This is a genomic window from Citrobacter sp. Cpo032, assembly GCF_030332975.1.
GTDB lineage: Bacteria > Pseudomonadota > Gammaproteobacteria > Enterobacterales > Enterobacteriaceae > Citrobacter > Citrobacter portucalensis.
Genome location: NZ_JAOWGU010000052.1, coordinates 346028 through 460923 on the forward strand (window position 1 = coordinate 346028; position 114896 = coordinate 460923).

Here is a 114896-nt window from a genome sequence, read left to right on the forward strand (position 1 = left end):
ATGCTGGAAGTATTTATCAAAACGATTTTCCAGCTTAAAAACTCTATCGTCGCAATTATGGCGATCGTCGCGCTGGCCACAGTGATGGATCTCAGCGGGATTATCTCCACGCTGGCGCAGTCGATTGTCGATCTGACCGGCAGCTCGTACGTCTTCCTCGCCCCGGTGATTGGCGCGCTGGGCACGTTCGTTACCGGCAGCGATACCAACTCGAACATTCTGTTCGGCAAGCTGCAAACCATTGCTGCCAGCAAGTTACATATCGATCCCAACTGGCTGGCGGCGGCCAATACCTCTGGCGCTACGGGGGGGAAAATGATTTCGCCGCAAAGCATCGCCATCGCGGTTTCTGCCACAAAAATGGACGGTCAGGCCAACCAGATTATGTCTGGCACCATGAAATACTGCTGCGCCTACATTGTGATCCTCGGCTTAAAGGTTGGTCTCTTTTATTACTGGTTTATGGCGTAAGCCATTGTCAACCCCGTCAAATTCGCGGCAATCGTATTTGACGACACAGTGACCAAAAAGGTTTACACCGCCCCAGGAACGGAACAAGGCGACAGGCTTTACGATTTGTCGGCGCTGACTAAAATAGCGCCGATGTTTCAAATCGAGGATTGTTGTTATGCTGTTCTGGAAAAAGATGGTGAAGAAGTTCGACGCCTTTTCCGCGTTGATTCCACCACGCTACTTCCGCGTGTAATACCTGGCACTTATGCCTGATGGCGCTTCGCTTATCAGGCCTACATTTCACACTCATTTGTAGGCCTGCGTTTCACGCTCATTTGTAGGCCGGATAAGGCGCGAGCCGCATCCGGCAGCGACAGCAGCGTAAAATGTTCACCCCTTCCTCTTACGCAGACCGCATGCTCTTAACACCGCCACCCACAGACGAAGCCACGCGAAACGGTAGACCAGAGGATGCTGAAGCCGCAGCAATGTCAGAAACATAGAGCCCCCTCGTGGCGCTACAGTACCACTGCCCGATAGCGAATTTGCGGATCCATTATCTGGTGACGCGCATCTATCAGTCGCAGTTCATACGAATCATGCTCTTTCGTCAGTCGCATCACCGCATCGACGATACTGGTGGTCCGCTCCAGCGCCTGCTTGTCCTCATAACCATTGAGCAGTGAGGCCAGCATCACGCTGCAAATCAGATCCCCAACGCCCACCGGCATTTTGGCAAAGGTATACAGCGGCCGGGCAATGTGTAACGTCTGTTCCGGCGTCACCAGCAGCATTTCAAACGCCTGTTTGTCCCGTGAGCAGTCGCCGAGATGCTTCACCAGCACCTTCTTCACACCCCACGACACCAGCTGCTGCGCAGCTTCCACCACCTCGTCAAAACTACGCAGTTGTCTGCCCGTCAGCACGCCCAGCTCATAGAGATTCGGTCCCATGATGTCGGCCAGTTGAATGGAATCATCGACAAAAAAGGACTCTACGCCCTGCGCGACAATGCAGCCTTTTTGCGGATCGCCCATCACCGGATCGCAAAAATAGAGCGCCTGCGGATTACGCTGACGAATGGTGGTGACAGCGTGCTTCACCTCTTCACAATGGCGTTTATCTCCAAGATACCCGGACAGCACGGCATCGCATTGCGCCAGCTTTTGCAGGTCTTCCAGCCCGCTGATGATGGCACTCAGCTCGCCGTGCGGCATCGCCATGCCCTGCCACATCCCGTACTGGGTGTGGTTGGAAAACTGTACGGTGTAAAACGGCCAGACATCGATCCCCGAAAGCTGCATCGGCAGCACAGCGGCTTTATTTCCGGCATAGCCATAAACGACTGACGACTGAACAGACAACACGTTTTTCATTTTGACTCCGTCTAACGAAACGTTGGCAGCAGACCAAATACGTCCAGAACAACCGTCAGATAGACAACCGCTCCACAGACAATCACCAGGTTAAGCACGGTGTTATTACAGGGCGCGGTATAGCTGGCGGTCGGAAAACGTTTCCGCGCGGCTTTCACCAGGAACGGCGGCAGGATCACGCTCCAGATGGTAAAGGCCAGACCGGCGTAGCCAATCGCGTGCACAAAACCGTTCGGGAAGAAGAAGCACACGGCGGCTGGCGGGAAGTAGGTCACCAGCGCGGTTTTCAGTCGGCCCATGCCGTCATCCGGGAAGTGAAACAGGTCGGCGATGTAATCGAACAAGCCAAGCGTCGCCGCCAGCAGAGAACTGGCTACTGCGAAGTTGCCGAAGAAGGTCAGGATCAGATCCATATACCGGCTGGTGAACAGCTCGCTGATGGCTTCAACAAACACGTCGATATTGCCGCCTTTGGCGATAATTGGCGGGAACGCGGAACGGCTGATGTTACCCATCGTGACGCCCAGCCAGAAGATGTACAGCAGCAGGGCAAACAGCGTACCGATGATAATCGAACGCGTGATATTCGAGACCCCACTCTTGCCATACAGCTTGACCAGGCTCGGCACGTTACCGTGAAAACCAAACGAGATAATACAGAACGGCAGCGTCATCAGAATGTAAGGCAGGTACTGTGAGTTGGGCAGTGCCACCGCCACGCTGTCGACAAGTTTCGCCACTTCAATATGACCAACCAGCCCAGAGAAAGTAGCAAAGAACGCGATAAACTTACCGATAATCAACACGGTAGTGATGCGTCCGACCAGCAAGGAGCTGTACCAGGCAATCGCGCCGACCAGCATACTGACGATCACCACCGAGATATTCGCCGGAAAGCGCACGCCGCTGTATTTGAACACGGTTTGCGCCATCACCGCTGACGATCCGGAAATATAGGCATAGGTCAGAATATATAGCACAAAGCCGAAAGCGATACCGACAACGATATTCCACTTACGGCCTAATAAATCCTGAGTAAAGGTATTAAAACTGGCACCGGCACCATAATGCAGGTTGACTTCAACCAGCATCAGACCGGTTAATAACATCATGATGGCGATAAACAGAAGAATAACAGACGCACCGGGGAACCATACGCCGGCCATCGCAATCGGCAGGGAGAACATCCCGCCACCCACTACGGTCGCGATAACCAACATGGTTCCGCTAATCAGTCCGGGGGTACTACTCTGTCGCTCAATGGCATTAATATCCATGATAAATGTTCCTGTAGACTATTCGTTATAATTACAGCTGTCATTTGTACATCATGCGGATAATAAAAATGTCGGAGTCAGGGTTTACTTTTTTTAGTTATGTCACGGTAACGGGCACCGCAAAGGCTTCCTGTTCATGGAAAAGGAATACAAAAAAGCCCCATCACGTGATGGGGCCATAACTATTTTTTAGATGTAATCAAAGCGTGCAGTAAAGAAACGCAACTGCTTCGGCTCATAAATAAACTTCAGCCCGCGAATATCTTCTTTGTGCTGGTAAAGTTTAATAATACCGTCAGCCACGACATCCATATGTGCATAGGTATAAACACGGCGTGGAATAGTCAGACGCACGGTTTCCAGTTTCGGTCTGTGGTGTTCACCGGTCACGTTATTACGGCCCGCAGAGATAATTCCGCGCTCCATACTGCGCACGCCGGTTTCCACATAGATGCTGGCGGCCAGACTTTGTGCCGGGAACTCATCCTGCGTCAGATGCTCGCAGAAGCGACGCGCATCGAGGAATACCGCGTGACCACCTACCGGTTCAACAATCGGTACGCCAGCGGCTTTCAGCTTATCGCCCAGGTAGCGAACCTGCTTCACGCGGTGCTCGATGTACTCGTACTGCATGGCTTCGCGCAGGCCAATCGCCATCGCTTCCATGTCGCGTCCGGCCAGGCCGCCGTAAGATGGCATACCTTCGTAGACCACGACTAACTCTTTGGCAGAAGAGAACATTTCGTCATCGTTCATGCACAGGAAGCCGCCGATGTTCACCAGACAGTCTTTTTTACCACTCATGGTACAACCGTCGGCGTAGCTGAACATCTCATGCACGATCTCGGCGATGCTCTTGTTCTCAAAGCCCTGCTCTTGCTCTTTGATAAAGTAGGCGTTTTCTACGCAGCGGGTAGCGTCGTAGAACACTTTAATGCCGTGCGCTTGTGTCAGTTCACGCACCGCACGCATGTTCGCCATCGAGACCGGCTGCCCGCCCGCGAGGTTAACCGTCACCGCCAGGCAGATATACGCAATATTCTCGGCGCCTTTTTCATCAATCAGTTTTTGTAATTTTTTAAGATCGATATCACCTTTAAAAGCAATATTCAGACCGGCATCGTGCGCTTCGTCACGAACAATATCGACAAACACCGCACCATTTTTTTCCTGGTGATAACGGGTGGTAGTGAAATACATATTCCCGGCAACATATTGCCCTGGTTTAATAGCCAGCTGCGATAACAGGTTTTCTGCACCACGCCCTTGGTGAGTCGGAACAATATGTTTAAAGCCGAACAGTTCCTGCACAGTTCTTTCCAGATGATAGAAGTTTTCGCTGCCCGCGTAAGCTTCATCACCCATCATCATTCCGGCCCACTGCTTGTCGCTCATTGCGTTGGTGCCACTGTCGGTCAGCAGGTCAATATAAATATCTTTCGAATTTAACAGGAAAGTATTGTAACCCGCTTCCTGCATTTTCTTAAGGCGCTCATCACGCGGGATCATAGATACAGTTTCAACGCTTTTAATACGGAAGGGTTCTGCCGGATAATTCATTTTGTTTCTCCAGTAACAGTGGTCATGTACGTATTAATGTGAAGTAAATCATACCTGGTTCATCAATAAAGTCTGATGAAATATAACTATTCGCCTCCTGAGCCAGGGGGAGAAATAATGTGGAGGCACTATGCAAGATTTGATTGATTATGGAAATAGCCCGGTCAACATTAATCACTGGCAATAATTTAAAAAGCTGTAAATGTGAGTGATGCAAATCACACGTCATTTTTTTACCCGTTCATATTCAACGAGTTTTTTTTGCGTGTTGAATTGCCCTTCACCGTTGCATGTCACTGGAGAGGGAAAATACTGAAAACTTAACTTTCCAGGCTGTTCTCATAATGTATTTCTCAATGAGTACACCCCAATTTGTGAGAGTCGGATCACTTCGCGGGTTTATATTTGTGATTCACATCACTAAAAGTGTAAAGCAAAGTGTACAATTAAGCGTTGTTTCAGAGTTTGCTATTTGCTTCAGTGAGTTAGATCGCATTTTTGGTCTGATGCCGACAGGCGTTGTTTTCTGGAGCGTGGGGATATTCAGGCGTGTGAAAGATAATGAATAAATGCGATGAATAATACCGGGTTTATTGGGATGAAGGCGTTTTCTATTTATTCCGAAAGCATGCTATTCGCGCTTATTTCATCTTATTTACATCTGGACTTACCGAAGATCACTGGGGGAATTTACAGGGGTTTTATTAGCTAGATACGAAGGTGCGCTAACACCTGCGCATCGCTAATCACAGTAACTATTTCACGAGAATAGCCATCATGACTGATACGCATTGTATTGCAGTTTCATTTGATCCAGAAGTGCACGCCGCAGATAACCATCGCCTGAAAGTGGGTTATGCGAGCCGTTATCCTGATTACAGCCGTCTGCCGGTGAAGTACGTCCAGTTTCCATTCATTGTGATGAAAGGACAGTGGCTTAAAGCCGCCGGATTCGACACCGGCACCCGCGTTGATGTACGCGTAATGCAAGGCTGCATCGTGCTCACCGCCCGCGCCGCCGAACCCGAAGAGTCAGAACTGATGCAATCCCTGCGCGCCGTGGAAAAGCTCTCCGCGCGCAAGCAAAAGCAGGTGCTGGAGTTTATCGGGGTGATTGCGGGGAAAGGGTCGAAGGGGTGAGAGTGTGATTGTCATTGAGGCGCCTGCGGGCGCCTTTATTGAGCTTTCAGCACAGCATATTTTTCAGTTCTTCTGGGGTATACGGCGGCATGCGCCGGTGCAACATAGCATGACAATTTGGACACACGGGGATCAGGTCATTGATGGGATCAAGGCGGTAGTCTTCTTTAATTACCGATAGAGGGACCAGGTGATGAACATGGATAAACCCTTCGGCAATCTTACCGTAGACCTTTGACATATCGATGCCACACACTTTGCACTGATAGCCGTGGTGGCGAAGCGCTGCCTGTCGGGCATTGCGGTCGCGCTCATAGCGATTCACAGTCACCAGAGTCGTTGCCCCTTCTATATATTCAGTTTGCGCCTCAAGTTCTTCAGGGAAGATCGTGTCGCTCACCACCGCAGCACGATTTTTATCCTGAACAATGTGAAAACCTTGCTCAGTCAATAATCTAACGCATTTCGAACTGATACCGCCGGAGAAATCCTGAGGGGTAAACGCTTTGCCCGTCAAAAGCGTCGCCGCAATTCCGGCAATAGCTTTTGATGGATAGCGTCGCCCCTGAAATTCCAGCTCATAAAGTCGTGCCTCTTTGAAACGATGCGAGAAGCCCGAGTCATAGGCGTGAATGGCCTTGATGATGTACTCGCGCGGCAGCGTGTCAGGTAGTTCATTCATGGGTCAGGTTCCTTTAACCAGAGGCTTTCTGAAATAACGGCAAGCGATAAAGTGACATCGATAGTGTATCGCCTCACTCCTCTTGATCAGGTGATATTTTGCGAGCATCATCGACCTGATGACAAGTTTGTCTGGGGTTTGGATAGTCAATCTAAAGCTCTTTCATAAATACGCGTCCCCACTGAAAAAGATATCAATTCAGATCACAGATACAAAATTATAAATATTCTAATTCATTAATCCCTCTCTTCCATGTATAACGCAAAAGCTGCTGTTTATTAAAATCAATATAATAGCACGATCTTTCACCACTTATTATTTTTGAGGCTACAGACTCATTTATTCTTCCATTTTTACCTCTCCAGGTTGAAATCAAAGTTGGTTTACCGGCCCTCTGTTCAACACGTAACCAAATATAATCTAACACATCTCCACCTGTTATCATTGAATTATCCTCAAATGTAATCATAGTATCTGATGATGGTTTCATCATCAGCGTTGTTATCAATTGACCTCTATCCAGACTCTGAAAAAAAAGCGTCATTTTAGATAATCGTTCAATAGTCAAAGGTTTTGTCTTGATTATAGCATTGATAAATTTATTATTTCCCATTATTGCTTCAGGGTTACTTATAACTACCGAAAACCCATTCAATGAAAAGTAATATTTAGACATTCCGTCAAAAACATTTCCAAGCGATATTTCAAGGCCTTCATCAATAATATTTGATACGTAATCCGCAGATGATTCAACATCGTCATCATTTTCAGAAAAACTCTTTTCTACGCGTGCTATAATTATTTCTTTATATCTATCTCTATAATAATCATCTTGTTTTTTATTTTTTAAAAAATTGATTAAATCATCAATATAAGACCCATCATCACCAATTTTTATCAAATATTGTGCTAATTCAATGCGATTTTGATCACCACGGATAGAATTTATATTTTCCAGGGCAAATTGGCGGGCACGCTCTTTATCAAACAAAGCTATATTTCTAAAGGAATACATTATAATACCTTCATCATATCGATTACTACTATCGTTAAGTATACTTAATGACCAAGGTAAAAGAGAGCGATCTTTACTCATATACTCTAAAACATCTAATTTTTTACTATTGCTAAACTCAGAATTACCGAGTATACCCGTTATTTCTTTCCCGATATCATCTTCAAGCATCAGGCCAAAAACCCCACGACTCCATACTATCAACCTTAATGCATCTCTGTATTGGCGCTCATCAGTTTTTGGATCCAGGACTAGAGACATTAAACGTTTTTTTTCAGAGTTATTTAATGTAATACTTGCAATACCTGACTGTGCTTTATCTCTCTCATATTTAAGTGTTAGGGAATCTAATAATGCATTGGTTCTTAATTCATCCAGAACACGCCCTCCCCCACTATCATTATCCTCAAAGCGAAGCCAATGGCGTACAGTATCTTTATAATAAGCTGTTAACTCTTTATTAATACTGTTATAACCGACAAACCCTGCGGCAGTGATAAACACAGCAAAAAGGGCAGATCCATACTGCAGCCATGAACGTGTTTTATCCAAAATGTTCATTGTCTTAGTTATAGCATTATCAGTAATTTCAGCCTTTGCATTATCGATTTTATCTTCTATTCTTTGCATCAACCGAACATTTTCTTCACGTAACTGTTCCAGTTCATGCTTATGTTTTAGAATATCACGTTCAACTATAAGTGTAGCCAAATCCTTTTCCATCATTCATTCCTATATTGTATGAACCAAAATATTAAACTGGAGAATTGAACTTACATACCTCAAGTCATGGATAGCTTTGATATTAACATTCTTTTGGTGATAGTAGAATATTCTATATCATTCTGTTTTCTGCTGTTATAGCGTATTTCAATTTATTCCAAAAAATCACTAAATCATCCACCTATATTTAGTAAAGCTGTTTCTTTAATCATTCATAATCAGATACTGGAAAAACTATATCCTACAGTATTATCGCGATAGCTGCAGTGATTCCCCTTGCAATCTCCAAACTATGTGGTTTTAGAGAGAAGGTCATTTTGTAAATAGACCTATTTTAGTTCCATGATTTTTGGAGGTTCCGGCCAAATAAAGGCGCTGTTGGTATCTCTCCGTACTGCCCACACTTTATTCAGCACTATGAACAGATAAAAATCGAGTATTTCTGTACGGTATGTCCTGTTAAAATACTCAATGAAAACATTTTGGGTAAGCTTACCTAGCTGGATAAACTCCAGTTTTACTGCATGTCTCTCTGTCCATTCAGCTAAATAGCTGCGCCTAATACCTGCTTTTGAGTCTTCAAGGCTTCAGACAATTGCCAATGGGGCCGCTTGGCACTGCAATGCCTTGGGTAACATCAAGAGTAGTGATAGCACGACTTACAGTGAAGTTGCGCTGGGCAATGTGTACAGTAGCAACCCAAAAACCGAAAAGCGGGTTACTTGGCGTGGGGTTAGCCAAGGTAATCTGCGAACGTCTGACGACACAGTTTGCAGAATCGATACGTTGACCCGTCTGAAGCGTACCGATGATAGTAGGCCTCCCTCGTAGTTGATGGGGAAATGATCACTTGATTTGCGCGAGGTTTAGGGAAGGTACGAATGTTTACTGAGTAATGAATAATCAGCAGTACAAAAAACTGTCAGGTGAATGACGTCAAAGGTTGATGATGCTTGCACTGACTGTATTCAGTAGCTAATTTAGCTAAATTAGCTGTGTTAGTTTACTTGGAGTCATTAGTGTCTGAACAAGAGATCTATCAGCAGATCAAGCAAGCCTTGTCAGTTGCACCTCGCAACCAATATACAGTCGAGCTACATCTGCAAATGCTCAAATATGCTGATGAGCTTAAACACGTGACTTCGCGGGAGTTTTGTGAAGGGGTTGGGCTCAAAGAGAGCCTTGGTACTGAATTCAGCAAGATGCGTAATCTGACTACTCGACTAAAGCTTGCAGGGCTCGATACCTACAAGCTCTAATATCGTTCAACTTCGCGAAAACCGGTTTATAAACCAGCAAGTTACTAAGGAACAACATGCTCAAGCTCGAAGAGATCAAGAAAGATGCTCAGGTCCGCGGCATTGTCGAAGGACAAGTGGTTCGCGTTGTGACTGTGGAGCAGATCGGTGAGCACGCTCTGACGGTTTACTACAAAGACAGTAAGGGCGTATTAGCAGAACGCATGTTGTTTCGAAATGATGAGATGGCACTTGAGCTCGCGACAATGGGTCGAGCATGGGCGTTTGATGCCGACGGGGGCGATTTCAAACTAGGACTGGAAGCATACCGGATATCACAGGCCGCGCTGTTTGATCCGATGATGGCTGTCAACATGGCCAATGTTGACCCCTTGCCGCACCAAATTTCAGCCGTCTACGAATATATGTTACCAAAGCAGCCGCTGCGCTATGTCTTGGCCGATGATCCTGGCGCGGGCAAAACGATTATGGCTGGCTTGTTCATTTCTGAGCTGCTGCTGCGAGCTGATGCCAGACGGATTATGGTGGTATCGCCTGGCTCACTGACCGAACAATGGCAAGACGAACTATTTGAAAAGTTTGGCCTGCAATTTGAAATCTTCAGCAAAGAAAAGCAGGAGCAGTGTGCAACGGGCAATTTTTTTACCGAAACCGATCGCTTGATTTGCCGTCTGGATCAGCTTTCCCGTAGCGAAGAGCTACAAGAAAAGCTACGCAATACCGACTGGGATTTGATCATTGTCGACGAAGCGCACAAACTCTCAGCGAACTATTTTGGTAACAAAATCAATAAGACCAAGCGCTTCGCACTAGGCGAACTGCTTGGGTCTATTTGCCGCCATTTCTTGTTGATGACAGCCACGCCACACAATGGCAAGGAAGAAGACTTTCAGGTCTGGATGTCACTGCTCGACAGTGATCGGTTCTACGGCAAGTTTCGCGAAGGCGCCCATAAAGTCGATATTACTGACATGATGCGCAGAATGGTGAAAGAAGAGCTATTGACCTTTGATGGCACACCGTTATTTCCTGAGCGTCGAGCCTATACAGCCAACTATGATCTCTCTCCTCTCGAAGCAAGTCTTTATGAGCAGGTCACCACTTATGTGAGAGAAGAGATGAATCGAGCCGACAAACTCGACAACAAGAAAAAAAACACAGTTGGCTTTGCACTAACGCAATTGCAACGACGATTGGCATCCAGCCCGGAGGCGATCTATCAATCGTTAAAACGGCGTCGTAATCGTCTTAAAGACAAGCTTGCAGAGATGAAGCTATTGGCCCGTGGCCAGAAGGCGAAACAAACCGGTGTAGCTGAAACGCTGGGTAGCTATACAGTGACTAAACAGCTCGATTTACCGGATAATTGGGACGATCTGGATGAAGATTTAAGCGCTGAAGAGTACGAGCTCTATGCTGAGCAAGTAGCAGATCAGGCTACTGCAGCCGAGACCATATTAGAGCTCGACGCCGAAATCCAGTCACTCAAGGCTCTGGAGCAACAAGCTCTGGTGCTGGTGCAATCAGGCAATGATAAAAAGTGGGAACAGCTATCTGCTTTACTGCAAGACTCGCCGGAAATGAAAAACCGCGATGGTAGCCATCGTAAACTGATCATCTTTACCGAGCATAAAGACACGCTCAATTATTTGCGTCAGCGAGTCAGTGATCTGCTTGGCCAGCCAAACGCTGTCAGGGTGATTTACGGCGGAACCAACCGTGATGAGCGGCGTAAAATCCAGAGTGAGTTTCGCAGTGACCCCACAGTGTTGGTGCTCATTGCCACCGACGCTGCGGGTGAAGGTGTCAACCTGCAAAACGCAAACTTGATGGTCAACTATGACCTGCCATGGAACCCCAATCGACTGGAACAGCGCTTTGGCAGGATTCACCGAATTGGCCAAAAAGAGGTGTGCCACCTGTGGAACATTGTCGCCAATGAAACCCGTGAAGGTGAAGTATTCCAAAAACTGTTCGCCAAGTTAGATATTGAGAAACAAGCACTTGGTGGCAAGGTGTTCGACATATTAGGGGAGGCGTTCGACAACGTTTCACTCAAACAGTTGCTGATGGATGCTATTCGCTATGGTGAAGATCCTGCTGTGCGCGCCAGAATGGACCAAGCAATTGAGGGGGCACTGGATAGCGACCACCTCAAGGAGATCATGCGCCGCAACGCCCTGGTGGAATCCCACATGGGAATGGAAGGGCTGTACGCCATCAAAGAGCAGATGGAAAAAGCCGAAGCGCGCCGTTTGCAGCCCTTTTTTATCCGAGCCTTCTTTCAGGAGGCCTTCCAAAGGTTGGGGGGCGATTTGCGCGAGCGCGAACAAGGCCGATACGAGATCAGGCATGTCCCAGCGGTTATCCGCGAGCGAGATCGCACCATAGGGGAAAGCCGTACGCCGGTACTACCGCGTTACGAGCGGGTCTGCTTCGAAAAGCAGTTAACTCGTCCTACTGGCAAGGTGTTAGCTGAGCTGTTGCACCCGGTGCATCCTCTGATGCATTCCGTGCTGGATCTCACCTTGCAAGCCCATCGCGGCAAACTGAAACAGGGCGCCGTGTTGGTTGATCCGGCTGATGATGGTGATGAACCCCGCCTGATCATTATGTTGGAACACTCGGTCAGAGAAACGGCGGAACAAGCAAAAAGTATCGCCTCCCGCCGCTTGCAATTTGTTGCGATAGATAGAGCCTGTCAGGCCAGTTATGCAGGCTGGGCGCCACACTTGGACTTGGTGCCCATCAGCGAGGGAGACTTGGCACTAGTACAAGATATTTTCTGCTCCCCTTGGTTATCCCAACCACTGGAACCACTGGCACTGCAGCTGGCCTCTGAAAAACTGGTGCCAGAGCATTTTGCTGAAGTAAAAACCCGGCGTGAGCAGCAGGCAGACAAAACCTTGGCAGCAGTACATGAGCGTTTGATCAAAGAAATCAACTATTGGCAAGACCGCTATCTCAAACTCAGTGATGATGTGAAGTCTGGCAAGCAGCCCAGAATGCAGCCAGAAAACGCGCGGCGCCGCGTCGATGAACTCACCGCCCGTTTACAGCAGCGCACAGCTGAACTTATTTCGCTCAAGCAGGTGGTCTCCAGCACACCGGTAGTGGTAGGTAGTGCTCTGGTTATCCCGCAAGGGCTATTGGCCAAACGTAAAGGGGAGGTCGTCTTTAGCCCCGATGCGGCCAGCCGCGCCCAAATCGAAAGCGTTGCGATGCAGGCGGTAACCGATGCGGAACAAGCGTTAGGCCACATGGTTATTGATGTAGCAGCGGATAAATGTGGATGGGATCTCACCTCGCGCCCGCCACTCAAAAGTGATGGTTCCTTGCCACAAGATCGTCACATTGAAGTGAAAGGCCGCAGCAAAGGACAGATCACCATCACCGTCAGCCGTAACGAGATCCTCTATGCCCTTAACCAGGCAGACAAATTTTTGCTGGCTATCGTGCTGGTAGAGGGGGACAAGGCTGAAGGCCCGTATTACATTCGCCAGCCTTTCACCAAAGAGCCCGATCTGGGAGTGGCGAGCATCAATTACGACTTAGCGGATTTGCTGGCACGATCCACCGATGCTGAAGGAAGCTTATGAAAACTGAACAAGTTAGCTTAAAAAACTTCCGATGTTTTGAGCAGCTCAATGTGACATTCCACCCGCAGTTGACTGTGTTAATCGCCCCCAATGGCGCGGGTAAAACTACGATCCTTGATGCAGTACGCATTGCGTTATGGCCCTTTGTCAAAGGCTTTTATCTGGGTAGCCAAACAGGCAAGTCGGCCACCATTCAGATTGAAGATGTGCGTATTGAACGCCGCGAGCAAGAAATGAAACCGATAATACCCACACTGACCAGAGGGCAGCGTCACCCAGTCGTACAAACACGTGACATGCTGGGGTTGAATAAGGCTCCCAATCTGGTCAGTGAACGGAAAAAATGGTTCACCCAAACTGTTGCTGTGCTAAAAACGGCGCCAGACGATATCGACCAATTTTTGCAATTAGCACCATTTCGCGCACTGATTGCTGCATCCATTTAATGTTGGAAAAATCATGACCCCCATCAAATCCCCCAAAAAACTTATTGAAGTGGCGCTGCCGCTGGACGATATCAACGCCGCAGCGGCGCGGGAAAAATCCATCCGCCACGGTCACCCCTCCACCTTGCACCTATGGTGGGCGCGCCGCCCCTTGGCCACTGCGCGGGCGGTGATTTTTGCCCAGATGGTGAACGACCCTGGTTACCAGCAGGGAGAGGGCTTTAAGTACGGGGTGAACAAGCAAGAGGCGGCCAAAAAGCGCGAGAAGCTGTTTAATATCCTGCGCGAGCTGGTGAAGTGGGAAAACACCAATAATGAGACCGTGCTCAATCAGGCGCGCGCGGCCATCATGGAGAGCTGGCGCGAAATCTGCGCCCTTAACAAAGACCATCCAGATGCGGCCGAACTGTTTAACCCCAACAAATTGCCCGGCTTTCACGACCCCTTCGCTGGCGGCGGCGCGCTGCCGCTCGAAGCTCAGCGCTTAGGATTGGAATCCCATGCCTCTGACTTAAATCCAGTGGCTGTCACTATCAACAAGGCGATGATTGAGATCCCGCCCAAATTTGCCGGCCGAGCACCTGTGGGGCCAGAGCCTGTCGCCGATAAAATCAGCAAGAAAAAGGCAACTAAAGATGCCTTTGAAGACTGGTCGGGGGCCAAGGGGCTGGCCGAAGATGTGCGCCGTTATGGCGCCTGGATGCGCGATGAGGCCGAGAAACGTATCGGTCATCTCTATCCCAAGGTATTGGTGACCGAGGCGATGGTCGCCGAGCGGCCAGACTTAGCGCCCTATTTGGGTGATGAACTGACGGTAATTGCCTGGCTGTGGGCGCGTACGGTGAAAAGCCCGAGCCCGGCTTTTGCCCATGTCGAGGTGCCGCTGGCCTCAAGCTTTATTCTCTCCTCGAAGACCGGCAAAGAGGCCTATGTCGAGCCAGTGGTGCAAGGGGATAGCTACCACTTTACCGTTAAAGTTGGCACGCCACCCTTATCGGCAAAAAATGGCACCAAATTGGCAAGGGGGGCAAATTTTGAGTGCCTACTGTCAAAGGCGCCTATCGAGGGTAAACATGTTAAGGCCGAAGGTCTTGCCGGTCGATTAGGTCAGCGTTTGATGGCAATTGTCGCAGAAGGTAAGAAAGGGCGAGTTTACTTGTCACCTTTAAGCGAACATCAAGTTGTTGCGAACAGTGCCATACCACAATGGAGGCCCGGAAATGCGTTGCCAGATGACCCTCGTAACTTTTGGACATTAAGCTACGGCTTGGCAAAATACGGCGATCTATTCACCTCCCGCCAATTAGTGGGGCTGACCACTTTCTCCGAGCTAGTGGATGATGCCATTGCCCGCTGCCGAGACGATGCGCTTGCAGCGGGCATGGCGGACGATGGCCAAGGACTAGATGCCGGTGGAACCGGCGCCACCGCCTATGGGCAAGCGGTTGGGGTGTATCTTACTTTTGGCATCAATAAAATGAGTGACAGAGGCTCATCGATTTGTGGGTGGGACTCAAGCCGAGATAGTTTGAGAAATACTTTTGGTAGACAAGCAATCCCCATGACTTGGGATTTTGCAGAAGCAAACTTCATCGGTGGGTCGGCTGGTAGCTATGAAAATGCTCTTGATCAAGGCATCCGAGTATTAAGTGAATATTTGCCAGCATACGGCCGAGGTATAGTAAGTCAGTCTGATGCTCAAACACAGAATATTAGCCGAGATAAAGTTATTTCCTCCGACCCACCTTATTACGACAATATCGGTTATGCCGATCTGTCGGATTTTTTCTATGTCTGGCTACGCAAATCCTTGCGACCGATTTTTCCCGGTCTTTATGCCACCATTGCGGTGCCGAAGGCCGAGGAGCTGGTGGCTACGCCGTATCGCCACGGTGGCAAGAACGGCGCCGAGGCATTCTTTTTAGATGGCATGGGCAAGGCGATTCGACAACTGGCCGAGCAGGCCCACCCGGCGTTTCCGGTCACTATCTACTATGCCTTTAAGCAGTCGGAAACCAAAGCCGACGGCACCTCCAGCGCCGGCTGGGAGACCTTTTTGCAGGCGGTAATCGACGCTGGTTTTGCCATTAATGGCACTTGGCCAATGCGCACCGAGATGGGCAATCGCATGATCGGTTCTGGCACCAATGCGCTGGCCTCAAGCGTAGTGCTGGTGTGCAATAAACGCGCGGCGAATGCCGATAGCATCAGCCGCCGTCAGTTTATCCGCGAACTTAACCGGGTATTGCCGGAGGCGCTGGATGAAATGACCCAGGGCAGCATCGATGCCCAGGGGATAAGCCAATCAGCGGTGGCGCCGGTGGACTTGTCGCAAGCCATTATTGGCCCCGGCATGGGCATCTTCAGTAAATATGCTGCGGTGCTCGAAGCTGATGGCAGCAAGATGAGCGTGAAAACAGCACTGCAACTGATTAACCGCTTCTTGGCCGAAGATGACTTTGACCACGATACCCAATTCTGTCTGCACTGGTTTGAACAGCAGGGTTGGCGCGTGGGTAAGTTCGGTGAAGCCGACGTATTAGCTCGCGCCAAGGGCACCAGCGTGGCAGGCTTGCAAGAGGCCGGGGTGATAAGTAGCGGCCAGGGTGAGGTGCAACTACTCAAATGGACCGAACTGCCCACCGACTGGGCACCAGAGCGAGACAACCGTACCCCCGTATGGGAAGGACTGCATCAGCTGATCCGGATCCTGAACAGCGAAGGCGCCAGCGGCGCCGGTGCCATGCTGGGGCGCCTCTCAGACAAGAGCGATGCGATCCGCTCGCTGGCTTATCGACTCTATACCCTCTGCGAGCGTAAAGGCTGGGCACAAGAAGCCCGCGCCTATAACGAATTGGTCACCGCGTGGGATGCGATTCAAAGCGCCATGGCCGACAATGGTCAAGTGGGGGAAAGCTATAGCCTGGATCTATAAAGATGAGAAGTCGAAGATTCCTGAGCCGATAGGCGACGACACCTCTTTGCTCAATAAATTTGGAGCCCCAAACCAACATTGAATTGGATTGAAACGGGATAATGAAACTATGAGTTTGAAACCTTGGCGTGAGATTGCGCGCCCGCATCGCGATGTACTGGAAGGCACCTTTAAACAGTCGGAATTTGCAGCAGATATTACTCAGGTCGCCAATGGCTCTGCGCCAGCAGAGTATCAGGATGCTGAGCAATTTTTTGCCCGCACCTTTATCACGGAAGGGATGCGCTTGTTATTAGGGTCAGTCGCCGAGCGGCTGGCAGGCAAGGCCGGTGATCCGGTGATCCAGCTGCAAACGGCTTTTGGTGGCGGTAAAACTCACACTATGCTTGCGGTCTATCACTTGGCCTCACGCACAGTGACCACGGATCGCTTGCAGGGTATTCCGCCGATTTTGGATGCGGCAGGGATTCATGATTTACCCAGTGCCCGAGTGGCGGTGATCGATGGGATTAACTTGTCGGTGAGCCAAGCGCGTACGCACGGTGTGATCCATGCCAATACCCTGTGGGGGGAGCTAGCCTGGCAACTTTTGGGCGATGAAGGCTATGAGCTAGTGGCGGAAAGTGACCGCGATGGCACATCACCGGGCAAAGAGCAGTTAGTTAAATTGCTGACCAAGGCGGCACCCTGTGTGGTGTTGATGGATGAGCTGGTGGCTTTTTTGCGTCAGTTGGAAGTCGGCAAGCAGTTTAATGCCGGAACCTTCGACTCCAATATCACCTTTATTCAGGCATTGACTGAAGCGATGAAGTCGGTACCCAATGCCATGTTGTTGGCTTCTTTGCCTGAGTCGGCCTTGGAAGTGGGTGGCACTATGGGGCAGAAGGCACTGGATTCGCTGGAGAAATATTTTGCTCGGGTAGAGTCGGTATGGAAGCCGGTAGCCACTGAAGAGGCCTTTGAGATTGTACGCCGTCGTTTGTTTGAGTCGGCTGGTGATGCCGCTCAGGTGCAGGGTATTGCGCAGCAGTATGCGGACTTCTATCGCCAGCATGCGCAAGAGTTTCCGAACGAAACACAATCCAGCCACTATTACGACCGACTATGCAAGTCATACCCGATCCACCCGGAGGTATTTGACCGACTTTATGAGGATTGGTCGACGCTGGACAAGTTTCAGCGCACCCGTGGGGTGTTGCAATATATGGCGATAGTGATCCATCGCTTGTGGGTCGCGGATAACCGCGATGCGCTGATCATGCCGGGGTCGTTGCCCCTTGATGACAGCAATGTGCGTGGCAAGAGCATTCATTATCTGCCACAAGGGTGGGAACCGGTCATCGAAAAAGAGGTGGATGGCTCGCGCTCTGAAGCGGCAGATATCGATAATCAAGATACCCGTTTTGGCCAATTCCACGCCGCTCGCAGGGTGATGCGTACCCTGTTTTTGGGTAGTGCACCCAGTACAGGCGATCAGATGCATCGCGGCCTGCTGGCTGAGCGGATTATGCTGGGCGCCTGCTCGCCCGGGCAAACAGTGGCCACCTTTAAGGATGTGTTGGTTCGGCTGCGAGATCGTCTGACCTACCTTTATGGCGATAAAGATCGTTTTTGGCTGGATACTAAGCCTAATCTGCGTCGGGAAATGGAAACCCGTAAGAGTAAAATCAGTGAGCGTGAAGAGTTGACGCCGCTGCTTAAGAAGTCAGTGACTGCGTGTTTTGGCTCCCAGCACTGTTTTGCTGGGATACACGTTTTCACACCTTCCAGCGATGTGCTTGATGAATACGGCAATGGACCGCGTTTGGTGGTACTGGAGCCGTCGGCATTTTCTGCTTATAGCCGTAGTAGCAGTACTAACCAGGCATTCAAAGCAGCTGAGGTGATCTTGTTTAAACGTGGTGAGCAACCACGTGTGAAACAAAATCGGCTGTTCTTTCTCGCTGCCGATTATGACAGTCTGAATCGTTTGAAAGATCAGGGGAGAACGTATCTGGCCTGGCACTCTATCGTTACCGATATTGAAAACGGAGTGTTGAATCAGGATCTTGCGCATTTGACCCAAGCTAAGGGGAATCGCGATACGGCGAAGAAGCAGTTTGATAGCCTGGTCCGCGACACTTATAAGTGGCTACTGGCGCCGCTGCAGGATCCCGGTAAACAGCTGGAGTGGGAGGTGTCGCAAATCTCTTCCAGCGCACCTAAATTAGTCCAGGAAATAGAAAGTAAACTAGCTGAAGAGGAGTGGTTGATCAAAGAGTGGTCACCGGTTCATCTGCGCAATTTGTTGGAAAAATACTATTTTGCCAACGGGGTAGAGTCAGTCAGTGCATTGAAGGTGTGGCAGGATGCCTGTCAGTACCTGTATATGCCTCGTTTGGTAAATGACCAAGTATTGCGTCGAACTGTTGAAGAGGCTGTCAAGAGTACCGATTTCTTCGCTTTTGCGTCCGGTCTGCGTGACGATCGCTTTGAAGGGTTTGCTTTTGGCAAATCATCCACTTTGTTTTTGGATGAGAACAGCGTTCTGATTAGCTGGGATGTTGCGCTGCGCTATCAAGCCAAGCTGGAGCAGGAAGCCCTTGAAAAGAGTAAAGAAGAGCGTAAGAGGGTTGATCCGGATAAAGACGGCCGCGATGGGACCGATAAGGACGAATCGGATGACAGCAAGGACATGGGTTCTGGAACTGGTTCAGTGAGACCCCAACCGACTGTAACAGAGAGCCAGAAAACACGGTTTTATGGTTCAGTGCGACTTGATGCCCTCAGAGCCAAAATGGATTTTGCTAATATCATGGACGAGGTGGTGCAAAATTTTGCCAGCCAATATGGTGTAGAGGTGGAGATCTCCATTGAGATCAATGCACGCTCTGAGAAAGGGTTTGATGCAAATTTACAGCGAGCTATAAAAGAAAACTGCAGCATGCTGAAGTTTGGTAATGCTGAATTTGAAGAGTAAAACGCAAAAAATGAAGGCCGGATTTTCCGGCCTTTTTTACATCCAATGCCGGGGAATGGTGAGTTCGAAGGATTGTGCGGCATAGCGCAGCATACTCAAAATTTCGCTGTACCGGGCTTTGTCAATGACATGCCCGGCCTGGCGCTGCTCTAGCATCTTCTGCAGCTCCGGCAAGTTGAACATGCCAAGACGATGGAAGTTACCCCAGGTGGGTTGGCCAAACAGGTTGTAGATCACCACAGTGCTATCTCGTTCACTGGCCAGTCGTTTTTCACCGAGGAGTTTGGTCAATGCTTCTTCGGCTTCATCTTTGTCATCATAGGTGTTTAGCAGTTTCATAGTCGGATGTTCTGGGAGAATTTAAGCTGCAGATTCTAGCAAAAATGTTGACTTAACCACAGCGAGAGTGATTAACCCAAGCCCCCTCTCCGCAAGCGACATCATTCCTTCTGCGGCAACAACCAGATGATCGAGGAGCCGGATATCGACCAGCCCCAGCGCACTTTGCAATCGCAGGGTGATCTCAATATTCGCCCCACCTTTAAATAAAAGGTGGGGGGTTAAGTAATTATTCCCATACAACTGCATCATCTCTTACAGATACTGTACATGGTTATATGTCCCGCGAATTGCGTTCTTGTCCATATGCGCGTTCAATCTACGCTGAGTTAAAGCCCAGCTCGCGCAAGATGCTGCTAATCGTTATAGCGGGAATGATGGATAAATACTGGATTTCAGGCACAAAAAAAGACGTCCGTTGACGTCTATTGATGTTCCGATGGTGCCGAAGGCCGGACTCGAACCGGCACGTATTTCTACGGTTGATTTTGAATCAACTGCGTCTACCGATTTCGCCACTCCGGCACGGAAGGGATGCGGAAAACGTTGTGGATTATACCTGTCATGCGCCACCATGCAAGCACCAGCATGCGATAGTCTCGCTAAGTGTCGAAAAAAACAGCGTCATTCCTGTTCGGCCTCTCTACTCCCCTGTTTGCCCCTTCGCTTCTCACCCTTAACCTGATTATTTTAGGAATCCGCTTCGCAAAAAAATGCAACGTGACCCGCTCGGTTTACATTTGCTGCCGTTTACTATGAGATGTCGTTACTGAATCCCGTAATAGCGGTTACTCACCGCGCTCAGGACACCGTTATGCGTTTCTATCAGGTTGAACCCACGCTGGAGAACTACTGGCGCGGGATTATCCTTTTCGGCAAAAATGTGGCTTCCTACAAGTTTGCCCTCGCCCACGCGTTGTACGATCTCAAACCTGACGGCAGCGATCTGATCGCGCTTGAGGATCTGGCCGTACCATTCAGCGCCCATTTATGCCGTCATCTAAAACACGCACCAAAGCAGATTACCTCACGAAGCAGCCAGTTTATTGCCGCCTGTACGCAATTTAATAACGGCGAGATCACGCGTGATGAACTCACCGCCATCACTGTTCGCCAGGGGTTTAACAACGTGATTGATGCCTTTCACAATGTGAATCAGGGTGAGATTGAGAAACGCTTTTTTATCGATGAGCGCAAAACGCATAAAGGCATCCGGATGACGGATAACTTTTACAATCTGGGTGAACGCCTGCAATACCGAAACTTCAGTTTTGAAACTGACGCACGCTGGAACCTGGTCGAGCAGGGCTGGGCAATGAATATATCCAGCCACCTGATTAACATTGAATATGACGACGATGACCAAATGTTGTTTAGCAGGAAAAGTGACCGGCGGGTGGCAATCTCCAGCTGTCGGGACAGCCTTAACGGCTATCAGAAGGGGCGCTGCTTCTACTGTTTTGCCCCCATCAGCCTGCAAGCTGGCGATGACACTTTCGCTGATGTTGATCATTTTATTCCGTGGAAAGCACGGGGACAGGTGGCGAATATCGATGGCGTCTGGAATCTGGTCCTCGCCTGCAAGGAGTGTAACCGTGGTGGGAAAGGTAAATTTGCCCAACTTCCTTCGACCAGGCTACTCCAGCGCCTACGGGACCGAAATGAATACTTCATTAACAGCCATCTTCCGCTGCGCGAAACGTTGATTCGCCAGACCGGTGCAACCCAGGCGCAGAGAAACACATTTTTGAACGACAGCTGGAACGAGGCGATTAAAATACTCTTTCACCAGTGGGAACCCATTGCACAAGGAACGGATACATTCTGATGACCCTTGAATATTACCAGCGCCATGCGCAAGATTTTTTCAGCTCGACGGTTAATGTCGATATGGAGTCGCTTTATCAACCTTTTCTGCAACGCATCGCAGAAGGCGGGCGTATTCTGGATGCGGGTTGCGGCTCGGGGCGCGACAGCAAAGCATTTCTTGAGAAGGGGTATAGGGTCGAGGCTTTCGACGCCTCATCGGAAATGGTTAACCTTGCCAGCCAGCATGCCGGGCTGCGCGTCAGACAGATGACATTCAACGATATCGCCGATATTGAACACTATGATGGTATCTGGTGCTGCGCGTCGTTGCTGCATGTAAGTGCCGAAGAGTTACCGAGCGTAATGAGCAAACTCTCCCATGCGCTTAAAAAGGGCGGTACCTGGTATGTGTCGTTCAAATACGGTGAAACTGAACGAGTGAAAGACGGCCGCCACTTTACCGATCTCACCGAGCAAAGGCTGGAAAAGCTGATTGCACCGCTGACGGATATCACGCTACTCAGCAGTTGGACAACGTGCGATAAGCGTCCCGACCGTGACGAAATGTGGCTCAATGCGCTGCTGCAGAAAAGGCCTTAATCCCCCCTTCTGCGAAGCGTCCCGTTTCCCCATGCTCTACACTTCCAGTTCAACACCATACTGAGGGAAACACGATGTCGATGATAAAAAGCTACGCTGCAAAAGCGGCGGGCAGCGAACTCGAACTCTATGAATATGATGCGGGCGAGCTTAAGCCGGAAGATGTCGAAGTCCAGGTCGATTACTGCGGTATCTGCCATTCCGATTTGTCGATGATCGACAACGAATGGGGATTCTCTCAGTATCCGCTGGTTGCCGGGCATGAGGTGATTGGTCGCGTGGCGGCGCTCGGCAGCGCGGCGCAGGATAAAGGTCTGAAGGTTGGTCAGCGCGTCGGCGTTGGCTGGACGGCGCGCAGCTGCGGGCACTGCGATGCCTGTATCAGCGGAAATCAGATCAACTGCCTTGAAGGGTCTGTTCCCACAATTCTTAATCGCGGTGGCTTTGCTGAGAAGCTGCGGGCCGACTGGCAGTGGGTGATCCCGTTGCCGGAGAGTATCGATCTTGCGGCCGCTGGCCCATTACTGTGCGGCGGCATCACGGTGTTCAAACCGCTGCTGATGCACCATATCACCGCCACCAGCCGCGTCGGGGTGATCGGCATCGGCGGCCTGGGGCATATCGCCATCAAGCTGTTACACGCGATGGGTTGTGAAGTGACCGCGTTCAGCTCCAATCCGGCGAAAGAGCAGGAAGTGCTGGCGATGGGGGCGGATAAAGTGGTCAACAGCCGCGATCCGGATGCGCTAAAAGCGCTGGCGGGCCAGTTCGATCTCATTATTAACACGGTTAACGTCGATCTCGACTGGCAGCCCTATTTTGAAGCGCTGGCCTACGGCGGCAACTTCCATACCGTCGGTGCGGTGCTGAAGCCGCTGTCGGTTCCGGCGTTCACCTTAATTGCCGGCGATCGCAGCATCTCCGGTTCGGCGACCGGTACGCCGTTCGAACTGCGCAAGCTGATGAAATTTGCCGGACGCAGCAAGGTGTCGCCCACCACCGAACTGTACCCGATGTCGCAAATTAACGAAGCAATCCAGCACGTGCGTGATGGCAAAGCCCGCTACCGCGTGGTGCTTAAAGCCGACTTCTGATCGTCTTTGCCGGGTAGCGTAAGCTTCCCGGCTATTCTCCCCGCTATTCCAGACAGGTTAAATTCTCCTCACAATCTCCGTAATTTAGCGGTGAAGAGTGCGTCACGGTTGCCTATACTCCAGGCAGGATAAATGGAGGAAATCTCAATGAGCGCACCCCTGCTAATTGCCCGCACGCCGGACACCGAACTGTTTTTACTGCCAGGCATGGCCAACCGTCACGGGCTGATTACCGGCGCGACCGGGACCGGTAAAACCGTCACGCTACAGAAGTTGGCCGAATCGCTGTCCGAGATTGGCGTGCCGGTATTTATGGCCGATGTGAAAGGTGACTTAACCGGCGTGGCCGAGGAAGGACAAACCTCTGAAAAGCTGCTCGCCCGCCTGAAAAACATCGGCATTACCGACTGGCAACCGCATGCTAATCCGGTCACGGTGTGGGATATCTTCGGCGAAAAAGGTCACCCCGTGCGGGCCACGGTATCAGACCTCGGTCCGCTGCTGCTGGCCCGTTTGCTGAACCTCAACGACGTGCAGTCCGGCGTGCTGGATATTATCTTCCGTATTGCCGATGACCAGGGTCTGTTGCTGCTCGATTTCAAAGACCTGCGGGCTATCACCCAGTACATTGGCGATAACGCTAAATCCTTCCAGAATCAGTACGGCAATATCAGTAGCGCCTCGGTCGGGGCGATCCAGCGCGGGCTGCTATCGCTGGAGCAACAGGGCGCGGCACACTTCTTTGGCGAACCGATGCTGGACATCAAAGACTGGATGCGTACCGACGCCAGCGGCAAAGGGATGATTAATATCCTCAGCGCCGAGAAGCTCTACCAGATGCCCAAACTGTACGCCGCCAGCCTGCTGTGGATGCTCTCCGAACTGTACGAACAGTTGCCGGAAGCGGGCGATCTGGAGAAGCCAAAACTGGTGTTCTTCTTCGATGAAGCGCACCTGCTGTTCAACGATGCCCCGCAGGTGCTACTGGATAAAATCGAACAGGTGATCCGTCTGATCCGCTCGAAAGGGGTCGGAGTGTGGTTCGTCTCGCAAAACCCGTCGGATATTCCGGACAACGTGCTTGGTCAGTTGGGTAACCGCGTGCAGCACGCCCTGCGCGCGTTCACGCCGAAAGATCAGAAAGCGGTGAAAAGCGCGGCGCAAACCATGCGCGCCAACCCGGCATTTGATACCGAAAAAGCCATTCAGGAGCTGGGAACCGGTGAGGCGCTGGTGTCGTTTCTGGACGCCAAAGGCAGCCCGTCGGTGGTTGAACGGGCGATGGTGATTGCGCCATGCTCACGGATGGGACCGGTGACGGACGACGAACGCAACGGGCTGATTAATCACTCTTCTCTGTACGGTAAATATGAAGAAGAGATCGACCGCGAGTCCGCCTATGAACGTTTGCAGCAAGGCGTGCAGGCCAGTACCGAGCAGCAAAATACACCTCCCGCCAACGGTAAAGCTGTCGATGTGGATGGCGGTATTCTCGGTGGGTTGAAGGATATTCTGTTTGGCAGCACCGGACCGCGCGGCGGTAAGCGCGATGGCGTAGTGCAGAGCGTGGCGAAAAGCGCGGCGCGACAGGTTACCAATCAGATAATTCGCGGCATGTTGGGGAGTTTGATGGGCGGGAGAAAACGCTAGCCCCGTGTTACGTTGCCGGATGGCGGCGGAAACGCCTTATCCGGCCTACGGGTCCGGAGTAGGCCTGAAAAGCACAATGCCATCAGGCCTACGATTACTGTGATTACGACTTACGTAGCATCAGCCACAGGCTTATCAGGAAGAAGCTGGCGCTTGGCAGCAGCGCACCGATAATCGGCGGAATGCCGTACACCAGCGTCAGCGGGCCAAAGATTTGGTCCAGCACATAGAACACAAAGCCAAAGCTAATCCCTGTCACCACGCGCACGCCCATCGGGACGCTACGCAGCGGACCAAAGATAAACGACAGCGCCATCAGCATCATGACCGCTACAGACAGCGGCTGGAAGACTTTGCTCCACATATTGAGCTGATAGCGTCCGGCATCCTGGCCGCTCGACTTCAGGTACTTCACGTAGTTATGCAGACCGCTAATCGACAGCGCGTCAGGATCCAACGCCACAACGCCGAGCTTGTCGGGTGTCAGGTTGGTTTTCCAGGTGCCGCTCACCGTTTGCGAGCCGGTGATTTGCTTCGGATCGGTCAGGTTGGATTCATCCACCTGCGACAAACGCCAGACCTTCTGCTCCGGGTCAAACGTCGCGCTCGCAGCGTAGCGTACAGACTGCAGACGGCGCTTGTCGTTAAACGAGTAGATGCTAATCCCGCCTAACTCTGCGTCGCCTTTCACCCGCTCGATGTAGACAAAGCTGTCACCGTCTTTCGCCCACAACCCCTGCTGGGTAGAGAGCAACGAGCCGCCGTACATCTGCTGCGCACGGTAGTTACGCGCCATCTGTTCGCCTTGTGGCGCGACCCATTCGCCGATAGCCATCGTCAGCAGCACCAGCGGAATCGCGGTTTTCATCACCGACAACGCCACCTGCATACGGGTAAAGCCAGAAGCCTGCATCACCACCAGTTCACTGCGCTGGGCCAGCATGCCCAGCCCCAGCAATGCCCCCAGCAGTGCCGCCATCGGGAAGAAGATCTGGATATCTTTAGGCGCACTGAGCAGGGTATACAGCCCGGCGCCCATCGCATCGTAGCTCCCCTGCCCGGCTTTTTTCAGCTGGTCAACGAACTTGATGATCCCGGAGAGCGACACCAGCATGAACAGCGTCATCATGATGGTGGTGAAAATGGTTTTACCGATATAGCGGTCAAGTACACCAAAAGGCTGCATTATACCGCTCCTTTACGCATAAAACGGGCACGCAAGCGGCGCATCGGCACCGTATCCCAGAGGTTAAGCACAATCGCGAGCGCCAGATACGCCAGGTTAACCGTCCACATCCAGAACACTGGATCCAGCTTACCTTTACCGCCGTTCGACTTCAGCGACGTCTGAACCAGGAAGAACAGCAAATAGAGCAGCATTGCTGGCAGCATCGACAGCACGCGCCCCTGACGCGGGTTCACCACGCTCAGCGGTACGACCATCAGCGCCATCATAAATACGGTGAATACTAACGTGATACGCCAGGTCAGCTCCGCGCGGGCACGATCGGTGTCGGTCGTCCACAGCGTACGCATGTTCATCTGGTCGGTATCGTTTGGATCCAGCGCCACGGCCTGATGACCGATAATCGCCTGATAATCCTGGAAGTCGGTAATGCGGAAATCGCGCAGCAGCGCAGTACCTTCGAAGCGCGTCCCCTGGTTCAGCGTCACGACCTGAGAGCCATCACGCATCTGGGTAAGATGTCCGGAATCGGCTACGACGACCGAAGGACGAGCGTTGCCTTTCGGGCGGATTTGCGCGAGGAACACGTCTTTGAAATTGCTGCCGTCAACGCTTTCGATAAACAGCACCGAACTGCCGTTGGTCGCCTGCTGGAATTGCCCCTGAGCAAGCGCCGCCATACCGGGGTTCGCTTTCGCCTCCGCCAGAACTTCGTCCTGATGTCTGGAGGACCACGGCCCGGCCCACATCACGTTGACCGCCGCAATAATACTGGTAAACAGCGCCAGCACCATCGCCGCTTTCACGAGCACTGCCTTGCTCAGCCCGCAGGCGTGCATGACCGTAATTTCGCTTTCGGTATACAGTTTGCCCAGCGTCATCAACAGCCCGAGGAACAGGCTTAAGGGCAAGATAAGTTGCGCCATTTCTGGCACGCCCAGCCCCAGCAGCGAGAGCACCAGATTTGCCGGGATATCACCGTCAACCGCCGCACCAAGGATCCTGACCAACTTTTGACAAAAGAAGATCAAAAGCAGGATGAATAGGATCGCAAGTTGGCTTTTGAGCGTTTCCCGAACCAGATATCTTATGATTATCACTTTAAATACGCCCGTAAAAACCCGTCTTTTGCCGGAATTTAGCTTGTTTCATGGCTTAAACGTCATTTATTCTCTTGAGTCGTCGAAATCGTCGCTAAGATCATTATACTCAACGGATCCACCTCTCAGAAATTGTTCTGACGTGCCAATGCCGTAATAACGTTAAGATTAACACGAAGTCACCGCAACAGCGGGTATGAGTTACGAAAGCTTGCAATTCTATCCGTAGCCACCGCCGTTGTCTTTAAGATTCAGGAGCGTAGTGCATGGAGTTCAGTGTAAAAAGCGGTAGCCCGGAGAAACAGCGGAGTGCGTGCATCGTCGTGGGTGTCTTTGAACCACGCCGCCTCTCTCCGATTGCAGAGCAGCTCGACAAGATCAGCGACGGGTACATCAGCGCACTGCTGCGTCGCGGCGAACTGGAAGGCAAACCGGGTCAAACCCTGTTGCTGCACCATGTTCCTAACGTTCTGTCTGAGCGAATTCTCCTTATTGGGTGTGGCAAAGAGCGCGAACTTGATGAGCGCCAGTACAAGCAGGTCATTCAGAAAACCATCAATACCCTGAATGACACAGGCTCAATGGAAGCCGTCTGCTTTCTGACTGAGCTGCACGTCAAAGGGCGCAATAACTACTGGAAAGTGCGTCAGGCCGTTGAGACGGCACAGGAAACGCTATACAGCTTTGATCAACTGAAGACCAACAAAAGCGAGCCACGTCGCCCGCTGCGTAAAATGGTCTTTAACGTGCCGACCCGCCGCGAACTGACCAGCGGTGAGCGTGCGATCCAACACGGTCTGGCGATCGCCGCCGGCATTAAAGCGGCAAAAGATCTTGGCAACATGCCGCCGAACATCTGTAACGCCGCCTACCTGGCCTCTCAGGCGCGCCAGCTGGCAGACAGCTACAGCAAAAATGTTGTGACCCGAGTGATCGGCGAGCAGCAAATGAAAGAGCTGGGCATGCACTCTTATCTGGCCGTCGGTCACGGCTCGCAGAACGAGTCGCTGATGTCGGTCATCGAGTACAAAGGCAATCCGTCCGAAGACGCGCGTCCGATCGTGCTGGTCGGTAAAGGGTTAACCTTTGACTCCGGCGGTATCTCCATCAAACCAGCCGAAGGCATGGATGAGATGAAGTACGACATGTGCGGCGCAGCAGCGGTATACGGCGTGATGCGCATGGTGGCTGAGCTTCAGCTCCCCATCAACGTTGTCGGCGTGCTGGCGGGCTGTGAAAACATGCCGGGTGGCCGCGCGTATCGCCCAGGCGACGTGCTGACCACGATGTCTGGACAGACCGTTGAAGTGCTCAATACGGATGCCGAAGGCCGTCTGGTGCTGTGCGACGTGTTAACCTACGTCGAGCGCTTTGAGCCAGAAGCAGTGATTGACGTCGCGACCCTGACCGGCGCGTGCGTGATTGCGCTGGGCCATCACATCACCGGCCTGATGTCGAACCACAACCCGCTGGCGCATGAGCTGATCGGTGCGTCCGAGCAGGCTGGTGACCGCGCGTGGCGTTTGCCGCTGGGTGATGAATACCAGGAGCAGTTAGAGTCCAACTTTGCGGATATGGCGAACATCGGCGGACGCCCTGGCGGTGCCATTACCGCGGGCTGCTTCCTGTCACGCTTTACCCGTAAGTACAACTGGGCGCACCTGGATATCGCTGGTACCGCATGGCGTTCAGGGAAAGCCAAAGGCGCAACCGGTCGTCCGGTCGCGTTGCTGTCGCAGTTCCTGCTCAATCGTGCCGGTTTTAACGGCGAAGAGTGATGTAAAACGCCGGGTGGCGGCTTCGCCTTACCCGGCCTACAACGTCACTCAACCGTAGGCCGGGTAAGCGTAGCGCCACCCGGCTTTGCATTTAAATCCACAACAAGAAGCCCCATATCATGAGAAACGCAACGTTCTATATTCTGGACAATGACAACACCGTCGATGGCTTAAGCGCCGTTGAACAACTGGTGTGTGAAATTGCCGCAGAACGTTGGCGTGCTGGCAAGCGCGTGCTGATCGCCTGTGAAAACGAAAAGCAGGCTCTTCGACTGGATGAAGCTCTGTGGGCGAGACCGGCAGAAAGTTTTGTTCCGCATAATCTGGCGGGAGAAGGCCCCAGAGGCGGCGCGCCGGTAGAGATTGCCTGGCCGGAGAAACGCAATAGCAGCCCGCGCGACCTGCTCATCAGTTTGCGCGTTGGCTTTGCAGATTTTGCCACCGCTTTCACAGAAGTGATAGACTTCGTTCCTTACGAAGATTCTTTGAAACAATCGGCACGCGATCGCTACAAAGCTTACCGCGTGGCTGGTTTTAACCTGAATACGGCAACCTGGAAATAATGGAAAAGACATACAACCCACAAGATATCGAACAGCCGCTTTACGAGCACTGGGAAAAGCAGGGCTATTTCAAACCTAACGGCGATGAAAGCAAAGAGTCCTTCTGCATCATGATCCCGCCGCCGAACGTCACCGGCAGTTTGCATATGGGTCATGCTTTCCAGCAAACCATCATGGATACCATGATTCGCTACCAGCGCATGCAGGGTAAAAACACCCTGTGGCAGGCCGGTACCGACCACGCGGGTATCGCTACCCAGATGGTGGTTGAGCGTAAGATTGCCGCTGAAGAAGGTAAAACCCGTCACGACTACGGTCGCGAAGCGTTTATCGACAAAATTTGGCAGTGGAAAGCGGAATCCGGCGGCACCATTACCCGTCAGATGCGCCGTCTCGGCAACTCCGTTGACTGGGAGCGCGAGCGCTTCACTATGGACGAAGGTCTTTCCAATGCCGTGAAAGAAGTCTTTGTCCGCCTGTACAAAGAAGATCTGATCTACCGTGGCAAGCGTCTGGTCAACTGGGACCCGAAACTGCGCACCGCTATTTCTGATCTGGAAGTGGAAAACCGCGAGTCTAAAGGCTCCATGTGGCACATCCGCTATCCGCTGGCTGACGGCGCGAAAACCGCAGACGGTAAAGATTACCTGGTCGTCGCCACCACCCGTCCGGAAACCGTACTGGGTGATACCGGCGTAGCCGTTAACCCGGAAGATCCGCGCTACAAAGATCTGATCGGCAAATTCGTTGTCCTGCCGCTGGTTAACCGTCGCATTCCGATCGTCGGCGATGAACACGCCGACATGGAAAAAGGCACCGGCTGCGTGAAGATCACCCCGGCGCACGACTTTAACGACTACGAAGTCGGGAAACGTCATGGCCTGCCAATGATCAACATTCTGACCTTTGACGGCGACATCCGCGAAACCGCGGAAGTGTACGACACCAAAGGCGAAGAGTCCGACGTTTACTCCAATGAAATCCCGGCTGAGTTCCAGAAGCTGGAACGTTTTGCTGCGCGTAAAGCGGTGGTTGCCGCCGTTGATGCCCTAGGCCTGCTGGAAGAAATTAAACCGCACGACCTGACCGTACCTTACGGCGACCGTGGCGGCGTGGTTATCGAACCGATGCTGACCGACCAGTGGTACGTCCGTGCCGACGTGCTGGCAAAACCGGCGGTTGAAGCGGTTGAGAATGGCGACATCCAGTTCGTACCGAAGCAGTACGAAAACATGTACTTCTCCTGGATGCGCGATATTCAGGACTGGTGTATTTCCCGTCAGCTGTGGTGGGGTCACCGTATCCCGGCATGGTATGACAACGACGGCAATGTCTACGTTGGCCGCACCGAAGACGAAGTGCGTCAGGAAAACAACCTCGGCGCCGACGTTGCACTGCGTCAGGACGAAGACGTTCTTGATACCTGGTTCTCCTCCGCGCTGTGGACGTTCTCCACTCTCGGCTGGCCGGAAAACACCGATGCGCTGCGTCAGTTCCACCCAACCAGCGTGATGGTTTCCGGCTTCGACATTATCTTCTTCTGGATTGCCCGCATGATCATGATGACCATGCACTTCATCAAAGATGAAAACGGCAAGCCGCAGGTTCCGTTCAAGACCGTCTACATGACCGGTCTTATCCGTGACGACGAAGGCCAGAAGATGTCCAAATCCAAGGGCAACGTGATTGACCCGCTGGATATGGTCGACGGTATCTCTCTGGCAGAACTGCTGGAGAAACGTACCGGCAACATGATGCAGCCGCAGCTGGCTGAGAAAATTGCCAAGCGTACCGAGAAGCAGTTCCCGGACGGCATCGAGCCGCACGGCACCGACGCCCTGCGTTTCACCCTGGCGGCGCTGGCCTCTACCGGTCGCGATATCAACTGGGACATGAAGCGTCTGGAAGGTTACCGTAACTTCTGTAACAAACTGTGGAACGCCAGCCGCTTCGTGCTGATGAACACCGAAGATCAGGATTGCGGCTTCAACGGCGGCGAAATGACCCTGTCTCTGGCGGACCGCTGGATCCTCGCTGAATTCAACCAGACCATCAAAGCGTACCGCGAAGCGCTGGATAACTTCCGCTTCGATATCGCCGCGGGCATTCTGTACGAGTTCACCTGGAACCAGTTCTGCGACTGGTATCTGGAGCTGACCAAGCCGGTCATGAACGGTGGTTCCGAGTCTGAACTGCGCGGCACCCGCAATACGCTGGTTACCGTGCTGGAAGGTCTGCTGCGCCTGGCGCACCCAATCATTCCGTTCATCACCGAGACCATCTGGCAGCGCGTGAAAGTGATTTGTGGCAACACTGCAGATACCATCATGCTGCAGCCGTTCCCGGAATATAACGCAGCGCAGGTCGATGAAGCGGCGCTGGCCGATACCGAATGGCTGAAGCAGGCGATCGTCGCCGTACGTAACATCCGTGCGGAAATGAACATCGCCCCGGGCAAACCGCTGGAGCTGCTGCTGCGTGGTTGCAGCGCTGATGCGATGCGTCGTGTGAACGACAACCGCAGCTTCCTGCTGAACCTGGCACGTCTGGAAAGCATTACCGTGCTGCCAGCCGATGACAAAGGTCCGGTCTCCGTGACCAAAATCATCGACGGCGCCGAACTGCTGATCCCGATGGCTGGCCTCATCAACAAAGAAGATGAGCTGGCACGTCTGGCGAAAGAAGTGGCGAAAATCGAAGGCGAGATTGCCCGTATCGAAGGCAAACTTTCCAACGAAGGTTTCGTTGCCCGCGCACCGGAAGCAGTCATCGCCAAAGAGCGTGAGAAGCTGGACGGTTACGCAGAAGCTAAAGCGAAGCTGATTGAACAGCAGGCGGTCATCGCCGCGCTGTAATTGCCTATGCCGGATAGCGCTGAGCTTATCCGGCAAACGGGCACCGTCATCGTAGGTCGGATAAGCGTAGCGCATCCGACACCACAGACGATAAAGCCTCTGACGCATATGCTCAGAGGCTTTTTATTGAATTATCCTCGCTTGCGCTTCCCCTCACCGCAGTGGTATTAACTGCATATGTCTCACTTTTATGTCATGAGTTCGCTATGAGTGCCATTACCTCCGTCGCGGCAACGCTGCGCCGAATTTCTGCCGATGATAACGCCGCCATTGCCCGTGTTATCCGCAAAGTTTCCGCTGAATACGGGCTTACCGCCGATAAGGGCTATACCGTTGCCGACCCTAATCTGGACGAACTGTTCCAGGTTTACAGCCAGCCGGGCGCGGCCTACTGGGTGGTTGAGCAAAATGGTGAAGTCGTGGGCGGCGGCGGCGTTGCGCCGTTAGGATGTAGTGAACCAGGCATTTGCGAGCTGCAAAAGATGTACTTCCTGTCGAGCGCGCGCGGTCAGGGGCTGGCGAAAAAGCTGGCATTGATGGCGCTCGAACATGCCCGCGAGCAGGGTTTTAAACAGTGCTATCTGGAGACCACAGCGTTTCTGACTGAGGCAATCCGCCTGTATGAGCATTTAGGCTTTGAGCATATCAGCGAAGCGCTGGGCTGTACCGGGCACGTGGATTGTGAAGTGCGGATGTTAAAGCCCCTCTGACCTTACGCCGAGAGGCTTTAGCCGCGTTACTGCATCTCGGCTGAGAGCATCAGTCGAATAACGCCAGCCGCGCGGGCGGTTGGCAGCTTCAGCACCTGTGACCAGAGATCCTGCACTATCTCACAGGCAATCTTCTCTTTGCCGATCGCTTTAGTCGGATCGGCCATGATCTGAATATCCGGCCCATAGCGCTGTACTAACCCAGGGCTTATTGCTTGCAGATCCTGCAACGCCAGCTGTTTCTCTTCTGCCGTGACCGTATGTTTGTTCGGACCATAGGCAGCACGCATCATACTCATATCACTCGCCATACGACGGTTCATGATCTCATGCGGAACCAGACGTGCCGGGTTAATCCCCCCTTTCACTGCCGGAAACAGAAAGCGGAAGCATTCGTCATCACCTATTTTGGCCACAGCAGCGATCTGCTCAAGGTTAATCTTCATATATTCAATGACATTGGCATCTGGCGCCTGCTGCAATCTTGCCATTTGCAACTGAAGAATTTGTGGTTGTATCGCGTCGATAACCTGCTGTTCGCTACTCCCTGCTTTCTTCATCTGCGCTGCCTGGCTGATAATTTTTTGTGTCAGCTCAGGTTCCTGCTCCTTAATCACCTGAAACGCCGGATTGGAGAGCATCGCCTTTTCAAATTGCTGCTCTTCGGTCAGACCATAATCCGGGCTTTCGCGTGGGATCAGGTAGTGCACATCAAACAGATTCCACGCGATGATCGCCACCACAAAAACCACCGCGCCGGAGATCTTGCCCAGCCAGCCTTTTTTGCGAAACATGCCGACGACGATAGCAATCACCGCCCCGATATAACCTGCCAACAAAACGTGTGCCCAGTTCATTAACCATCCTTATGCCAAATCATCTCTGTTACGGGGATATATTTCCCCTTCGTGTGTTTTGATTATTACGGCAGCAGCGAGCGATTTCCAGCCACCAGATTTTGCTAACAGAAACAGGAAGGATTAATCCGCGCGGCGATGGACACCGCGCGTCAAAGAAAGGAATTAAGCCGGAACGCCGCTGTGAAAACGGAATTCATCGTCAGGAGAGGTGATCAACGCGGCTTCTACTTCGCCAAAAAACCGAACCCGGCTGCTGATATCATCGGCTGAAACCTGCTGCGCCAGCGCCAGGTAATCCTGATAATGTCGGGCCTCGGATCGCAGCAGCGACAGATAAAACGCCTGCAAATCGTCATCCAGATACGGTGCCAGTGCGGCGAACCGTTCACAGGAACGCGCCTCAATGTAAGCCCCGCATATCAGTTTATCGATTAGCGTTAAAGGCTCATGGGTGCGTACCTCTTTGAGCATGCCTTTGGCATAACGGCTGGCGGTAATCTTGATATAGGGAATGTTACGGCTCATCATCGCCTCACGCACCTGCCAGAAGTGATGAAGCTCTTCTTTGATAAGCAAAACCATGCTGTCGATAAGCTTGCGTCCCCACGGGTCGTCGGTTTGCGGCATCACGCTTTTGCTTATCTGTTTATTCAGCGCGATAAAATCCGGCTCATCCCCTTCTCTGAAAGCAAACGCTTCATAGGGTTTCAGCCAGTCCAGCAGCGCCTGCGATCCCTGTTTATCCGCGACATACTTACGCACCAGCAGCATCGCCGTTTGCGCCGCTTTCAGCTCACAGACGAGGTGATCGGTCAATAACAGAGGCAGATTCGCCGGGTCTCGCGCTTTATCAAGCCAAGCCTGGGGCGTTTTACAGTGCAGGAAATTGTGGATCGGGGAGAGTATTTGCAGGTAATCCATACGTTGTCCTTGGCCTGCGGCAGCCTGGGCTACCGCAGGTCAGTAGATGACTTAGTGACGCACGCCGTCATCATCTTCGTCGACGAGGTCTTCATCGTCGCCGTCTTCGCCTTCTTCGCCGTTCGGGTCTTCAAAATAGGTGCCCCAACCGTCGTATTCCACATCATATTTTTCGGCCAGGTTCATCAGCTGCTCAACCTGAGCATCGATCAACTCCGCATTCAGTGCACATTCGCTCAGAATGTCACAGCAAATAACCGTGTCGCCTTCTTCCACTTCCAGCTCTTCCGGCTCGGTCACTTCATAACCCAGCTTGAAGGCTTCTACTGCCGCTTTTTCCAGGGTTTCGAAGTCATCCGCGGAAAGGTGATGCTCGATGGTGTACAGCGCGTCTGGATCGCTGCCATCTTCGAGTAACTCTTCAATAATCAAGCGTGTTTCTTCACGCTGTTCTTCCAGTAGTTCCGGGTTTGCCATGGCTCGTTCCTCATAATGTCCTGCCGATACTCTTATTGTCACATACCGCTGTCATTGCCTCCACCTTTCCAGGAAAGATTTGTTAAACAAGGTTGCAAATGAATAAACATCCATATAAATTGAATTTTAATTCAATAAATGGCCTAAGCCATGTGAGGGAACCATGTCTGCGTTTTATCAGAAACATTTTTTGAAACTGCTTGATTTCACCTCTGCTGAACTCACGTCACTGCTTCAGCTCGCCGCACAGCTGAAGGCGGAAAAGAAAAACGGCACTGAAGCCGCAAAGCTCACCGGTAAAAACATCGCGCTCATCTTCGAAAAAGACTCAACCCGTACCCGTTGCTCTTTCGAAGTTGCCGCATACGATCAGGGCGCGCGCGTGACATACCTCGGGCCAAGCGGCAGCCAGATTGGCCATAAAGAGTCGATCAAAGACACGGCCCGCGTGCTCGGCCGCATGTACGACGGTATTCAGTATCGGGGCCACGGTCAGGAGATTGTCGAGACGCTGGCGGAATATGCCGGAGTTCCGGTGTGGAACGGATTAACCAACGAGTTTCATCCCACCCAGCTGCTGGCGGATCTGTTAACTATGCAGGAACACCTGCCGGGTAAAGCGTTTAATGAGATGACGCTGGTCTACACCGGTGATGCCCGCAACAATATGGGCAATTCCATGCTGGAAGCCGCCGCGTTAACCGGGCTGGATCTGCGTCTGGTCGCACCGCAAGCCTGCTGGCCAGAGGAAAGTCTGGTTGCGGAGTGCAAAGCGCTGGCACAGAAAAACGGCGGCAATATTACGCTGACCGAAGATGTCGCCACGGGCGTGAAAGACGCGGACTTCATCTATACCGACGTCTGGGTATCAATGGGCGAAGCAAAAGAGAAGTGGGCCGAACGTATTGCGCTGCTGCGTAAGTACCAGGTTAATAGCGCGATGATGGCGTTGACCGGCAATCCGCAGGTGAAATTCCTGCACTGCCTGCCCGCGTTTCATGACGATCAAACCACGCTTGGCAAACAAATGGCGCAGGAATATGGTCTGCACGGCGGTATGGAAGTGACGGATGAGGTCTTTGAATCATCCGCCAGCATCGTATTTGATCAGGCGGAAAACCGGATGCACACCATCAAAGCGGTGATGGTGGCGACGCTGGCGAAGTAAGAGCATGGATGAAAAGAATGCCGGATGGCGATGCTAAGCATCTTATCCGGCCTACAACCGCGCTCCCGTAGGCCGGGTAAGGCGAAGCCGCCCCCGGCAAATACGCTTATGCCACCCGCATTTTCACCACGGCTTTGCGTACCAGCGCTGGTGCACCGACCGCGCACAGCGGTTTATGCACTTCGCCCGGATAGAACACCACGAAATCACCTTCGTTCAGCACCACCGTTTTTTCCTGTACCCCTTCCGGTAGGAAGGCGATATCTTTATCCGCCAGCCAGTCAGTTTCCGGCGCGCCCGCAGGCTGCGTGCTGAAGGTCATGCCTTCCTGACCTTTGAGCAGGATCTGAATATCCAGATAGCGCGCGTGATACTCGGCGCGGCGCTGTGCAAACGGCTCCGTCATATCTTCAGCAATCAGATAAAACAGACGATCGCCGTCGATGTCGTGCTTACCTTTTTCCGTCTCATCCGTCACATGCGCTTTAATGTGTTCAATCGCCTGACGCAGCTCTTCCGGCAGCCAGGCATCCAGGTTGTGAATATTGCCGACAATCATCTCAAACCCCTTAATTAAAACATCGTTTCATTTTAGTTGTTATACGAAAAAACGGTCTGCCATACTACTGCTATTTGCCGATATTTTGCGTCAACGCATGTTTATCTCATTGTTGCTGTTTGGCATTCAGGGTGAATGAATATTCATGAGAATCGTTTGCGATGAATAATTTGTGCATTTTTCGCTTGATCCCATAACGGAGCTGAGTATAATCGCGGACAATTTGCCGGGAGGATGTATGGTTCAGTGTGTACGACATTTTGTCTTACCGCGTCTGAAAAAGGACGCTGGCCTGCCGTTTTTCTTTCCGTTGATCACCCATTCCGAGCCCCTCAATTGAGGGGCTTTTTTTTTGCCCAGGCGTCAGGAGATAAACATGGCTAACCCGCTCTATCAAAAACACATCATTTCCATAAACGACCTCAGCCGCGATGACCTCAATCTGGTCCTCGCGACGGCGGCGAAATTAAAAGCTAACCCACAGCCGGAGCTGTTAAAGCATAAGGTTATCGCCAGCTGCTTCTTTGAAGCCTCAACCCGCACCCGTTTATCCTTTGAAACCTCCATGCACCGCCTGGGCGCCAGCGTGGTGGGTTTCTCTGACAGCAGCAACACCTCTCTGGGCAAAAAAGGTGAAACGCTGGCCGATACCATTTCCGTCATCAGCACCTATGTCGACGCCATCGTAATGCGCCATCCGCAGGAAGGCGCCGCGCGTCTGGCTACGGAGTTCTCCGGTAACGTTCCGGTACTGAACGCAGGCGACGGCTCCAACCAACATCCTACCCAAACGCTGCTGGATCTGTTCACCATTCAGGAAACTCAGGGTCGCCTGGACAATCTGCACATCGCCATGGTGGGTGACCTGAAATATGGCCGCACCGTCCATTCCCTGACCCAGGCGCTGGCGAAGTTCGAAGGTAACCGTTTCTACTTCATCGCCCCGGACGCGTTGGCCATGCCGCAATACATTCTGGATATGTTGAATGAAAAAGGTATCGCCTGGAGCCTGCACGGTACTATTGAAGAGGTGATGGCGGAGGTCGATATCCTCTACATGACCCGCGTACAAAAAGAGCGTCTGGACCCGTCCGAATACGCCAACGTGAAAGCGCAGTTTGTTCTGCGCGCCAGCGATCTGAACGGCGCCAGAGCAAACATGAAGGTACTGCATCCGCTGCCGCGTATCGATGAGATCACCACCGACGTCGACAAGACGCCGCATGCCTGGTATTTCCAGCAGGCTGGCAACGGCATCTTCGCCCGCCAGGCGTTACTGGCACTGGTACTGAATAGCGAACTGGCACTGTAAGGGAGAAAAAGAGATGACACACGATAACAAACTGCAGGTTGAAGCCATCAAACGTGGCACCGTGATTGACCATATTCCCGCACAGGTTGGTTTTAAGCTGCTGACGCTGTTCAAACTGACGGAAACCGACCAGCGTATCACCATCGGTCTGAACCTGCCGTCAGGCGAGATGGGCCGTAAGGACCTGATTAAAATTGAAAACACGTTCCTGACCGATGAGCAGGTAAACCAGCTCTCCCTGTACGCGCCGCAGGCAACGGTAAACCGCATTGACGATTACGACGTGGTGGGTAAATCACGTCCGAGCCTGCCAGAGCGTATCGACAACGTACTGGTTTGCCCGAACAGCAACTGTATCAGCCATGCTGAGCCGGTTTCCTCCAGTTTTGCAGTGAAAAAGCGTGCCGATGACATCGCACTCAAATGCAAATACTGTGAAAAAGAGTTTTCGCATTATGTGGTGCTGGCCAACTAATTGGGGTTGGTTATGAGATCCCGGCTCCCTATAATGAGCGGGAACATTCTACTACCGCTGTAATTCAGGAGAAATCATGAGCAAGACTATCGCGACGGAAAATGCACCAGCAGCAATCGGCCCATACGTTCAGGGCTTTGACCTGGGTAGCATGGTAATCACTTCCGGTCAGATCCCGGTCGATCCGAAAACCGGTGCCGTAGCGGAAGACGTGTCCGCTCAGGCACGTCAGTCGCTGGAAAACGTAAAAGCTATCGTTGAAGCAGCAGGCCTGAAAGTGGGCGACATCGTAAAAACGACCGTCTTCGTAAAAGACCTGAACGATTTCGCAACTGTAAACGCGACCTACGAAGCGTTCTTCACCGAACACAACGCGACCTTCCCTGCGCGTTCTTGCGTAGAAGTTGCCCGTCTGCCGAAAGACGTGAAAATCGAGATTGAAGCGATCGCCGTTCGTCGCTAAGTCTCCTTGTGCCGGATGGCGGCTTCGCCTCGTCCGGCCAATGCACGGGTCGTTTACAGGCCCGGTAAGCGCGAGCGCCACCGGGCATTTATCACATCACACCAAACAGTTTCGGCAGGAACAGCGAAATCGCCGGAATGTACGTCACGAGCATCAGCACCAGGAATAGCACAAGGTAGAATGGCAACATCGCCTTCACCACCTGCTCTATTTTCTGTTTACTCACCGCACTGGCCACAAACAGCACCGACCCTACCGGCGGCGTAATCAGGCCGATCCCTAAGTTCACCAGCATGATCATGCCAAAATGAACCGGATCAATGCCGAGCGCGTTGGTCACCGGCAGCAGAACCGGCGTCAGAATGAGGATCAGCGGTGCCATATCCATCAGCGTACCGATCAGCAGCAGCATGATGTTAATACACATCAGGATGACGTATTTGTTGTCCGAGATGCTGGTGAAGGCTTCAGTGATACGCATCGGCAACTGCATATAAGTCATGACAGCACCGAACGCGGCGGCAAAGCCTATCAGGATCATGACGATAGTGACCGTTTTCACCGTGCGGAACATCAGCTTCGGCAGCTCAGACCATTTATAGTCACGATAGATAAACATGGTGACAAAGAAGGCCCACAGGCAGGCAATTGCCGCAGACTCCGTTGCGGTAAAGATACCTGACAGGATACCGCCCATGATGATCACAACGGTCATCAGGCCCCACAGCGTATCAACGAAAATCTTCAGTGCCTGGCGAAACGGTACACGTTCTCCTTTTGGATAACCGCGCTTGTGCGCAAAAGCCACGCACATCACCATCAGGCTGAGGCTTAACAGCAGCCCCGGCAGGATCCCGGCGATGAACAGCGCGGCAATCGACACCGTGCCACCGGTTGCCAGCGAGTAGATAACCGAGTTATGGCTGGGCGGCGTAAGAATCGCCTGCACCGAACCGCTGGCCGTTACCGCTGCGGCAAAGTCACGCGGATAACCTTTTTTATCCATCTCCGGGATCATTACCGAACCAATGGACGCGGTATCAGCCACCGACGATCCGGAAATAGCACCAAAAAAGGTTGATGCCACAATATTTACCAGCGACAGTCCGCCGCGGATAAAACCAACAAAAATATAGGCAAAGTTCACCAGTCGCCGCGCAATTCCCCCTTCGGCCATAATAGCCCCGGCCAGAATAAAGAATGGGATCGCCAGCAGCGAAAACTTATTCACCCCACTGGTCAGTTGGATCATTACCGCTTCCAGTGGAATATCTATGTACCAGGCCCCAATGATGGCGCTAATGCCAACTGCGTACGCTACCGGTACCCCAATCGCCAGCATAATGCCGAGCGTAAAGACGAGAATAAATGCATCCATCTGCTTTCCTTTCTGAAATGGGGGCGGTAACTAGCTGGTCGATCCCAGCATGACAACGGGACGTTGGTACTGCGGACCACGGAAAATCTTTTCAGCGATAAACAGCAGCGTTATGGCAGAGCCTATCGGCAACGGAAGATAGTTTTGCCCGGCGCTTAAAAGCGGGAATTCCGCCACAGGCTGGTCCCACAGTTCAAGACAGAGATTGGTTCCGTACCACAGAATGAACAGACTTATCGCCACCAACATAACGTCAGCGATTACCGAGCAATAACGGCGGGAAGCATCCCCCAGACGGTCAATCACCATGCTCACCGCGATATGCGAGCCTGCACGATAGCTCACCGCCGCGCCAATAAAGGTGAATGTCACCATACAGAGAATAGCGACGGGTTCAGGCCATGACAGGGCGTTATTCAGAACATAACGCGCGAATATGCCAATGGGGATAATGGCGACCATGACCAATAATGCGATACCGGCAATCCACATTGACACCCGATAAAGAAAATCCATTACCGATGAATAGCATTCACCCATAATTATCACCTCGAATTAATCAAAAGATTCAGGCGGAGGGTTGATATCCTCCACCTGATGAATTACTTCACATCCTGAATACGTTTGATCAAATCCTGGTGGTCTTTACCATAATTATCCCGCACTGACTGCGTGGCTTTATAGAAATAATCCGTATCAATATCGTGGAACTGAACGCCGTTGGCTTTCATGGTCTCCAGTGATTTCGCATTATAATCCTGCCAAAGTTTTCGTTGCTCTATCTGTGCTTCCTTGGCGAGTTTAATAATGAGATCCTGATCTTCTTTTTTCAACTTATCCCATTTAGCTTTCGAAAACAGAAAAAGCTCAGGAATAATAAAGTGTTTGCTCCAGGTATAGTTTTTCACGACCGGCAAATAGTTATGCGCAACAAACGTTGGCGGGTTATTTTCCGTGCCATCAATAACGCCGGTCTGCATGCCGCTAAATACTTCACTGACGCCCATGACAACGGAGTTAGCGCCCATCGCTTTCAGGGTATCCAGCGCTATCGGACTTCCTTGAACACGGATTTTCATACCGTGTAAATCTTCCGGTTTCACCACCGGATTTTTGGTGATCAGGTTACGCGTGCCGGCATCCATCCAGCCGAGAAACACCAGCCGCGATTTGGTATTGGCCGTCAGACGATCGCCAATCTCCTGACCAATCATGCCGTCGAGAACCTTATGCAGATGGTCCTCATCGCGGAAAATATATGGCAGGGTAAACACGTTAATTTCAGGGAGAATGGCGGCAACAGGCGTCATTGAGACACGAATAATATCGATAGCGCCTAATTGCGCCTGTTCAATCATCTGTTTTTCATCGCCTAACACGCCACCAGGAAATGTTTTAATCTCCAGACGGCCGTCGGTCGCAGCGCTAAGTTTTTCCCCCATATGTTTCACTGCGACAACGTTCGGGTAATCAGCCGGATGCACATCTGCGGCGCGAAAAGTTTGTGCCAGCGTTGCATGACTCGCCAGGAATACAGACGCGCCAATACACAGACTTAACAGGTTTTTTGTCAGTTTCATTTGTCCTTCTCCAGAAGTTCATAATATCCATTAACAGGAATAGCTTGCAGAGCAAATGACTGCCGGAATTAAAAACGGGCAGCGAGAAACTTTCTTAACGACGTTACCTGCGCAGACTAACTGGTGTAACAATTTATTTCGATGACTGCGTTCACAAAAAATCGCAGACGCTTAAAATTTTTAGCACACTGTTTCATTTTTGCAATGCAGATCGTTTTATTGATAAAGAAACAACGCAAGGAAGGCGATTTGATACTAATAACACCCGTTAGCATTTCAATAAAAATAAAACACTAATGTTGCGAGGTAATATCTTCGAATGAAAATGAGGAATGCAGGATGGTATTAACACCATCCTGCTGAGGCGTTTGATGTTTACTGCCAGCCGTAGCGACGGCTATAAAAACCTTTCACTAATTGAGTCAATGTCATGTAACCCGCCAGAATCGCAATCAGCCACGGGAAGTAGCTCAGCGGCAATGCCTGCAATTGCAGATAGCTGGCCAGCGGCGAGAAGGGTAATGCAATGCCGACGACCATCACCACCAGCGTCATCAGCATCAGCGGCCACGCGGCGCGGCTCTGGATGAACGGCACGCGACGGGTACGAATCATATGCACAATCAACGTTTGCGACAGCAGGCCCACCACGAACCAGCCAGACTGGAACAACGTCTGATGTTCAGGCGTATTGGCATGGAAGACGAACCACATCAGGCAAAAGGTCAGAATGTCGAAGATCGAGCTGATCGGTCCAAAGAAGATCATAAAGCGGCCCAATTCGCTGGGATTCCAGCGCTGCGGCTTTTTGATCTGCTCTTCGTCGACGTTATCAAACGGAATCGCCACCTGGGATACATCGTACAGCAGGTTCTGAATCAGTAAGTGCAGCGGTAACATCGGCAGGAACGGTAAGAAGGCGCTCGCCACCAGCACGCTAAACACGTTACCGAAGTTTGAACTGGCCGTCATTTTGATGTACTTCAGCATGTTAGAGAAGGTACGGCGTCCTTCAATCACCCCTTCTTCCAGCACCATCAGGCTCTTTTCCAGCAGGATGATATCCGCCGCTTCACGCGCAATATCAACCGCGCCGTCAACGGAGATACCAATGTCCGCCGCACGCAGCGCCGGGGCATCGTTTATACCATCGCCCATAAAGCCGACCACATGGCCTTCGCGCTTGAGCAGCGTGACAATGCGCTCTTTGTGCATTGGCGTCAGACGGGCAAACAGCGTGGTGCGCTGAGCAAGCCGAGCCAGCTCATCATCGCTTAACCCTTCAATGCTGCTACCGATAACCACATCGCCCGCATCCAGGCCCACTTCGTGACACACTTTTGCCGCCACCAGTTCACTATCGCCAGTGAGGATTTTCACCGTAATGCCGCTGGCTTTCAGCGCTTTAAGCGCAGGTGCGGTGGTCTCTTTCGGCGGATCGAGGAACGCAATATAGCCTTCGAGGATCAGATCTGATTCATCAATACGCTGGTAATCACCTTCACGCGCTGGCAGGTATTTCGTCGCCACCGCCACCACACGCAGCCCCTGGCGGTTCAGCGTGTCCGTAACGCGTTTCACCCGACGCAGCATGTTGTCATCTAACGGGACTATCTCACCGTTGTGACGCACCTGGGTACATACGCTGAGGATCTCCTGTAGCGCCCCTTTACAGACCAGCTGATGCACATCGGTTTCTTCTGCCACCACTACCGACATGCGGCGACGTTCAAAATCAAACGGGATCTCATCGATTTTCTGCCAGCGAGTCGAGAGCTGGCGGGCTGATTCTTCGTCCACACCTTCCAGCACCGCCGTATCCAGCAGATTCTTCAGCCCGGTCTGATAATGGCTGTTCAGCCACGCAGAATGCAGGACATGTTCGCTGGGCTTTCCAGAGATATCCGTATGATTCTCAAGTACAATTTTATCCTGAGTCAGGGTGCCGGTTTTATCGGTGCACAGAATATCCATTGCGCCAAAGTTCTGGATAGCGTCGAGGTGTTTAACGATAACCTTTTGTTTGGACAGCTTCACCGCCCCACGCGCCAGCGTCGAGGTGACGATCATCGGCAGCATTTCCGGTGTCAGTCCCACCGCCACAGACAGGGCAAACAGCGCCGCTTCCCACCAGTCTCCTTTGGTGTAGCCGTTTATGATAAGCACGATGGGCGCCATCACCAGCATAAAGCGGATCAGCAGCATGCTGACGCGGCTGATCCCTTTCTGGAAGGCATTCTGCTCGCTTTCCTGCTCGCTGACGCGACCGGCCAGTTGCCCGAACCAGGTATTAGCTCCGGTTGAAATCACGATGGCCTGCGCCGTGCCGCTCACCACGTTGGTGCCCATAAAGCACAGGGTATCGCATTCCAGCGGGTTGCTTTGCTGCGGATCGCGACTGGTTGCCACTTTCTCCACCGGCAGCGATTCACCGGTCAGCGAAGCCTGGGCGACGAACAGGTCACGAGCCTGCACCACGCGCAGATCGGCCGGGATCATATCCCCTGCCGCCAGCTTGATGACATCGCCGGGAACCAACTGGTCGATCGGCAGTTCAACCCAGCCGTTCTCCCCTTTCTCGTTGATGACGCGCAGCACCGTGGCGGTGTTGCTGACCATCGCTTTCAGCGCATCAGCCGCTTTGGTGGAACGCGCCTCTTGCACAAAATTCAGCAGCGTAGAGATGACGACCATCAGGGCGATGACGCCAGCGGCAAACAGATCTTCGGTGGCATAGGAAATCGCCCCGAGAATGGTCAGCAGTATATTAAACGGATTGCGGTAGCAGACCCACAGATGCACCCACCAGGGCGACGGCTTCTGCGCCGGCAACTGGTTTTCGCCATGTATTTCGCGGGCGTTCTCGACTTCTGCGGCGTTTAAGCCTTCCGGATGAGCGCCGAACGTTTTCCACAGCGCGTCTTCGTCCATCAGCGCCATTTTCAGGCAATGTTCGCTTAGCGATGGCGGGATCGGCGTGCTGGCAACGGTCTGAGCATTCGGCAATGGATCACGATGCACCAGACGATGCGGTAAATGGCGGTTTAGCCGGGCAAACAGCTGGCGGGTCATATTTTTGAACATAGGCAGTCCCTCTGCACCTGTATAAACAGGCGCAGTAAATCCTTCAGGCGTGGCAAAGCCTTGCCTGGTGGCAATATTAAAATCACAACAGGGACGTCAGAACGTCACTGTCTTACTGCTCCGGTAAGACAGTGAAAGACAGGCTTACCGGAAAGGGTTGTTTCTCCATCTCGGGAGAGGGGTGGGATCGGGATCCATATAGCCTCCGGTAAGTGAATGATTTGCGTCGCGGATTATACGCAGAAAACCATAAGGTTTGTGGCAATTATGGCGGTATGATAAACCATGGAAACTAAACCAAACGTATACCAGACTTTGCCCATTGCGCCCCGCTTGAGTAAAGTTATTCTCTATTTGGCATAACTTCACACGCAACACGGGAAAACAGGATGCAAAATCGGCTGACCATTAAAGACATCGCCCGCTTAAGCGGTGTGGGAAAATCAACCGTTTCCCGTGTGCTCAACAATGAAAGCGGCGTGAGTGAACGCACCCGCGAACGCGTTGAGGCGGTGATGAATCAGCACGGTTTTTCCCCTTCCCGCTCCGCACGCGCTATGCGCGGACAAAGCGACAAGGTGGTGGCGATTATCGTCACGCGTCTGGACTCGCTTTCGGAAAATCTCGCCGTGCAGACCATGCTGCCCGCCTTTTATGAACAGGGCTACGATCCAATCATGATGGAAAGCCAGTTCTCGCCCGAGCTGGTTGAAGAACATCTCGGCATGCTCAGACGCCGCAACATTGATGGCGTGGTGCTGTTTGGTTTTACCGGCATTACTGAAGCCATGCTCGCCTCCTGGCAAGATTCTCTGGTGCTGCTGGCAAGAGATGCAAAAGGCTTTGCCTCCGTCTGCTATGACGATGAGGGTGCCATTCGTACCCTGATGCAGCGTTTATACGAACGCGAGCATCGCCATATTAGCTTTCTTGGTGTTCCGCATAGCGATGTGACCACTGGTAAACGCCGCCATGAGGCCTACCTGGCATTCTGTAAAAAACATAAACTGCATCCTGTGGCCGCGCTGCCGGGTCTGGCCATGAAGCAGGGCTATGAGCAGGCCGCCAACGTCATCACCCCGGAAACCACCGCTTTAGTCTGTGCGACGGATACCCTTGCCCTTGGCGTCAGCAAATACCTGCAGGAGCAGCGGATTGAGAACCTGCAGCTGGCGAGCGTGGGCAGCACGCCGCTGATGAAATTCCTCCATCCGGAAATTATCACCGTCGATCCAGGATACGCCGAAGCCGGGCGACAAGCGGCCTCGCAGCTGATCGAACAGATCAACGGCCGTAGCGAACCACGACAAATCGTTATTCCTTCCACCCTCTCCTGATCGCTTTCTGAGCATTAATTTGTGATCTTCGCTGCGTTTCGGGAACGTTCCCATTTTTAAATATTCATCGAAGATATACTCTGGCGCCAACAACGAGAGAGTTGCCGAATGACGACGCAACAGCGTCTTTTCCGGTCTACGGGGAACACACACCATCATGAGCAAAATAAAACAAGCAGACATCGACCGGCTAATTGAGCTGGTTGGCGGGCGCGACAATATCGCTACGGTGAGTCACTGCATTACTCGCCTGCGTTTTGTGCTGAATCAGCCTGCAAACGCCAGGCCGAAAGAGATCGAATTGTTGCCAATGGTCAAAGGCTGCTTCACCAACGCCGGGCAGTTTCAGGTGGTAATTGGCACCGAGGTGGGCGATTACTACAAAGCGCTGTTGGCGACAACCGGTCAGGCCAGCGCCGACAAAGAGCAGGCAAAGAAAGCGGCGCGGCAGAATATGAAATGGCACGAGCAGTTGATTTCTCACTTCGCGGAGATCTTCTTCCCTCTGCTGCCAGCACTGATTAGCGGCGGCCTGATCTTAGGTTTCCGTAACGTGATCGGCGATCTGCCCATGAGTAACGGGCAGACGCTGGCGCAGATGCATCCTTCGCTGAAAACCCTCTATGACTTCCTGTGGCTGATTGGCGAAGCGATCTTCTTCTATTTGCCGGTCGGGATTTGTTGGTCGGCGGTCAAGAAAATGGGCGGTACGCCGATCCTCGGTATTGTGCTGGGCGTGACCCTGGTTTCTCCGCAACTGATGAACGCCTATTTGCTCGGTCAGCAGGTGCCGGACGTGTGGAACTTCGGCCTGTTCAGCATTGAGAAAGTGGGCTACCAGGCGCAGGTCATTCCGGCACTGTTGGCCGGGCTGGCGCTCGGGTTTATTGAAACACGCATGAAGCGCATCGTCCCGGATTACCTGTATCTGGTGATCGTCCCGGTGTGCTCGCTGATCCTTGCGGTATTCCTTGCGCACGCCTTTATCGGTCCATTTGGCCGCATGATTGGCGACGGTGTCGCGTTTGCGGTCCGTCATCTGCTGACCGGCAGTTTTGCTCCGATTGGCGCGGCGCTGTTCGGCTTCCTGTACGCCCCGCTGGTGATCACCGGTGTGCATCAGACCACGCTGGCTATCGACATGCAGATGATTCAGAGCATGGGCGGCACGCCGGTATGGCCACTGATCGCCCTGTCGAATATCGCTCAGGCCTCTGCGGTGGTCGGGATCATTATCTCCAGTCGCAAACACAACGAACGTGAAATTTCCGTTCCTGCCGCGATCTCCGCCTATCTCGGGGTAACTGAACCAGCGATGTACGGGATCAACCTGAAATACCGCTTCCCAATGCTGTGCGCGATGATCGGCTCCGGTCTCGCCGGACTGCTGTGCGGCCTGAACGGTGTGCTGGCGAACGGGATTGGCGTCGGCGGTTTGCCGGGCATCCTCTCCATCCAGCCGACTTACTGGCAGGTCTTTGGCATGGCGATGGTCATTGCGATTGTCATCCCAATGGTACTGACCTCATTCGTTTACCAGCGTAAACACCGTCTGGGCACATTACAGATTGTCTAACTTTTCTTCGGGGCGCAGTTGCGCCCCAGCGTATTTCCAGGAAACAACCATGAATATTCCCCACTGGTGGCAAAACGGCGTTATCTATCAGGTTTACCCCAAGAGTTTTCAGGACACCACCGGCAGCGGCACCGGAGATTTACGCGGCGTGACGCAGCGCCTCGACTATCTGCAAAAGCTGGGCGTTGATGCCATCTGGCTGACGCCGTTCTATATTTCACCGCAGGTTGATAACGGTTACGACGTCGCAGACTACACGTCTGTCGATCCGGCCTACGGCACGCTGGAAGACTTTGACGAACTGGTGGCGCAGGCGAAAGCGCGCGGCATCCGTATTATTCTCGACATGGTGTTTAACCACACCTCAACCCAGCACGCCTGGTTTCGTGAAGCGCTGGATAAAGACAGCCCGTATCGTCAGTTTTATTTCTGGCGCGACGGCACGCCAGACTGCCCGCCAAATAACTGGCGCTCCAAGTTTGGCGGCAACGCCTGGGGCTGGCACGCCGAAAGCGAGCAGTACTATCTACACCTCTTTGCTCCGGAACAAGCCGACCTGAACTGGGAAAACCCGGCGGTCCGCGCCGAGTTAAAGAAAGTGTGCGAGTTCTGGGCCGATCGCGGCGTGGACGGACTGCGCCTCGACGTGGTGAATCTTATCTCTAAAGATCAGGACTTCCCGAACGACCCCGACGGCGATGGACGCCGTTTTTATACCGACGGCCCACGCGCGCATGAATTTTTGCGTGAGATGAACCGCGATGTTTTTACCCCACGCAACCTGATGACGGTCGGCGAAATGTCTTCCACTACGCTTGAACATTGCCAGCAGTACGCCGCACAAGATGGTAGTGAACTGTCGATGACCTTTAACTTCCACCACCTGAAAGTAGATTACCCCAACGGTGAGAAGTGGACGTTAGCAAAACCCGATTATGTGGCGCTAAAAGCCCTGTTCCACCACTGGCAGCAGGGCATGCACAATCAGGCATGGAACGCGCTGTTCTGGTGTAACCACGATCAGCCACGCATCGTGTCGCGTTTTGGCGATCAAGGTAAATACCGCGTTCCGTCGGCCAAAATGCTGGCGATGGTGCTGCATGGCATGCAGGGCACACCCTACATCTACCAGGGTGAAGAGATTGGCATGACCAACCCGCACTTCCGCCAGATTACCGATTATCGCGATGTGGAAAGCCATAACATGTTTGCCGAGTTGAACGGCCAGGGACGCGATGCGCAAGAACTGCTGGCGATCCTCGCCAGTAAATCACGCGATAACAGCCGCACACCGATGCAATGGGATAGCAGCAAACACGCGGGCTTCACCCGCGGCGAGCCATGGATCAATCTGTGTGACAACGCAGCAGACATCAACGTGGCGGCAGCACTGAACGATACCGACTCGGTGTTCTACACCTATCAGAAGCTGATCGCCTTGCGCAAAGCGGAGCCGGTTATCACCTGGGGCGACTACCAGGATCTGCTACCGGACAGCCCGCATCTGTGGTGCTATCAACGAGAGTGGCAAGGGCAGCGGCTGCTGGTCATTGCCAATCTAAGCGATACCTTCCAGAACTGGCAGCCATCCCAGACCGACGGAAACTGGCAGGTGCTGATGCACAACTATGCCGAGGTTGCCAGCCAACCTGGGGACATGACACTGCGTCCTTTTGAGGCCGTCTGGTGGTTGCAAAAATAGCTTGCAATTATGTTCAGGCCCGGTACGCATAGCGCTACCGGGCGTTGCTACATACGCTTAGCTTAGCTTCCTGTTTTTGTTGAATAATTAATCAGAATTTTCTGCCCACAATTTACAATCGCTGTACTGCCCGTCATCTGTACGCTCCGATTTTTACTTTGCGCTACATCAAATAAATCGTAAACATCCTTGATGCAAATCACTACATATAGAACTTAAAATGCACGCCGACCCAATATGTTGTATTAATCGACTACAATTGCTACAACTACAGTGCACCGTTTAACGGTGGAATTGTGGATAAAGTGGGTCAGGATTGCGGGAAGTCATTGGCCAGATAGATGAATAAAGCCATGGCCGCTTCTCCAACCTCTGTGGATAACCTGTTCTTATAAATATGGAGTGATCATGACACCGCATGTGATGAAACGAGATGGCTGTAAAGTGCCGTTTAAATCAGAGCGCATCAAAGAAGCCATTCTGCGTGCAGCTAAAGCAGCGGGAGTCGATGACGCAGATTACTGTGCCACCGTCGCAGAAGTCGTTAGTAGCCAGATGAATGAGCGCAGCCAGGTCGATATCAACGAGATCCAGACAGCGGTAGAAAACCAACTGATGTCTGGTCCGTACAAGCAACTCGCCCGTGCGTACATCGAATATCGCCACGACCGTGATATACAGCGTGAAAAACGTGGCCGTCTGAACCAGGAAATTCGTGGTCTGGTTGAGCAAACCAACTCTGCTCTGCTGAACGAAAACGCCAACAAAGACAGCAAAGTGATCCCGACCCAGCGCGACCTGCTGGCCGGTATCGTCGCCAAACACTATGCGCGTCAACACCTGCTGCCGCGTGATGTCGTCCAGGCGCACGAGCGTGGTGATATTCACTATCACGATCTCGACTACTCTCCGTTCTTCCCAATGTTTAACTGCATGCTGATCGACCTGAAAGGTATGCTGACGCAGGGCTTTAAGATGGGTAACGCGGAGATTGAGCCGCCAAAATCCATCTCCACCGCGACGGCCGTCACCGCGCAAATTATCGCGCAGGTTGCCAGCCATATTTATGGCGGTACCACCATTAACCGTATTGACGAAGTTCTCGCACCGTTCGTGACCGAGAGCTTTAATAAGCATCGCAAAACCGCTGAAGAGTGGCAGATCCCAGATGCCGACGGTTATGCGCATTCCCGTACCGAGAAAGAGTGCTACGACGCATTCCAGTCCCTTGAGTATGAAGTGAATACCCTGCATACCGCCAACGGTCAGACGCCGTTCGTTACCTTCGGTTTCGGCCTGGGAACCAGCTGGGAATCGCGTTTGATCCAGCAGTCCATTCTGCGTAACCGCATTGCTGGCCTGGGTAAAAATCGTAAAACCGCCGTGTTCCCGAAACTGGTGTTTGCGATTCGTGACGGTCTGAACCACAAGTTTGGCGATCCGAACTATGACATCAAGCAGCTGGCGCTGGAGTGCGCGAGCAAGCGTATGTATCCGGATATCCTGAACTACGATCAGGTGGTTAAAGTGACCGGCTCCTTCAAAACGCCGATGGGCTGCCGCAGCTTCCTGGGCGTATGGGAAAACGAGAACGGCGAACAGGTCCACGATGGCCGTAACAACCTCGGCGTTATCAGCCTTAACCTGCCTCGTATCGCGCTGGAAGCTCATGGCGATGAAACCACCTTCTGGAAACTGCTCGACGACCGTCTGATCCTGGCGCGTAAAGCGCTGATGACCCGCATTGCGCGTCTGGAAGGCGTGAAGGCCCGCGTTGCACCAATCCTGTATATGGAAGGGGCCTGCGGCGTGCGTCTGAAAGCAGACGATGACGTGTCAGAAATCTTTAAAAACGGCCGCGCGTCGATTTCTCTGGGTTACATCGGCATTCACGAAACCATCAACGCGCTGTTTGGCGACAAACACTTGTACGACAGCGAGCAGCTTCGGGCTAAAGCTATCGCCATTGTGGAACGTCTGCGTCAGGCGGTCGATCAATGGAAAGACGAAACCGGCTACGGCTTTAGTCTGTACAGTACACCAAGCGAAAACCTGTGCGATCGTTTCTGCCGTCTGGATACCGCCGAGTTTGGCGTGGTGCCGGGTGTTACCGACAAAGGTTACTACACCAACAGCTTCCACCTCGACGTGGAGAAAAAGGTTAACCCGTACGACAAGATCGATTTTGAAGCGCCGTACCCGCCGCTGGCGAATGGAGGTTTCATTTGCTACGGCGAGTACCCGAACATTCAGCACAACCTGAAAGCACTGGAAGACGTCTGGGATTACAGCTATCAGCACGTGCCGTATTACGGGACCAACACGCCAATCGATGAATGCTACGAGTGCGGCTTTACCGGTGAGTTCGAGTGCACCAGCAAAGGCTTTACCTGCCCGAAATGTGGTAACCACGACGCCGCGCGCGTATCGGTCACTCGCCGCGTATGCGGTTATTTAGGCAGCCCGGACGCTCGTCCGTTTAACGCCGGTAAGCAGGAAGAAGTGAAGCGCCGCGTTAAGCATTTAGGTAATGGGCAGATCGGTTAATTTCGACAGTATTATTGCCTGGCGATGTGACGCTTTTCGCAAAGCAATTGGCGCCAGGACAAGGCGGCAAGCAAGCGAATCCCGGGGAGCTTACATAAGTAAGTGACCCGGGTGAGCGAGCGCAGACAACGCAGTAATGGCGTCAATTGAGAAGCGAAAATGCGATACCATCAATACTATCCTGTCGATATCGTCAACGGCCCAGGAACCCGCTGCACCCTGTTTGTGTCGGGATGCGTGCATGAATGCCCTGGCTGCTATAACAAAAGCACCTGGCGACTCAATTCCGGCCAGCCGTTTACCAAAGAGATGGAAGACAAGATCATTGCCGATCTGAACGACACGCGAATCCCTCGCCAGGGTATTTCGCTGTCCGGCGGCGATCCGCTGCATCCGCAAAACGTGCCGGATATCCTGCAACTGGTACAGCGTATTCACGCTGAGTGTCCGGGGAAAGATATCTGGGTGTGGACCGGCTACAAGCTTGATGAACTCAACGCCGCACAAATGCAGGTGGTGGATCTCATCAACGTGCTGGTCGATGGTAAATTTGTGCAGGATCTTAAAGACCCGGCGCTGATCTGGCGCGGTAGCAGCAACCAGGTTGTACATCATTTGCGTTAATCGCTAAAGCCGTTTGTTTGCATCGTGATAAACGGCTGAATGTTCTCGCTTACCTACCGCGACAACAAACACGACCACAACCTCATCCCGAACCTGGTACACCAGACGGTACCCGGACGATTTAAGCTTAATTTTATAGCAGTCAGGAAGACCATTTAAACGGGCAGAGTCAATTCTGGGGTTCAACAACACGTCGGCCAACTTCTTCTTAAACTGAGTCTTCACCGTATCACCCAGTTTATGCCACTCTTTTAAGGCTCTCGGGTCGAATTCCAGTTCATAAGTCATCCAGACTAACCTTGATTCCCTTTTGCGGGCTGGCAAGCCTTTCCCGGACTGTCTGAATGAGTGCATCTTCACTGTCGCTAAGGGTGACGGTTTTCACCGGCATGCGCCCCGTTTCCGCGACGTACTGAAACAGTAATCGCACAGCTTCCGTTGGAGTAATATTCAGTTTTTCCAGCACGGCATAAGCCTCATTTTTGAGTTTGTCATCCAGACGGACGTTCAGCGTGGCCATTATGCCTCCAGTAAAATCGAATGTGTAATGCAGTTTAGCATTACATTCGCATTACATCGAATTCTGGATAACGCCTCTCAAAAACGGCTCACACACTCCATCGCAACCGCTTTGAACTCGGTGAAATTCCGGCACGCGCAGAGTCGCGTCATCGCGCGTTCGCGCAGGAAGGTGACGAAGATATCGTAGATAGCCATCGCCTCTTCGTATTCACTCTTGCTGATAGCGAGCAAGAAGATCACGTGGGCCGTTTCATCGCCCCAGGCGATACCCTGCGGGGCGAGGATGGTGTAGACCACCGTTTTCTTTGCCAGCAGACCAAGGGCGTGCGGCAAGGCAATGCTGTCACCCAGCATGGTGCTGACGATGGCCTCACGCTCAACCACCGAATCAAGAAACTCCGCATCGACAAAACCTTCATCCTGCAACTGACGGCATAAGGTTTTGAACAACGTTTGTTGATCCATTGACTCGTCAATCACACGAAAATGGGCGGCATCGAAGAATTTGTTCAACATCCACGGACGGGTTCTGTCGACCAGCACCAGTTTGCCAATCTGCTCCAGCTGATAATCGGTAGGGAATGGCGCAATCATCACCATCGGCTTATCTTTTTCACCAATCCGCGCGGTTGAGATGACAAAATCTTCGCTGATGCTTTCCCGCTGTTCGTAGTCACGAAGCGTTACGGTATCGACGATCTCTATCTGCGGATACTTACGCGCCAGTACCGCTTCAATCATCCGCGCCATCGCATTTCCGGCATCGCATACCAGCAGAACCTTCGGCTGCCTCTGGTAACCGATGTTGTAACTACGCTCCAGCCCGACGCCAATATGCAGCACGAGGAAGCCAATCTCATTTTCACTGATGGTGTACGGCGTATATTTTCCCCATCCCGAGACGGCGGCCAGCGTCATGTCCCACGCCATGGGGTAGTGCTGTTTAATATTTTCCAACAACGGATTGGGGATCATTATCTGGTAACGCACCCGGGTGATCATCGTCTTAATATGCGTCAGCAGGTCAGCATGCAACTGTTTATCATTCAACAGGTTGTAGTTGTACTGGGTGTTGATAAAACGCAGGATGTAATTGACTAACGCTTCGTCATCATCCGCATTGATAGCACTGGGCGCGATCTCCTGAACCTGGCGGGCAGCAATATGCACCTGTAGCCAGTTTTCTTCGGAAACGGAAAGCGGTTTGTCTGCCAGGCGGTGCAGTACCGCCGCGATTTCCCGCGTGGCCAGGCACACCGATTGATCGGCTTCTTCTGCGGCAAAATCCGGGAGTGGATATCCTTCGCTAATCCGCCGTACCGCCACCGCGCAGTACAAGCGTAAAAACAGCTCGCCCTCATCGGTCAGACGAATATGGAAACGGGCAAAAATGTCCTGCAAAACAGGTTGCAACTGTTCAGGGAGCCCCGCATTCAGCGCTTCTTGCGTCACTAACGGGTGCTGCGGATCCTGCTGCGCCAGCGTCCACAGCAGATCGGTCAAACAGGCGCGGATCGCCATTTCGCTGCCGAACAGCTTCATGCCGTGACGGGGACGCGTTTCCAGCGTCAGATGATACCGTTGCAGATGCTCGCGCACCTCAGCCATATCGTTTTGCAGCGTCGCTCGGCTGATAAACCATTCATCAGCTAAATCTTCCAGCTTCAGTGAGAAAGCCGATGTCAGAAAACGTACCACCAGCCAGTGTATCCGTTCCTGGCTGGTGCGTGGGATGCGCAGCAACGTATTGGGCTGCTGCGTTTGCAGGGTGTGAAAGCTTGCCGGGTCGTCAATTTTGAGCTGATATCCATTACCCCGGCTGAGGACAAACTGTGCGCCATACTGGGTGAGCAGCGCGTTTAGCGCGGTGATATCCGCCCGTACGGTGCGTGTGGAAACCGACAACCGCTGCGCCAGCTCGTCCTGTGGAAGCGCTTCGTTTTGCAACATGGCAAACAGCTGTGCTAAACGTTGGTTGGGGAATCGCACGTCAGTTTCCTCATCAGTCAGTTAGCCTACGCAGGCCCGGGTCATCGCCATCAGTTGGCGTACGTCGTCCGGACGAGTGTTACCACTCACCTTATCAATAATCGAACTATAGATGTGAGGAATGATTTTACTCACTCCGGCATCGAGGGCAATTTGCAGGATTTCAGTGAAATTATCCAGATCGATACCGCCGGTTGGCTCAAGCCAGAAGTCATGACGGGCGCAGGCCTGCGCGACCGCAATGTACTCGTCACGGCATTTCAGGCCGCCCATCGGGAAGTATTTAATTGAGCTACCGCCCATGTCTTTGAGCAGCGCAATCGCGGTTTCTACCGACACAATACCGTCCGGCGACTGGCTGCTTAGCGGACCAGTGGAGATTTTCACCCTGCCCGGCGTGCCGGTTGGCGAGACCAGACCGTTGACCACTGTCTCCTGCTGGCCCAGCAGCGCGCGACTGGTAGCCACGCCGGTAAAGACCTGATTGACATGCTGTGGCTGCACCTGACGGGAGATTTCACTGACCATCGCCGACTGGTTAGGATCGCCCGCCCCCAGCCCCACGGAGAGCGCATTGTCGATAAGGGCCGCGTATTCACGCATATCCGCTACCGCGCTTGCGACATCCGGGTAATTTTTTGACAACACGCCAACCAGCACGTGTCCTTCCGCCGCCGCATAAATGTCCCGGGCATTTTCTTTGGAGCCTGCCAGCACGTTCAGGCAGACGCGGTCACGATAAAAGTTAGGGGTCAGTTTCATGCGTTTTTCTCCTGCGAAATCACTTCACCAATTCGACGGGCCACAATCTCCAGCTGCGCGCGATCGACGCTGCGCACATCGGCTTCGATAATGCCTTCATTGGCTTTGTAACCACGGAAGTAAATCGCGTACTCCCCCTGTTTCAGCGCATCGACCAGTTCCCCCGTGGCGATCCCGGTGACCGCTTCATCAAACTTAATTTCCGTGCGCGCGATGTCGCGCCCTGCACTATCCCACACCACGCGGGCGCTCACGCCGTTAAGCTGGTTCAAGGCATTAATGAACGGCGTCATTTTCTCGACCATCTCCGCGCCGCTCTCTTTCTGCGCGTTCAGATACAGTTCGATGGCGCAGGTCAGGCCAAGAATCCCCTCTTTGCCCACCTTCATCGCCCGGCCAATTCCCGCCGTCTGGCGCTTCACCCACTCAACGTATTGGGTTTTACCAATCACCAGACCACTGGTTGGTCCTTCTATCGCCTTGGCGCCGCTATAAATCACCAGATCTGCACCAACCCGGTAGTAGCACTGCAAATCCTCTTCCGCCGCCGCGTCCACGATCAGCGGCAGATTATGCGTACGCGCCACCACCGCAGCCTGCTCCACGCTGAGCATACTTTTCTGGACGCAGTGGTGAGATTTGATATACAGAATGGCCGCCGTACGCGGTGTAATGGCCGCCGCCAACTGCGCCGCGGAACATTCGTTGGCATAACCGGCTTCCACTAACTTGCCGCCGCCAAGCGCTACCATGGTGCCTACCGGAGCGCCAAAGTTGACGTTGTGACCTCTGGGCAACACGATTTCGTTGTTCTCGATGGGCGTGACGTGCAGGTTCTCCAGCAGCCAGTCGCTGTCTTTAACCAATACGCCAGCCACCGACAGGGCAATCCCGGCCGAGGCGCAAGAGACAACCGTTGCCCCTTCCACTTCCAGTAATTTCGCGATGTAGTCGCCGGTTTTATTGACCAGGTCTTTCATCTCGAAATATTGGTTCATTCCCGCCATCGCGGCTTCAACCACTTCTGGTCGCGGCGTGGAAACGCCGAGCGCCGTCATGCGGCCGGAGGTATTAATCACCTGTTTTAAATCGTATTTCTCAAAAATCGAAGGCATGTTCCGCGCTCCCTTGTTCGGTCATATAGCCCTTGCCCGCACGTATTGCGGCAAGCGGCACCAGCAGTTGTTCAGCCTGCAGGCTGTCGTTTTCTGCATCTACCAGCACGGTTGGCTGGCGCTTAAGCGTAAAGAGGGTTAAATCGGCATCCAGACCGACCTGCAGCCGCCCCTTCTGTTTCAGGCGCAGACCATCGGCGGCATTGGCGGTAACGCATTCAATGACCTGCGGAAGCGACATCCCAATGGCGAGGAATTTCGACATTACATTCGCCAGGGAATGCACCGGGCCGCTGATACGGTTACGACAGTAAATATCGGAGCTGATGGTGTGCGGCAAAATACCCAGTTCGATAGCGCGTTTTGCCACCGCAAAGCTCAGGCTGGCGGTGCCATGCCCAACGTCCAGACGCACGCCGCGTGAAATCGCCCGCGTCACTGACGCCCGTAGCTCACCTTGCGGTGTCAGAATGCGATTCGGCTTACCGTTGTAACAGTGGGTAATGATGTCACCCGCGCTCAGGCGCTCGGCGATCTCATCCAGGTCCGGCGGGTTGTTGCCGATGTGCACCATCAGCGGCAGGTCACCGTTCTGCGCTTGCATCGCTTTGGCGCGATCCAGCGGTGTGATGCCATTTTCACCGACTACGCTGCTGCTCATACGTGCCTTCAGACCGACGATAAAATCAGGGTGGCGTTTCACCGCCTCTCGTACCGCATCAGCGTCAATATTGGCCATGTTGGCCAGCTCGTTCTGGGCAATAAGCCCAACGCGGGAGATATTCAGCAACGCGTACACTTCGGTGGCAGCTTCCCGGGTCAGGGTGTAAAAATCGTCGATGTCATCCGCCCCGGTACTGCCCGCATCCACTACGGTAGTGACGCCGGTCGCAATACCAACGCTATCCGGCTGGTCGTGGTAAATCGGGGATTTCGGGTAGCAATGAACGTGGGAGTCAATCCAGCCTGCGCTGACGTAGCACTCACCGCCCAGCTCGATGGTTTTCAGCGCCGGGCCATCAACGTCACCCAACGCCGCGATCTTGCCGTCTTTGAGCGCAATATCGCTCACCGTATCGTCAACGAGGCGCGCACGGCGCAGGAGTAAATCAAACATGTCTCTCTCTCCTGTTGAAATGGGGGCGGTCGTGTAGGCCTGATAAGGCGCAGCCGCCATCAGGCCTACAACGACACACCATCAACTAATGGCAATCGGGAAGATGGACCCGAGGATCATCGCGCCGAGGATCGCCCCGCCGGTAATCGGTTTTTGCCACAGGTAAAACAGCAGCGCGCCTGCCAGAGAACCGATTCCGATAGGAATCGAAGCCGTCATCGCGCTGAGGATAATCAACGGCCCGAGGAAGCGTCCGGAGGCGTTACCGGCCCCCATCATGACGTCCGCACCGTAGGTCGAGTCGCTCTGGTTGATGGTGAACTTACGCGCCAGAATGATGATGTAGCCAATCGCCAGACCAATCACCAGACCGGTGACCAGCGAGGCGGCGAAGTTGGCGACCGGGAAGATAATGCCCGCGCCCAGCAGCAGCGCCGGAACACCTAACCCAACCCCGGTCTGAATCGCCCCGCCGATATCCAAAATCCCCACCAGCGAACCTTCAATGATGCGGGCAAACAGGAAGCTTGCGCCAAATGCCGCCACTGCTCCGTAGGATCCGGTATCCATTCCCGCCTTCAGCATCGCCACAAAAGCCACTTCGTTAAATGCGCCAATACCGTACAGGTAGTACATGTGTGTTCCGGCAAACACGCCAGAGGAGAGCAGGCCCACAAAGATCGGGAACGACCAGTCAGCGAACCAAAAACCTTTATTCTGTTCCATGATGACCTCCGTTATTTGCCGCTGAGCGAGTTGTGGATAAGTTCGAGCCAGTTAGGCACGGTCAGATGGAAGGATTCGATCATCTTCATATCGAAGCCACGGAAGAAGCCACTCAGGACAAACAGCGCGACGATAGCCACCATCATCACTTTAGTGACGTGGTTCCAGCCGCTCTCTTCAACACCTTTGCCGATCAGAATGCCGAGAACCAGACCCGGAACGGCGTTACCCATGATCAGCTGCGCCGCGCCGCCAAAAACGGTGGCCCAGAAGCCAGATTTCTTACCGGCGTCGATCGCCGCCAGCCAGAAGATTACTGGCATCACGGTGTTAACCAGCAGGTTAGCCGCGGGCACCAGCACCTTGACGGCGGTAACCTGCAACGCTTCCGGTACGGATGATGCGGTGAGGTTCAGGAAGGTCACCACGATCATCCCGATAACGCCGCAGGCAATTGCCATGCGTTTGGGGTCGTGCAGCGTTTCACCGACGTTGCGATTTTTAATCATCAGCGCGGCGGCGCCCCAGTTGGGGATGATGCGATGGTCGACGTCCTGCGTGAACGCCCCCGCCGCAACAGAGGAAGCCCAGGCGTTAAAGAAGAAACCCAGGCCGAACGAGAAGTGAGAAGCCGGATCCCCTTCGCAGGAATTCAGTTCTCCCAGAGTACGAAACGCGCCCATCCCTTGAGTGGTAGGCGCATGAAACATGCGTGCAGCCCCAGCGCCGACACCAACGCCAACCAACGCGCCGATGATGAGCGATTTTATTAATATTATCAGGAACATAATTATGCCTTTTAATAGAAAAATCAGCGTTGCGTAACGAAATCCACCTTGTCGAGATTGATGGCAGTCACGTTGACGGTCACGTCCAGCTCCACGCTGAAAGTGCGTCTTTCCCGGCGCAAAAAGAGGAATAAAAACGCCTCTTTACGCACCGATTCACGCGCTTGAACAACCTGCACATCCTGTGGCTCAATACGCAGTAAGATATGCGGCGACGCTTTCATCACCGCAGCCTGAACGTGGTTCAGGGCATCGGCAAAGGCGCGAGCTTTGGTCTCGCCCTTACCCGTGACTCTCACCGTGGTGGTGAATTGCTCTTTCATGCTTAAGCGCCGTGTTTCTTTTGCCACGCCTGCACCAGGCGCTCGCCGAGCTCTTCTTTGTCCATAAAGCCGAATCCCAGTACGTTGCACCCTTCGTTGATGGCGGTTACCCCTTCATCGACCGAGCGCATGCCGTATTTCGCCTTGTAGCCGTATTTGGTCTGCGCGGTAATCGCACCCGCACCACCGCTGCCGCAAAACGAGATACCAAAGGTGGCGTTTTCCGCTTTCATCACGTCACCCAGCTTCATATCTGCTGCAACGCCCGGCACCACAACGGCACGGCCACCCGCTTTCTCTACGCCTGCCGCCACTTTCTGGCCTTTACCCAGACGATCGCCAATCACTACGGTAATCTGTTCCATCTTTTGCTCCTTAAAGGTTGTCTTTCGCGACTTCGAAGTGCACCGACAGCAGCCAGGCCTCTTCCTCAGGAAGATTGCCAAACTCGGCGACCACGTCGCGGGCAAGCGCCATTGATTCGGCAGATATTTCATCAAACAAGCTGGCATCGACCTCTGGTAAGGGTTCACCCGTTACCGAGCGGTGCGCCATGGCGCGAACATGCGACGTCAGCATCTGTTCCTGTACGGCGTTGGGAATAATGTTGCGTTCACGCAGCAAGGCATACACCTGCGCCAGCATGCGGTCGGCCAGTTCCACCGATTCCCCCATGTCATTCATTACAGCTCCGTTATTCACTCGTCTTACCCCGTTAATGTCTCTGAGGATAAATTAGCGACGGAGGTTATGAGTTTGTAGCGAGTTGTTTTCCACTTCGAAGTGGAAAGGTGTGCAGCGATAGTGATCTGTGCCGCAAAAAGAGCTGGAACCACGATTTATCACTGGAAGAATGTGATTGAGATCGCAAGAGCGAGCAGAAAAATGGAAGGAAGTGCGAACAATGAATGGGCGATAAAAATGAAAAAATGTGATGGGGATAGCGTTTACTTATGGGACGTGCAGTAGCGGGGTGTTGTATCCGACCTACGGGTATGCAGGCCGGATAGCGCAGATTAGCGGAACTTCTTGTGGTTTTCGTTGCGCGTGGTTTTCAGCTCTTCCGCAACGGCTTTCGCCTCTTTAACTTTACCTTCGTTCGCCAGCTTCAACGCACCGTCGATCTGACCGATCAGCGTGTCAAAGCCGTGGCGGAAATCCTTCATCTCCGGGCTGTCCGGGGATTTGTTTTCCAGCTTCGGCGGCGTTCCCTTTTGCGCGTCCAGCGCAGCTGCACGCATTTTGGTTAACGCATCTTTCAGTTCAGTCGCATTATCCGTTTTTTCGACGATTTTCAGGTTGTCGTTGAGGATCCCCATATCGTCTTCAAGATCGGCTGCAAACGCAGAAGAACCAAGAACCAGCGTTGAAGCTGCGACGATCGCTAACAGGTGTTTACGCATTGCTCACTTCCTTTTTTATTATTCAAAAATAAACAAACGCCAGATACCCTCAATAATTCACGCCACAGCTTGAAGTATGACGGGTATTATTGCCCGGCGATCTTCATCTCCGGCAACAGGACCGAACCACACTGAATATTACTGCGCGTTTCAATATCGTTGCCGACGGTGACGATATTACGCCACATCTCTTTTAAGTTACCGGCGATGGTAATTTCACTCACCGGGTACTGAATTTCACCGTTTTCGACCCAGAAGCCCGCCGCGCCGCGCGAGTAATCGCCGGTAATGCCGCTTACGCCCTGTCCCATCAGCTCGGTAACCACAAGACCTGTGCCCATCTCTTTGAGCAACTGCTCGAAGCTTAGACCCTGTCCCGGAATTCGCCAGTTGTGGATCCCGCCTGCATGACCGGTGCTCTTAAGCCCCAGCTTACGTGCAGAATAATTGGTCAGCAGCCACTGAGTCAGCACACCGTCTTTAATAATGTCGCGGCGTTCGGTCCGTACGCCTTCGCTGTCGAACGGTGAAGACGCCAGCCCTTTCAGCAGGTGCGGATGTTCTTCAATGGTCAGCCATTCCGGCAGAATTTGCTTGCCCAGCGAGTCGAGCAGGAAGGTGGATTTGCGGTACACCGAGCCGCCTGCAATGGCGCCAACCAGGTGTCCGAACAGTCCGGTCGCCACTTCATTGGCGAAAATCACCGGCGCTTTCATGGTGGAAAGCTTACGCGGAGACAGGCGTGATAAGGTACGGCGAGCGCAGTCTGCCCCCACCCACTCCGGCGTTTGCAGATCGCCCATCGCCCGACCAATGGTGTAGGCGTAATCACGCTCCATATCACCATTTTCTTCTGCGATTACGCAGCTGGAAAGAGAATGGCGCGTGGAGCAGTAGCCCTGCAGCATACCGTAGCTGTTGCCAAACACTTTGATGCCATAGTGGCTGTTAAAGCTGCCACCTTCGGTATTGGTGATGCGTTTGTCGGCCTGTAGTGCCGCCTGTTCAGCGCGGGCAGCCAGTTCGATAGCTTCGTCAGGGGAAACTTCCGCCGGGTGGAACAGGTCCAGATCGGGCGCATCAAAGGCCAGTAGTTCTTTATCTGCCACGCCCGCGCACGGGTCCGGCGAAGTGTAACGTGCAATGTCCAGCGCGGCCTGCACGGTGCGTGCAATCGCCTGCGGGCTTAAATCGGTGGACGATGCGCTGCCCTTACGGTTTTGGTGATAAACCGTAATCCCCAGTGCACCATCGCTATTGAATTCGACGTTCTCCACTTCACCATAACGGGTGCTGACGCTAATACCCGTGGTCTTGCTCACAGCGACTTCCGCGCCATCCGACTTACCTGACGCTAATTCCAGTGCCATCGAGACTGCTTCTTCCAGAATCTTACGCTGCGCTTCAACTTGTGAGATTACTTTCATCGCAAATGCCATAATGTAGAGAGAGTTTCTCTGAAGTCTAACAGAGAACCGTTTTTCAGTGCGCATCTTAACTGGTAACATTAGCCTCTTTTTTTAAGGAGCCTGACATGACTAAGCAGCCCGAAGACTGGCTCGACGACGTTCCCGGTGATGACATCGAAGACGAAGACGATGAAATTATCTGGGTCAGTAAAAGTGAAATAAAACGTGACGCCGAGGAGTTAAAACACCTGGGTGTGGAACTGGTAAAACTGGGGAAAAACGCGCTGGATAAAATCCCGCTCGATGCGGATTTACGTGCCGCGATTGAGCTGGCCCAGCGTATTAAGATGGAAGGTCGCCGTCGTCAGCTGCAGCTGATTGGCAAAATGTTGCGCCAGCGCGATGTTGATCCTATCCGTCAGGCGTTGGACAAGCTGAAAAACCGTCACAACCAACAGGTCGTTGTCTTCCATAAGCTGGAGCAACTGCGTGACCGTATGGTTGACGGTAGCGATGAAGCTATCGAAGAAGTGATGAACCTGTGGCCTGACGCCGACCGTCAGCAACTGCGTTCGCTGGTGCGTAACGCCAGGAAAGAAAAAGCGGGCAACAAGCCGCCAAAATCTTCCCGCCAGATCTTCCAATATCTGCGTGAACTGGCGGAAAACGAGGCCTAACCTCTTCGTCCGCCGAAAGTGCCGGATGGCGGTGCAAATACCTTATCCGGCCTACGATCCGTTGTAGGCCCGGTAAGCGTAGCGCCACCGGGCATTTTTTTACTCTTCTTCTGCCTGAGCTTTCTTCGCCAGACCATCCAGCAGTTTTTGATGAATACCGCCAAACCCGCCGTTGCTCATCACCAGAATGTGATCGCCAGGCTGTGCGGTTTTCACCACCATATCTGCCAGTGCATCCACATCGCCGCTCCAGTGTGCCGGCTGAACGCAGGCTTCAGCGACTTCTGCTACCTGCCACGGAATGTGCGGGGGTTGCAGCAGGAACACTTCGTCTGCACGCCCTAACGACGGCGCCAGGTCATCTTTGCACAGGCCCATTTTCATGGTGTTCGAGCGAGGTTCCAGCACCGCGATGATGCGCGCCGTGCCGCCCACTTTACCGCGCAGTGCCGCAAGCGTTGCCAGAATGGCCGTCGGGTGATGGGCAAAATCGTCATACACCGTCACGCCATTGGCTTCACCGCGCAGCTCAAGACGGCGACGAGCGTTGATGAACGAGCCCAATGCATTGGCCGCATCCGCAGGCACGACGCCAACATGACGCGCGGCTGCAATCGCCATCAGGCCGTTGTGCATGTTGTGCTCGCCCACCAGGCCCCACTTAACTTCGCCGACTTTTTCACCGTCCAGCCACACTTCCCACTCGGAGGCATCGGTGGTCAGCTTTTTCGCCTGCCAGTGACCTTGTTCGCCCACCAGCTCTTGTTCGCTCCAGCAGCCCATCGCCATCGTCTGTTTCAGATTGATGTCGTTTTCCGGGTAGATGATGCGTCCCTGGCCCGGCACGATACGCACCAGGTGATGGAACTGTTTCTGAATAGCTTTCAGATCGTCAAAGATGTCCGCGTGATCGAACTCAAGGTTATTGAGGATCAGCGTGCGCGGGCAGTAATGCACGAATTTAGAACGCTTGTCGAAGAACGCACAGTCGTACTCATCCGCTTCAATCACGAAGAAGTCGCTCTCGCCGAGGCGCGCGGAAACCTCAAAGTTGCCCGGAACGCCGCCGATCACAAAGCCAGGTTTATAGCCGCAGGCTTCGAGGATCCAGGTCGCCATTCCGGCGGTAGTGGTTTTGCCGTGCGTACCCGCAACCGCCAGTACCCAGCGATCGCGCAAGACAAAGTCATGCAGCCACTGCGGGCCAGACATGTACGGAATGTTCTTTTCCAGCACCGCTTCCACGCACGGATTACCACGGGTCATGGCATTGCCGATGATCACCAGGTCCGGCTGTGGGTCGAGCTGGCTGGCATCGTAACCCTGAATCAGATCAATGCCTTGCTTCTCAAGTAAGGTACTCATCGGCGGATACACATTGGCGTCCGAACCGGTTACTTCATGACCGAGCGAGCGCGCCAGCATCGCCAGACCGCCCATGAAAGTGCCACAAATTCCCAAAATATGAATGCGCATACGTCACTATCCTTTTTTAATCTGGGGGCCATTTTACGCACATGTCCGGCAAGTGAGAAACGCATTTCAGGATATTCCGCAGTTTGCTGGCGCGATTCACCTAAGCGCAGCAATGGAAATATTTGTTAATATTGTTGCGGTCGCTTTACTCCACATAAATTGCAGGGAAAGTGTTATGAAAACGTTAGGTGAATTTATTGTCGAAAAGCAGCACGAGTTTTCTCATGCTACCGGTGAGCTCACTGCTTTGTTGTCGGCAATAAAGCTGGGCGCCAAGATCATCCACCGCGATATCAATAAGGCCGGTCTGGTCGATATCCTGGGTGCCAGCGGTGCTGAGAACGTGCAGGGAGAGGTTCAACAAAAACTCGATCTGTTCGCGAACGAAAAACTGAAAGCTGCACTGAAGGCGCGCGACATTGTGGCGGGCATTGCCTCAGAAGAAGAAGATGAAATCGTCGTCTTTGAAGGCTGTGAACACGCTAAATACGTTGTGCTAATGGATCCGCTGGATGGCTCATCCAACATCGATGTTAACGTCTCTGTCGGTACGATTTTCTCTATTTATCGCCGCGTAACCCCAGTCGGCACACCGGTTACGGAAGAGGATTTCCTGCAGCCGGGCAACAAGCAGGTTGCTGCAGGTTACGTTGTTTATGGTTCTTCCACCATGCTGGTGTATACCACCGGCTGTGGCGTACATGCCTTCACCTACGATCCTTCTCTGGGCGTATTCTGCCTCAGCCAGGAACGTATGCGCTTCCCGGCGAAAGGCAGCACGTACTCCATTAACGAAGGTAACTACATCAAATTCCCGAACGGCGTGAAGAAGTACATTAAATTCTGCCAGGAAGAAGATAAGCCAACCCAGCGCCCGTATACCTCGCGCTACATTGGCTCTCTGGTTGCGGATTTCCATCGCAATCTGCTGAAAGGCGGGATCTACCTGTACCCAAGCACCGCCAGCCACCCGCAAGGGAAACTGCGTCTGCTGTATGAATGCAACCCGATGGCCTTCCTGGCCGAGCAGGCGGGCGGCAAAGCCAGCGATGGCAAAGAACGCATTCTGGATATCACCCCAGAAAGTCTGCACCAGCGCCGTTCCTTCTTCGTGGGTAACGACCATATGGTTGAAGATGTAGAACGCTTTATCCGCGAGTTCCCGGACGCGTAATTATTTTTCATCGCACGGACGTAGGCCGGATAAAACGCGTAGCGTTGCCATCCGGCCTACAAAATCCATCGTCTGCTTACGCTTTCTGTAGCTTAAATACGGCCATTGCTTCGATTAGCGCTGAAGACTGCTCTTCCAGCGAGCGGGTAGCCGCTGAAGACTGCTGTACCAGCGCCGCGTTTTGCTGCGCCGTTTCATCCATCTGAATCACCGCGATATTCACCTGCTCTATGCCGCGACTCTGTTCCTGGGACGCACTGGCAATTTCACGCATCAGTTTGGTCATACGCATAACCTCGGTCGCGATTTCATCCATGGTTTCGCCCGCCTGCTGCGCCAGCTCGCTGCCTTCCCCCACATGGGTGTGCGAATCGCTGATTAGCGTACGGATCTCTTTGGCCGCCTCGGCGCTGCGGCTGGCCAGATTACGCACTTCACCAGCCACAACCGCAAAGCCCCGCCCCTGCTCACCAGCCCGCGCCGCTTCAACGGAAGCATTGAGCGCCAGAATATTGGTCTGGAAAGCAATGCCATCAATCACGCTGAGGATGTCGGCGATTCGGCTGGAACTTCCGGAAATATCGCGCATTTTCTCGATCACATAGCATACCATTTCGCTACCGCGATCGGCGGTATCCGACACCGATTTTGCCAGTTGGTGCGCCTGTTCCGCGTTCTGCGCATTCTGTTTCACCGTCGCCGTGAGTTCTTCCATGCTGGCGGCGGTCTGCTCCAGCGAAGTGGCTGTCGATTCAGTGCGTTGCGCCAGGTGCTGGTTACCGGCCGTCAGTTCACGACTGCCAATATCAATTTGCGAGCTGGCATCGCGTACGCGCTGTACCGAGTCGCCCAGCGCATGGCGCATGTCATCCATTGCCGCGTTCAGGCGGTTGAATTCGGCGCTGGCCGACAACGCGGTAACCGGCGACAAATCCCCCGTTGCCAGACGTTCCAGTTGCTCAACCATGTTATCCAACGGTTTGAGAAACTTATTTCGCAGCATAAACCAAATGACCGCCAGCAATGCGATAGCAGCCAACATTGCAGCGCTCATAATACCGTGATAAATCAAAGAGGTAATGACACGGGTAGACGCATATAGCCCCATGCCACCGGTCAGTAACAGAAGGAACGTCAGCAGAGACAATAACACCAACAAACTTGATCGAATTGAAAGGGATTTTGGCATCGTTATATTTCCGGTTGTAGGGTTAAAACAGACCTGTACAGAACCTATCGACTACAACCGGAAAAAGTTTAGGTATTTAAATGTTTTGTGCAAAATCAGGATGTTACTTTGGTGTTGCCGCCGTACCCACTCGGGTAACCGGCGAGCTTTGACGATTTTCCCAAAGCACCGTCAGACCGCGTTGTAACGCTATAAAAATAAACAATAAAATGCCAATCGCGATCTTCGTCCACCAGGAACTTAATGTGCCGTCAAAATTAATGTAGGTCTGGATCAGCCCCTGAATAGCGACGCCAAACAACGTCCCTAACACTGTACCGACCCCACCGCTGAGCAGCGTTCCACCAATCACAACTGAGGCTATCGCATCCAGTTCGACGCCAACGCCCGCCAGCGCATAGCCCGCCTGGGTGTAAATGGAAAAGACAATGCCGGCAAGCGTCGCAAGCCCGGTAGACAGCATATAAATGCGGATGGTGGTGCTGCGGGTTGAGATGCCCATCAGGTTGGCAGAAGTGGCGTTGCCGCCAATCGCGTAAACCTGATTACCAAAGCGCGTACGGTGCGCCAGGAATATGCCGATGACGACAACCGCCAGCATCAGCAATCCCATCGCGCTCAGGCGACCACCGCCGGGAATTTTCCATGCCAGGCTTGAGAGCATGTCATAAACCGGATGGTTAATTGGGATGGATTCTTCTGAGACCAGATAGCTGACGCCGCGCAGGAAGAACATTCCCGCCAGAGTGATAATAAATGCTGGGATCTTCAGCGCATCAATCAGTAACCCCATAAACGCACCAAACGCGCAGCCCATCAGCAAAACCAAAGGGAACGCCAGCAGCGGGGAAATACCCCAATAGCCAATGGCCTTCGCCAGAAATACGCCGGTAAAGGCGATCACCGAGCCAACGGAAAGGTCGATCCCGCCAGAGAGGATCACGAAGGTCATGCCCACGGCAATAATGCCCAGAAAGGCGTTATCGGTCAGGATATTGCAAATGACCCGGGTGGAAGCAAAAGCGGGAAACTGCGTCAGGCAGTAGAGATAACCCAGCACAAACACGCCGAGGGTGATCATCAGCGGTAAATTACGTTTTATCATGACCACGCACTCCTTTTATCAGGCTGATAAAGCGTTGTGACTGCACGACCAGCACACACAACACCACCACGGCTTTGACCACCTGATTCAGTTCCGGCTGGAAGCCCGACAGCAGAATCCCGGTGTTCATGCCCTGAATAATCAATGCGCCTACCACCGACAGCAGCAGGTTAAAGCGCCCGCCCATCAGCGACCCGCCGCCGATAACCACCGCCAGGATGGCATCCAGCTCCAGCCATAATCCGGCGTTATTGGCATCCGCCCCGCGAATGTCCGCCGTGACGATAATGCCAGCGATAGCCGCGCACAGGCCGCTCAGCACATAGGTGAGCATCACGATAATGCGGGTGTTCACCCCGGCGTTTTTTGCCGCACGAATGTTGATACCCACCGCTTCGATAAACATACCCAGCGCCGTTTTCCGCGTCAGCAGCCAGAACACCACCAGCGTGAGCAGTGCAATAATTACCGGCGTAGGGAACAGTAAGAGCGAGCCGCTGCCAAACCATGACAGTTCGGGCGAGTTAAAGGTGACGATCTGCCCGGAGGTGATAAGCTGCGCCACCCCGCGCCCGGCCACCATCAGGATTAGCGTGGCGACAAACGGTTGGATCTTGAGGATGGCCACCAGAATCCCATTCCACAGCCCAGCCAGAATGCCGGAGCCTAAGGCGGCAAGCAGCACTACCGGCAGACTGTGCCCGGCCACCGTCATCGCCGCGGTAGTGGCGCCAGCAATAGCCATGACGGCCCCCACGGAAAGGTCGATGCCACCGGTTGCAATCACCAGCGTCATACCAATCGCCAACAGCGCCACGGGCGCGGCACGGTTGAGAATATCAATCGGGCTACCGAACAGCCGACCATCCTGCAAAATCACCTGGTAGAAATGCGGGGCGACCAGGCTATCCACCAGCAGCACCAGCAGTAACGCCACCAGCTGTGGCATCCCCTTTGGCCAACGGAACCGCCGTTTAGACGGATTGGATTGAGGGAGAGATTGAGGCATCACCATAGTCTCCTTAGGCCGCAATGGCGTTCATGATCGCCGGTACGGACAGTTCAGCCAGGGGGATCTCGGCCACCTGTTTGCGATCGCGCATAATAATGACCCGATCGGCATAGCCCACTAACTCTTCCAGTTCGGATGAAATGACCAGCAGCGCCAGACCATCCGCGCACAGCGTTTCGATCAGGCGAATGATCTCCGCATGCGCGCCAACGTCGATCCCACGCGTGGGTTCATCGAGGATCAGGAACTGCGGTTTGGTCAGTAACCAACGCGAGAGCAGTACTTTTTGCTGATTGCCGCCGGAGAGAAATTCGATCGGCTGCTCAGCGTTCGGAGTACGAATACCAAGCTGGCGGATAAAACGCTCGGCAATCTCGTTTTGCTCTTTCCGGGGAATAGGCCGCAGCCAGCCGCGCTGTGCCTGCAATGCCAGAATGATGTTTTCCCGCACCGAAGCGGCGGCAATAATGCCATCCGTTTTGCGATCCTCCGGACAGAAACCGATCCCCAGACACGAAGCCTGATGTGGCGATCGCAAGGTCTGCGGTTTGCCTTTGATCAGCGCAGTACCGCTGTCGGCGGGTTTAATACCGAAGATCACCTCCGCCGTTTCCGTTCGCCCGGATCCCAGTAGTCCGGCGAGACCGACGATCTCACCGGGACGCACCTGTAGATCAAATGGCGCGATGGTGCCTTTTTTGCCAAAGCCGCTGAATGCCGCCACCGGTTTATCACTCAGCAACGTGCGGCCCGCACGCTGTAGCGCATGGGTATCCAGTTCACGGCCCAGCATCATTTTGACCAGTTCGATCTGAGGCAGTTCTCGGGTTTCACGGCAGCCAACGAAGCCGCCGTTACGCAGAACGGTAATGCGATCGCTGACCTGATAAACCTGATCGAGAAAGTGGGTGACGAAGATCAGACTGACGCCCCGATCGCGCAGATGTCGCATCAGGCCAAACAGCATTTCAACTTCCTGGGTATCGAGGCTGGCGGTGGGTTCATCGAGGATCAGCACTTTCGCGGAGAGATCGATCGCCCGACAGATGGCGACGATTTGTTGCATCGCCACGGAAAAGCGGTTCAGCGGCTCGCGCACGTCAAGGGAAAAACCGTATGACGCCATCAGTTCCGTCGCGCGTTTTTCCATCTGCTTGCGCTGAAGCAGGCCAAAACGCCGCGGTTCACGACCAATAAATAAGTTATCGGCAACCGACATATTGGGCAGCAGGTTCACTTCCTGGTACACGGTGCCAATCCCCAGTTGTTGGGCATGGGCGGTGTTTTTGGGGGTGATCGGTTGGCCTTCGAGCCAGATAGTGCCGCGATCGGCATGGTAAACGCCGGTCAGCGCTTTGATGAGCGTCGATTTGCCAGCTCCGTTTTCTCCCAGCAGCGCCATAATCTCGCCACGACGCAAACTGAAATCCACGTTATCCAACGCTTTGACGCCGGGAAAGAATTTGCTTAATCCTTCGGTGCGGAGGATTTCCTGATGTTGGTCGGTGGTCATGGTTCCCCCTGCATCACGCCGGATGGCGCTACGCTTATCCGGCCTACAAAAGAGCGTAATGTAGACCGGGCAAGCGCAGCGCCCCCGGCATTTTCATGAAGGCTTAGTAGCCCATGTTTTTCTTCTTCTCTAACTCTTCTTTTGCCGTATCCGGCAGATAGAGGATCGACTTGGTAATGGTCAGCTTCTCAGGCATCGTGCCGTCTTTTTTAAATTTCTCCAGCGCGTCGAATGCCGGGCCAGCCATATTTGGCGTCAGTTCGACGCTGGCGTTGGCTTCGCCGTCAATCATCGCTTTGTAGATATCCGGTACGCCATCGATAGAACCGGTGAGAATATCTTTGCCAGGTTTCAGGCCCGCTTCTTTGATCGCCTGAATCGCACCGATCACCATGTCATCGTTGTGGGCGTAAACCATACAGATGTTCTTGCCGTTGTTTTCCGCTTTGATAAAGCTCTCCATCACTTCTTTCCCTTTACTGCGGGTGAAGTCACCGGACTGAGAGCGAATAATTTTGATGTTTGGCGCATTAGCGATAGCTTCAGCAAAGCCTTTCTTACGATCGATCGCCACGCTGGCCCCAACGGTCCCTTGCAGCTCAACGACGTTACACGGCTTGCCATCCACTTGTTTAATCAGCCAGTCGCCGATCAATTTACCTTCCAGCACGTTGTCGGCGGTGACGGTGGTCATATAGAGAGATTTGTCTTTTACATCGATGGAACGATCGAGCAAAAAGACCGGAATGTCGGCATCTTTAGCTTCTTTTAACACCGGCTCCCAACCCGTTGCCACGACCGGCGCAATAAAGATGGCGTCGACGCCCTGCGCAACAAATGAGCGGACTGCTTTAATCTGGTTTTCCTGCTTTTGCTGGCCGTCAGCGATTTTCAGCGTAATTCCCCGCTTTTCGGCCTCGCTTTTCGCGACGTTGGTTTCTGCGGCGCGCCAGCCGGATTCAGAGCCAACCTGCGAAAATCCTACGGTTAAAGGGGCTGCTATTGCCATAGACGACATGGCTGCCGAAACTGCTGTGACTATAAGTAAGCGCTTCCACATAAGTGCGTCCTCGTAGGGTGATTATTGTTGGTTAATAAACCGTCGCGAAAAAACTATAGACAATTGAGCATGTAACGGATTGCGTTACATCACACTTCAAAAAAGTAAATAAAACGTTAATCACAACTTTGTAATCGCTTTCATCTCACTATGAAAAATGCGGCTGAAGATATGGATTTTTCTGTCACGAGAGAGAGGTAAAAAGAAGAAAATGCACGCAGAGAAAGCGAAAACAAGCGGAGACATTCCGCGCGAGTTGGCTATAATACCCGCCACTTGTTTGCCATAGCTTATTTAAAGGAAACAGACATGAGCTTACTCAACGTCCCTGCCGGTAAAGACCTGCCGGAAGATATCTACGTTGTTATCGAGATCCCTGCGAACGCAGATCCGATCAAATACGAAGTTGACAAAGAGAGCGGCGCCCTGTTCGTTGACCGCTTCATGTCCACCGCGATGTTCTATCCGTGCAACTACGGTTACATCAACCACACCCTGTCTCTGGATGGTGACCCGGTAGACGTTCTGGTCCCGACTCCGTACCCGCTGGAGCCAGGTTCAGTGATCCGTTGCCGTCCGGTTGGCGTACTGAAAATGACCGACGAATCCGGTGAAGATGCGAAACTGGTTGCGGTACCGCACACCAAGCTGAGCAAAGAATACGATCACATCAAAGATGTGACCGACCTGCCGGAACTGCTGAAAGCGCAGATCACCCACTTCTTCGAACACTACAAAGATCTCGAAGCGGGCAAATGGGTGAAAGTTGACGGTTGGGACAACGCTGAAGCTGCTAAAGCTGAAATCGTTGCTTCCTTCGAGCGCGCGAAGAAGTAAGTTCGCGTTAGCGTAAAGCCCTGAACGCCAGCCCCTGGTTAGTAAGGGTTTTTTAATTTCTACTTTCTTTTCCCCCTCCCCTTCGCTGTTTTCTTTTTGACCTACCAGATTGGGTAGTCACATTTCATTTATCTTAATTGCGAATGAGATTAGATCTCATTATCATTCTCAGCATGTAAATAAATGTGAATAAAAGTCAATGAACCTCCACAATGTGAAGTCCCTGAAACGCTATTCCTGCGTGGCTCTCGCCACAGCACTGTTATTTACCAGCCTGTCCAGCGTGGCGCAGACGCTACCTGAGCAAGATTTTCTGACCCGCGACGTTGGCAACGGCGTGTATGAACTGGCGGTTGATAGCCAGCAGAATGCGCTTTTTGCTGCCTCGTCGCCGTCGTTTGATAAAGATAAAACCAGCGGGCTTATCTATAAACTCGATCTGGAGAAACTCACCACGACTGAAGTTATCGAAACCAGCCGTCGTGCCTTTGCCACTGCCCTGGATGCAGAAAACCAGGTGCTGTATGTCGGCAACACGCTGGAGGGTTCGGTCACGCTCATTGATACCCGCAGCGGTAAAGAGCTGGCGATACTGCAACTGAGCGAAGCCAAAAACCCGAAAGAAATTGTCCATACCCGCGAAATGGTGCTCGATAAACAGCATCACCGCCTGTACGTTTCCGGCGTGGCTGAAAAGGGTATTGTCTGGGTGGTGGATACGCAAAAGCGCGAGAAAATCGCCACCCTTGAAAACATGGGCCAGTATCCGACCGGCATGGCCGTAGATGCCAATAAGAACCGCCTGTATATCGTAAATGGCCGCAACGAACTTATTACGCTGGATACCACTAACCATCAAATTATTAACCGCTTTAGTATTGAGCCAGGCAAAAAACATTTTTTCCTGAATATTGCTTTGGATGCAAAAAATAATCGCGCATTCCTGACCGATCCTGATTTAGCGGATGTACTGGTTGTTGATATTAATACCGGTAAGGTTATTGCGCCCATTAAGGTTATCAACTCGCTGGCAGTGATATATAACGAAAATCGCAAGGAAGTGTATATCACCCACCGTAATGCAAAGCGCATCAGCATTGTGGACAGCAAAACTTATCAGGTAAAACAAAGCATTGAAACCAATGCGTTACCTAACAGCCTGGCGCTCTCGTCTGATGCCAACACTCTGTATGTCAGCGTCAAACAGCCGGAAAAAACGGCAGGTGTGAAGCCCGATTACGTGCTGAAAATCGACCTCTCCAAATATTAATAATTAAAAACGCTTCTGACACCTTGCAGCTTTTCTGGGCTGCAAGGTGATGCTTTTATTTTTTACTTTTCAGGTGTCTATATTATGAAAACGCGTCAACTTATTACGCTGACAGGGATCGTTGCATTCTCAGGCGGTGTTATTTTCCCCACTCAGGCAGAAGAACTCACCGAAACCTCACGCAATAGCGAAGATGAAATGGTGATCACCGCATCCGGGTTCTCGCAGCAAAAGCGCGAAGCGCCGGCCACCATTTCCGTTATCGATCGTAAAACGCTGGATATTCAGCCGGACCGTAGCATTGGTGAAGCGATTAAAAACCTTCCTGGCGTCTCGGTCACCAACAGCAGCGGTATGAACGCTGGCAGCATTATGATTCGCGGCATGGACCCGTCCTATACCGCGTTTATGGTCAACAGCGTCAAACAAAATACCGGTGAATCTCGCCCTTACGGACATGACATCGGTACTGAAGCCAACTTCTTACCGCCGATGGAGGCCATTGAGCGTATCGAAGTTATCCGCGGGCCCATGTCCTCGCTGTACGGCTCAGATGCCATCGGCGGTGTGGTCAACGTGATTACCAAAAAACCGTATGGCGCAAAAGAGTGGACGACGGCAATTGCCGCCAATACCTGGCTTCAGGAACACCAGTATTTGGGTAATACCAGCCAGATGAATCTGTTTACCATGGGGCCGATTGTGCCCGATGTTCTCGGCCTTAGCGTAGCGGCCGACTGGCTCGACCGTCGCGATGACGATCGCAATAACTATTTCGGCAAACACAACCGTAAATCCGTTGATATGACGCTGGGCCTGGCCGCTAGCGAAAATAACCTGTTCGACCTCAATGTGGTCACCGGTGAGCAGGAGAAAAACCGTACCCAGAAGCGCGGCGCGCCGTGGTCATGGCTGTTCGATCGTAACGCCGCCACCTTAACGCATACCGGCTGGTATGCCGACGACACCATTGCAACGACCAACTACATAAACTATGAAAAAGGCCGTTCGAAGTACGTTTATGACGGCCAGTCGCCGCAGTATGTACAGATGGAGAACTACGTCGCTAATTCGCAAACCACCTTCACGCTCGACAACCATAAACTGACCGTTGGGGCGAATTTCACCCGCGAAGAGCTGAATGACCGCTTTGATGTGGCCAACAAAACGCTGCCCGGATCTGAGCCAGTGACAAAAATCAGCCGTAACGGTTGGGCATTGTTTGCTGAAGACGGCTGGAGCATTGACGACTTTATCCTGACTACATCAGCGCGTATGGACCAGGATGATAACTTTGGCACACATATTACGCCGAAAATGTACGGTAACTGGGCCTTCAGCAATGACTGGGCGCTGAAGGGCGGCGTTTCCGCTGGTTATAAAAAACCTGAGCTGCGTGCGACATCCAGCGACTTTGTCACCCCATACGGCTCGACCGTACCTTATCCCTTCCTGACCGTCGGTAACGACGATCTGAAACCAGAACAAAGCGTTAACTCTGAGCTGGGCCTCTACTGGACGGGGAATGCGCTGTCACTGGATAGCACCGTCTTCTATACGCAGTTCAAAGACAAAATTGCTGAACAAACCATTTGCGAAACTACATCGACGAATCAGTGCTCCGTGAATGGCTACAAGGCGGACTCCGTCAGTAAATACTTCAACGTCAGCAAGGCGGACGTGTACGGCATAGAACTGAATGCCGACTGGCAGATTAGCGCCGATGTAAAAGCCAACGCTAACTACACCTGGAACCATAGCGAACAGAAAAGCGGCGTAAACAAAGGCTACGCGCTCAACGATTACCCGCGCCATATGGCGAACCTGTCGCTGAGCTGGGCGGCAACGCAGAGTCTGGACGTATGGAGTACGGTGAATTACCGCAGCAGTAACCGCAACAGCGGCAATAACTATAAGTACGATGACTACACGATGGTCGACGTAGGCGTACGTTATAAGCTCAATAAGCACACGCAGCTGATGGCAGGGATCTACAACGTGCTGGATGAAGATCCGAAACTGACGACTGCATGGAATGAATCCGCGCAGGTGGAAGGACGCCGCTATAACCTCGGCGCGCGTGTGGAGTTTTAAGCCTTTAATAAACAACGCCACCCGAAGGCGGCGTTGTTTATTCTGGTAGACGATATATCAGTACTGGTCTCTGTCTAACCAGTTACCGCTTTCAATCAGCGTTAAGCCATCAACCGGACGTTGGTACACGTACATCCATGCACTTCCGTACGGCGTTTGAATTAACTGGCGTGCGTATTCACCGCCGCGGGTACGCAGAGCGTCAAGCTCTGCCAGCGTGGCGTTATCAATACGATAAACTTCCCCGTGTACTGTTCCATTTCCCGGAACCGCGCCTGGATAGTGGCCCAGGCTGTACAACTGGTAGTTATCGATACTGAAATTTCCCAGCAACAGGGCATTGGTCATCCAGTGGCTGTTGCCTTGTTTGGTTCGTAAACTGCCGTAGACAAATATTCGCATTGCTAAAACTCGAACTGATAGAGCAAATCAAGTGCCTGATCTACGCCAGACACTGCTTCCAGATATAGCTTAGGCATCAGACGATAACGTAGCGTGAGTGTCGCTAAGGAGTCAAATATACCCACACCATATTTCACCTGCAGACCTGGCAGTACGTATCCGCTGACAACCACCTGAGATGAGTCGCCCACCCCTTGCGTGTCCAGTGCCAGATTGCTTACGCCAAATGTCTCCCCGATTTTACCCACAACCTGACCACTTTGTGCAACCCCCAGACCAATAAGCATTGAAGTCATCGCTGCGCTATCGCTCTGTTCGCTATCCAGCCCTTGTCCACGTAGCAGGTAGGAAAGCGCCATTTGCTGCGACATTGCCGGGTCGGAGAAGATCTCCGCCTTCGGTTCATCGGCGGTACCGGTGACGCGAACGCCAGCGATCACGTCGTCTTCGGTGGCATCTGGGTTACGAATCGCTTCGATGTTGAGCAACGGCTGATCCGGCGGACCGGAGAACAACAGCTCGCCCTTACGCACAATCAGATCCTGACCATAGGCGTGGAAGCGACCGCTCGGGATATTAATTTGCCCGTTAAGCCCCAGACCTTGCTTATCCTGCACCACTTTCAGATCGCCCGTCAGACGCGCTTTCAGACCAAAGGCGTCAAGACGCACGTTGTTACCGACGTGGATGTTCAGGTTGCTGTTGATCGGAATACCGGCGGTCTGCGGTTTCTCCGGCTGCAGATTGTTGTTAAGCATAACCATATCGCTGGAAACCCCAACCGCGCTTTCCGGCAGGTCATGTACCACGATACGCGCCCACGGCACATCCACGTTGCCATCGAGAGTAAACAGGCTCGGCGTGGCTTCAAAGACCACGTCCGGCGATACGTCGAGGCGGACCATCGGCGGTACGGTAATACGTACCCTGCTGCCTTTAGCCGCGACACGCGCCCGCCAGTTGTCTATCTGACTCCAGTCGGCATCGCCGCTCAGGTTAATTTCGCCCTGCTGCGTACGCACCACGCCCGCCAGCGTTGAGCGTGTTCCGGTGAAGTTAACGGCTAACTGGCTTGGCTGCATGTCAAACGGCATGAAGTTACCGTCGATATCCAGACCACTCAGTTGCAGCTGTCCGAGCAACTGCGGGCTTTGCACATCGCCGCCCAGCCGCAGGTTGGCGTTGATCATCCCTGCCGCTTTTTCACCGCGCGAGAAGATGGGGTTCACCATCGCCAGATTGAAGTTGCGAATATTGACGTTACCGCCCAGATTACGACGCCCTTGCGGGTCCGTTACCTGCACCTGTCCGTCAAACTGCCCGTTGTTGGTCAGACGAATCAGCCAGCCCAACTCGGCACGGTTATTGTGCAGGTCGGCGGTCAGATTCAGCGTTTCAAACGCCACGGGGAGCGGGGCATCATTCACGCTTTGCGTGACCTTGACGTTACGTCCGCTCAGGGTGACCTGCCCCTGTGGCAGCCCCTCTTTGGTAGTGTCCCAGCTCACATCAGCTTTGCCGGTGAACACTCCGCTGGCCTGGGTTGTCTCCGGCATAAACGGTTTTAGCATAGCCAGGTCGAAGCGGTTAAGATTCACCACCGCGCGACCTTCTGCACCGGCATCAATGGTTTGTGGTACGCACAGCTCCGCATTCGGGTTGTTCCAGCAGTGTGGCCCGATACTAATTTTCTGTTCCTGATTACGATAATCCAGCGCGATAGCCCGGTTGAGCGACCACGGACCGACCGGCGTCTGGAAGCGGGTATTGCTTAACTCCCCTTTCCAGCGCTGTTCTTTGCGATCAAAGCTCCCGGCAAGATCCAGTTGCCCGGAAACCGGCTCACCCTGAATACGTAACTGCAGTTCATGCTGCTTTTCACTGCCTTTGGCGTTGAGCGTTACCAGACCAATATTCACGTCAGGTTGTACAATTCGCTCTACGCGAACGTTGAGATTACCGGCGATTTGCTCGGCCGATTTCACATCGCCTTCGACGCGCACCTGAGCAACGGAAAGTTCCTGCCAGCGCAGACCACGGGCGGTAATATCCGCCAGCAGCTGTGGTGCTTCAACCGTACCGCGAACTTTTACCAGCCCTTTCGCCGTACCGCCCAGCCCCGGCAGCGCGTTATCCAGGCTTGGGGCATCAATCGTCGCGTCGAGGTTGAGGTCTTTAACCCCCAGCTCGCCTTTTACGTCCGCACTGTTGCGTCCCAGCTCCAGATGCAGGCCCGGAATCGTCCACTGCAGGTAGCTGTTCCCCTTCAGCGAACCGTTCACATTGACCTTGTTCTGCTTCACGTTGCCGGTCAGCTTCAGCTCCGGAACCTCCATCTGCCAGCTTCCGCCGTACAGACTGCCGCGCGTTTTCACCAGGCCATTCAGTTTTGACGGCCAGTCCGGGATCGCTTTCGCGGTATTGATACCATCCAGCGTTAGCTCCCCGCGCCAGCTGATCGCCTGCTGCCAGTCCACCAGCGCTTTCAGCTCAGTTTTCCCTTCCAGCGCCGCAACGCTGAGTTTGTCGAGATTGATCTGCTGCTCGTTGCCTTTGGCGTCCAGCGTGATAGTAGCTGGAGGAATATCCTGACCTTTCACGGCGGTACGCATCGACAGCGTATAGTCGGTCATCTTGCCGGTCAGTTTGAGCTTGATGTCATCGGCCTGGAACTGTTTGTCACCGGTAAACGGCCAGTAAACCTGCTTACTCACCACCTCAATGTTGAGCGGCAATCCGGCTTCCGCCAGACGCGTCTGCGCACGCAGGTCCATATCCACCGGACCAGACAGATTGACGCCGACTTCCAGCTGTTCGCGCAGCGCGCCGCCAACCTTCAGCTTCACCTTTTCGCCTTTTAATGGATCGACGTTCAGCGTGCTGTTGAGGGTAATATCCACCGGCCATGTGTTGGTGAGCTGCGCCGTACCGCTGGCTTTTACCGTTCCCTGATTCGAGTCGATATCCAGCGCGTCGAGCTTCATGTTGCCGTCAATGCTGCTCACTTTCAGCAGCATGCTATGTACTGTTAAATCCGTATCCCCGGTCACACGCAGCTGCTCGCCGCGAAACTCTTCAATATTGAGATTGAGCGGCAGATGGACATCGGTCATTTCCGGCAGTACCGGCTTTGAGAACAGATCTTTTAGCGTTTCCCCGAGCGGCTTTTCATCCGGCTGCGGGTTTTGAATCTTCGGTTCGACAACCTCTTCCTGTGCCACTTCCGCCACTTTAGGCAGAGCAATCAGCAGCCCCTGTAATGACGTTGGCTTCAACGTCAGCGTTTTTTCCTGCCAGTTCAGGCCAGAGGTAAAATCCAGCACTGAAACCGTGGTGTCATCGATTTTGATATTGATGTTGTTCAGCGCCACGCGCGAAAGCGTGATGGGGTAAGGCGTGGAAAGATTAAGCGGACCGCTCTCTTCTTCCTCAACCGGCGCTGAGGGCGGCATTTTTTTGCTGTCGATCGCCACGTTGATGTTTTTCAGCGCCAGATCGTTGACGCACAAGCTGCTGTCCCACAGACAGTTAAGCCCCACGGCCAAATGCACTTCACCAGCATTCACCGCCACGCCAGGCTGGTCGTAGCGAATATTTTTCAGTGATAGATCCCGCCAGCCGCCGGTGACCTGACCAATTTCCAGACCTGGAACCCACCGATTAGCTGCTTTGAAGATCAGATGCAGGCCCGAGGTGGTACCGACGAGGAACGCCACCGTGCCTAACAACAGCAGGATAAATACCAGCACGCCGAGGCTTATCTTCTTCCATAAACTCATAATTCAGGCCCCAGACCGATGTAAAACTGTAAACCATGTTCATCTTTGTCGCCGACCGGGACGGCAAAGTCGAGCTTGATAGGTCCAACCGGCGATTGCCAGCGTACGCCGACCCCGGCACCGGTTTTGAAATCGCTTCGGCGAATGTCGCTGACCGCTTCACCGCTATCGACAAACATCGCCCCCCACCATTTACCGGTCACGTTGTACTGGTATTCCAGCGAGCCGGTTGCCAGCTTGGAGGCCCCTTTCAGCTTGCCGTCGCTGCCTTCCGGCGAAATAGATTTGTATTTATAGCCGCGAATACTGCGATCGCCCCCGGCAAAGAAACGCAGGTCCGGCGGCACTTTGTCGAAGTCGCCGGTTTCAATCCAACCGAGATTACCGCGCATCACAAAACGATGCCTGTCGTACAGCGTGCGGATCCAGACGTTTTGCGCCTGGAAGACGGAGAAATCAACATCTGAACCCCAGGCGGTGTTCGAGTAATCAATAGAGTAGCGCTGGGAATCGCCCCAGACAGGCATCAGGCCGCCGCGTGAACGCGTCCGGCTGATCATCACGCCCGGATAGAGCAGCATAGTGGTGTTGGTGACGTTACCCTGCGTAAAGTGGTCGAGGCTCCAGCGCAGGTTAATCGCGCGCTGCCAGCCGCTGGAGAGGTCCCAGTAACGGGAAACCGCAAGCGTTGTGGAATCCTGCTCGGTGTCGTTTAAATCGGTACGCTTAAAGCCGCCCTGTACCAGGTAATACTGCTCCAGCGGGTTCTTTAACAGCGGCATTTTATAGCTGAAATCAAGCACCTGCTCTGGCGCCGAGATACTGGCGCTGGTCGTCAGGCTGTGCCCGTAGGAGTTCATCCACGGCTTTTTCCACGAGGTCTTCACCCGTGGCCCGACGTCAGTTGAATAACCGACCCCGGTTTCGATAGTGTTTTCGGTTCGCGGTGAGACCACGCCTTTCAGCGGCAGCACCTTGGTTTTGCGGGCTTTATCAAATTCTGGCGCGACAACCACAGAATTAAACCATCCGGTCGCCGACAGACGACGGTTCAGTTCGCCCAGATCTTTCGACTCGTACTCTTCACCTTCTTTAAAGGGCACCAGATTTTGCAGATACTCATCGCGAATTTGCGAGCCTTCAAAGGTGACATGCCCAAAGCGATAGCGTTCGCCGCTGTTGTAATCGATATCCCAGAACGCCTGGCGGCGCTCAAGCGCTATCCCGAGCTGGCTTTTATTAAATTCACTGTCGAAATAACCTTTACGCAGCGCCACGCTGGTGAGTGACTTTTTGAAGTTGTCATAGTCCCCCTGATTCAGCACGGTGCCGATTGCCGGGCGCGTTTTCAGCAGATCCAGATAATCTTTATCCGTACGCGCGCCACCGCGCAAAATCACCTCAGTGCCACCAATCAGCACCGGCTCGCCGGGGGTCACTTTGGCAATCAGCACCTGGCGGCCTTTTGCCGGTGGCGGGCGCAGCTCAAAATCGATGGTCGGCTCAAAGTAGCCCAGCGCTTTTAGCCCTTCGCGGATGGCATCATCAACGCGCGCACGAAAGCGTCGGTCTGGAGTGACTTCATCACTTTGAATCGTGGACAGCTGCGCACGGACGTTTTTCTCCAGCGGTCCTGATAATCCTTCGACCTGTAAGCGAACATTCGCGGCGGCGGCGGAGCCACTTAAGCACAGTAATCCCACCCAACATAACTGACGGATATGTGGCACATTTTCTCCTGAATATCCTTTTTTCCCACCCCTGGAAAAAAATACTATGCCGTTCCTCGGCTTAACAAAAAATCAACAATAAGAGTTGAAAAACAGACGACAACCCAAATATTTCTTATGTTTAACTCTAGACGTATTCACGCCGTTTATTGTGGGCAAAGACGCGTCTCGTTACAACCTTAACCCAAATGACTGATTTCGGGAGAACGGCCATGAGTTTATTTGATAGAAAGCATCTTGTTACTCAAGCAGATGCGCTACCTGGACGCAACACCCCGATGCCAGTGGCAACGCTGCATGCGGTTAACCAACATTCGATGACCAACGTGCCCGACGGTATGGAGATAGCTTATTTCGCCATGGGATGTTTCTGGGGCGTTGAGCGTTTATTTTGGTCATTGCCAGGGGTCTACAGCACAGCGGCCGGGTACACCGGCGGCTACACCCCAAACCCAACCTATCGTGAAGTGTGTTCTGGCGATACCGGGCATGCCGAAGCGGTACGCATCGTCTATGACCCGCATGTTATCAGCTACGAACAACTGCTGCAGGTGTTCTGGGAAAATCACGACCCGGCTCAAGGCATGCGTCAGGGGAACGACCAGGGCACGCAGTATCGCTCCGCCATTTACCCGTTAACGCCGGAACAAACCGCCGCCGCACAGGCCAGCCTTGAACGTTTTCAGGCAGCAATGACCGCCGCAGGCGACGAGCGCACCATTACCACGGAAATCACTACGGCAACCCCGTTCTATTATGCCGAGGACGATCACCAGCAGTATCTGCACAAAAATCCTTACGGATATTGTGGCATTGGTGGTATTGGTGTTTGCCTGCCCCCACAAGGATAATTTCCCCCTCTGGCGACTTTACAGTACCTTACGCTATACTAGCTTCTGAATTTACCGGCTCACTTCCACGAGCCGGTTTTCAATGAATATTCCATTGGATTTATACTCTAAGGATTTCGAGTTGCAGGCAGGCGGCAAACTCGTGAATTCCCAGGAGCATAGAGAACTATGTGACTGGGGTGAATGAGTGCAGCTAACGCACCTGCAGCTTGAAAGACGACGAGTATCAACTTCTCCCTTCCGAGGATCTGACCCGAACGGTCGGATAAGATATGTTAAACAGTATTTTAGTCATTCTCTGCCTGATCGCCGTGAGTGCGTTTTTCTCGATATCTGAGATCTCGCTTGCTGCATCACGCAAAATAAAACTTAAACTGCTTGCCGATGAAGGCAACGTAAACGCACAACGTGTTTTGAAGATGCAGGAAAACCCCGGCATGTTTTTTACCGTCGTGCAAATTGGCCTTAACGCGGTCGCCATTCTCGGCGGTATCGTCGGTGATGCAGCATTCTCTCCGGCGTTTTACAGCCTTTTCTCGAAGTACTTCGCTCCAGAGCTGTCCGAACAGTTAAGCTTTATTCTGTCGTTCTCGCTGGTTACTGGCCTGTTCATCCTGTTCGCGGATTTAACCCCGAAACGCATCGGTATGATTGCGCCAGAAGCTGTGGCTTTGCGTATCATCAACCCGATGCGCTTCTGCCTGCTGGTCTTCCGCCCGCTGGTGTGGTTCTTTAACGGTCTGGCAAACAACATTTTCCGTCTGTTTAAGATCCCAATGGTGCGTAAAGACGACATCACCTCGGACGACATTTACGCCGTGGTCGAAGCGGGTGCGCTGGCGGGTGTTCTGCGCAAGCAGGAGCATGAGCTGATTGAAAATGTATTCGAACTGGAATCCCGTACCGTCCCGTCTTCAATGACCTCGCGCGAGAATATTATCTGGTTCGATCTCCATGAAGATGAGCAAAGCCTGAAGAACAAGGTGGCGGAACATCCGCACTCCAAATTCCTGGTGTGTAACGAAGATATCGACCACATCATTGGTTATGTTGATTCAAAGGATCTCCTCAACCGCGTACTGGCGAACCAAAGCATGGCGCTGAACAGCGGCGTACAGATCCGCAATACGCTGATCGTCCCGGACACGCTGACGCTCTCTGAAGCGCTGGAAAGCTTCAAAACCGCAGGCGAAGACTTTGCCGTCATCATGAACGAGTACGCGCTGGTGGTGGGGATTATCACCCTCAACGACGTTATGACGACGCTGATGGGCGATCTGGTAGGTCAGGGTCTGGAAGAGCAGATTGTGGCACGTGATGAAAACTCATGGTTAGTCGACGGCGGTACACCGATTGATGACGTAATGCGCGTGCTGGATATCGATGAGTTCCCGCAGTCCGGCAACTATGAAACCATCGGCGGTTTTATGATGTTCATGCTGCGTAAAATCCCGAAACGCACCGACTCGGTGAAGTATTCAGGTTACAAATTTGAAGTGGTGGATATCGATAACTACAAGATCGATCAGCTGCTGGTGACGCGTCTGGACAGTAAACCTACCGTTCTGGTACCAAAACTGCCAGATGCAAAAGAAGAGGCAAAGGCGTCTTAACGCCTTACAGAAACATCAACGGCTCCCATCAGGAGCCGTTTTTTTAACTACTGCATAGCACTTTGATCAAGCCATCTCAGTTTGCAGACGCAAGACCTGACGGTTAACTTCGGACATCACGGAAAAATGCAGTTTGTCCTTCACTTTTGGGATAAGAATCTTACCCTTATCAAATTCAAAAGCGCCTACATCCTTGATATATAACCGTCCACGAAACAGGATCTTCACGTACTTCGCCACCTGCAGCGGGTTGTATCGTTGGAAAATTTTCATTGTTGTCTCCTGCTGAGCATTACGCCTTTGCGGTACCACAATCGGTCCGACAATCCTCAGGCGCAAATTTTAATGCCCTATGACTATAGACTATCTCGTTGATGTTTCCAGCGTGTATAAGTTTATTTACCTTCAAGTTACAATTATTCAGAATTATCTTTTCAACGCTTCGCTGTCTTCAGTATAAGCCTTCATTTTTCGCAGGATTTGTGCGCCCGTCCGCAAACTGGCATCGCGCTTGCGGGAAAAAGCATCATTCGCACATATGATTAAATTCCAGACCCAAGTGGTCGGATCACCTGCAAAATAAAAGAAAGAAGGAAAACCTATGACCTTACGAAAACTGCTGGCGCTGTCGTGCCTGCTACTGCCGATGATTGCCTCCGCACATAAGTTTGAGACTGACCAGCGCGTACCGCCGGTGGGGATCGCCGATCGTGGCGAACTGATTCTCGATAACGATAAGTTTAGCTACAAAAGCTGGAATAGCGCGCAGTTGCCAGGCAAAGTGCGAATTGTGCAACACATTGCCGGACGCACCTCCGCCAAAGAGAAAAATGCGACGCTGATCGAGGCAATCAAAGCCGCCAACCTGCCGCACGACAAATACCAGACCACCACTATTGTCAACACGGATGACGCCATTCCCGGCTCCGGTATGTTTGTGCGCAGCAGTCTGGAGAGCAATAAGAAGCTCTACCCGTGGTCGCAATTCATTGTCGACAGCAATGGCATTGCGCGTAAAGCCTGGCAACTGGATGAAGAGAGCTCCGCTATCGCCGTACTCGACAAGGACGGACGCGTGCAGTGGGCAAAAGATGGCGCATTAACGCAGGAAGAGGTGCAGCAGGTAATTGCCCTGCTGCACAAATTACTCAGTAAATAGAGACGCGGAAGCCGGGGTTGAGGAACGATTCACGTGGGGTGTAATCCAGAGGTTTCCCCTGCCAGTCGTGAACGTGCGCTCCGGCTGCGGCTGCAACGGCATGGCCAGCGGCGGTGTCCCACACGTTGGTTGGCCCAAAACGCGGATACAGCTGTGCGTGCCCTTCCGCCACCAGGCAGAACTTCAGCGATGAGCCAATCGACGTGGTCTGGTGCTCACCCAACTGTTGCAGATATTCTTTTAACTCATTGTCGGCATGCGAGCGGCTAATGACCACCAGCGGCGGACGCGCGTCACGAACCTGAATTTGTTTGCGTACGCCGCACTCTTCTTTCCACGCTTTACCTTCTGCTGCGCTGTACATCACTTTCATTACCGGCGCGTAAACCACGCCCAGAACCGGCTTTCCTTTCTCGATCAGCGCAATATTGACGGTAAATTCACCGTTACGCTTAATGAACTCTTTGGTCCCGTCCAGCGGGTCCACCAGCCAGTAGCGCTGCCAATGCTGGCGAACATCCCAGCCAGGAGGCGCCTCTTCAGACAGAACCGGAATATCCGGCGTCAGCGCCAGTAATCCTTCGAGGATCACCGTATGTGCGGCGATATCTGCCGCCGTGACCGGAGAATCATCCTGCTTGCTGGTAATCTCCATCGGTTTGATTCCATCGTAGACCTGCATAATGGCATCGCCCGCGTTCCGTGCAAGCTGGCATACATGTTCTAGCATTCTCCACCTCGTTTCTGTCAGTGGTGTTAACTCGTTGTTTTACTTATACCCGATCGTCAGGGGATCCGCCAACTGTGATAGCGTCTGCGGTTTTAAACGCTATATTCATGTCATGATTCACAGTTCTGTAAGCAAGAAGATTTATATACATTTTCTTTTGTGGCTTAGATCTTAAAAGGATGCCCCTGATGATTAAGTTTAGTGCAACGCTTCTGGCAACGCTGATTGCAGCCAGCGTCAATGCCGCGACCGTCGATCTGCGTATAATGGAAACCACTGATTTGCATAGCAATATGATGGATTTCGATTATTACAAAGATACACCGAGTGAAAAATTCGGTCTGGTACGTACGGCAAGTCTGATCAACGCTGCGCGTGGTGAAGTCAAAAACAGCGTGCTGGTTGATAATGGCGATCTGATTCAGGGCAGCCCGCTCGGGGATTACATGGCGGCCAAGGGGCTGAAAGCGGGCGAAGCTCACCCGGTATATAAGGCGCTGAATACCCTGGATTACGCGGTGGGTAACCTCGGCAACCATGAATTCAACTACGGTCTGGAGTATCTGCACAACGCGCTAGCCGGAGCGAAGTTCCCTTACGTTAACGCCAATATCATCGACGTGAAGACCAAAAAGCCGCTGTTTACGCCTTACTTGATCAAAGAAACTGAAGTGGTCGACAAGGAAGGGAACAAGCAGACGCTGAAGATTGGCTATATCGGCTTTGTTCCACCGCAGATTATGACCTGGGATAAAGCCAACCTCAGCGGCAAAGTCACGGTGAACGACATTACGGAAACTGCACGCAAATACGTTCCGGAAATGAGAGAAAAAGGCGCCGATGTTGTGGTGGTGGTTGCTCACTCCGGGCTTTCTGCCGACCCATATCAAACGATGGCGGAAAACTCCGTTTATTACCTCAGCGAAGTACCGGGCGTGGATGCCATTATGTTTGGTCACGCTCACGCCGTCTTCCCGGGTAAAGACTTTGCCAATATTAAAGGCGCAGATATCACAAAAGGTACGCTGAATGGGGTTCCTGCGGTGATGCCGGGTATGTGGGGCGATCACCTGGGCGTGGTGGATTTAGTGTTGAATAACGACAGCGGTAAATGGCAGGTCACTCAGGCGAAAGCCGAGGCGCGCCCGATCTATGACGCCGCAGCCAAAAAATCACTGGCAGCAGAAGACAAAAAAATCGTTGAGATCCTGAAAGCCGATCACGACGCCACGCGTGAGTTTGTCAGCAAACCGATCGGTAAATCCGCCGACAACATGTACAGCTATCTGGCGCTGGTACAGGATGACCCGACCGTACAGGTGGTGAACAACGCGCAGAAAGCCTATGTGGAACACTTTATTCAGGGCGATCCGGATCTGGCAAAACTGCCGGTACTTTCCGCCGCCGCGCCGTTTAAGGTCGGTGGACGCAAGAACGATCCGGCAAGCTTCGTAGAAGTCGAAAAAGGTCAGTTAACCTTCCGTAACGCCGCTGATTTGTATCTCTATCCCAACACTCTGGTGGTGGTGAAAGCCAGCGGTAAAGAGGTGAAAGAGTGGCTGGAATGTTCCGCCGGGCAGTTCAATCAGATTGATATCCACAGCAGCAAACCACAGTCGTTGATTAACTGGGATGGCTTCCGTACCTATAATTTCGACGTGATTGACGGCGTGAATTATCAGATTGATGTTTCACAACCCGCCCGCTACGACGGTGAATGTCAGACCATTAACCCGAAAGCGGAACGTATTAAAAATCTGACCTTTAACGGCAAACCAATCGATCCGAATGCCACCTTCCTCGTCGCGACCAACAACTACCGCGCCTACGGCGGTAAGTTTGCCGGAACCGGCGACAGCCACATCGCGTTTGCGTCACCAGATGAAAACCGCTCGGTGCTGGCCGCATGGATTGGTGCTGAGACGAAGCGTGGCGGTGAAATTCACCCGGCGGCAGATAACAACTGGCGTCTGGCGCCAATTCATAGCGACACACCACTGGATATTCGCTTTGAAACATCACCGTCTGATAAAGCCGCGGCATTTATTAAAGAGAAAGGCCAGTATCCGCTGAAGAAAGTCGCGACCGATGACATCGGTTTCGCTATTTATCAGCTGGATTTAAGTAAGTAATTTTCGTGCCGGATGCGGCGCAATAGCGTCTTATCCGGCCTACAAAACTACGCAGCCCGTTCGTCCCGCTGCGCTAAAACCTGCGGCAAATTCAGTTCTATCCAGTCCGCCAGCGCGGCGACTTTATCGCTCACCTGCTCACCCAACGGCGTCAGGCTATACTCCACGTGCGGCGGTACCACCGGATACGACACCCGATTGATAAACCCGTCATGTTCTAACGCTTGCAGGGATTGCGCCAGCATCTTTTCACTGACCCCGCCCATCTTACGGCGCAAATCACTGAAACGGTGCGTACCGTCGCGCAGCGCCACCAGAATCAACACGCCCCAGCGGCTGGTGACGTGTTTTAACACCTCACGGGAGGGACACTGTTCGGCAAACAAGTTGCCATCGCGTAACTGCTGGGAGAGCGTCGAAGCTGTCATTTTCATACTAACCTTTTTGTGCGTACTTACTAAAAGTAAGTTTAGGTGTTAGCGTGATTAAACACAAGACCAATACCAAGGAGTCACCCCATGATCGCAATTACCGGCGCCACCGGCCAACTGGGCCAACACGTTATTGAATCTCTGCTGAAAACCGTTCCTGCCAGCCAGATTGTGGCAATTGTGCGTAATCCCGCTAAAGCGACGGCGCTTAGCCAGCAGGGCATTACCGTTCGTCAGGCGGATTACAGCGATGAAGCCGCCTTGACGGCTGCCTTACAGGGTATCGACAAGCTACTGCTGATCTCCTCCAGCGAAGTGGGACAACGCGCCCCGCAGCATCGCAACGTGGTTAACGCAGCGAAAGCCGCGCACGTGAAATTCATCGCCTACACCAGTCTACTGCACGCCGACACCTCCCCGCTGGGGCTGGCTGATGAGCATGTGGCAACCGAGAAGATGCTGGCTGAATCCGGTATCGCCTACGCGCTGCTGCGTAACGGCTGGTACACCGAAAACTATCTCGCCAGCGCACCGGCTGCACTGGAACATGGCGTGTTTATCGGGGCTGCAGGTGAAGGCAAAATTGCCTCAGCGACCCGCGCCGACTATGCCGCTGCCGCCGCGCGCGTCATCAGTGAAGACGGTCATTCCGGTAAAACCTATGAGCTGGCGGGCGACGCAGGCTGGACCCTGAGCCAGTTGGCTGCCGAGCTGGCAAAACAGAGTGGTAAAAAAGTGGTGTATCAGAACCTGAGCGAAGCAGATTTTGCCGCCGCGCTAAAAGGTGTAGGCCTGCCTGCCGGGCTGGCGGACATGCTGGCTGACTCAGACACTGGCGCCTCCAAAGGTGGTCTGTTCGACGACAGCCATACGCTGAGCAAACTGATTGGTCGCCCGACAACCTCGTTGGCTGACAGCGTCAAAGGCATCGTGTAAGTGTTAAAAATTAGTTAATTGTGGTGGCATCCCCGCGCATCCTCTCTGATAATGACAGGATGATGCGTGGGGAGAGAAAACGTGCAAGGTGTACCTGAGCAGTTTATTGATGAGAAAGACAGCGCCCGCTTTCGCCATCTGGCGCAGGTGCCGGGCGTTGAGCTGTATCATGCACACATCTCGCGTTACGCTTTCGAGCCGCACACCCATGAAGCGTTTGGCATTGGCGCGATAGAAGCCGGAGCCGAACGTTTTCGTTATCGCGGCACGCAGTATGTTGCCCCCGCCCATTCCGTCGTCACCATGAATCCCGATGAGCTGCATACCGGCGAAGCCGAAACCGCCGACGGCTGGCGCTATCGGATGATTTACCTTGAACCCGACCTTCTGGAAGAGGTCACCGGGATCCGCCACTGGTGGTTTCATGACGTAACGCGTCACGATCCGCTGCGCTCGCGCCAGATCTGCTCGCTGATCCACGGCCTGTGGAACACGGAGGATCCGCTGGCGCAAAAAGGACTCCTACTCGATCTGATCGACACGTTCCAGCCGCTGGCCCGCCATGCGCCGGTATTGCCGGAGGGGGCGCATCGCTTTGAACGGGTACGCGAGTATCTGCATGATAATTATATGCATCCGGTCACGCTCGACGAGCTGGCGCGGGTTGCATCGCTGAGTCCCTGGCATTTTCAGCGCCAATTTAAGTCTCATTTCCACGTCACGCCGCACCAGATGCTGATGGCGATCCGGCTGTGGCGAGCCAAAGGTTTTCTCACTTACGGTATGCCCGCCGCAGAGGTCGCCGCCGCAACCGGCCTCACCGACCAGTCGCATCTCACCCGCGCGTTTACCCATCGCTACGGCATTACGCCGGTACGTTATCAGAAACAAGTCGTCCGGCGTTGATCAGCAATCTCATACAATACGGCGGCATTTTTCCTGCCTACACTCGACTTATTGTTAAACGATGTGGATGTCCAAAATGATTAGCGGTGTGTTGTATGCCCTGTTGGCCGGGCTGATGTGGGGATTAATTTTTGTTGGACCGCTGATCGTACCGGAATACCCGGCGGTATTGCAGTCGATGGGGCGTTATCTGGCGCTGGGGCTGATCGCATTGCCGATTGCCTGGCTGGGACGTGCGCGCCTGCGTCAACTCGTGCGGAAAGACTGGGTAACTGCGCTGACGCTAACAATGATGGGGAATCTGATTTATTACGTTTGCCTGGCAAGCGCCATCCAGCGCACCGGCGCACCGGTCTCCACAATGATTATTGGTACATTACCGGTGGTGATCCCAGTCTTCGCTAACCTACTCTACAGCCAGCGTGACGGCAAATTATCATGGTGGCGTCTGTCGCCTGCGCTGGTATTGATTGGTATAGGACTGCTGTGCGTGAATATCTCGGAGCTGAATCAGGGGTTACCAGACTTTAGTGGCTGGCGTTATGGTTCCGGCATCGCGCTGGCGCTTGTCTCGGTGGTGTGTTGGGCATGGTATGCGCTGCGTAATGCCCGCTGGCTGCGCGAGAATCCGGATAAGCACCCGATGATGTGGGCGACGGCCCAGGCTTTGGTAACGTTGCCCGTTTCTCTGCTCGGTTATATTGCCGCCTGCCTGTGGCTGAACGGGCAAACGCCGGACTTCGCTCTGCCCTTCGGTCCGCGTCCGGGTGTGTTTATCGGCCTGATGATAGCCATTGCGGTATTGTGTTCGTGGGTTGGCGCACTGTGCTGGAACGTCGCCAGCCAAAAATTACCGACGGTGATCCTCGGCCCGCTGATTGTCTTCGAAACGCTGGCTGGCCTGTTGTACACCTTTATTCTGCGCGAGGAATTTCCACCTCTGCTGACGGTAAGCGGAATAGCACTGCTGATGGTTGGGGTGGTGATAGCCGTCAGAGCCAAGCCGCAGAAACCGAGCGTCGTGGTGGTTTCACAATCATAATATGCCGGATGGCGCTGCTTATCCGGCCTACAAGGACTGTACGATCTCATGTAGGCCGGATCAGGTGTTTACGCCGCCATCCGGCGCGACACTTTAAACACCGCTACCGTCTGGTTCAACCGCGCGGCCTGCTCTTCAAGCGCGGCAGCGGCGGAAGCGGACTCTTCTACCAGCGAGGCGTTTTGCTGCGTGACGCGATCCATTTCGGCAACCGCCAGGCCTACCTGATCGATACCCCGACTTTGTTCATCAGAAGCTGAGGCAATCTCCCCCATGATGTCGGTCACGCGGGTCACGGCGCTAACTATTTCCGCCATCGTTTCTCCCGCTTCATGCACCAGCGCCGTACCGGCATTGACCCGATTCCCTGAGTCATCAATCAGCGCTTTGATCTCCTTCGCCGCCTGAGCGCTACGCTGCGCCAGCGTACGAACCTCGCCGGCGACCACGGCAAACCCGCGCCCCTGCTCGCCCGCACGCGCCGCTTCCACCGCCGCGTTTAGCGCAAGGATATTGGTCTGGAAGGCAATACTGTCGATAACATTGGTAATTTGCGCGATTTTGCTGGAACTGGTGGCGATTTCATCCATCGTACGCACCACGCCATCGACAACGGTTCCGCCTTTTTGCGCCGTCTGTGAAGCATTTTTTGCCAGACTTGTCGCCTGACGCGCGTTATCTGCGTTCTGTCTCACGGTTGCGGTAAGTTGTTCCATGCTGGCTGCGGTCTCTTCCAGAGAGGCAGCCTGCTGCTCGGTACGTGAAGAGAGATCGTTACTGCCTGCGGCGATTTCACCCGCGCCGGTATAGATGGTATCAGCCCCGTCACGCACCACGCTGACCGTATTCGCCAGCGCCTGCTGCATGTCACGGACGTTGCTTGCCAGCAGCGCCATTTCATTACTGCCGTCGGCGCTGATGGGGTGCGTCAAATCGCCTGCGGCAATGTGGCGAATATGTCCCATCACCTCGTGGAGCGGCTTGAGCAGCACTCGCTGCATCGCCAGCCAACTGGCGATAATCACGGTGACGACAATCAGCATCACCGCGGACAGCAGCCAGATTATCTTCTGATAATCACTCTCATTGTCCTGCACTCCGGCAGTGGCCAGCGCCGTTTGCGCGCTACGCCATTGCCGATAAACTTCCTGCATGGCCGTTTGCTTTTGCTCGGCATTCTGCTTAAACATCTCTTCCAGCTTTCCTTCAGCCAGCAGCGCGTTCATTTTTGCCAGCGTCGCAGAATAGATGCCGTACTGCTCTTCCAGTCGATCGGCCAGATGCTCATCCAGCCCCGGCGTTTCCGGCAGAGCGTAGTATTTATCGTAATGCTCTTTCGATTCGGCCAACAGGCGATTTGCCGTGTTCACCAGCTCCTGCAGCTGACCGCCGTTAATATCGCTGGCCATCGTTCCCTGTAAACGCAGCATGCCCCGGTTGAGCGTGACGCGAGCCTGGTTCAGGCTAATCCACGCATCGGTAAACTCGGCCACGTTCTGGCTGGAAAGTTGAGACACGTTAAAGTTCTGTTTATCGTTATTGAGTGCACCAATAAAGACGCCCGCGGAGATGAGCTGCATTGCGCCCAGCGCGAGTAGCACGGTGATAAGTAAGGTTATCACTTTGATTCGTTTGAACATCTGTAGCCTTTTATTATGCAGGTATTGTCTGAGGTCTAACTATCGGCAGCGGCGTGCGCTTATTTAATCCTGTCGTGCGGCTTTTTTCTCCGTACCTCTCCTTTCCAATAAGATTCAGCATCTTAACGAGATAAGAAATTTTCGTGACGTCCATCACAAAATACCCCACCCCGAAAGGGTTATATCCTTCGCAATAAGTTGCATTTAAAATGCACCTTATATTATTGAGAATGAGGTAACGGCAATGTCTTATCGCGATCAACCTTTAGGTGAACTGGCGCTCTCTATTCCTCGCGCTTCGGCCCTGTTTCGTAAATACGATATGGATTACTGCTGCGGTGGTAAGCAAACGCTGGCACGCGCTGCCGCGCGTAAAGAGCTGGATTTAGACGTTATTGAGGCGCAGCTCGCGCAGCTGGCTGAACAGCCACTGGAGAAAGACTGGCGTACCGTGGCTCTGGCTGAAATCATCGACCATATCATCGTGCGTTTTCACGACAGACACCGCGAACAGTTGCCGGAGCTGATCCTGCAGGCCACTAAAGTTGAACGCGTTCACGCAGACAAACCGAACGTACCGCGCGGTCTGGCGAAAAACCTGACCATGCTGCATGAAGAGCTGTCCAGCCACATGATGAAAGAAGAACAGATCCTGTTCCCGATGATCAAACAGGGCATGGGTAGCCAGGCGATGGGGCCAATCAGCGTGATGGAAAGCGAACATGACGATGCGGGTGAACTGGTGGAAGTGATCAAACACATCACCCATAACGTAACGCCGCCACCAGAGGCCTGCACCACCTGGAAAGCCATGTATAACGGCATTAACGAGATGATCGACGACCTGATGGAACACATCAGCCTGGAAAACAATGTGTTGTTCCCGCGTGCCCTCGCAGGTGAATAAAAAAGCCCGGTGGCGCTAGCGCTTACCGGGCCTACAACGACCTCGAACGTAGGCCTGATAAGGCGAAGCCGCATCAGGCAATCCCGCCAGCATATTGCCGGATGCGGCGTAAACGCCTTATCCGGCCTACATCTCACGTCTTAGCGATTAACGCACGCCTGCCATACGTTTCTTACCGATAAACAACCAGCCCAGACCCAGCGCGATGAACCACAACGGCGTGACGATCAGCGCCTGGCGGGTATCTTCTTCCAGCGTCAGCAGTACCAGTACGAAGACGAAAAACGCCATACATACCCAGCACATCAGCTTGCCTAACGGCATCTTGTAGATTGATTTTTCATGCAGGTGAGGACGTTGCTTGCGGTACACCAGGTACGAGCAAAGAATGATGGTCCAGACGAACATGAACAGAATCGCCGATACAGTGGTGATCATGGTGAAGGCGCCAATCACGCTCGGATTCACGTACAGCATCACCACGCCGCCCAGCAGACAGATACAGGAGAAGGTTAAACCCTTCGCCGGAACTGCGCGTTTTGAGAGTTTGGCAAACGCTTTAGGCGCAACGCCTTCCTGCGCCAGGCCGAACAGCATACGGCTGGTAGAGAACACGCCGCTGTTTGCAGAAGAGGCAGCTGAAGTCAGTACAACAAAGTTGATCAGGCTCGCCGCAGCAGGCAGACCAACCAGCACAAACAGTTCAACGAATGGGCTCTTGGTTGGCACTACCGAGCTCCACGGCGTAACGGACATAATCACGATCAGCGCGAACACGTAGAACATGATGATACGGATTGGAATCGAGTTAATGGCGCGCGGCAGAGATTTCTCCGGGTCCTTGGTTTCCGCTGCGGTCGTACCCACCAGCTCAATACCCACAAATGCGAACACCGCTATCTGGAAGCCGGCAAAGAAGCCGCTCAGACCTTTCGGGAACCAGCCACCGTCATTCCACAAGTGCGTGAACGATGCCTGAACGCCGGTTGGCGACTGGAAGTGCGTCAGCACCATCACCAGACCGACGACAATCAGGCCGATAATGGCAACGATTTTGATCATCGCGAACCAAAACTCCATCTCACCGAACATTTTTACGGTGGCGAGGTTAAGGCTCAGCAGTAGCACGATCACCGCCAGCGAGGCGACCCAGTCTGAGAGTTCGGGGAACCAGAATTGCGCATACGCGGTAATGGCGACAACGTCTGCCATCCCGGTAACGACCCAGCAAAACCAGTAGGTCCAACCGGTAAAATACCCGGCCCATGGCCCGAGCAGGTCAGAGGCAAAATCACTAAACGATTTGTACTCCAGATTCGAGAGCAGCAATTCACCCATTGCACGCATCACGAAAAACAGCATAAAACCGATGATCATATACACAAAGATGATCGACGGTCCGGCGAGACTGATGGTTTTACCGGAGCCCATAAACAGGCCAGTACCGATAGCGCCACCAATAGCAATAAGTTGAATATGACGGTTTGTGAGATTGCGCCGTAGCGACTGTTCAGACGACGCCTCTTCAGCGGTGTCGACTTTTACCTGATCTACCATGTTTTTTCTTCCTGTACCTGTCTGTGTTGTTCAGGCTCTACGGCCTTTAGTGTGTCTATGATACGACGATCCTGTTATCAGGACTCATCGATATTAGGTAAGAATTGGCGGGATGAATACTAAGATTTAGATATAATGTTAATTTAATGTTTAAAGTGAGTGTCATATCACTCTGATAGCGCGAATCAGCTCACAAAAATACACGCTGATGGGGCATTTGCAAGATAAAATATCGACAACGACGTAACTATAGCTTTTCACGCTATTTTTTTGCTCCCCCCGGCCTCGGGGGGAACAGAAGTCACTGCTTACAGGATCTCAAGCAGCTCAACTTCGAACACCAGCGTGCTGAACGGAGGAATGGACGCGCCAGCGCCGCGCTCGCCGTAAGCCAGTTCCTGAGGAATAGTCAGTTCCCATTTGGAACCTACCGGCATCAGGGTCAGCGCTTCAATCCAGCCTGGAATTACGCCGTTAACCGGGAATTCAGCCGGTTCGCCACGTGCGACAGAGCTGTCAAACACGGTACCGTCGATCAGCTTACCGGTGTAGTGCACGCGAACGCGGTCAGTACGTGCCGGAATAGCACCTTCACCCTGGGTCAGAACACGGAACTGCAAACCGGATTCAGTGCTGTTCACACCGTCTTTCTCACGGTTTTCTTCCAGATATTTGACGCCATCAGCCGCCATAGCCTGGAAACGCTCGCGACGAACTGCATCAGCACGTTCGTGGATTTCACGCAGTGCGCGATGCACAACATCAACCGGCACTGCCGGGTGCTTACCTTCCAGCGCGTCAGCGATACCCGCTACCAGCGCTTCAGGCAACAGTCCTTCCAGTCCGGATTCGCTCAGCTGTTGTCCTACCTGCAAACCAATGCCGTAGCTTGCTTGCGCTTCGATAGAGTCAAAAGTCGGGTTAGCCATCATATTTCCTTTCATCGGATGTAAAGTAGCGGGCAGCATATCAGCCATGCCGCATCCGGTAAAACTTTGTCTCGGGAACAGATGACAAATCGCGAGGAAACATAAACAATAGGAATATCCCGCGTTGACGTCACGAAAGCGGGTAATATGACGAACATCATAGCGTTAGCCATCTATACTCTATGATCGAGGAACGAGACGCGGAGCAGGAGGAAAGCCATGCCCGGGCGCTTTGAATTAAAACCAACCCTGGCGAAAATCTGGCATGCACCGGACAATTTTCGCATTATGGACCCGCTACCGCCTATGCACCGCCGCGGCATTATTATTGCTGCTATTGTGTTGGTGATAGGTTTCCTGCTCCCTTCCAGTGACACCAGCGATACCCCTGTGGTGACGCGTACTGCCCAGCTGGATTTACAGTCACAATCGCAGCCACCGACCGAGGCTCAGTTGCAGGCACAGCTTGTCCCGCCGCAAAATGATCCCGGCCAGGTCGCTCCGGTTGCGCCAGAGCCAATCCAGGAAGGCGAACCTGATGCGCAGCCTCAGGTCCAGCAATCTCAGCCGCAGACACAACCTTTCCAACAGGATAGCGGAATTGACCAGCAGTGGCGCTCCTACCGCGTAGACTCAGGTAAAACGCTGGCGCAGGTATTCCGTGACCATAACCTCCCGCCAACCGATGTGTATGCGATGGCACAGGTTGAAGGCGCCGGAAAACCGCTGAGCAATCTGAAAGACGGACAGATGGTGCAGATCAGGCAGAATGCCAATGGCGTAGTGACAGGATTAACCATTGATACCGGAAATGGCCAGCAGGTCCTGTTTACCCGCCAGCCTAACGGCAGTTTTATTCGCGCCCGTTAAGCGCTGTGACCCCGCGATTCCAGGCCTGATAAGCGATAGCGCCATCAGGCATCAAGGTGAAACGTCAGCGTTTCACCTTGTTCACCCACCAGATCCCTGAACACACCAGCACCAGCGCTACCGCATATTTCCATTCGAGAATATTTTCACCGAGGAATATTGCCGACAGCACTGCTCCCGAAACTGGGATCAGGAAGTTAAACGGCGCAATCATCCCCACGCGATTATGCTTGAGCAGAATACTCCACAAGGCGAAAGCGACCGAAGAGAGTAACGTCAGGTAGCCGAGAATCGCCACCGAAGACGCACCGTGTACGGTTAGCGTGCCGCCAAAAGCGTAGCCGCCGATAACCAACGCCAGGCCGCCACCGCCCAACTGGTACCCTGTCATTACCGTCGGGTCCACCGTCTGAGAAATACGTTTTCCATATAGCGTGGCAGCAGAGAGAATAAAGGCTGCCATCACTACTGAGCCGTCGCCTAACAGGCTGAAGCTAAAATCCATTCCGCTGCTAAAGTTCACCACCATTACGCCGGTAAAGCCCAGAATACAGCCCAGCGCTTTGTTGTAGCTCAGTTTGTCGTTATGGTAGATAAAATGGGCCAGCAGCACGCTGAAGAAGGTCCCGGTCGCATTCATGATGGACCCTTTCACTCCCGTCGTGAACGCCAGGCCAATGTAGAAGAAGATGTATTGCAGCGAGGTTTGCGTTAGCCCCAACAGCGTGAGTTGGCCGTACTGACGCGGGCTTAACCGGCCAATCGGTTTACGCTGCGCTACCGCCAGCAGTAGCAGCAATAATCCCGCAAACAGAAAGCGATATCCGGCAAAGACAATCTTTGAGGGAATGTCATCCGTGGCAATCTGGAAGATCTCATATCCGCTTTTGATCGCCGGATAGGCGCTCCCCCACAGCAGGCAGCAGAACGCCGCGCTCAGGTAGACAATATTTTTACGCGCAAACAGAGGTTGGTGCGTTGGTTCCATTCCATCACCACTTTGAAATAATGTTTTATTTTTGTGATTATCCCGAAAAGGATAAAGAATAGCCAGAGAGAAAAGCGGGGGAACAGAAAAGCAAAACGCCGGCACAGGGCCGGCGCTTTTACGCGGTCATCAGAATAAAAACTTATTCTGCAACTACGTTTACAGTCAGCTTAGCAAACACTTCGCTGTGAACCTGGAAGCTCACTTCGTGCTCGCCAGTGGTACGCAGAACGCCGTTCGGCAGACGAACTTCGCTCTTAGCTACTTCAACGCCAGCTGCAGTTACAGCGTCAGCGATGTCGCGAGTACCGATGGAACCGAACAGTTTACCTTCGTCGCCAGCTTTAGACGCGATGGTTACGGTTTCCAGTGCGTTGATTTTCTCAGCACGAGCTTCAGCAGCGGACAGAACGTCAGCCAGTTTAGCTTCCAGCTCAGCGCGACGCGCTTCGAAAAATTCAACGTTTTTCTTGGTAGCAGGAACAGCTTTACCCTGTGGTACCAGGAAGTTACGAGCATAGCCCGCTTTAACGTTAACCTGATCACCCAGGCTACCCAGGTTTGCTACTTTATCAAGCAGAATAACTTGCATTACCTTATCCTCTCAAAGTCGTATTAATGGACCGTGACCGATTACTGATGACGATCAGTGTACGGCAGCAGGGACAGGTAGCGAGCGCGTTTGATAGCGCGAGCCAGCTGACGCTGGTATTTTGCACGGGTACCGGTGATACGGCTTGGGACAATCTTACCGCTTTCGGTGATGTAGTTTTTCAGCGTAGCGATATCTTTATAGTCGATCTCTTGAACGCCTTCCGCGGTGAAACGGCAGAACTTGCGACGACGGAAATAACGTGCCATATGGCTAGTCTCCAGAATCTATCAATTCAATCTGCTCGGCATGCAGAACCATTTTGCTCAGGCCGTTCTTTGCCTTGTGGCAAGAGATGAACCCCTGAACGGTCACTGCGCTACCGACCGTTATACTGTGAGTAATGGCCTGGTTTTCGTGTCCGCTAATAATAACGGGCATTTGGCACCACGCCTGCCGGTGAAACCCGGCTTCCTCCTGCACAGAACGATGCTCAAGCACGAACTGGCAATGAGGAATTCCTGATGGACTGACCTTTCGAAGGGGGGCCCTGCACACAGTGCCGGACAACGCCAGACGGTTGGTCATCAGAAATTACTCTTCAGAATCCCCAGCTTCAGCATCATCTGCGGTTTCGTTAGCGAAATCATCGCGACGTTCACGACGCTCGTCTTTCGCTTTAACCATCGGAGATGCTTCGGTAACAGCGTGTTTAGTACGCATAACCATGCTGCGGATAACGGCATCGTTGAAGCGGAAGGTAGTTTCCAGCTCATCGATCACTTCCTGCGGCGCTTCAACGTTCATCAGAACGTAGTGAGCTTTGTGCAGTTTGTTGATCGGGTAAGCCAGCTGACGGCGGCCCCAGTCTTCCAGACGGTGGATCGTGCCTTCTGCACCAGTGATGGCAGCAGTGTAGCGTTCGATCATACCCGGAACCTGTTCGCTCTGGTCAGGATGGACCATAAAAACGATTTCGTAATGACGCATCGAATTGCTCCTTACGGATTATTCAGCCTCCTGTCTGGGTCAGCCGAGGCCCATGGAGGCAAGGAACGTGTTAAAGGTCGGCTGAAAAATGACGCGTCATAATACTGGGGTCAGCAGGTAAACTCAAGGTGCTTGTACGATTATTTATCATGTTGCCATTAATACATATCCAGCAGCATTTTGATGCTGATACAAATGGAGACAATGACAATCATGGGTCGGATGACTTTCTTACCGCGCGTCAGTACGACTGTCGCACCAAGACGTGCGCCAAGGGATTGCCCTGCAAACATCACCAAACCCAGCGACCAGATCATTTTACCGCCGAAAATGAAGAACAAAATTGAGGCGATGTTCGACGCCAGGTTAATAAAATTCGAGTGGATTTGCGCTTTATCAATACTGTATCCCCACAGCAGAATATAGCTGAGGGTATAAAAGGAACCTGCCCCAGCACCGAGAAAGCCATCATAAAAACCAATACATCCCCCACCGATCAACGAGAAGAGAAACAGGGATACCTGCTGCTTTCTTTTCGGTTCGCTAAGGTTTGGCGCAAAAATAAAGTAAATGGCGACTGCGATAATCAGGATTGGGAGCAGTTTCTTCAGCAGTTCCGGTTCAATGAACTGGATAAGCGTCGTTCCCAGCGCAGAACCGATAAAGGCAGATAAAAACACATACTTGTGCTCCTGCACGTTGATATGTCCTCGGCGTAAAAAGTAAATTCCGGAGGTCAGCGAACTACCCAGAGCCTGAATTTTATTGGTTGCCAGCGCATTAGCCGGGGGTAAACCAGAAATTAAGAGTGCGCCAATAGAGAGAAATCCACCACCACCCGACACCACGTTAATAAAGCCAGCCACCAGCGCGACCATAAACATAACCACGAAATAGCTGAAATCCATGAATGAAGCATCCATAAGTTTTTGCCTTATTATCATAAAGTTATATTAATTATCCGGCTCACTATAAACGGCGTACTCACCCGATTAAATTGACTATTTGGTAAGAGCTTATGCGCGAAAGGCAGGTATTTTTTCACCGCAGCGGTATACACCAGCAGACTGTTAATTAAAGAAAAGATGGTTATGCGGTAATTTTTTGAACAACTGCATCAGAAATGGTCGCTATCGACTGCGCTGGTAGCGGTTAAAATTACATCAGAAGTTAATCACTCACAGGAGAGAGGCAACCAGAGACCGCAGTCGAGGAGGTACATATGCGAGCCCGTGTTTTGACCCTTCTGGCTGTGCTTTTGCTCAGTGCAAATGCAACGGCAGCCATCAAAATTGATAACCATCAGGCCAGGAACATGGATGATGTGCAGAGCTTAGGCGTCATTTACATAAATCATAACTTCGCCACTGAAAGTGAAGCCACTCAGGCCCTGAATGAAGAGACCGATGCGCAAGGCGCAACCTACTACCACGTGATCCTCACCAGGGAACCTGGTAGTAACGGAAATATGCACGCCAGTGCAGATATTTATCGTTAACACCAGAAATAACCAATGAGAACATTGCCACAGTTTGACTTGCCCCCTTCACTGGGGGCTTTTTTTGCAAAACAATCCCGAAGCCAGACCGATCTCATCCCCATGAAGAGTTGGCTCCGGAACGTTTTTTCCTACTTCTGCCCGTAGTAGGCGTTTGGGCCGTGCTTACGCATGAAGTGTTTATTCATCAGATAACTGTCGATGGGGCTAAGAGCCGGATTAATGCCACGCGCAATCCATGCCATTTTTGCCACCTCTTCCATCACCACCGCGTTATGTACCGCGTCATGAGCGTCTTTGCCCCAGGCAAACGGGCCATGCTGGTACACCACTACGCCTGGCGTATGCAAAGGTTCCACCTCCCCCAGCGTTTCAACAATCACCCTGCCGGTATTCAGCTCATACTCATCCTGAACTTCCGCTTCAGTTAACGCCCGGGTGCAGGGGATATCACCAAAGAAGTAGTCCGCATGCGTCGTGCCTAGCGCAGGAATTGCCAGACCTGCCTGCGCCCATGCCGTCGCGTGGGTTGAGTGGGTATGCACCACGCCGCCAAGAGAGGAATAGCGACGATACAGCGCCAGATGGGTGGCGGTATCGGAAGAAGGACGATAGCGTCCTTCCACCACGTTGCCGTGCAGATCCACAACAACCATGTCGTCCACTGTCATTGTCTGGTAGTCGACGCCGCTGGGCTTAATCACCACCAGCCCGCGTTCGCGGTCGATGGCGCTGACATTACCCCAGGTAAACGTCACCAGCCCGTAGCGCGGCAGATCCATATTGGCCTCAAAAACCTGCTGTTTGAGTTTTTGCATTACACCGCCTCCACCAGACCGGCGCTGGCCATACGCGCTTTCACCCAGTCGCGCGCCTTCGCCACTTCACGAGCCGGGTCGTCCGACGTTTCACTCCACATCTCAATCAGATACGGTCCGCAATAGCCACTCTGTTTGAGCGTTTCGAAACAACGTTCAAAATCGACAACCCCTTCACCAAACGGCACATTTTTGAATACGCCGGGTTTAGTATCTTTCACGTGTACGGCAACGATATGACCCATTCCCGCCTGCAGCTCCATCTGCACATCGTTGTCCCACGCCGACAAATTGCCGATATCGGGATACAGCTGGAACCACGGATTGTTGAGATAGTGAGCGTATCCCAGCGCCTTACTGATCGAATTCATCAGTGGATAATCCATGATTTCCATCGCCAGCGTCACCTGTGCACGGCTCGCCATCTCTACGCTTTCTTTCAGCCCATCGCGAAACCGACGACGCGTTTCGTTATTTGCCTGCTGGTAATAGACGTCGTAACCCGCCAGTTGAATAACGCGAATACCGATATCCTGCGCAAACTGAATGGCTTTACGCATGATCTCCAGCCCCTGTTCGCGCACCGCATCATCTTCACTGCCAAGCGGGAAACGACGATGAGCGCTCAGGCACATGGACGGTACCCGTATCCCTGTCTCGGCGATAGCGGCCACCAGCGCCAGTCGCTGCTCGCGGTTCCAGTCAAGACGCGCCAGGCGAGCGTCGGTTTCATCAACCGACATTTCGACAAAGTCAAAGCCCAGTTCCTTCGCCAACTGCAAACGCTCCAGCCAGCACTCCCCGCCGGGGAGTGCTTTTTCATAAATACCGAGCGGGACCTGTTTCGACAACATAGTCGCTCCTTATCCCCACAGCTGGGCGATAGAACGTTTGAACTGACGGGCCGCTTCCACCGGAGAGGCGGCATCGCGAATGCTGCGACCGGCAATAAATACGTGAATCGGAATTCCCTGGAACAGCGGCAGATCTTCCAACGCCAGACCGCCGGTGACGGTGACTTTAAAGCCCATCTCGGACAGGCGTTTGATCGCGCTGATATCCGCCTCTCCCCATGCCACACCCGCTGCCTGCGCATCACGGCTGCGGTGATACACAACTTGCCCAATGCCCGCGTCACGCCACTCTTGCGCCTGCTCCCAGGTCCAGTAACCCGTCAGTTCAATCTGTACATCACCGTTAAATTCTTTCGCCACCTCCAGTGCCCCCTTGGTGGTGTTGATATCCGCACAGCAGATGACGGTGACCCAGTCAGCGTTGGCTTCGAAACACATGCGGGAGAGGATTTTTCCCGCATCGGCAATTTTGGCGTCCGCCAGCACAATTTTATGCGGGTAAAGCGCCTTCAGATCGCGTACGGCGCGCACGCCCTCTGCCACGCAAAGAATAGTGCCCACCTCAATGATATCGACCTCTTCGGCAATCAAACGCGTCGTTTCATACGCGGAAGACATTGATTGGTTATCCAGCGCAACCTGCAACATAGGTAATGACATTTTGGTATCCTTTTAAACAGCCGCCGCAGTGGCGTTATCAATTAAATCCAACACTTCCTGCGCGGTGCGGCAGGCGCGTAAACGGTCAAAATTGGCTTCGTCATCAAAGAGATTCACGATCTGCATGATGCCCACTTCCTGATGCGTGTTGGCGTCAACTGCCGCCATCGTTATCAGAATATCGACCGGGTCGTTATCTTCGTGGTTAAACACCAGCGGCGTTTTCAGCGTCACCAGCGCAAAACCGGTTTTCTTAACCCCTTCCTCCGGACGGCCGTGCGGCATTGCCAGGCCTGGCGCAATCACAAAGTACGGGCCAAACTGCTCAACGCCATCAAGGATGGCCTGGTAGTAGCGTGGTTCAACCACATCAGCCTTAACCAACAGATCCACACCAAGCTTTACCGCTTCCTGCCAGGTACTGGCCTCGGCTTGCAAAAGGATGGAATTATTGTCTGCCAGCGAGTCACGTAATTTCATATGCCGCCCCTTACTTCACGTCCTGCGGGAAATGCGCTTTGATCACTTCCAGCAGTTTTGGTCCAAAATCGGCAGGAGACAGCATGTTGCGTACGCCAACGACATATTTATTGCCAGAAACGGTAATCTCACCGGCGATATGCGTAGAAGCGATGATGATATCCGCACCGCTCAGTTCACTTTTGTATTCACCCACGGCGCAGCTGTTCACCGTATGGTCAATATTTGACTGGGTTAAAAACTGGTCCACTTTCATTTTCATGATCATGGAACTGCCCTGCCCATTGCCACACACAGCCAGAATACGTACGGTCATAATCGGAACTCCTTATTAAGCAGAGTGTTCTGCCAGTTGTTTTTCTGCGTCTTCCTCAGCGCGCAACGTGCGTCCTGCGAAAAACATATAAGCCAGTGCAATCAGAATAATGACGGCCATAAACACGATGCCGATGGAGGCAAAGCCTTGCATCATCGGCGGTGCCAGAATTGACCAGTCCGCCATGCCCATCCAGGCGCTCATACCGGTGAGCTTAACCGCCCAGACGCAGCCGAAGATTTCGATCATCCCCATCACCAAGCAAATCTTGAGCGCCGCGCGCCAGCCGCCAAAGTGGTTAGCAAATACGCCGATAGTGGCGTTCGAGAAGAACATCGGGATAAAGCCTGGGATAATCAGGATGGAAGAGCCGCAGGCAACCAGAATACCTACTGCAATAAGTTGGCCGATGGTGCCCCACATAAAGCCCCAGACCACCGCGTTGGGGGCAAAGCTGTAAATCGCTGCGCAGTCGATAGCCAACACCGCCCCGGGGATCAGACGTTGAGAGATACCGTTGAACGCTTCTGAAAGTTCAGCAACGAACATACGTACGCCCTGGGTGATGATGAAGATAGCGACAGCAAACGAAAAACCGGTTTGCAGGATATAGACCGTCCAGTGGGCTTTACCCGCCATCGCCTGAACCACATCTATGCCGAAAGAAAGCAGGATCGCCCCGAAAAAGATGGTCATCACAATCGCGGTGGAAACGATGTTGTCATGGAAGATATTCAGCCAGCCTGGCAGCTTGAGATCTTCTACGCTCTCCTCTTTCTTACCCAGATACGGCGCGACTTTGTAAGCAATCCATGAGGCGAACTGCTGCTGGTGACCGATGGAAAAACCGCAGCCGTCAGTTACTTCCTGCGTCGGTTTGTACATCATATTGGAGGTAATGCCCCAGTAGAGCGACACCAGCACCGCGGTACAGATGATGGTGGTCCACATCGGGTAACCAAAGATGTAGAAAGAGACAGCAATCAGCCCCGCCTGCTGGAACATGATGTGCCCAGTCAGCATGATGGTTCGAATACCGGTAATACGCCGTAGCAGTACGTAACAAATGTTCAGCGCCAGCGCTAACAGTACGGCGTACCCTACCCAACTGTAGGCATCACCCATTCGTTCGATGGTTGCCATCATGGAGGCATAGGTATCGGAGATCGCGCCATTGATACCGTAAACCTCAGACATCTTCGCCACCACCGGTTTAAACGTGCTGGTCAGAATGCCCGACCCTGCCTGCAATAACATAAAACCGATAATCGTTTTGATCGTGCCTTTGATAATGACGCTGACACTTTTACGCAACAGGATATAGCCGAGGCAGGTCACAATACCCAACAGCAACGGTGCATTGGTCATGACCTGATTAAAAAAGACGGTAAAGATGTTGTAGAGGATCTCCATAACGATCTCCAGTAGACGAAGTTGCTGAACATTCATTACAGATGCCCAGGATGTTGTGCCCTCACTCTAATTTTCAAAAGTAATCACAACAAGATTGAATTTGATTAAATGTGATGAAGTACGCAAATAATTCTCTTACTTGCAGAGTGGATTTACTTCAAATTCATACAAGTCAAAATAAATTCATTTAAAACAATAAAATACAAAAATACATTTCATATAAACCATCTTGTCACGTTGTAATTTGTTCACATTTTCCCATTCAACACCAAAAATCAGCGCATTGCCTTCTTGAGAAAATGATGTCAGTATCAATCAAAACAAATCATCATTTGATTCAACTTGAACAAACATGAAGGTAATTGCGATGAGTAAAGTAAAAAGCATCACGCGTGAATCATGGATTCTGAGCACATTCCCGGAGTGGGGAAGCTGGCTCAATGAAGAGATCGAGCAGGAACAGGTCGCACCTGGCACTTTCGCTATGTGGTGGCTTGGCTGTACCGGAATTTGGCTAAAGTCTGAAGGCGGAACTAACGTCTGCGTCGATTTCTGGTGCGGTACGGGTAAACAGAGTCACGGTAACCCGCTGATGAAAACCGGTCACCAGATGCAACGCATGGCGGGCGTGAAGAAACTGCAGCCAAACCTGCGCACCACACCGTTTGTTCTTGATCCGTTTGCCATTCGTCAGATCGATGCGGTGCTGGCCACGCACGATCATAACGATCACATCGACGTAAATGTTGCGGCAGCCGTCATGCAGAACTGTGCCGACGACGTGCCGTTTATTGGACCGCAGACTTGTGTGGATCTGTGGATCGGTTGGGGTGTACCAAAAGAGCGCTGCATCGTGGTAAAACCTGGCGATGTGGTGAAAGTGAAAGATATTGAAATTCACGCGCTTGATGCGTTTGATCGTACGGCATTGATCACGCTTCCTGCCGATCAAAAAGCGGCAGGTGTGCTGCCGGATGGTATGGATGCCCGTGCCGTAAACTATCTGTTCAAAACGCCGGGCGGTACGCTTTATCACAGCGGTGATTCACACTACTCCAACTACTATGCAAAGCATGGCAATGAGCACCAGATCGACGTCGCGCTCGGATCCTACGGCGAGAACCCACGGGGTATTACGGACAAAATGACCAGTTCCGACATGCTGCGTATGGCGGAGGCCCTGAATACAAAAGTGGTGATCCCTTTCCATCACGATATCTGGTCAAACTTCCAGGCCGATCCTCAGGAGATCCGCGTACTGTGGGAGATGAAAAAGGATCGGCTGAAGTATGGCTTTAAGCCTTTTATCTGGCAGGTGGGTGGCAAGTTTACCTGGCCGCTGGACAAAGATAACTTTGAATATCACTATCCGCGCGGCTTTGACGACTGCTTCACGATTGAACCGGATTTACCGTTTAAATCGTTCTTGTGATCCACACAAAATGCCGGGCCATCCCGGCATTTTTTCCCATTTACTTTAGTATTTCCAGGCTATTTCAAATATCATCTTTTCAAATCAATTTGTATCGGAATAGCTCATGACTGAAGCACAAAGACATCAAATATTGCTGGATATGCTGGCGCAGTTGGGCTTTGTTACCGTTGAGAACGTGATTGAGCGTCTGGGGATTTCACCCGCCACAGCACGCCGGGATATCAACAAACTCGATGAAAGCGGCAAACTCAAGAAAGTCCGCAACGGCGCAGAAGCTATTACCCAGCAGCGACCGCGCTGGACGCCAATGAATCTGCACCAGGCACAGAACCACGATGAAAAAGTTCGCATTGCCAAGGCGGCATCCCAGCTTGTGAATGCGGGTGAAAGCGTGGTGATCAACTGCGGATCGACCGCCTTTCTGCTGGGTCGCGAAATGTGCGGCAAGCCGGTGCAGATCATCACTAATTATCTGCCGCTGGCAAACTATCTGATCGACCAGGAGCATGACAGCGTGATCATCATGGGAGGGCAATATAACAAAAGCCAATCCATCACGCTTAGCCCGCAAGGCAGTGAAAATAGCCTGTATGCCGGGCACTGGATGTTCACCAGTGGCAAAGGGTTGACCGCAGATGGACTGTATAAAACCGATATGCTCACCGCGATGGCGGAGCAGAAGATGCTTAACGTGGTGGGCAAACTGGTGGTGTTGGTCGATAGCAGTAAGGTCGGTGAACGCGCGGGGATGCTGTTCAGCCGCGCCGATCAAATCGATATGCTGATTACCGGCAAAAATGCGAACCCTGAGATCCTGCAACAGCTCGAAGCTCAGGGCGTGAGCATTATGCGCGTTTAAAGGTGCTGGCGGAAAAACGTCACCGTCGCAGCCAGCGCTTCTGGCGTGATGCGATGTCGTACGCCCGCTTCCCACAGGCAGGTCAGATTGTTGTCCAAACCTGCCTGAATCAGCGCTTGCTGTAAGCGGAAAGTTTCAACAGCCGGTACAACATCATCATCCTGTCCATGCCACAGCAGCAACGGCCTGTCAGCGAGGCGTGGTAACTGATGCGTAACATCCCATTCGGCAAGCGGGGCGATAACGGCATCAAATTCCGCCTGTTGCTCTGGGGTCTGAACCAGTAAAGGGGGAAACAGCGTCTGCGCAAGCCGGGTAAAATAGCCTGAACCCATCAGGCTGGCTACACATTTAACCTCAGGATGGCGCGCCATTATGCCCAATGCTGTCATTCCCCCCATCGACGCCCCACCGACGGCAAGCCGCTCATCTGAAAGCCAATTTTCCGCCACCAGCGCCGCACGTAACGTCGTAAACTCCTGCATATTTTGCTGCAAAATATGCCAGAAGCGATGCATCCGCACCTGGGCATCGCTTTTGAAGCGAGCGCCATGGTCGGGCGCATCTGGCATGACGACGCGGAACCCGGCCTGAGCCAGCGCAACGGCAAAATAGCTGTAAACCAGGCTTGAAGAGGTAAACCCGTGATAGAAGATAATACAAGGGAGTGAACATTCGCGTTTGCCAGCCGGAACGGCGTGCAGGACAGGGATACCCGCCAACTGTCGTGTTTCAATTTCGATCATTTGTCGCCTCTTTCTTTCTGGTATGCCATGCAGCAATACTTAACGCAAGCGAATGTGTTCGGCAATGATTCATAATGTTGAGAACTGGGTTACGCTTTCGCAACATTTTCATTCGAAAATCGCGTGAGAGATAACAATTCGGGAACATTCCCCTAAAGGGAAATTAATAAGGCACTACACTATGGCTATCAGGAAACGAGATAGAGTTATGCGTCGGTTTGCCTCTTTGTTGTTGGTTATGTTTTTAAGCGCCTGTAGCGTGCTACAGGGAACGCCACAACCCGCACCGCCCGTTGCCGACCACCCGCAGGAGATCCGCCGTGACCAGAGTAATGGGTTACAGCGATTAGGGACGGTTAGCGCGCTGGTAAGAGGCTCTCCGGATGATGCGCTGGCAGAGATCCGTGCCAAAGCCGCCGCGGCTAAAGCTGATTACTACGTGGTTTTATTAGTGGATGAAACTATCGTGACAGGCCAATGGTATTCACAGGCTATTTTGTATCGTAAATAACATTGGGTTGAAATTTAGTCAGCTTTACATTGCTTTGCGCCCCTATGCGTTTACCTGTGCACAATAAACCAACAGCAGGAAGCTTGAGGTTTATTATCGCGATGGAATGCCCTGCCGTGTGTAGGGGTACGAATAATGGAGCTGACGATGAAACAATCACTTGCCTTATCCTCACTGCTGCTTTCTGCCGGACTGGTAGGTACTACGGCGCAGTCTGCCGAATTCGCCAGTGCTGACTGTGTTACTGGCCTGAACGAAATTGGCCAGATATCTGTCAGTAACATTGCAGGAAATCCGCAGGATGTAGAACGTGTTGTCGCGTTAAAAGCGGATGAACAAGGTGCCTCATGGTATCGGATCATTCAAATGTACGAAGATCAGCAGCCCGACAACTGGCGCGTACAGGCCATACTCTATGCTTAACACATTGCCGGATGGCGTAAACTTATCTGACCTACGGTGAACTGTAGACATGATAAGACGCGAAAGCGTCGCCATCAGGCATATTATTACCGTAATCCCCCCGTTGCCCGCAGAAGCAAATCGTTCAGCACCTGCTCAGACAATCTTAGTCCCCCCCGCGTATCAAGCATCATTTGGCACCAGGCCTGCGCCACTGGCGGAGAAGAATAACGCAACATCTGCGCCCCGCAACCGAGCAGGAAAAGCTGCTGTGTAATCTCCCTTCCCATCTCCTCGCTGGGTTTACGTAAACGCTGCTGGAGCTGACGTACCATTCGATCGTAATGTCGATCTTGCCCTTTGACTTCCGCAAAGGCTTCGCTGAGCATATCGTACATGCCGGGTTGTTTGGTCAGTACCCGCAATACATCAAGGCACATAATGTTGCCAGAGCCTTCCCAGATACTGTTTACCGGCATTTCACGATACAAACGCGGCAGCTCGCTCTCCTCGCAATAGCCAATCCCACCCAGCACTTCCATCGCTTCTGCCACAAATGGCATACCGCTTTTGCAAACGGAGAATTTCGCCGCTGGTGTGAACAATCTGGCCCACAGCGCTTCTTTAGCATCAGCACGGCGGTCCCAGGCCCGCGCCAGTCGAAACAGTAACGCCGTTTGACCTTCCAGTTGGAGCGCCATCCGACCTAACACTTGACGCATCATCGGCTGTTCAATCAATGGCTTGCCAAAGACCTGCCGCTGGTGCGCATGGTAAATCGCGACGGAAAAAGCACGCCGCATCATACCGTGACTACCGAGCGCACAGTCAAAACGCGTCATCCCCCCCATTTTCAGGATATGGCGTATACCTTCCCCTTCTTCACCCAATAGCCAGCCAATCGCATCGTGGAATTCAACCTCGCAGCTGGCGTTGGAGCGGTTGCCTAACTTATCTTTCAATCTCTCAAGACGGATAGCATTACGCTGCCCGTCAGGTAAAAATCGCGGCACAAAAAAGCAGGATAATCCCCCCTTAGCCTGGGCCAGCACTAAATGGGCATCGCTTTGCGGCACGGAGAAAAACCACTTATGTCCCACCAGCCGATACGAGCCGTCAGCAAGACGTTCTGCCTGAGTGGTATTGCTCAGCACATCTGAACCACCCTGTTTCTCAGTCATGCCCATGCCGATAAGCAGCCCACGCTTTTGCCCACCTGGCAGTAAATGCGAGTCATAACGGTCGCTTAGCAGCGGCGTAAGCCAGTCGTGAAAGGGGGCGGGTAACATTTGAAGTAACAGCGGCGTGGCGGCAAAAGTCATGGTCACCGGACACAACGTGCCAGCTTCCACCTGCGCATGCAGCATGAAACGGGCCGCCCGGGCAACAAATGTTCCCTGCCTCGCATCTTCTTCCCAGGCCAGATTATGTACGCGGTTGGCGCATAATCCCTGCATCAGCAAATGCCAGGCAGGATGAAAACGCACATCATCCAGCCGCTGCCCCTGCGGGTCGTAGCGCAACAGTTCAGGTGGAAAAGCATTGGCCAGACGCCCCAGTTCGAGCGACTCGGCAGTCCCTAGCTGCTGACCAATACTGGCGAGAAGATCGCTGTCCCAGCCAGCGCCTTCGCGGATAACCGCTTCGCACAGTGCGCCGTCGGACAAATATAAGTTACTGTTATTGAGCGGTACAGGTTGGTTAAAAACGGTATGCGTTTGCCAGTGCATTGTGTCTCCCTCCGTCAATTGCCGTCGCTTTAAGTATGGTCAGAACCACATTATTCGCGACGGAGGGAGATCACAAAAGTACGGTTAGCCCGCAATATAATGAGGAATAAAACGAGAAGTATCTTTAGTGATCAAAGTATTATCCTCGCGGATCCCCATACCACAGGCTTCATCATCCACGATCCAACTGCCAATCAACGTGTAGCTGTCGCCAAAGCGCGGTAATGGCTGAAATGCCTGATAGATCATCGGTTCTTCCGCATAATCCCCCTCAGCATGCTCCACTATCTGCTGCTGACCATTAAAAATGGTGACGTTACCCCCCTCTCGAGAAAATATCGGTTTGCGTACATAGCTTTCACCAGCCGCAATTTGTGGCGTTTCACCGTCAAACCAGGCTGGCAGCAGGTTGGGATGGTTGGGAAAAAAATGCCACAGCAAAGGCATTAACCCTTTATTGCTGAGCACACTCTTCCACAACGGCTCAACCCACTGTTCGCGGCGATGGCGCAGCAAGGGGCCATTCTCATCTCGCATCATCCACTCCAGGGGATAGAGCTTAAAGGCGCGACGAATGACGTTATCGTCAAGGTCAGTGAGAACGCCGCCAACGCCAAGACCCAGATCCTCCACGTAAATAAACCGTGATTCTTGCCCGGCCTGCTGCGCGCAATCCTGTAAATACAACACCGTGGTACGATCTTCGTCAGTATCTTCGCAGCAGCAAAAATAGAAGGGCTCTGGGCTATAAAGCTCAGCAAAACGGGAGATTAGCCGCTCCTGAATGGCGTTGTACTGGTCGGCGTCGCGTGTGATCACCCCGCTGCGACGCGCATCTTCCAGCCATAGCCACTGGAAATACGCTGACTCATAAAGCGACGTTGGCGTATCCGCGTTGTACTCCAGCAGCTTGACCGGGGCGTTATTTCCGCACCAGACAAAATCCATGCGGCCGTACAGGGAGGGATCGCGATTGCGCCAGCTTTCGGCAATAACGTCCCAGTACAGCGGCGGGATCGCCAGTTGCTGCATAATCTGTTCGTCGTTAACTGCTCGTTCGACGACATCCAGACACATCTGGTGCAGTTCCGCAGTGGGTTTTTCGATCTGCTCTTCCACTTGCCGGAGCGTAAAGCGGTATGCCCGGCTCTCATCCCAGTAAATCTCGTTATCGATAATATGAAAATCAAAGCCGTGATCGTAGGCGATCCGGTCCAAATCCTGGCGAACAGGGACATCATGTCGCAGCATCGTTAACCTCCCCAGTGCCCACGCGCGCTGGACGAACGCCCGTAGCCGCCGCGTGAAACCGTCGAGACTTTCTTCGTCGTATAACTATGGCTGGTTGCAGTATCATGTTTTCCACTACCGGAACGCCAACTGTAATCCCCGGAAGTCGTACGCCAGACCGGGCGCGAAGCATAGGAAGAACCGCCGCTGCTATAAACATATTGTTCGTCGCGATTTTTGCGAATGACGCGGCTGAGTAAAAAACCGGAGAATATCGGCACCCAGCTTTGATCGGTACTATCGAGATAGCAGTCGCCAAACTGCGTCTGACAGCTCTGCTTGTTCATTTGCTTTGGCAGACTGGAGTAGAACTCTGTTTTCGCATTGTTCCAGCCATCGGCACAAACGGTGGCGCTATTGCCATCGTCAATGCATTCACTCACTGCAGAGTAAAAAGTACCGTCACCATCATTATCGGTATTGCCGTCATCAGCACATCCTTTGAGGACAAAAAATGCCGCTCCGCCCATAATGGCCAGCGTCAGGTATTTTCCACTGTATCGGCTGCGTTTTTTTGCATAGGGGTTCGCCGTGCGCCCAATTCGCGTGATGGCAGAATGCCCTGGCACCCTGTTTTTGTTTCCAGATTTACGTTTTCTTGCCATGATCGTCCATTACCATGTCATGCAGGCGGCGTTAAAAATGCCCCCCGCCAGGGCAGCAGTTCCCATAAATAATCCCGCTGCAGTATTATGGTTAATAATTTTTTCACTCAGTGCCGGCATGTATAAACGCACACCGCCGTAAATGACGAGTTGTATCACCAGCGCGATGCCGCCCCAGGCGAAATAATCCGGAATGCTGACGGCGTTAATTGCCGCGCTGGATAATGGAATAACTTAGCCCAGCAACGTGCCGCTAAAGGCCAGTGACGCTGCCGTATTATTATTTTTAATCAGTTGCCACTCGTTGTGCGGCGTGATTTTTGAGTATATAAACAGAAAAACGATCACCATGGCCGCGCCAAT

Annotated in this window: 108 protein-coding genes, 1 tRNA gene and 2 pseudogenes (2 of these 111 running past the window's edge); 45 read left to right on the forward strand and 66 right to left on the reverse strand. The window is 52.8% G+C overall.

What is annotated here, in order from left to right; all coding sequences use genetic code 11:
• A protein-coding gene (locus tag OGY33_RS23615; RefSeq protein WP_008786084.1) for an L-lactate permease crosses the window boundary here: on the forward strand, nucleotides 1–471 show its 3' end. Its footprint begins 1083 nt before the window's first position; only the last 471 of its 1554 coding nucleotides appear in the window; its start codon lies off the left edge, out of view; its stop codon occupies nucleotides 469–471.
• Nucleotides 472–971: 500 nt separating this feature from the next.
• Here the strand turns inward: OGY33_RS23615 and pdxY are convergent, their stop codons facing one another.
• From pdxY to OGY33_RS23630, 3 genes are all read right to left on the reverse strand, one after another.
• On the reverse strand, nucleotides 972–1829 hold the full coding sequence (pdxY, locus tag OGY33_RS23620) for a pyridoxal kinase PdxY (RefSeq protein WP_191238892.1): 858 nt from the start codon (nucleotides 1827–1829) through the stop codon (nucleotides 972–974).
• Between the two features lie 11 nt (nucleotides 1830–1840).
• A complete protein-coding gene (locus OGY33_RS23625; RefSeq protein ID WP_032942280.1) occupies nucleotides 1841–3106 on the reverse strand; it encodes an aromatic amino acid transporter in 1266 nt (421 codons plus the stop codon).
• Between the two features lie 189 nt (nucleotides 3107–3295).
• Nucleotides 3296–4666: a tyrosine phenol-lyase gene (locus OGY33_RS23630; protein WP_048215031.1), complete on the reverse strand. Its 1371-nt coding sequence runs from the start codon at nucleotides 4664–4666 to the stop codon at nucleotides 3296–3298.
• Nucleotides 4667–5443: 777 nt separating this feature from the next.
• Here OGY33_RS23630 and symE point away from each other — a divergent pair.
• Complete coding sequence (gene symE, locus OGY33_RS23635; protein ID WP_191238893.1) at nucleotides 5444–5806, forward strand: endoribonuclease SymE; 363 nt, start codon at nucleotides 5444–5446, stop codon at nucleotides 5804–5806.
• A 46-nt stretch (nucleotides 5807–5852) separates the two neighbouring features.
• On the opposite strand, the gene OGY33_RS23640 is transcribed toward symE, so the two are convergent.
• The 3 genes and pseudogenes from OGY33_RS23640 to OGY33_RS24630 form a co-directional block, all read right to left on the reverse strand.
• Nucleotides 5853–6488 carry an HNH endonuclease gene (locus tag OGY33_RS23640; RefSeq protein WP_191238894.1) on the reverse strand — a complete coding sequence of 212 codons (636 nt, stop codon included), beginning with the start codon at nucleotides 6486–6488 and terminating at the stop codon, nucleotides 5853–5855.
• Between the two features lie 217 nt (nucleotides 6489–6705).
• Nucleotides 6706–8226 carry a hypothetical protein gene (locus tag OGY33_RS23645; RefSeq protein WP_286572417.1) on the reverse strand — a complete coding sequence of 507 codons (1521 nt, stop codon included), beginning with the start codon at nucleotides 8224–8226 and terminating at the stop codon, nucleotides 6706–6708.
• Between the two features lie 401 nt (nucleotides 8227–8627).
• A pseudogene (locus tag OGY33_RS24630) lies at nucleotides 8628–8774 on the reverse strand (integrase core domain-containing protein); the annotation flags it as partial.
• Nucleotides 8775–9245: 471 nt separating this feature from the next.
• Here OGY33_RS24630 and OGY33_RS23655 point away from each other — a divergent pair.
• The 5 genes from OGY33_RS23655 (at nucleotide 9246) to OGY33_RS23675 (ending at nucleotide 19424) form a co-directional block, all read left to right on the forward strand.
• Nucleotides 9246–9485, forward strand: a complete 240-nt coding sequence (locus OGY33_RS23655) for an HTH-like domain-containing protein (protein ID WP_025368503.1) — start codon at nucleotides 9246–9248, stop codon at nucleotides 9483–9485.
• 56 nt (nucleotides 9486–9541) lie between these two features.
• Nucleotides 9542–13084 (forward strand): helicase-related protein, encoded by a 3543-nt coding sequence (locus tag OGY33_RS23660; RefSeq protein ID WP_191238896.1) that lies wholly within the window; start codon nucleotides 9542–9544, stop codon nucleotides 13082–13084.
• Entirely contained in the window at nucleotides 13081–13530 is a 450-nt protein-coding gene (locus OGY33_RS23665; protein ID WP_262411186.1) for an AAA family ATPase, read from the forward strand. Before OGY33_RS23660 ends, OGY33_RS23665 begins: the two co-directional genes overlap by 4 nt.
• A gap of 13 nt (nucleotides 13531–13543) precedes the next feature.
• Nucleotides 13544–16465: a DUF1156 domain-containing protein gene (locus OGY33_RS23670; protein ID WP_191238897.1), complete on the forward strand. Its 2922-nt coding sequence runs from the start codon at nucleotides 13544–13546 to the stop codon at nucleotides 16463–16465.
• A gap of 109 nt (nucleotides 16466–16574) precedes the next feature.
• The gene (locus OGY33_RS23675; protein ID WP_191238898.1) at nucleotides 16575–19424 is read left to right on the forward strand and encodes an ATP-binding protein; all 2850 of its coding nucleotides are present in this window, start codon (nucleotides 16575–16577) and stop codon (nucleotides 19422–19424) included.
• Between the two features lie 36 nt (nucleotides 19425–19460).
• On the opposite strand, the gene OGY33_RS23680 is transcribed toward OGY33_RS23675, so the two are convergent.
• The 3 genes from OGY33_RS23680 to OGY33_RS23690 form a co-directional block, all read right to left on the reverse strand.
• A complete protein-coding gene (locus tag OGY33_RS23680; RefSeq protein WP_191238899.1) occupies nucleotides 19461–19763 on the reverse strand; it encodes a hypothetical protein in 303 nt (100 codons plus the stop codon).
• Between the two features lie 21 nt (nucleotides 19764–19784).
• Complete coding sequence (locus OGY33_RS23685) at nucleotides 19785–20015, reverse strand: JAB domain-containing protein (protein WP_191219586.1); 231 nt, start codon at nucleotides 20013–20015, stop codon at nucleotides 19785–19787.
• A 188-nt stretch (nucleotides 20016–20203) separates the two neighbouring features.
• Nucleotides 20204–20288: transfer RNA gene (locus OGY33_RS23690), tRNA-Leu, on the reverse strand.
• A gap of 289 nt (nucleotides 20289–20577) precedes the next feature.
• On the opposite strand from OGY33_RS23690, the gene OGY33_RS23695 reads away from it, so the two are divergent.
• From OGY33_RS23695 to OGY33_RS23710, 4 genes are all read left to right on the forward strand, one after another.
• The gene (locus OGY33_RS23695; RefSeq protein WP_191238900.1) at nucleotides 20578–21591 is read left to right on the forward strand and encodes an HNH endonuclease; all 1014 of its coding nucleotides are present in this window, start codon (nucleotides 20578–20580) and stop codon (nucleotides 21589–21591) included.
• A complete protein-coding gene (locus OGY33_RS23700) occupies nucleotides 21591–22172 on the forward strand; it encodes a class I SAM-dependent methyltransferase (RefSeq protein ID WP_191238901.1) in 582 nt (193 codons plus the stop codon). Before OGY33_RS23695 ends, OGY33_RS23700 begins: the two co-directional genes overlap by 1 nt.
• 74 nt (nucleotides 22173–22246) lie before the next feature.
• Nucleotides 22247–23266: an NADPH-dependent aldehyde reductase Ahr gene (gene ahr, locus OGY33_RS23705; RefSeq protein WP_079937257.1), complete on the forward strand. Its 1020-nt coding sequence runs from the start codon at nucleotides 22247–22249 to the stop codon at nucleotides 23264–23266.
• A 147-nt stretch (nucleotides 23267–23413) separates the two neighbouring features.
• Complete coding sequence (locus OGY33_RS23710; protein ID WP_218659592.1) at nucleotides 23414–24916, forward strand: helicase HerA-like C-terminal domain-containing protein; 1503 nt, start codon at nucleotides 23414–23416, stop codon at nucleotides 24914–24916.
• A 103-nt stretch (nucleotides 24917–25019) separates the two neighbouring features.
• Here the strand turns inward: OGY33_RS23710 and lptG are convergent, their stop codons facing one another.
• The 3 genes from lptG to OGY33_RS23725 all read right to left on the reverse strand — a co-directional run bounded on the left by lptG (nucleotide 25020) and on the right by OGY33_RS23725 (nucleotide 27315).
• A complete protein-coding gene (gene lptG / locus OGY33_RS23715) occupies nucleotides 25020–26102 on the reverse strand; it encodes an LPS export ABC transporter permease LptG (protein WP_008786067.1) in 1083 nt (360 codons plus the stop codon).
• The gene (lptF, locus tag OGY33_RS23720; protein WP_032942200.1) at nucleotides 26102–27202 is read right to left on the reverse strand and encodes an LPS export ABC transporter permease LptF; all 1101 of its coding nucleotides are present in this window, start codon (nucleotides 27200–27202) and stop codon (nucleotides 26102–26104) included. Before lptF ends, lptG begins: the two co-directional genes overlap by 1 nt.
• Nucleotides 27203–27264: 62 nt before the next feature.
• Nucleotides 27265–27315: a hypothetical protein gene (locus tag OGY33_RS23725; protein ID WP_212723231.1), complete on the reverse strand. Its 51-nt coding sequence runs from the start codon at nucleotides 27313–27315 to the stop codon at nucleotides 27265–27267.
• A gap of 153 nt (nucleotides 27316–27468) precedes the next feature.
• Between OGY33_RS23725 and pepA the strand changes: the two genes are divergently transcribed.
• From pepA to OGY33_RS23745, 4 genes are all read left to right on the forward strand, one after another.
• The gene (gene pepA / locus OGY33_RS23730) at nucleotides 27469–28980 is read left to right on the forward strand and encodes a leucyl aminopeptidase (protein WP_003025870.1); all 1512 of its coding nucleotides are present in this window, start codon (nucleotides 27469–27471) and stop codon (nucleotides 28978–28980) included.
• Between the two features lie 119 nt (nucleotides 28981–29099).
• The gene (gene holC, locus OGY33_RS23735) at nucleotides 29100–29543 is read left to right on the forward strand and encodes a DNA polymerase III subunit chi (RefSeq protein ID WP_003830256.1); all 444 of its coding nucleotides are present in this window, start codon (nucleotides 29100–29102) and stop codon (nucleotides 29541–29543) included.
• Nucleotides 29543–32398, forward strand: coding sequence for a valine--tRNA ligase (locus tag OGY33_RS23740; protein ID WP_008786064.1), 2856 nt, complete (start codon nucleotides 29543–29545; stop codon nucleotides 32396–32398). The genes holC and OGY33_RS23740 overlap by 1 nt, the downstream gene beginning before the upstream one ends.
• Before the next feature lie 206 nt (nucleotides 32399–32604).
• Complete coding sequence (locus OGY33_RS23745; RefSeq protein ID WP_003830259.1) at nucleotides 32605–33108, forward strand: GNAT family N-acetyltransferase; 504 nt, start codon at nucleotides 32605–32607, stop codon at nucleotides 33106–33108.
• Nucleotides 33109–33134: 26 nt separating this feature from the next.
• Here OGY33_RS23745 and OGY33_RS23750 read toward each other — a convergent pair whose 3' ends face one another.
• The 3 genes from OGY33_RS23750 to rraB form a co-directional block, all read right to left on the reverse strand.
• Nucleotides 33135–33965 carry a hypothetical protein gene (locus tag OGY33_RS23750; protein ID WP_032942198.1) on the reverse strand — a complete coding sequence of 277 codons (831 nt, stop codon included), beginning with the start codon at nucleotides 33963–33965 and terminating at the stop codon, nucleotides 33135–33137.
• A gap of 165 nt (nucleotides 33966–34130) precedes the next feature.
• Entirely contained in the window at nucleotides 34131–34889 is a 759-nt protein-coding gene (gene miaE, locus OGY33_RS23755; RefSeq protein ID WP_008786061.1) for a tRNA isopentenyl-2-thiomethyl-A-37 hydroxylase MiaE, read from the reverse strand.
• Between the two features lie 51 nt (nucleotides 34890–34940).
• Nucleotides 34941–35366: a ribonuclease E inhibitor RraB gene (gene rraB / locus OGY33_RS23760; RefSeq protein WP_003025845.1), complete on the reverse strand. Its 426-nt coding sequence runs from the start codon at nucleotides 35364–35366 to the stop codon at nucleotides 34941–34943.
• A 98-nt stretch (nucleotides 35367–35464) separates the two neighbouring features.
• On the opposite strand from rraB, the gene argL reads away from it, so the two are divergent.
• Nucleotides 35465–35560 carry a putative translational regulatory protein ArgL gene (argL, locus tag OGY33_RS24635; RefSeq protein WP_370867251.1) on the forward strand — a complete coding sequence of 32 codons (96 nt, stop codon included), beginning with the start codon at nucleotides 35465–35467 and terminating at the stop codon, nucleotides 35558–35560.
• A complete protein-coding gene (argF, locus tag OGY33_RS23765; protein ID WP_191238903.1) occupies nucleotides 35530–36534 on the forward strand; it encodes an ornithine carbamoyltransferase in 1005 nt (334 codons plus the stop codon). The genes argL and argF overlap by 31 nt, the downstream gene beginning before the upstream one ends.
• A gap of 106 nt (nucleotides 36535–36640) precedes the next feature.
• On the opposite strand, the gene OGY33_RS23770 is transcribed toward argF, so the two are convergent.
• Nucleotides 36641–37093 (reverse strand): YhcH/YjgK/YiaL family protein, encoded by a 453-nt coding sequence (locus OGY33_RS23770; RefSeq protein ID WP_048215052.1) that lies wholly within the window; start codon nucleotides 37091–37093, stop codon nucleotides 36641–36643.
• Nucleotides 37094–37331: 238 nt separating this feature from the next.
• Between OGY33_RS23770 and pyrL the strand changes: the two genes are divergently transcribed.
• From pyrL to ridA, 4 genes are all read left to right on the forward strand, one after another.
• The gene (pyrL, locus tag OGY33_RS23775; protein WP_003025819.1) at nucleotides 37332–37433 is read left to right on the forward strand and encodes a pyr operon leader peptide; all 102 of its coding nucleotides are present in this window, start codon (nucleotides 37332–37334) and stop codon (nucleotides 37431–37433) included.
• A gap of 36 nt (nucleotides 37434–37469) precedes the next feature.
• Nucleotides 37470–38405, forward strand: coding sequence for an aspartate carbamoyltransferase (gene pyrB / locus OGY33_RS23780; RefSeq protein ID WP_003025818.1), 936 nt, complete (start codon nucleotides 37470–37472; stop codon nucleotides 38403–38405).
• A gap of 13 nt (nucleotides 38406–38418) precedes the next feature.
• The gene (gene pyrI, locus OGY33_RS23785; RefSeq protein ID WP_003025816.1) at nucleotides 38419–38880 is read left to right on the forward strand and encodes an aspartate carbamoyltransferase regulatory subunit; all 462 of its coding nucleotides are present in this window, start codon (nucleotides 38419–38421) and stop codon (nucleotides 38878–38880) included.
• Nucleotides 38881–38956: 76 nt separating this feature from the next.
• Entirely contained in the window at nucleotides 38957–39343 is a 387-nt protein-coding gene (ridA, locus tag OGY33_RS23790) for a 2-iminobutanoate/2-iminopropanoate deaminase (protein WP_191238904.1), read from the forward strand.
• Nucleotides 39344–39434: 91 nt separating this feature from the next.
• Here the strand turns inward: ridA and OGY33_RS23795 are convergent, their stop codons facing one another.
• From OGY33_RS23795 to mgtL, 5 genes are all read right to left on the reverse strand, one after another.
• A complete protein-coding gene (locus tag OGY33_RS23795) occupies nucleotides 39435–40721 on the reverse strand; it encodes a TRAP transporter large permease (RefSeq protein ID WP_003830349.1) in 1287 nt (428 codons plus the stop codon).
• 30 nt (nucleotides 40722–40751) lie between these two features.
• On the reverse strand, nucleotides 40752–41261 hold the full coding sequence (locus OGY33_RS23800) for a TRAP transporter small permease (RefSeq protein ID WP_020996255.1): 510 nt from the start codon (nucleotides 41259–41261) through the stop codon (nucleotides 40752–40754).
• A gap of 62 nt (nucleotides 41262–41323) precedes the next feature.
• Entirely contained in the window at nucleotides 41324–42301 is a 978-nt protein-coding gene (locus tag OGY33_RS23805) for a TRAP transporter substrate-binding protein (RefSeq protein WP_048215053.1), read from the reverse strand.
• A 375-nt stretch (nucleotides 42302–42676) separates the two neighbouring features.
• Entirely contained in the window at nucleotides 42677–45385 is a 2709-nt protein-coding gene (gene mgtA / locus OGY33_RS23810) for a magnesium-translocating P-type ATPase (RefSeq protein ID WP_048215054.1), read from the reverse strand.
• Between the two features lie 144 nt (nucleotides 45386–45529).
• Nucleotides 45530–45583: a mgtA regulatory leader peptide MgtL gene (mgtL, locus tag OGY33_RS24525; RefSeq protein WP_223240846.1), complete on the reverse strand. Its 54-nt coding sequence runs from the start codon at nucleotides 45581–45583 to the stop codon at nucleotides 45530–45532.
• A gap of 191 nt (nucleotides 45584–45774) precedes the next feature.
• On the opposite strand from mgtL, the gene treR reads away from it, so the two are divergent.
• From treR to nrdG, 5 genes are all read left to right on the forward strand, one after another.
• Complete coding sequence (gene treR, locus OGY33_RS23815; protein WP_032942194.1) at nucleotides 45775–46722, forward strand: trehalose operon repressor TreR; 948 nt, start codon at nucleotides 45775–45777, stop codon at nucleotides 46720–46722.
• Nucleotides 46723–46879: 157 nt separating this feature from the next.
• Complete coding sequence (treB, locus tag OGY33_RS23820) at nucleotides 46880–48298, forward strand: PTS trehalose transporter subunit IIBC (protein ID WP_048215055.1); 1419 nt, start codon at nucleotides 46880–46882, stop codon at nucleotides 48296–48298.
• A gap of 49 nt (nucleotides 48299–48347) precedes the next feature.
• On the forward strand, nucleotides 48348–50000 hold the full coding sequence (gene treC / locus OGY33_RS23825) for an alpha,alpha-phosphotrehalase (RefSeq protein WP_191238905.1): 1653 nt from the start codon (nucleotides 48348–48350) through the stop codon (nucleotides 49998–50000).
• Nucleotides 50001–50408: 408 nt separating this feature from the next.
• Nucleotides 50409–52547 carry an anaerobic ribonucleoside-triphosphate reductase gene (nrdD, locus tag OGY33_RS23830; protein WP_048215057.1) on the forward strand — a complete coding sequence of 713 codons (2139 nt, stop codon included), beginning with the start codon at nucleotides 50409–50411 and terminating at the stop codon, nucleotides 52545–52547.
• 159 nt (nucleotides 52548–52706) lie between these two features.
• The gene (nrdG, locus tag OGY33_RS23835; protein WP_048227187.1) at nucleotides 52707–53171 is read left to right on the forward strand and encodes an anaerobic ribonucleoside-triphosphate reductase-activating protein; all 465 of its coding nucleotides are present in this window, start codon (nucleotides 52707–52709) and stop codon (nucleotides 53169–53171) included.
• Nucleotides 53172–53174: 3 nt separating this feature from the next.
• Here nrdG and OGY33_RS23840 read toward each other — a convergent pair whose 3' ends face one another.
• The 13 genes from OGY33_RS23840 to pmbA all read right to left on the reverse strand — a co-directional run bounded on the left by OGY33_RS23840 (nucleotide 53175) and on the right by pmbA (nucleotide 63355).
• Nucleotides 53175–53459, reverse strand: coding sequence for a type II toxin-antitoxin system RelE family toxin (locus tag OGY33_RS23840; protein WP_048227188.1), 285 nt, complete (start codon nucleotides 53457–53459; stop codon nucleotides 53175–53177).
• A complete protein-coding gene (locus tag OGY33_RS23845) occupies nucleotides 53449–53691 on the reverse strand; it encodes a type II toxin-antitoxin system RelB/DinJ family antitoxin (RefSeq protein WP_003830370.1) in 243 nt (80 codons plus the stop codon). Before OGY33_RS23845 ends, OGY33_RS23840 begins: the two co-directional genes overlap by 11 nt.
• Before the next feature lie 77 nt (nucleotides 53692–53768).
• The gene (locus tag OGY33_RS23850) at nucleotides 53769–55682 is read right to left on the reverse strand and encodes a BglG family transcription antiterminator (RefSeq protein ID WP_191238906.1); all 1914 of its coding nucleotides are present in this window, start codon (nucleotides 55680–55682) and stop codon (nucleotides 53769–53771) included.
• Between the two features lie 21 nt (nucleotides 55683–55703).
• Nucleotides 55704–56444, reverse strand: a complete 741-nt coding sequence (dagF, locus tag OGY33_RS23855) for a 2-dehydro-3-deoxy-phosphogluconate aldolase (RefSeq protein WP_048215061.1) — start codon at nucleotides 56442–56444, stop codon at nucleotides 55704–55706.
• Nucleotides 56441–57559 carry a DgaE family pyridoxal phosphate-dependent ammonia lyase gene (locus OGY33_RS23860; RefSeq protein ID WP_032942188.1) on the reverse strand — a complete coding sequence of 373 codons (1119 nt, stop codon included), beginning with the start codon at nucleotides 57557–57559 and terminating at the stop codon, nucleotides 56441–56443. The genes dagF and OGY33_RS23860 overlap by 4 nt, the downstream gene beginning before the upstream one ends.
• Nucleotides 57543–58676: an amidohydrolase/deacetylase family metallohydrolase gene (locus tag OGY33_RS23865; RefSeq protein ID WP_048215062.1), complete on the reverse strand. Its 1134-nt coding sequence runs from the start codon at nucleotides 58674–58676 to the stop codon at nucleotides 57543–57545. Before OGY33_RS23865 ends, OGY33_RS23860 begins: the two co-directional genes overlap by 17 nt.
• 81 nt (nucleotides 58677–58757) lie before the next feature.
• On the reverse strand, nucleotides 58758–59402 hold the full coding sequence (locus tag OGY33_RS23870) for a DUF4310 family protein (protein WP_003830379.1): 645 nt from the start codon (nucleotides 59400–59402) through the stop codon (nucleotides 58758–58760).
• Between the two features lie 11 nt (nucleotides 59403–59413).
• The gene (locus OGY33_RS23875) at nucleotides 59414–60190 is read right to left on the reverse strand and encodes a DUF4311 domain-containing protein (RefSeq protein WP_003025764.1); all 777 of its coding nucleotides are present in this window, start codon (nucleotides 60188–60190) and stop codon (nucleotides 59414–59416) included.
• A gap of 23 nt (nucleotides 60191–60213) precedes the next feature.
• The gene (locus OGY33_RS23880; RefSeq protein WP_003025762.1) at nucleotides 60214–60513 is read right to left on the reverse strand and encodes a DUF4312 family protein; all 300 of its coding nucleotides are present in this window, start codon (nucleotides 60511–60513) and stop codon (nucleotides 60214–60216) included.
• Between the two features lie 2 nt (nucleotides 60514–60515).
• Nucleotides 60516–60878, reverse strand: coding sequence for an SFCGS family glycine-rich protein (locus OGY33_RS23885; protein WP_003830384.1), 363 nt, complete (start codon nucleotides 60876–60878; stop codon nucleotides 60516–60518).
• A 10-nt stretch (nucleotides 60879–60888) separates the two neighbouring features.
• Complete coding sequence (locus tag OGY33_RS23890; protein ID WP_003025758.1) at nucleotides 60889–61197, reverse strand: glycine dehydrogenase; 309 nt, start codon at nucleotides 61195–61197, stop codon at nucleotides 60889–60891.
• Between the two features lie 332 nt (nucleotides 61198–61529).
• Nucleotides 61530–61916: a cytochrome b562 gene (gene cybC, locus OGY33_RS23895; RefSeq protein WP_003025756.1), complete on the reverse strand. Its 387-nt coding sequence runs from the start codon at nucleotides 61914–61916 to the stop codon at nucleotides 61530–61532.
• A gap of 86 nt (nucleotides 61917–62002) precedes the next feature.
• Nucleotides 62003–63355 carry a metalloprotease PmbA gene (pmbA, locus tag OGY33_RS23900; RefSeq protein ID WP_191238907.1) on the reverse strand — a complete coding sequence of 451 codons (1353 nt, stop codon included), beginning with the start codon at nucleotides 63353–63355 and terminating at the stop codon, nucleotides 62003–62005.
• A 95-nt stretch (nucleotides 63356–63450) separates the two neighbouring features.
• Between pmbA and yjgA the strand changes: the two genes are divergently transcribed.
• Entirely contained in the window at nucleotides 63451–64002 is a 552-nt protein-coding gene (yjgA, locus tag OGY33_RS23905) for a ribosome biogenesis factor YjgA (RefSeq protein ID WP_008786039.1), read from the forward strand.
• Nucleotides 64003–64101: 99 nt separating this feature from the next.
• Here the strand turns inward: yjgA and mpl are convergent, their stop codons facing one another.
• Nucleotides 64102–65478 carry a UDP-N-acetylmuramate:L-alanyl-gamma-D-glutamyl-meso-diaminopimelate ligase gene (gene mpl / locus OGY33_RS23910; RefSeq protein ID WP_003830388.1) on the reverse strand — a complete coding sequence of 459 codons (1377 nt, stop codon included), beginning with the start codon at nucleotides 65476–65478 and terminating at the stop codon, nucleotides 64102–64104.
• Nucleotides 65479–65653: 175 nt separating this feature from the next.
• On the opposite strand from mpl, the gene fbp reads away from it, so the two are divergent.
• Entirely contained in the window at nucleotides 65654–66652 is a 999-nt protein-coding gene (gene fbp / locus OGY33_RS23915) for a class 1 fructose-bisphosphatase (protein WP_003830390.1), read from the forward strand.
• 76 nt (nucleotides 66653–66728) lie between these two features.
• On the opposite strand, the gene OGY33_RS23920 is transcribed toward fbp, so the two are convergent.
• From OGY33_RS23920 to ytfQ, 5 genes are all read right to left on the reverse strand, one after another.
• On the reverse strand, nucleotides 66729–67841 hold the full coding sequence (locus OGY33_RS23920) for a methyl-accepting chemotaxis protein (RefSeq protein WP_008786037.1): 1113 nt from the start codon (nucleotides 67839–67841) through the stop codon (nucleotides 66729–66731).
• 103 nt (nucleotides 67842–67944) lie between these two features.
• Nucleotides 67945–68946, reverse strand: a complete 1002-nt coding sequence (gene yjfF / locus OGY33_RS23925) for a galactofuranose ABC transporter, permease protein YjfF (protein ID WP_048215066.1) — start codon at nucleotides 68944–68946, stop codon at nucleotides 67945–67947.
• Nucleotides 68933–69955 (reverse strand): galactofuranose ABC transporter, ATP-binding protein YtfT, encoded by a 1023-nt coding sequence (gene ytfT, locus OGY33_RS23930; protein ID WP_003830397.1) that lies wholly within the window; start codon nucleotides 69953–69955, stop codon nucleotides 68933–68935. The genes yjfF and ytfT overlap by 14 nt, the downstream gene beginning before the upstream one ends.
• Nucleotides 69956–69968: 13 nt before the next feature.
• Entirely contained in the window at nucleotides 69969–71471 is a 1503-nt protein-coding gene (ytfR, locus tag OGY33_RS23935; protein ID WP_191238908.1) for a galactofuranose ABC transporter, ATP-binding protein YtfR, read from the reverse strand.
• A gap of 103 nt (nucleotides 71472–71574) precedes the next feature.
• The gene (gene ytfQ / locus OGY33_RS23940) at nucleotides 71575–72531 is read right to left on the reverse strand and encodes a galactofuranose ABC transporter substrate-binding protein YtfQ (RefSeq protein ID WP_137371447.1); all 957 of its coding nucleotides are present in this window, start codon (nucleotides 72529–72531) and stop codon (nucleotides 71575–71577) included.
• A gap of 309 nt (nucleotides 72532–72840) precedes the next feature.
• Between ytfQ and ppa the strand changes: the two genes are divergently transcribed.
• The 3 genes from ppa to OGY33_RS23955 all read left to right on the forward strand — a co-directional run bounded on the left by ppa (nucleotide 72841) and on the right by OGY33_RS23955 (nucleotide 76732).
• Nucleotides 72841–73368: an inorganic diphosphatase gene (gene ppa, locus OGY33_RS23945; protein WP_003025726.1), complete on the forward strand. Its 528-nt coding sequence runs from the start codon at nucleotides 72841–72843 to the stop codon at nucleotides 73366–73368.
• Between the two features lie 199 nt (nucleotides 73369–73567).
• Nucleotides 73568–74638 (forward strand): 7-bladed beta-propeller protein YncE, encoded by a 1071-nt coding sequence (gene yncE, locus OGY33_RS23950; protein ID WP_149607494.1) that lies wholly within the window; start codon nucleotides 73568–73570, stop codon nucleotides 74636–74638.
• 84 nt (nucleotides 74639–74722) lie between these two features.
• Nucleotides 74723–76732, forward strand: a complete 2010-nt coding sequence (locus OGY33_RS23955) for a TonB-dependent receptor domain-containing protein (protein WP_060682839.1) — start codon at nucleotides 74723–74725, stop codon at nucleotides 76730–76732.
• Nucleotides 76733–76789: 57 nt separating this feature from the next.
• Here the strand turns inward: OGY33_RS23955 and OGY33_RS23960 are convergent, their stop codons facing one another.
• From OGY33_RS23960 to tamA, 3 genes are read right to left on the reverse strand one after another with little or no spacing between them, the layout of a single operon-like run.
• Nucleotides 76790–77134, reverse strand: coding sequence for a gamma-glutamylcyclotransferase family protein (locus OGY33_RS23960; protein ID WP_003025723.1), 345 nt, complete (start codon nucleotides 77132–77134; stop codon nucleotides 76790–76792).
• 2 nt (nucleotides 77135–77136) lie between these two features.
• A complete protein-coding gene (tamB, locus tag OGY33_RS23965; RefSeq protein WP_191238909.1) occupies nucleotides 77137–80913 on the reverse strand; it encodes an autotransporter assembly complex protein TamB in 3777 nt (1258 codons plus the stop codon).
• On the reverse strand, nucleotides 80910–82643 hold the full coding sequence (gene tamA, locus OGY33_RS23970) for an autotransporter assembly complex protein TamA (RefSeq protein ID WP_003025718.1): 1734 nt from the start codon (nucleotides 82641–82643) through the stop codon (nucleotides 80910–80912). The genes tamB and tamA overlap by 4 nt, the downstream gene beginning before the upstream one ends.
• 212 nt (nucleotides 82644–82855) lie before the next feature.
• Between tamA and msrA the strand changes: the two genes are divergently transcribed.
• Together msrA and paeA are read left to right on the forward strand one after the other, a co-directional pair.
• Nucleotides 82856–83494, forward strand: a complete 639-nt coding sequence (gene msrA, locus OGY33_RS23975) for a peptide-methionine (S)-S-oxide reductase MsrA (protein ID WP_003830412.1) — start codon at nucleotides 82856–82858, stop codon at nucleotides 83492–83494.
• A gap of 272 nt (nucleotides 83495–83766) precedes the next feature.
• On the forward strand, nucleotides 83767–85107 hold the full coding sequence (gene paeA / locus OGY33_RS23980; protein WP_003025713.1) for a polyamine export protein PaeA: 1341 nt from the start codon (nucleotides 83767–83769) through the stop codon (nucleotides 85105–85107).
• A 66-nt stretch (nucleotides 85108–85173) separates the two neighbouring features.
• Here the strand turns inward: paeA and OGY33_RS23985 are convergent, their stop codons facing one another.
• A complete protein-coding gene (locus OGY33_RS23985) occupies nucleotides 85174–85380 on the reverse strand; it encodes a DUF1107 domain-containing protein (protein WP_003025710.1) in 207 nt (68 codons plus the stop codon).
• Nucleotides 85381–85708: 328 nt separating this feature from the next.
• On the opposite strand from OGY33_RS23985, the gene OGY33_RS23990 reads away from it, so the two are divergent.
• Entirely contained in the window at nucleotides 85709–86266 is a 558-nt protein-coding gene (locus OGY33_RS23990) for a YtfJ family protein (RefSeq protein WP_048215073.1), read from the forward strand.
• On the opposite strand, the gene cysQ is transcribed toward OGY33_RS23990, so the two are convergent.
• Nucleotides 86256–86996 (reverse strand): 3'(2'),5'-bisphosphate nucleotidase CysQ, encoded by a 741-nt coding sequence (gene cysQ / locus OGY33_RS23995; protein ID WP_008786026.1) that lies wholly within the window; start codon nucleotides 86994–86996, stop codon nucleotides 86256–86258. The genes OGY33_RS23990 and cysQ overlap by 11 nt on opposite strands.
• 188 nt (nucleotides 86997–87184) lie before the next feature.
• On the opposite strand from cysQ, the gene cpdB reads away from it, so the two are divergent.
• Nucleotides 87185–89128 (forward strand): 2',3'-cyclic-nucleotide 2'-phosphodiesterase, encoded by a 1944-nt coding sequence (gene cpdB / locus OGY33_RS24000; protein ID WP_191238910.1) that lies wholly within the window; start codon nucleotides 87185–87187, stop codon nucleotides 89126–89128.
• Nucleotides 89129–89175: 47 nt separating this feature from the next.
• Here cpdB and OGY33_RS24005 read toward each other — a convergent pair whose 3' ends face one another.
• Nucleotides 89176–89556, reverse strand: coding sequence for a winged helix-turn-helix transcriptional regulator (locus OGY33_RS24005; protein WP_032934267.1), 381 nt, complete (start codon nucleotides 89554–89556; stop codon nucleotides 89176–89178).
• A gap of 90 nt (nucleotides 89557–89646) precedes the next feature.
• On the opposite strand from OGY33_RS24005, the gene OGY33_RS24010 reads away from it, so the two are divergent.
• The 3 genes from OGY33_RS24010 to OGY33_RS24020 all read left to right on the forward strand — a co-directional run bounded on the left by OGY33_RS24010 (nucleotide 89647) and on the right by OGY33_RS24020 (nucleotide 92443).
• Nucleotides 89647–90495, forward strand: coding sequence for an SDR family oxidoreductase (locus tag OGY33_RS24010; RefSeq protein WP_149607491.1), 849 nt, complete (start codon nucleotides 89647–89649; stop codon nucleotides 90493–90495).
• A gap of 81 nt (nucleotides 90496–90576) precedes the next feature.
• Complete coding sequence (locus tag OGY33_RS24015; protein WP_032944272.1) at nucleotides 90577–91401, forward strand: AraC family transcriptional regulator; 825 nt, start codon at nucleotides 90577–90579, stop codon at nucleotides 91399–91401.
• Between the two features lie 76 nt (nucleotides 91402–91477).
• Nucleotides 91478–92443 (forward strand): DMT family transporter, encoded by a 966-nt coding sequence (locus OGY33_RS24020; RefSeq protein ID WP_003830433.1) that lies wholly within the window; start codon nucleotides 91478–91480, stop codon nucleotides 92441–92443.
• A gap of 68 nt (nucleotides 92444–92511) precedes the next feature.
• On the opposite strand, the gene OGY33_RS24025 is transcribed toward OGY33_RS24020, so the two are convergent.
• Complete coding sequence (locus OGY33_RS24025) at nucleotides 92512–94083, reverse strand: methyl-accepting chemotaxis protein (RefSeq protein WP_149607490.1); 1572 nt, start codon at nucleotides 94081–94083, stop codon at nucleotides 92512–92514.
• Between the two features lie 244 nt (nucleotides 94084–94327).
• On the opposite strand from OGY33_RS24025, the gene ytfE reads away from it, so the two are divergent.
• Complete coding sequence (gene ytfE / locus OGY33_RS24030; protein ID WP_103768626.1) at nucleotides 94328–94990, forward strand: iron-sulfur cluster repair protein YtfE; 663 nt, start codon at nucleotides 94328–94330, stop codon at nucleotides 94988–94990.
• 147 nt (nucleotides 94991–95137) lie between these two features.
• Here ytfE and cycA read toward each other — a convergent pair whose 3' ends face one another.
• Nucleotides 95138–96547: a D-serine/D-alanine/glycine transporter gene (gene cycA / locus OGY33_RS24035; protein ID WP_048227199.1), complete on the reverse strand. Its 1410-nt coding sequence runs from the start codon at nucleotides 96545–96547 to the stop codon at nucleotides 95138–95140.
• Between the two features lie 308 nt (nucleotides 96548–96855).
• Nucleotides 96856–97476 carry a BamJ family beta-barrel-assembly machinery protein gene (gene bamJ / locus OGY33_RS24040; protein WP_191239033.1) on the reverse strand — a complete coding sequence of 207 codons (621 nt, stop codon included), beginning with the start codon at nucleotides 97474–97476 and terminating at the stop codon, nucleotides 96856–96858.
• Between the two features lie 219 nt (nucleotides 97477–97695).
• On the opposite strand from bamJ, the gene OGY33_RS24045 reads away from it, so the two are divergent.
• A complete protein-coding gene (locus OGY33_RS24045) occupies nucleotides 97696–98346 on the forward strand; it encodes a LysM-like peptidoglycan-binding domain-containing protein (RefSeq protein WP_008786018.1) in 651 nt (216 codons plus the stop codon).
• Between the two features lie 64 nt (nucleotides 98347–98410).
• On the opposite strand, the gene OGY33_RS24050 is transcribed toward OGY33_RS24045, so the two are convergent.
• From OGY33_RS24050 to OGY33_RS24080, 6 genes are all read right to left on the reverse strand, one after another.
• Nucleotides 98411–99334 carry a DMT family transporter gene (locus OGY33_RS24050; RefSeq protein WP_048215078.1) on the reverse strand — a complete coding sequence of 308 codons (924 nt, stop codon included), beginning with the start codon at nucleotides 99332–99334 and terminating at the stop codon, nucleotides 98411–98413.
• Nucleotides 99335–99476: 142 nt separating this feature from the next.
• Entirely contained in the window at nucleotides 99477–99926 is a 450-nt protein-coding gene (gene rplI / locus OGY33_RS24055) for a 50S ribosomal protein L9 (RefSeq protein ID WP_003025676.1), read from the reverse strand.
• Nucleotides 99927–99967: 41 nt separating this feature from the next.
• Nucleotides 99968–100195, reverse strand: coding sequence for a 30S ribosomal protein S18 (gene rpsR / locus OGY33_RS24060; RefSeq protein WP_000135199.1), 228 nt, complete (start codon nucleotides 100193–100195; stop codon nucleotides 99968–99970).
• A 4-nt stretch (nucleotides 100196–100199) separates the two neighbouring features.
• A complete protein-coding gene (priB, locus tag OGY33_RS24065; protein ID WP_003025674.1) occupies nucleotides 100200–100514 on the reverse strand; it encodes a primosomal replication protein N in 315 nt (104 codons plus the stop codon).
• Between the two features lie 6 nt (nucleotides 100515–100520).
• Entirely contained in the window at nucleotides 100521–100916 is a 396-nt protein-coding gene (rpsF, locus tag OGY33_RS24070) for a 30S ribosomal protein S6 (protein ID WP_003025672.1), read from the reverse strand.
• Nucleotides 100917–101074: 158 nt separating this feature from the next.
• Nucleotides 101075–101839 carry a TSUP family transporter gene (locus OGY33_RS24080; RefSeq protein ID WP_126319445.1) on the reverse strand — a complete coding sequence of 255 codons (765 nt, stop codon included), beginning with the start codon at nucleotides 101837–101839 and terminating at the stop codon, nucleotides 101075–101077.
• A 299-nt stretch (nucleotides 101840–102138) separates the two neighbouring features.
• Between OGY33_RS24080 and yjfY the strand changes: the two genes are divergently transcribed.
• A complete protein-coding gene (gene yjfY / locus OGY33_RS24085) occupies nucleotides 102139–102414 on the forward strand; it encodes a DUF1471 family protein YjfY (protein WP_003025668.1) in 276 nt (91 codons plus the stop codon).
• 131 nt (nucleotides 102415–102545) lie between these two features.
• Here yjfY and OGY33_RS24090 read toward each other — a convergent pair whose 3' ends face one another.
• Genes OGY33_RS24090 through ulaA form a run of 6 tightly spaced genes read right to left on the reverse strand, consistent with a single transcriptional unit; the run spans nucleotide 102546 to nucleotide 106955 of the window.
• Entirely contained in the window at nucleotides 102546–103232 is a 687-nt protein-coding gene (locus OGY33_RS24090) for an L-ribulose-5-phosphate 4-epimerase (protein ID WP_048215080.1), read from the reverse strand.
• Nucleotides 103232–104086 (reverse strand): L-ribulose-5-phosphate 3-epimerase, encoded by an 855-nt coding sequence (locus tag OGY33_RS24095; protein ID WP_043018185.1) that lies wholly within the window; start codon nucleotides 104084–104086, stop codon nucleotides 103232–103234. Before OGY33_RS24095 ends, OGY33_RS24090 begins: the two co-directional genes overlap by 1 nt.
• A gap of 9 nt (nucleotides 104087–104095) precedes the next feature.
• Nucleotides 104096–104746: a 3-keto-L-gulonate-6-phosphate decarboxylase UlaD gene (gene ulaD / locus OGY33_RS24100; protein ID WP_003025660.1), complete on the reverse strand. Its 651-nt coding sequence runs from the start codon at nucleotides 104744–104746 to the stop codon at nucleotides 104096–104098.
• 12 nt (nucleotides 104747–104758) lie between these two features.
• Nucleotides 104759–105226 (reverse strand): PTS ascorbate transporter subunit IIA, encoded by a 468-nt coding sequence (ulaC, locus tag OGY33_RS24105; RefSeq protein WP_006686330.1) that lies wholly within the window; start codon nucleotides 105224–105226, stop codon nucleotides 104759–104761.
• A gap of 10 nt (nucleotides 105227–105236) precedes the next feature.
• On the reverse strand, nucleotides 105237–105542 hold the full coding sequence (gene ulaB, locus OGY33_RS24110) for a PTS ascorbate transporter subunit IIB (RefSeq protein ID WP_003025655.1): 306 nt from the start codon (nucleotides 105540–105542) through the stop codon (nucleotides 105237–105239).
• Between the two features lie 15 nt (nucleotides 105543–105557).
• On the reverse strand, nucleotides 105558–106955 hold the full coding sequence (gene ulaA / locus OGY33_RS24115; protein ID WP_191239034.1) for a PTS ascorbate transporter subunit IIC: 1398 nt from the start codon (nucleotides 106953–106955) through the stop codon (nucleotides 105558–105560).
• Nucleotides 106956–107322: 367 nt separating this feature from the next.
• On the opposite strand from ulaA, the gene ulaG reads away from it, so the two are divergent.
• On the forward strand, nucleotides 107323–108387 hold the full coding sequence (gene ulaG, locus OGY33_RS24120; protein ID WP_003025649.1) for an L-ascorbate 6-phosphate lactonase: 1065 nt from the start codon (nucleotides 107323–107325) through the stop codon (nucleotides 108385–108387).
• Nucleotides 108388–108493: 106 nt separating this feature from the next.
• Nucleotides 108494–109249, forward strand: a complete 756-nt coding sequence (gene ulaR / locus OGY33_RS24125) for an HTH-type transcriptional regulator UlaR (RefSeq protein ID WP_003025646.1) — start codon at nucleotides 108494–108496, stop codon at nucleotides 109247–109249.
• Here ulaR and yjfP read toward each other — a convergent pair.
• Complete coding sequence (yjfP, locus tag OGY33_RS24130; protein WP_048227203.1) at nucleotides 109246–109995, reverse strand: esterase; 750 nt, start codon at nucleotides 109993–109995, stop codon at nucleotides 109246–109248. The genes ulaR and yjfP overlap by 4 nt on opposite strands.
• 181 nt (nucleotides 109996–110176) lie before the next feature.
• On the opposite strand from yjfP, the gene bsmA reads away from it, so the two are divergent.
• Together bsmA and yjfN are read left to right on the forward strand one after the other, a co-directional pair.
• On the forward strand, nucleotides 110177–110506 hold the full coding sequence (gene bsmA, locus OGY33_RS24135) for a biofilm peroxide resistance protein BsmA (protein WP_057066585.1): 330 nt from the start codon (nucleotides 110177–110179) through the stop codon (nucleotides 110504–110506).
• Between the two features lie 147 nt (nucleotides 110507–110653).
• On the forward strand, nucleotides 110654–110929 hold the full coding sequence (gene yjfN / locus OGY33_RS24140) for a DUF1471 family protease activator YjfN (protein ID WP_003830465.1): 276 nt from the start codon (nucleotides 110654–110656) through the stop codon (nucleotides 110927–110929).
• 86 nt (nucleotides 110930–111015) lie between these two features.
• Here yjfN and OGY33_RS24145 read toward each other — a convergent pair whose 3' ends face one another.
• The 4 genes and pseudogenes from OGY33_RS24145 to OGY33_RS24160 all read right to left on the reverse strand — a co-directional run.
• On the reverse strand, nucleotides 111016–112638 hold the full coding sequence (locus OGY33_RS24145; protein WP_191238911.1) for an isovaleryl-CoA dehydrogenase: 1623 nt from the start codon (nucleotides 112636–112638) through the stop codon (nucleotides 111016–111018).
• Between the two features lie 84 nt (nucleotides 112639–112722).
• On the reverse strand, nucleotides 112723–113889 hold the full coding sequence (locus tag OGY33_RS24150; protein ID WP_191238912.1) for a glutathionylspermidine synthase family protein: 1167 nt from the start codon (nucleotides 113887–113889) through the stop codon (nucleotides 112723–112725).
• Nucleotides 113890–113891: 2 nt separating this feature from the next.
• The gene (locus tag OGY33_RS24155; RefSeq protein WP_191238913.1) at nucleotides 113892–114533 is read right to left on the reverse strand and encodes a DUF1190 domain-containing protein; all 642 of its coding nucleotides are present in this window, start codon (nucleotides 114531–114533) and stop codon (nucleotides 113892–113894) included.
• Nucleotides 114534–114542: 9 nt separating this feature from the next.
• Nucleotides 114543–114896 (reverse strand): annotated as a pseudogene (locus OGY33_RS24160) (DUF350 domain-containing protein) (it continues 45 nt past the right edge of the window).

Excerpts from the sequence above, each read along its gene's own strand:
- ytfQ (WP_137371447.1), bottom strand. The coding sequence starts at position 72,531 with ATGTGGAAGCGCTTACTTATAGTCACAGCAGTTTCGGCAGCCATGTCG.
- OGY33_RS23700 (WP_191238901.1), top strand. The coding sequence starts at position 21,591 with ATGACCCTTGAATATTACCAGCGCCATGCGCAAGATTTTTTCAGCTCG.
- OGY33_RS23740 (WP_008786064.1), top strand. The coding sequence starts at position 29,543 with ATGGAAAAGACATACAACCCACAAGATATCGAACAGCCGCTTTACGAG.
- ulaR (WP_003025646.1), top strand. The coding sequence starts at position 108,494 with ATGACTGAAGCACAAAGACATCAAATATTGCTGGATATGCTGGCGCAG.
- OGY33_RS23865 (WP_048215062.1), bottom strand. The coding sequence starts at position 58,676 with ATGTTTGATTTACTCCTGCGCCGTGCGCGCCTCGTTGACGATACGGTG.
- dagF (WP_048215061.1), bottom strand. The coding sequence starts at position 56,444 with ATGAAACTGACCCCTAACTTTTATCGTGACCGCGTCTGCCTGAACGTG.
- priB (WP_003025674.1), bottom strand. The coding sequence starts at position 100,514 with ATGACCAACCGTCTGGCGTTGTCCGGCACTGTGTGCAGGGCCCCCCTT.
- paeA (WP_003025713.1), top strand. The coding sequence starts at position 83,767 with ATGTTAAACAGTATTTTAGTCATTCTCTGCCTGATCGCCGTGAGTGCG.
- OGY33_RS23750 (WP_032942198.1), bottom strand. The coding sequence starts at position 33,965 with ATGAACTGGGCACACGTTTTGTTGGCAGGTTATATCGGGGCGGTGATT.
- pepA (WP_003025870.1), top strand. The coding sequence starts at position 27,469 with ATGGAGTTCAGTGTAAAAAGCGGTAGCCCGGAGAAACAGCGGAGTGCG.
- rplI (WP_003025676.1), bottom strand. The coding sequence starts at position 99,926 with ATGCAAGTTATTCTGCTTGATAAAGTAGCAAACCTGGGTAGCCTGGGT.
- cybC (WP_003025756.1), bottom strand. The coding sequence starts at position 61,916 with ATGCGTAAACACCTGTTAGCGATCGTCGCAGCTTCAACGCTGGTTCTT.
- ulaA (WP_191239034.1), bottom strand. The coding sequence starts at position 106,955 with ATGGAGATCCTCTACAACATCTTTACCGTCTTTTTTAATCAGGTCATG.
- OGY33_RS23710 (WP_218659592.1), top strand. The coding sequence starts at position 23,414 with ATGAGCGCACCCCTGCTAATTGCCCGCACGCCGGACACCGAACTGTTT.
- OGY33_RS24090 (WP_048215080.1), bottom strand. The coding sequence starts at position 103,232 with ATGCAAAAACTCAAACAGCAGGTTTTTGAGGCCAATATGGATCTGCCG.
- OGY33_RS23795 (WP_003830349.1), bottom strand. The coding sequence starts at position 40,721 with ATGGATGCATTTATTCTCGTCTTTACGCTCGGCATTATGCTGGCGATT.
- ridA (WP_191238904.1), top strand. The coding sequence starts at position 38,957 with ATGAGCAAGACTATCGCGACGGAAAATGCACCAGCAGCAATCGGCCCA.
- OGY33_RS24080 (WP_126319445.1), bottom strand. The coding sequence starts at position 101,839 with ATGGATGCTTCATTCATGGATTTCAGCTATTTCGTGGTTATGTTTATG.
- ytfE (WP_103768626.1), top strand. The coding sequence starts at position 94,328 with ATGTCTTATCGCGATCAACCTTTAGGTGAACTGGCGCTCTCTATTCCT.
- rpsF (WP_003025672.1), bottom strand. The coding sequence starts at position 100,916 with ATGCGTCATTACGAAATCGTTTTTATGGTCCATCCTGACCAGAGCGAA.
- OGY33_RS23985 (WP_003025710.1), bottom strand. The coding sequence starts at position 85,380 with ATGAAAATTTTCCAACGATACAACCCGCTGCAGGTGGCGAAGTACGTG.
- nrdD (WP_048215057.1), top strand. The coding sequence starts at position 50,409 with ATGACACCGCATGTGATGAAACGAGATGGCTGTAAAGTGCCGTTTAAA.
- cycA (WP_048227199.1), bottom strand. The coding sequence starts at position 96,547 with ATGGTAGATCAGGTAAAAGTCGACACCGCTGAAGAGGCGTCGTCTGAA.
- rraB (WP_003025845.1), bottom strand. The coding sequence starts at position 35,366 with ATGGCAAACCCGGAACTACTGGAAGAACAGCGTGAAGAAACACGCTTG.
- OGY33_RS23960 (WP_003025723.1), bottom strand. The coding sequence starts at position 77,134 with ATGCGAATATTTGTCTACGGCAGTTTACGAACCAAACAAGGCAACAGC.
- fbp (WP_003830390.1), top strand. The coding sequence starts at position 65,654 with ATGAAAACGTTAGGTGAATTTATTGTCGAAAAGCAGCACGAGTTTTCT.
- yjfP (WP_048227203.1), bottom strand. The coding sequence starts at position 109,995 with ATGATCGAAATTGAAACACGACAGTTGGCGGGTATCCCTGTCCTGCAC.
- pyrL (WP_003025819.1), top strand. The coding sequence starts at position 37,332 with ATGGTTCAGTGTGTACGACATTTTGTCTTACCGCGTCTGAAAAAGGAC.
- msrA (WP_003830412.1), top strand. The coding sequence starts at position 82,856 with ATGAGTTTATTTGATAGAAAGCATCTTGTTACTCAAGCAGATGCGCTA.
- ytfT (WP_003830397.1), bottom strand. The coding sequence starts at position 69,955 with ATGCCTCAATCTCTCCCTCAATCCAATCCGTCTAAACGGCGGTTCCGT.
- OGY33_RS23840 (WP_048227188.1), bottom strand. The coding sequence starts at position 53,459 with ATGACTTATGAACTGGAATTCGACCCGAGAGCCTTAAAAGAGTGGCAT.
- OGY33_RS24010 (WP_149607491.1), top strand. The coding sequence starts at position 89,647 with ATGATCGCAATTACCGGCGCCACCGGCCAACTGGGCCAACACGTTATT.
- symE (WP_191238893.1), top strand. The coding sequence starts at position 5,444 with ATGACTGATACGCATTGTATTGCAGTTTCATTTGATCCAGAAGTGCAC.
- yjfY (WP_003025668.1), top strand. The coding sequence starts at position 102,139 with ATGCGAGCCCGTGTTTTGACCCTTCTGGCTGTGCTTTTGCTCAGTGCA.
- rpsR (WP_000135199.1), bottom strand. The coding sequence starts at position 100,195 with ATGGCACGTTATTTCCGTCGTCGCAAGTTCTGCCGTTTCACCGCGGAA.
- OGY33_RS24025 (WP_149607490.1), bottom strand. The coding sequence starts at position 94,083 with ATGTTCAAACGAATCAAAGTGATAACCTTACTTATCACCGTGCTACTC.
- OGY33_RS23860 (WP_032942188.1), bottom strand. The coding sequence starts at position 57,559 with ATGCCTTCGATTTTTGAGAAATACGATTTAAAACAGGTGATTAATACC.
- tamB (WP_191238909.1), bottom strand. The coding sequence starts at position 80,913 with ATGAGTTTATGGAAGAAGATAAGCCTCGGCGTGCTGGTATTTATCCTG.
- OGY33_RS23920 (WP_008786037.1), bottom strand. The coding sequence starts at position 67,841 with ATGCCAAAATCCCTTTCAATTCGATCAAGTTTGTTGGTGTTATTGTCT.
- pmbA (WP_191238907.1), bottom strand. The coding sequence starts at position 63,355 with ATGGCATTTGCGATGAAAGTAATCTCACAAGTTGAAGCGCAGCGTAAG.
- OGY33_RS23875 (WP_003025764.1), bottom strand. The coding sequence starts at position 60,190 with ATGTTCCTGATAATATTAATAAAATCGCTCATCATCGGCGCGTTGGTT.
- OGY33_RS23670 (WP_191238897.1), top strand. The coding sequence starts at position 13,544 with ATGACCCCCATCAAATCCCCCAAAAAACTTATTGAAGTGGCGCTGCCG.
- OGY33_RS23845 (WP_003830370.1), bottom strand. The coding sequence starts at position 53,691 with ATGGCCACGCTGAACGTCCGTCTGGATGACAAACTCAAAAATGAGGCT.
- cysQ (WP_008786026.1), bottom strand. The coding sequence starts at position 86,996 with ATGCTAGAACATGTATGCCAGCTTGCACGGAACGCGGGCGATGCCATT.
- ppa (WP_003025726.1), top strand. The coding sequence starts at position 72,841 with ATGAGCTTACTCAACGTCCCTGCCGGTAAAGACCTGCCGGAAGATATC.
- ahr (WP_079937257.1), top strand. The coding sequence starts at position 22,247 with ATGTCGATGATAAAAAGCTACGCTGCAAAAGCGGCGGGCAGCGAACTC.
- OGY33_RS24005 (WP_032934267.1), bottom strand. The coding sequence starts at position 89,556 with ATGACAGCTTCGACGCTCTCCCAGCAGTTACGCGATGGCAACTTGTTT.
- OGY33_RS23890 (WP_003025758.1), bottom strand. The coding sequence starts at position 61,197 with ATGAATGACATGGGGGAATCGGTGGAACTGGCCGACCGCATGCTGGCG.
- bsmA (WP_057066585.1), top strand. The coding sequence starts at position 110,177 with ATGGCTATCAGGAAACGAGATAGAGTTATGCGTCGGTTTGCCTCTTTG.
- OGY33_RS24045 (WP_008786018.1), top strand. The coding sequence starts at position 97,696 with ATGCCCGGGCGCTTTGAATTAAAACCAACCCTGGCGAAAATCTGGCAT.
- pyrB (WP_003025818.1), top strand. The coding sequence starts at position 37,470 with ATGGCTAACCCGCTCTATCAAAAACACATCATTTCCATAAACGACCTC.
- OGY33_RS23880 (WP_003025762.1), bottom strand. The coding sequence starts at position 60,513 with ATGAAAGAGCAATTCACCACCACGGTGAGAGTCACGGGTAAGGGCGAG.
- OGY33_RS23770 (WP_048215052.1), bottom strand. The coding sequence starts at position 37,093 with ATGATTGTCGGCAATATTCACAACCTGGATGCCTGGCTGCCGGAAGAG.
- treC (WP_191238905.1), top strand. The coding sequence starts at position 48,348 with ATGAATATTCCCCACTGGTGGCAAAACGGCGTTATCTATCAGGTTTAC.
- OGY33_RS23745 (WP_003830259.1), top strand. The coding sequence starts at position 32,605 with ATGAGTGCCATTACCTCCGTCGCGGCAACGCTGCGCCGAATTTCTGCC.
- nrdG (WP_048227187.1), top strand. The coding sequence starts at position 52,707 with ATGCGATACCATCAATACTATCCTGTCGATATCGTCAACGGCCCAGGA.
- OGY33_RS23680 (WP_191238899.1), bottom strand. The coding sequence starts at position 19,763 with ATGAAACTGCTAAACACCTATGATGACAAAGATGAAGCCGAAGAAGCA.
- OGY33_RS24095 (WP_043018185.1), bottom strand. The coding sequence starts at position 104,086 with ATGTTGTCGAAACAGGTCCCGCTCGGTATTTATGAAAAAGCACTCCCC.
- argF (WP_191238903.1), top strand. The coding sequence starts at position 35,530 with ATGTCTGCGTTTTATCAGAAACATTTTTTGAAACTGCTTGATTTCACC.
- OGY33_RS23805 (WP_048215053.1), bottom strand. The coding sequence starts at position 42,301 with ATGAAACTGACAAAAAACCTGTTAAGTCTGTGTATTGGCGCGTCTGTA.
- OGY33_RS24050 (WP_048215078.1), bottom strand. The coding sequence starts at position 99,334 with ATGGAACCAACGCACCAACCTCTGTTTGCGCGTAAAAATATTGTCTAC.
- yjfN (WP_003830465.1), top strand. The coding sequence starts at position 110,654 with ATGAAACAATCACTTGCCTTATCCTCACTGCTGCTTTCTGCCGGACTG.
- ytfR (WP_191238908.1), bottom strand. The coding sequence starts at position 71,471 with ATGACCACCGACCAACATCAGGAAATCCTCCGCACCGAAGGATTAAGC.
- lptG (WP_008786067.1), bottom strand. The coding sequence starts at position 26,102 with ATGCAGCCTTTTGGTGTACTTGACCGCTATATCGGTAAAACCATTTTC.
- OGY33_RS23990 (WP_048215073.1), top strand. The coding sequence starts at position 85,709 with ATGACCTTACGAAAACTGCTGGCGCTGTCGTGCCTGCTACTGCCGATG.
- yjfF (WP_048215066.1), bottom strand. The coding sequence starts at position 68,946 with ATGATAAAACGTAATTTACCGCTGATGATCACCCTCGGCGTGTTTGTG.
- yncE (WP_149607494.1), top strand. The coding sequence starts at position 73,568 with ATGAACCTCCACAATGTGAAGTCCCTGAAACGCTATTCCTGCGTGGCT.
- ulaB (WP_003025655.1), bottom strand. The coding sequence starts at position 105,542 with ATGACCGTACGTATTCTGGCTGTGTGTGGCAATGGGCAGGGCAGTTCC.
- OGY33_RS23630 (WP_048215031.1), bottom strand. The coding sequence starts at position 4,666 with ATGAATTATCCGGCAGAACCCTTCCGTATTAAAAGCGTTGAAACTGTA.
- OGY33_RS24145 (WP_191238911.1), bottom strand. The coding sequence starts at position 112,638 with ATGCACTGGCAAACGCATACCGTTTTTAACCAACCTGTACCGCTCAAT.
- OGY33_RS24020 (WP_003830433.1), top strand. The coding sequence starts at position 91,478 with ATGATTAGCGGTGTGTTGTATGCCCTGTTGGCCGGGCTGATGTGGGGA.
- treR (WP_032942194.1), top strand. The coding sequence starts at position 45,775 with ATGCAAAATCGGCTGACCATTAAAGACATCGCCCGCTTAAGCGGTGTG.
- pyrI (WP_003025816.1), top strand. The coding sequence starts at position 38,419 with ATGACACACGATAACAAACTGCAGGTTGAAGCCATCAAACGTGGCACC.
- OGY33_RS23625 (WP_032942280.1), bottom strand. The coding sequence starts at position 3,106 with ATGGATATTAATGCCATTGAGCGACAGAGTAGTACCCCCGGACTGATT.
- OGY33_RS23885 (WP_003830384.1), bottom strand. The coding sequence starts at position 60,878 with ATGGAACAGATTACCGTAGTGATTGGCGATCGTCTGGGTAAAGGCCAG.
- holC (WP_003830256.1), top strand. The coding sequence starts at position 29,100 with ATGAGAAACGCAACGTTCTATATTCTGGACAATGACAACACCGTCGAT.
- pdxY (WP_191238892.1), bottom strand. The coding sequence starts at position 1,829 with ATGAAAAACGTGTTGTCTGTTCAGTCGTCAGTCGTTTATGGCTATGCC.
- OGY33_RS23675 (WP_191238898.1), top strand. The coding sequence starts at position 16,575 with ATGAGTTTGAAACCTTGGCGTGAGATTGCGCGCCCGCATCGCGATGTA.
- ulaD (WP_003025660.1), bottom strand. The coding sequence starts at position 104,746 with ATGTCATTACCTATGTTGCAGGTTGCGCTGGATAACCAATCAATGTCT.
- OGY33_RS23645 (WP_286572417.1), bottom strand. The coding sequence starts at position 8,226 with ATGGAAAAGGATTTGGCTACACTTATAGTTGAACGTGATATTCTAAAA.
- OGY33_RS23660 (WP_191238896.1), top strand. The coding sequence starts at position 9,542 with ATGCTCAAGCTCGAAGAGATCAAGAAAGATGCTCAGGTCCGCGGCATT.
- mgtA (WP_048215054.1), bottom strand. The coding sequence starts at position 45,385 with ATGTTCAAAAATATGACCCGCCAGCTGTTTGCCCGGCTAAACCGCCAT.
- OGY33_RS23870 (WP_003830379.1), bottom strand. The coding sequence starts at position 59,402 with ATGGAACAGAATAAAGGTTTTTGGTTCGCTGACTGGTCGTTCCCGATC.
- cpdB (WP_191238910.1), top strand. The coding sequence starts at position 87,185 with ATGATTAAGTTTAGTGCAACGCTTCTGGCAACGCTGATTGCAGCCAGC.
- bamJ (WP_191239033.1), bottom strand. The coding sequence starts at position 97,476 with ATGGCTAACCCGACTTTTGACTCTATCGAAGCGCAAGCAAGCTACGGC.
- OGY33_RS23665 (WP_262411186.1), top strand. The coding sequence starts at position 13,081 with ATGAAAACTGAACAAGTTAGCTTAAAAAACTTCCGATGTTTTGAGCAG.
- ulaC (WP_006686330.1), bottom strand. The coding sequence starts at position 105,226 with ATGAAATTACGTGACTCGCTGGCAGACAATAATTCCATCCTTTTGCAA.
- mpl (WP_003830388.1), bottom strand. The coding sequence starts at position 65,478 with ATGCGCATTCATATTTTGGGAATTTGTGGCACTTTCATGGGCGGTCTG.
- yjgA (WP_008786039.1), top strand. The coding sequence starts at position 63,451 with ATGACTAAGCAGCCCGAAGACTGGCTCGACGACGTTCCCGGTGATGAC.
- OGY33_RS23955 (WP_060682839.1), top strand. The coding sequence starts at position 74,723 with ATGAAAACGCGTCAACTTATTACGCTGACAGGGATCGTTGCATTCTCA.
- OGY33_RS23685 (WP_191219586.1), bottom strand. The coding sequence starts at position 20,015 with ATGATGCAGTTGTATGGGAATAATTACTTAACCCCCCACCTTTTATTT.
- argL (WP_370867251.1), top strand. The coding sequence starts at position 35,465 with ATGAATAAACATCCATATAAATTGAATTTTAATTCAATAAATGGCCTA.
- OGY33_RS23695 (WP_191238900.1), top strand. The coding sequence starts at position 20,578 with ATGCGTTTCTATCAGGTTGAACCCACGCTGGAGAACTACTGGCGCGGG.
- treB (WP_048215055.1), top strand. The coding sequence starts at position 46,880 with ATGAGCAAAATAAAACAAGCAGACATCGACCGGCTAATTGAGCTGGTT.
- ulaG (WP_003025649.1), top strand. The coding sequence starts at position 107,323 with ATGAGTAAAGTAAAAAGCATCACGCGTGAATCATGGATTCTGAGCACA.
- miaE (WP_008786061.1), bottom strand. The coding sequence starts at position 34,889 with ATGGATTACCTGCAAATACTCTCCCCGATCCACAATTTCCTGCACTGT.
- OGY33_RS23640 (WP_191238894.1), bottom strand. The coding sequence starts at position 6,488 with ATGAATGAACTACCTGACACGCTGCCGCGCGAGTACATCATCAAGGCC.
- OGY33_RS24155 (WP_191238913.1), bottom strand. The coding sequence starts at position 114,533 with ATGGCAAGAAAACGTAAATCTGGAAACAAAAACAGGGTGCCAGGGCAT.
- OGY33_RS23800 (WP_020996255.1), bottom strand. The coding sequence starts at position 41,261 with ATGGGTGAATGCTATTCATCGGTAATGGATTTTCTTTATCGGGTGTCA.
- OGY33_RS24150 (WP_191238912.1), bottom strand. The coding sequence starts at position 113,889 with ATGCTGCGACATGATGTCCCTGTTCGCCAGGATTTGGACCGGATCGCC.